The organism is Pontibacter deserti, assembly GCF_023630255.1.
GTDB lineage: Bacteria > Bacteroidota > Bacteroidia > Cytophagales > Hymenobacteraceae > Pontibacter > Pontibacter deserti.
In genome coordinates this window covers 1-115,343 of sequence record NZ_JALPRS010000002.1, presented here as the reverse complement: position 1 = coordinate 115,343, position 115,343 = coordinate 1, and the positions used below count along the sequence as shown (strand labels likewise).

Below are 115,343 nucleotides of genomic sequence, written 5' to 3'. Positions count from 1 at the left end.
CACTGGCTGCAGCATACGATTTTAACCACGATGCATCAAGAGAGCAGGGCCAGCTTGGCGATTTCCTGAGCAAGCAGCGCAACCTGCATACCTTGTTTATTGATGCCATGTTCAAGTATAAAGGCTTCTCAACAATGGCTGAGTATGCCGATAAAAGAGCACCACGTGGCCCGGTAGTTTTAGTTAATGATACTGGCGGCATAGAAGAGACTTTTGTAACAGGCGAGGCACTGAACGTGCAGGCTGGGTACCTGTTCCCGACAAACTGGGAGGTTGCAGGCCGCTACACCAGCTACGATCCTACAGAAGTAACAGGCCTTACGCCTGAAAAACAGTATACACTGGGTATATCAAAGTATATAGCGGGCCATACTTTAAAAGTACAGGGCGATGCCACACTACAAGACCGTGAAGGCCGCCGTGAGAGCTACCTGTTCAGAGTACAGTTAGAAGTTGGCTTGTAAGTAAATGTTAACAATAACTTAACATTGCACTCTTCTTTCTAACTTATTTACTCTGTCTATTTGTACCCTGAAAAAGGTACAGAATAAGCAAAGTTAAACCACAAAATATAACTCTCTGATTTACATATTTTTGATTAAAAGTAACCCAGGAGAGCTAATCGAAGTTTATCTCAAGAAATTATAAACCAAATTAAAACCAAAGCTTATGTTAAATGTTAGGCTTACTTACACTAAACTAAACCTTGCTATACTTTTAGGAGGTAGCTTACTTTTAGGTTCTTGCGGTGGTGATAAAAAAGCTGATGAAGGCGGAGCAACTTCAGAAGTATCCGGTGATCTTTCAGGCGATATCCAGATAGACGGTTCATCTACTGTTTACCCGATCACAGAAGCTGTAGCAGAAGAATTCCGTGCTGAGGCTCAGGATGTAAAAGTTACGGTTGGTGTATCTGGCAGCGGTGGCGGATTCAAGAAATTCTCACGCGGAGAAATTGATATTACAAATGCTTCGCGCTCTATTAAAGAAGCAGAAGCTAATACTGCAAAAGAAAACAACATTACCTATATTGAACTGCCAGTTGCTTATGATGGCCTTACTGTAGTAGTACACCCTGAAAACAATTGGGCAAAAGACATTACTGTAGCTGAGTTAAAGAAAATCTGGGAGCCTGGTGCACAAGGTAAAATCACAAAGTGGAACCAGATCCGTCCGGAGTGGCCTGACAAAGAAATCCATCTTTACGGTGCCGGTGTTGAATCTGGTACTTACGATTACTTTACAGAAGCTATAGTTGGTGAGAGTCACTCGAGCCGTGGCGACTATACTGCCAGCGAAGATGATAACGTGCTGGTACAAGGTGTATCAACTGACCCGCTGGCTCTTGGGTTCTTTGGTTATGCTTATTACGAAGAGAATAAAACCAAACTGAAAGCAGTACCGGTTAACGATGAAAATGATGCAAATGGCAAAGGCGCTATCATGCCAACAGTTGAAACTGTAAAAGATGGCTCTTATGCCCCGCTTTCACGCCCACTGTTTATCTATGTTAACTCTAAAGCGGCTGCCCGCCCTGAAGTTGTTGAGTTTGTTAACTTCTATTTAGATAATGCCGCAACATTAAGTGAAGAAGTTGGCTACATACCTATGCCTGCCGAGCAATATGAGGAGCAGAAAGCGAAATTCAAGCAATTTGCTTCAGGCACTGCTAAGAAGTAATAGAGTCAAATAATATTATCTAATTTGCATCAAATGCGACCTCCTACTGGAGGTCGCATTTGATGTGTAAAATGTTTCCCTTGAGAGTACAAGAGCGAATAATTGAAGGGTTGCTATGGTTATCGGCTGTGATAACTATACTTATTACAGCAGCCATTATCTGGGTTTTGCTGTCACAGTCAATCAGTTTCTTTAGCGAAGTTTCTATTATGGACTTCCTGACGGATGATGAATGGACTCCATTGTTTGCCCAGAAGCATTTTGGTATACTCCCGTTGGTTACCGGCACTTTGCTTACTACAGCCATCGCCATTGCTGTGGCCCTGCCAGTTGGCCTAACTATAGCAGTATACCTGAACGAGTATGCCCCTGGTCGTTTCAAGAAAACTGTTAAGCCACTTCTGGAGATTTTAGCTACGATTCCAACGGTAGTGTATGGTTTCTTTGCGCTTACGGTTGTTACGCCTTTCCTGCAAACTATAATTCCTAATCTGGCTGGTTTTAACTCTCTTTCGGCTGGTATTGTAATGGGTATCATGATCATCCCGATGATCTCTTCGCTTAGCGAGGATGCTATAAGTGCGGTGCCCCGGTCGCTACGTGAGGCTGCTTATGGTATGGGGTCTACGCGCCTGCAAACTGCATTTGGGGTAATGGTTCCGGCAGCTTCGTCGGGTATAGTAGTATCGGTTATACTTGCTATTTCCAGGGCAGTTGGCGAGACCATGATCGTAGCTATTGCTGCAGGTCAGCAGCCACGCCTTACGCTTAACCCACTGGTGCCTATCGAAACAATAACCACTTATATTGTACAAGTAAGTTTAGGCGACGTACCACATGGCTCGCTTGAGTACAAAACAATATTTGCTGCAGGTATCACACTTTTTATTTTCACATTTGCTCTTAATAACCTAAGCTTCTGGGTTAAAAAGAAATACCAAGAAAAATATGACTAACGCAGACAAAAACAGACTGAAGGATAAAGCATTCCAAGTGTTTGGTGTGTTCTGCACCTTTATTGGCTTGGTAGTACTTGCTATCTTTCTTGTTGATATTATAATAGAAGGAGTATCCAGAATTGATTGGGACTTCCTCACCAACCTACCTTCCAGGAGAGCAAGCCGTGCAGGTATACTTACCGCATGGGCCGGAACACTCTGGATTCTGCTACTTACTTCCATTATTGCTTTCCCGCTGGGAATTGCAGCAGGCGTATACCTGGAAGAATATAGTAAGAAGACCAAACTAGCTAATTTCCTGGAAGTTAACATTGCAAATCTTGCCGGTGTACCTTCAATCATATATGGTTTATTAGGTATGGAAATCTTCGGACGAGTACTAGGTTTGGGAGGTAGTCTTCTTTCCGGCGCGTTAACGTTATCGCTGCTTATACTTCCGATTATCATTGTAACTACCCGCGAGGCGTTAAAAGCAGTGCCCCGAAGTATACGAGATGCATCTTATGCACTTGGTGCTTCTAAATGGCAAACCACCTGGTTCCAGGTGCTGCCGGCATCGTTTGGTGGTATTCTTACAGGAATTATACTTGCCTTATCCAGAGCGGTTGGTGAGGCAGCACCACTCATTGTAATCGGAGCGTTGGCTTATGTACCATTTGTACCAACCTCTCCTACCGATGAATTTACCGTACTTCCTATCCAGATCTTTAACTGGACTTCAAGACCGCAGGCAGACTTTTTAGTAAATGCAGCAGCTGCAATTATTATACTACTTTTAATAACATTTATACTTAACGGTATTGCCGTATACTTGCGCAATAAGTGGCAGAGTAAAGTTAAGTGGTAACATAACCATGGGTAAGAAAACTTATAAATTAGAGGCGAGGAATTTAAATGCCTACTACGGCAGCTTCCATGCACTCAAGAACATCAACATAGAGATGGAAGAGAAAGCGGTTACAGCTTTTATTGGTCCGTCTGGTTGTGGCAAGTCTACGTTTCTGCGCACCCTTAACCGCATGAACGACTATATCGAAGGCTTCAGGGTAGAAGGTGATATTCTACTGGATGGCCGTGATATTTATAGTAAAGATGTGCGTGTGGATGAACTTCGCAAAGAGGTAGGCATGGTGTTCCAGAAGCCAAACCCTTTCCCGAAAACCATTTTCGAGAATGTGGTTTATGGCCTCAAAATCCAGGGCATAAAAGATAAGAAGATACTTGCTGAAGCTGCTGAAAGGTCGTTACAACAGACGGCTCTTTGGGATGAGGTAAAAGATAAAATGGATAAGTCGGCTCTGGCGCTTTCAGGTGGGCAGCAGCAACGCCTTTGCATTGCACGCGCTCTTGCCATTTCGCCTTCGGTTATATTGATGGACGAACCGACCTCTGCCCTTGACCCGATCTCTACAGCAAAGATTGAGGAGCTGATCTACGAGTTAAAAAATGATTACACTATTGTGATCGTGACGCACAACATGCAGCAGGCAGGCCGCGTAAGCGACCAAACCGCTTTCTTTTACATGGGTGAACTGGTGGAATATGCCAAAACAAAAACAATGTTTACCAGCCCTAAGCATGAGCGTACGCAAAACTATATCACAGGCCGTTTCGGGTGATATTCTATACTTCTCGGCAAGTATAGAATAAGTTATCAATTTAAAAAGAAGCTACATAATGACGCATGCACATATAGATTCAGAACTGGAACAACTCCGGGTTAAACTCATGGAGATGTGGGATCTGGTTGAGTACCAGCTTTACAGTGGCCGCGAAGCCATGGTAAATGCTGACCAAAACCTGGCCCGCAAAGTGATAAAGCTTGGCAAAAAGGTAAATAACTTCGATGTAAAGATCGACCGCATGTGCGAAAACATGCTGGCTTTGTATACTCCGGTTGCCGTAGACTTGCGGGTAGTTTTAGCCTCACTTAAGATCAACGCAAATTTGGAGCGCATCGGCGATACGGCAGAAGGCATTTCTATGTACATCCAGAACCTGGAGAGGCCTTACAATCCGGAGATGTTAGAAATAACCAAGGCTGTAACGATGTTTGATGAGGCATTGGCCATGTTCCATGATTGCCGCGTTGCTTACAAAACTGATAACACCGAAATGGCAAGAGCGCTTTTGAAGCGTGACAAAATGCTGAATAAGATTTACCGTAAATCTGAAAACGTTATAGCACAGTATCTTCGCTCAAATACAGATAGTATAGACGAAGGGCTGGCACTGCTGGCTATTATTAAGAAGCTTGAACGTGTAGGAGACCAGATCACAAATATCGCAGAGGAGATCATTTTCTACCAGGATGCCAAAGTGGTAAAGCATAAGACTAAAAAGAAAGACAAAGAAAACGGCAAGAATGGTGGTGAAAACCAGGAGCAGTAAGTCTTTATAATTTCGATAAAATATAAAATCCCGAGCAGCTATAGTTCGGGATTTTTGTTTGTAGCTACTGTTAATCCAACCACCCCTACTCCTCCCGAGAGGGAAGTTTGCTGCCATTGCTCTAACAACAGATATAGTTCTATTGTTGCTGCATTAACACCCCTGTGGTCCCCTTAAGGGGACAGTTCTGCTATTGTCAGAGCAAAAATTATAGTTTCATTGGTACAGTCCAAGAGCGGACAGGTCGCGACTTGTCCCAAAGGAATTACAACCACAGAAGGGCTATGAAACTATAGCTTCTCAATCAAACTATAGATTAGCTATCAAATCGATCTCAGTCTTTGGGTTGAGCGCCTCGAGAGGTTCCGGTGCCGCATGCATTGCAAGGTACGAGCAAAGGAAATGTACATAGCGCGATGCCCGAAGACGGGGCCCCGCGGCCCTGAGCGTGCCAAAGCCGACTATAGAACGATAGACAAGTAAAGCTCTCAGGATGAAGAGTGACTATGGAAGTATAGCTTTGTTTTGAGCAAGTATAAGCTTCAACTATAGGACATATAAGATCCCTCGGCTGGCGCTCGGGATGACAAAGCAGTATAAAGACACTCGCAGGAGCTGTGCACGCTGTAAGGTCCAGCAACTATAGGACACATAAGTTCCCTCAGCTAACACTCGCAAAGACGGCTAAGCAAAGCCCTCAAAACTGATACAAATCACCAATCCTCAACAAACACTACTTTCCCAATTAATTGTGTCGTAACTTTGCGGAAAATTAAGGCTGTGCTGCTAAAAGAGATACTATACCTGATACGGAAAGATCTGGTGCTGGAATGGCGACAGAAGTATGCCTTTAACGGTATGTTGCTGTATGTGGGCAGTACGGTGTTTGTTTGTTACCTGAGCTTTGGCTTAAGACAGTTCTCCGAAGACAGCGGCCCGATCTGGAATGCATTGCTGTGGATCATCCTGTTGTTTACATCGGTAAATGCTATTGCCAAAAGCTTTATGCAGGAGAACCGCGGCAGGCTGTTATACTTCTATTCTATTGTGAGTCCGCAGGGCATTATACTTGCTAAAATAGCTTATAATACCTGCCTGATGCTGCTGCTGGCTATTATCTGCTTCGTGTTTTATGCTTTTGTGCTGGGTAATCCCGTGCAGGATATTCCGATGTTTTTACTGTCGCTGTTGCTGGGCGCAATTGGTTTCTCTACATCACTAACTATGATCTCGGGCATTGCATCTAAGGCGGCGAACAGCAGTACCTTAATGGCTATACTTAGCTTCCCGGTTATAGTGCCAATGCTGCTGATGCTGATAAAAATGTCGAAAAACGCGATGGATGGGTTGGACAGAGGAGCAAGCCTCGACGAACTGCTGACTTTGCTTGCCATAAACATGATCGTTGTCACTGTTTCTTATATTTTGTTCCCGTACCTTTGGCGTTCGTAAATGCTGGATAATCAAGGTATTTATGAAACATTTTATGCAGCTTCGGGCACAAAAAACAATAGGATGTGTTAATGATATTAAAGTGCTGCAAACGAATAATTTAGACTAAAAAATGAAAAATAACTGGTGGAAAATACTGACCGTACTGCTGCTGATCTTTACAGTAGTGGCAGGTATGTTGTCAGAAGTTCCGAGGTTGGCTATACTAAACGAGACAATCCGAAATTTATACTTCCACGTGCCGATGTGGTTTGGCATGATCCTGATCCTGCTGGTTTCGGTTATCTACTCTATTAAATACCTGCGCAACCCAACTATAAAGAACGATATAGTTGCCTACGAAGCAGCTAAAGTGGGGATCTTATTCGGAGTGCTGGGTATAGTTACCGGTATGGAATGGGCCCGCTTTACATGGGGCGAGTACTGGAGCAACGACCCGAAACAAAACGCATCGGCCATTGGGTTGTTAATTTACTTTGCTTATGTGGTGCTTCGCAGCTCTTTTGCTGAGCAGCAGCAGCGTGCCCGCATCAGTGCCGTGTACAACATTTTTGCCTTTGCAGCTTTAATCCCATTGCTGTTTATACTTCCAAGACTTACCGATTCGCTGCACCCTGGCAACGGCGGAAACCCCGGCTTTAACTCTTACGACTTAGATAACCGCCTACGATTAGTGTTTTACCCTGCTGTACTGGGCTGGACGCTATTAGGCATCTGGATCGTGAACGTGAGATCAAGATTTGAATTACTGAGACAACGCTTATATGAAACTGTTTAGAATACTGGCAGTCTGGTGCTTTATACTTTGCACCTCGGCTGGCGTACAGCAAGTGCAGGCACAGCCTGAGCAAACGCAGGTAGAATACTCATCTGCACCTGCCGAACCCGAAGTAGAAATGGCCGACACCCTGCGCCAGGACGGAAAAATTTACGTGGTAGTAGTCGTATTACTGACTGTACTGATCGGCCTGATCATTTACCTGATCATGCTTGACCGTAAGGTGGGTAAGCTTGAAAAGCAATTTAAAGAATAGCTCCGGTAAGGTATAAAAACAGCGCACATCCGGGATTTAATATGCTCCCTTGTGTGTTAGGCTATCAAACCAGAAATCATACATCATTTATACAGAGATGAAGAAGTCACACATCATCGGTATTATCATTATCGCAGCAGCCATCATGATCATCATGTCTACGGCTGGCGATGCTAGTACTTACGTTGATTTTGGAGAAGCGAAAGAGTTGGCAGAAGATGGCAGCAAAACCAAGGTACATGTGGTTGGCCGCCTGAAGAAAGATGCAAAGGGCCATATTGTTGGCATGCAGTACGACCCGCTGGTAGACCCGAATTTCTTCTCGTTTATGCTGGTAGACACCAACCGTGTAGAGCAAAAGGTGGTGTATTTTAACCCTAAGCCACAGGACTTTGAACGCTCGGAGCAAGTGGTAATTACCGGTAATATGCAGAACGACGTGTTTGTAGCCGACAAGATCCTGCTGAAGTGCCCTTCTAAGTACGTAGAAAAAGAAGTAAAGCAGAACACTACTGCTGGTTTATAAAATTATAGTTGAGAACCGAGAGCCTTGTTACTCTTTACCTTTCTAACTCTTTACCTTTCTAACTTTTAAAGATGATAAATACGCTGATCGGCGATATAGGCCACCTGAGTGTGATAATTGCTTTTGTGGCAGCCATCGTGTCTTCTTACGCTTACTTTATGGCTTCGCGTACCTCTACCGAAGCTACTGGCGATACCACCTGGCGACGATTTGCCCGTGGCGCTTTTTACGTGCATGGTGCTGCCGTTCTGGTGGTAATCTTTGCACTTTTCAACATCATTTACGAGCACCGCTACGAGTACTATTACGCCTGGAGCCACTCCTCTAACCACTTGCCGGTTCATTACATGATCTCATGCTTCTGGGAAGGTCAGGAAGGCTCGTTCCTGCTCTGGATCTTCTGGCATGTAGTGCTGGGTGTGGTGTTGATGAACGCAGGTAAAAAGAACAAACAATGGGAAGCGCCTGTAATGGCTATGTTCTCGTTTGTGCAGTTGTTCCTTACTTCCATGATTTTGGGTGTGGTGATTGGAGATGTAAAGATCGGTTCTTCGCCATTTATACTGATGCGCGACTTCATGACAGACGCCCCGGTTTTTGCCATGGACCCGAACTTTAAACCCGAAGATGGTACCGGTCTTAACCCACTGTTGCAAAACTATTGGATGGTAATTCACCCTCCTACCCTTTTCTTAGGTTTTGCTGCTACCTTGGTTCCGTTTGCTTTTGCAATGGCTGGTCTTTGGAAAAATAAGTTTGGTGAGTGGGTACGTCCTGCGCTGCCTTGGGCACACTTTGCAGCTGTAACACTAGGTATCGGTACTGTAATGGGTGCTTACTGGGCTTACGAAACGCTTAACTTTGGTGGTTACTGGAACTGGGACCCTGTTGAAAACGCTGTTTACATTCCGTGGCTGGTGCTGGTAGGTGCTATACACACCCTGATTATTTATCGCAGAAGCAAGCAAGCCCTGAGAACCAGTTTCATATTAGTAATTACTTCTTTTATACTTATCCTTTATGCTACCTTCCTGACGCGAAGCGGTATTCTGGGTAATGCATCTGTACACTCTTTCACGGATTTAGGACTTTCCGGACAGTTGTTTACGTACCTGACAGCCTTTGCTGTACTGGCAATTGGCCTACTGATTTATAAGTGGAAGCACATCCCAACAACTGAAAAAGAGATATCAACTTATAGTGGCGAGTTTTGGGTATTTGTAGGTGCTGTGGTACTTTGCCTTGCAGCATTCCAGGTGCTTACTACTACTTCTATCCCGGTTTATAATTCTTTCTTAGGATTTATAGGTATAGAATCTAACGCGGCCCTGCCTGCAGACCAGATCGAACATTATACTAAGTTCCAGCTTTGGGCCGGTGTACTGATTGCAGTGCTGACAGGTATAGGCCAGTTGATGTGGTGGCGCAAAGCAGATAAGAGCAGCTTTAAAGATGCCATTACGATGCCGCTGATGCTTACATTACTGTTTGCCAGCTTAGTAATTATACTTTCCAATAAGTTTGATGTATTTGCTTTTAAACTGGATAACCCGGTATACATCACGCTGTTTGTAACATCGCTGTTTGCAGTATTTGCAAACCTTAGCATTATCCTGAACTTGCTTCATAAAAAGATCTCGCTTTCAGGTGGTGCGGTAGCACACATCGGTATCGCCCTGATGCTGTTGGGTATCCTGTTCTCTTCAGGCTATTCAAATATCATTTCAGGTAATAACTCAGGTATGCTTTATTCCCGTGAGTTCCCGGATGAGATAAACCGCGACAACGTGCTGTTATGGCGTAATACCACCACTGACATGGACAAGTATAGCGTGAGCTATCGTGGCCAATTTTTAGAAGTAGCAGGCGTGCCTGATTATGTAAACAAAGAAGTTCTTTTCAGAACAGAAGATGAATACACAGCTATTGCACGTGCTGACATTAAAATAAAAGACAAGGTATACTATAAAACCGGCGATACAGTCGAGCTTCCTTCTCCGGAAAATACTTATTATCAGGTAGAGTATAAAAACCGCGAAACAAAAGAATCATTTACACTTTATCCACGCGCTCAGGTAAACCCTAACATGGGTCTGCTTGCATCTCCTGATATCAAGTCGTTTGCGGATAAAGATCTTTACACACACGTTTCTTCTGTACCGGATCCGAATGAAGAGAAAGAATGGAGTGAGCTACAGGAATATACCGTAACGATGGGTGATACTATCATCCTAAACGATTATGTAGCCATTTTTAACGGTGTGGAAGTAATAAAAGAAGTACCTGGTGTAGAGCTTAAGAAGGGCGATGTAGCTGTGCAGGCTGACATGAAAATTATGGGTGAGAAAAAGACATACCATGCCCATCCCCTGCTGATATTTAAAGACGGTATGGCCGGTTATTACCCTGAAATTCTGGAAGACCTTGGCCTGCGTCTGACTTTCCTGAACATTGACCCGGCAAAGCAGGAGTTTAAGATCGGGGTGAACACTACTCAGAAGGACTACATTATATTAAAAGCAATGGAGAAGCCTTTTGTTAATATCCTTTGGATAGGTACTATAGTAATGTCTATTGGTTTTATAATGGCAATTACCCGCCGCAACCAGGAAGGCAGTACAGCAAAAGCTCCTAAAGCCAAAGCTGTTAAAAAAGCCGATAAAGCACAGGTAGCATAAACAACAGAAGTTACAGCAACTCAATAAATGGAAGGCAGGCTTGTTTTAAGCCTGCCTTCTGTGTAATATGCCCAACTATAAAGTATAGAGCAACATCAGACTCCGGCTGTTCCTATGAATGTCTTTATCATTCCATCCTGGTATCCTTCTAAAAATGAGCCGCACACAGGTATCTTTTTTAAGGAACAAGCTGAAGCCTTGGCGCATGTCTATTCAAATTCTAATTTCGCCCTCAGTACATGGGGCTCTCATGACAAGGACTTACTGCTTTACGCAAGCGAGCACCTGAACATCATCCCAAAGCTCCTTAGAGCAGCATCAAAACAGCCTTATCAAAAGCAACTCAAACCTAATTTAACTGAGTATTTTACGCCCGCCTTTACCTGGACCCGGAAACTCTTCAAAGGGAATATCAACAACATCGTAAAGGCAAACGAGAAACATCTGAAAGCTTTTGAAGCCACGGTTGGTAAGGTAGACATAATACATGCCCACAGTGCTCACCCTGCAGCTTGGGTTGCGATGGAACTGGCTGCCAGGTATAAAATACCTTATGTAATAACAGAACACATGGGGCCTTTCCCTTTTGATGCTTTCCGTACAAGATCAGGTAAACTTAGTCATTGGTTAGCCAAGCCACTCCAAAATGCATTTGCCAACATAGCCGTAAGTCCGCAACAGCAGCAAACGTTACAACAATGGGGCATTCCTAATGTTACCCAAATCCCAAACCTGACGGATGAAAGCAAATTTATACCTGGAACGGGAGGCACAAAACAGCCATTTACTTTTTTCACTTTAGCAAGGATAGAAGAAGGGAAAGGTATAGCTTATCTATTACATGCATTTAAGCTTCTTTTAGGAAAGGCAAGTAACGTACAGCTAATTATAGGTGGAGAAGGAACTCAGTTGGAGAACTATAAAGCATTGGCAACAACGCTAGGTATAGCTGATAAAGTAACATGGTTAGGAGTGCTCGACCGGCAGCAAACTATAAAACAATACCAGGCTTGTGATGCTTTTGTATTACCAAGCCTGCACGAAAACTTACCCCTTGTACTGTTGGAAGCAATGGCCTGTGGTAAACCTCTTATCAGTACATACTGCGGTGGTCCGGAAAGTATAATTACCCCTGCCACAGGGCTTTTAGTTGAACCCGGTAATACAGAAGCCTTGTACCTTGCCTTACATAAGCTGTACAGTAACTATAACAAGTATAACCCGGGAGTTATAAGGGAATCGTTTTGTAGCAGGTATTCCCGGCAGGTAGTATGCCAGCAGATAATGGATATCTATAAAGCCGCGACCAGAAGTAACCTATAAAAGAACAACATGAATATAGCTATAGTTGGAGCAGGAAATGTAGCTTGGCACTTATCTTTTGCCTTGCAGCAGGCAGGACATAGTATAAAAGTAGTTTATAGCAGAACTATGGCTCACGGTGAAGAGCTGGCCTCTCAACTAAAGGGCACAACAGCTGTAACCTCATTAGACTTTAGCTCAACACCTATGCAAGTTATACTAATTGCCGTACCAGATGCCGCACTCACTGAAGTAGCAGCCTCTCTTAAAGTACAGCCTGGTACAATTGTAGCGCACACTTCCGGCTCGCAGCCAATTACAACTTTAGTAAGTATCCCAGGAGCAAAACCAGCTGTATTTTACCCGCTACAAACCTTCACTAAAAATGCACCTGTAAACATGCAGGAAGTACCTATACTTATAGAAGCCGATACCAAAGAAACGACGGCATTGTTGGAGCAACTAGCCAAAAGCATTAGCCAGCAGGTAGAACTGGTTAATTCTGATAAAAGGAAGCAGTTACACCTCGCTGCCGTATTTGCCTGCAACTTTACAAACCACCTGTTGGGAATCAGCCAAGAGCTTTTACAGAATGCCGATCTACCAGCTAACCTGCTACAGCCACTCATCCACGAAACTATAAAAAAGGCCAGTGCACATCACCCGTTTACAGTACAAACCGGACCAGCCGTACGCCACGATCAGAATGTAGTTGAAGAGCACCTTCGTCTTTTACAACCTTTTCCGCAACTGCAAAGCATATATCAGCAGCTTACCCAAAGTATACAGGCAGCTAAAGCTAACCCTGATTCATTAGGCAAGTACCAGTAAGTATAAACCCACCTTAAAACACAAACCCGTTATAACTTTGATTCGGGAGGCTTGTTTTATAACTTTGCACCCTGAATAGAAATTAGAAAAATGAAAGTTGTAAATATAACATTTAAGTTTGCTGATGGCTCCCCGGACCAGACACACCCCGCCGTAGAAGGTGAATCGGTGCTGGACGTAGCTCTCAACAACGATATTAAATTACAGCATAACTGTGGTGGTGTTTGTGGTTGCAGTACCTGCCATGTATATGTAGAAGCCGGAATGGACGACCTGCCGGAGATTTCTGATAAGGAAGAAGATTACATTGACCGCGCTGTAGATCCGAGAATTAATTCCAGGCTGGGCTGCCAGTGCGTGGTACAAGGCAACGAAGATATTGTTGTAACTATACCGGAGCAGGACTTCCTGGGCCACTAACCACAGTTATCAGTAATTTGTAAAAAGGTATTTGTTTATTAATTACGGTAATGGTTAGCTGAAAAATTCACTTACTATAAAAGTTTACTGATCACAGATAATTCTTAACTGAAAAGATATGAGCTACGAACCACCAATGACGTGGAGCGACCACGAAGATATAGCCATGGCACTTTACGAAAAGTTCGGCGATGATTTCACTGAATCAAAGATTTACCGCATCCGCTTTACAGAACTGCTGGACTGGGTACTTTCTTTACCAAATTTTGTTGGTAAACGTGAAGAGGCTAACGAAGGGCACCTGGAGCAGATACAGGCTGCCTGGGTTTATGAGTGGCGCGACAACCAGGATTAAGGCCTAAAAACCTTCGTTTGAGCGTAAATATTAAATATTTTCTATACATTTAAAGGTTCTTTTACGAGAACCTTTTTTGTTTTATAAAGCTATGTCAATCATTCAACCAGACCTAACCCGCATTAATACTTTTATTTTTGATGTAGACGGAGTACTAACTGACGGGTTTCTTTATGTTTTTGCTGACGGTGAGCAGGTGCGTGCTTTTAATATTAAAGATGGCTTTGCAATTAAACATGCTATCCGCCAGGGCTACAAAGTTGCTATTATCTCAGGCAAAAACGAGCCAGGCGTACGTAACCGCCTCGAAGATCTAAGTATAGAGGACATATTTTTAGGTGTGGAGGACAAAGTAGATGTTTTTGAAGATTACCTGTACATGCAAGGCATTCATCCGGCCACAGTAGCTTATATGGGCGACGACATGCCCGATCTTGAAGTAATGCAGCGCTGTGGCTTTCGTGCCTGCCCTGCCGATGCCGCCGACGACATAAAAGAAATCAGCACATTTATCGCTACAAAAGACGGGGGTCGTGGAGCTGTACGGGAGCTGATCGAGAAGATTATGAAAGCACAAGATACCTGGTAAAGACAATCTTATACTTTTTTTAGATTTTTAAGCAAAATTTTTATTATCCAAACTTGCATATATATTATTTACTTATATCTTTACAACAGTTTAATTTTATTACAATAATTAATTCTTTATGAAAACAGGAAAAGTAAAGTTTTTTATTGAGTCTAAAGGTTTTGGTTTCATTACCGAGGACGAAACAAATGAAGATTTCTTTGTGCACATCACAGGTCTTAACGGTCTGCAGATTCAGCAGAACGACCGCGTAGCTTTCGATACGCAGGAAGGCAAAAAAGGAATCAATGCTGTAAACGTGAAAAGAATCTAATAAAGATATACTTTACAGTTACAGAAAAAGCCCCTCCTTACAGGGGCTTTTTTTATGACTACACTTTAGTTTTGCGTAGTAGTTACTGGTATTATAACTTTACTACTTATACTTGCGCTAACCTTCCTGTGAAAGCTTTCCTAAACCTTATCCGCTTCCCAAATCTGGTGCTTATCGTGTTGAGTCAGGCGCTGGCACAAGCATGCTTATTAGCACCAGGCATAAACTGGTCTAAAGTACTGGAGCCCGGGTTTGGTCTGCTTTCATTTTCTACAGTACTCATTGCAGCAGCAGGCTATATCATAAATGACTATTATGATGTAAAAATTGATGCGATTAACAAGCCTGGTAAATTGGTTGTTGGCACTGCTGTTCGCCGCAGACATGCCATGTTTGCGCACCTGCTCTTTTCATTGGCAGGTATAGCCATAGGTTTCTGGTTAAGTCTTTCTATCGGGTTAATTAATACAGGAGCTGTAATGCTGTTGTGGGGCTATTCTGCTCGATTAAAAAAACTCCCCCTGACAGGAAATATAGTTACTGCGCTGCTTTCGGCAAGTATGCTCTTGGTAGTTGCAGTTTATGATAACAGCCTGAACCGTATTACCTTGAGCTATGCCTTGTTTGCCTTTCTTATTTCACTCATTCGGGAGATAATCAAAGATATGGAAGATGTAAAAGGCGATGCATCTTTTGAGTGCCGTACCTTACCCATACTACTGGGCATTCGTAAAACAAAGCTGGTGCTCTACCCTATCATTGCAATTTTCCAGGCCTTCCTGATCGTGGTGGTTTTACACAGTCGCACTTCTTTTATACTTGATGGTTATATGCTACTGTTGGTGTTGCTGCCAGCGATTTGGCTAACTATAAAACTTACCCGCGCTGACCGTAAACGTGATTTTTCTTACCTGAGCAACCTGAACAAATTCATTATGCTGACAGGTATATTATCGATGGTACTGGTAGGATAACCAAGCTAAACTTTACAGCGGAGTTAATAACCCCGTTGCTAAAGAAAATCAGGCAAAAGCGCTTAAAACCAGTTGTCTTGTGCAGGTTCCTTTTATCCTTATAGTTTATTATCAAGTATAAACAAAACTAACCTATAGCTACATGAATAACAGAGTTTCTACAGCAGATGAATTTAAAGCCCTTGTGGCTTCTCCGGCAAAGTTTCGCCTGTTTATGCTTGCCAAATTACCGATGGCTTACATGGCCGACCTGCGCATAACCTCCTTAACTAACGAGCGTGCTACTGTTACCATCCCTTACAAATACCTGAACAAGAACCCGTTTAACTCTATCTACTTTGCATGTCTGAGCATGGCCGCAGAACTCTCAACTGGCGCACTCTGCATGATGCATACATACAAAGCCGACCCTGCTGTTTCGATGCTGGTGACCCATGTGGACGCAGACTTCACTAAAAAAGCTGTAGGTAAGATTACGTTTATGTGCGAGGATGGCAGGCGGATAATGGAAGCCGCAGAACACACTAAACTAACCGGCGAAGGCGTAACAATAACAGCCACAAGTATAGGTCTCGATGAAAAAGGAGATCAGGTTGCAGAATTTAGGTTTACATGGTCGCTAAAAGCAAAAAGCAAGCTGTTGGTATAGTTAGTACACAATAGTACTCTTCTAGAGTAGTAAGTTTTACCGAGTTAGAGGCAGTATCCAAAAGGTAATTTGCAGGCTACACGAACATAATCAGCAAATTATATTTAAATATCTGCAACATTTTGTATTTTGTTGAAGAATACACGTAGTATATCTCAATAAAACCATAAACTGATTCTCTATAAAACAATTCTACTCTCCTATGCAACTTTACAGAAAACATCTAAGAAACCTATACCTGGTGGTGGGCATAGTCCTGTTGTCAGCTACAATCTCTACTGCTCAGGTTAAATCAAACTTATCAGAAAAAGAGGTGAGCTCATCAGCTCAGTCTAAAGCTTATTACTACCCGCAGTTTAAAAAAGGCAAGGTTACCTTTATTACAGGGTTAACCAGCCCGGGTATTTTAAATTATAATCTGCTTAATGAAGAAGTAGAATTTATCCGTGCTAAGAAAGACACACTAGCACTTGACGACATGTATATAGTAGACATGATAACTATAGACAAGGACACCTTTTTTTATGACACAAAAAGCGCTTTCATTTTAAAGTTACTAGATAGAATAAACGATAGAAAGCTGCTTATAAAAGAACAACATACACTTGCAGGAACAGAAGCATCTAACACGATAAAATCTTTTTACATAGGCAGTAACACAGACTACTTGCCAGCTACTACTGCAAACTTTCTAAAGCTATTCCCTACCCATACTAACAAACTAAAAGACTACATTAAAGAAAATAACCTGGAGCTAAAAAGTGAAGAGGAAATCAGAAAACTTCTCCAGTATGCTTCCAGCTTATAAGTAACATTAAAACTATAAAGCATTTCTTATTGGCTACTGCCACTATTAACCCTTTATAAGGCGTTGGTAGTGGCAGTAGCTTTTTCGGATAAAAGAAAGGAACTGATGGGTTTGCTGATAGTTATTATTTAGGAACCTTTACTTGTAACTTACACTTCTTTAGAAGAAACTCTAACCCCTATGAAATTTCGAGCAATCTGCAGTGATATAGACGGCACCTTACTAAACAAAGATCGTCAGCTATCGCAACGCACTATTTACACTTTCAAACAATTAAATAAAAACGTACCGGTTATACTTGCTTCATCGCGTATGCCTTCTGCCATGCGCCACCTGCAACAGGAACTTGATATTCTGCATCACCCGCTGATTTGCTTTAATGGCGGCTATGTTATTCAATTCGAGGAAGGTAAAACAGAAGCTATTCAACTGGATTCGGTACAGATACCTGCGGCTGTTTGCCAGTCCATTTATGATTTTGCGAACGGCACCAATATACACATCAGCCTCTACGAGCAGGATAACTGGTATGCGCCCGCCGCTGATTACTGGGCCGACCGTGAAGAGCGCATCACAAAAGTATCTCCTAAAATAGCAGTACTGTTGCCTATACTTGAGAGATGGCATCAAACAAAAACCGGAGCGCATAAAGTAATGTGTATGGGGCCCGCCGATGAGATTAATGCGCTGCACCAGGAATTGGCTAAAAACTTTGCTGACCAAGTGCACGCTTACCGCTCTAAAGACACTTACCTGGAGTTAGCACCGCGTTCCATTTCTAAAGCTACTACCCTGGAGCTGTTACTAAAAGAACGTTTCGATATAGGTATGCACGAAGTAATGGCCTTCGGCGACAACTATAACGACATTGATATGCTGCAGGCTGTAGGAATGGGCATAGCCGTAGGTAACGCCCGCGACGAAGTAAAAGCCGTGGCAAAAGAAATTACGCTACCAAGTATAGAAGACGGGGTGGCAGTAGCCATTGAAAGATACTGGAAGTAAATTATAGTTTATAGTTTGGCTGAGGGAGGCATGTTCCTGCAACATGGAATTCCAGATTTATACTTGTACTTACTGGCAACTATAAGCAAACTGGCTATATTTGCAGCTATAAAGCAATTTTATACTTTTGGAACAACCAGATAAGAAGAATATAGTCATTTTCGCTTCCGGATCGGGGAGCAATGCGCAGCGCCTGCTCGAGCACTTTGAGCACCACCCGGAAATACGTGTGGCCGCCCTGTTCTCTAACAACCCGAAAGCCTATGCCCTAAAAAGAGCCGAGACCTACCACGTCCCGGCTCTTTTGTTTTCCAGGGATGAGTTTTATGGCACCGACAAAGTACTGGAGAAGGTAAAATCCTTCAACCCTGACCTTATAGTGCTGGCTGGCTTTTTATGGCTGGTACCTCAGAAGTTTTTACAGACTTTCCCGGATAGCATTATCAACATACACCCTGCGCTGTTGCCAAAGTATGGCGGCAAAGGCATGCATGGCATACATGTGCACACAGCCGTGGTGCAGGCCGGTGACGAACAATCGGGCATAACCATACACCGCGTTAACGAAGAGTACGACAAAGGCGAATTTATACTTCAGGAATATTGCCCGGTACACCTTGATGATACACCGGAAGAACTTGCCGCGCGCGTACTACAGTTGGAACATAAATACCTGCCAGAAGTAGTAGAAAAGCTGCTACAGAAGAAAGACGAACTATAGAAATCAATCCTCAACCCATACCCATGCAACCAGTTAAAATCAAATCGGCACTTATTTCAGTTTACTACAAAGACCGCCTGGAGCCACTCGTGGAGCTCCTGAAACAGCACAATGTTACGATTTACTCTACAGGCGGCACGCAGGCTTTCCTGGAAGAGCAGGGCGCTGAGGTAGTAGCCGTAGAAGACCTGACCGCTTACCCATCTATTTTCGGTGGCCGTGTTAAAACGCTTCACCCTAAAGTGTTCGGAGGCATCTTGCATCGTCGCGATAACGACAGCGATATTGCAGAGCGTGAAAAATTTGAGATCCCGCCAATAGACTTGGTTATAGTTGACCTTTATCCTTTTGAAGAAACCGTAGCATCCGGCGCTTCGGAAGCAGATATAATTGAAAAGATTGATATTGGAGGTATTTCCCTGATTCGTGCTGCTGCCAAGAACTTTAAAGACGTGCTGATTGTGTCGTCAAGAGAGCAGTATGATGAGGTGGTGACTTTGCTGCAGGAGAAAAATGGCGCTACTGAACTGGAAGACCGTAAACGCTTTGCTGCCAAGGCCTTCGATGTTTCGTCGCACTATGATACCCACATCTTTAACTATATAAATGGTAATGCAGAAGAGCAGCCATTCAAGCAAAGTATACGCGAAGCTACTCCGCTCCGCTACGGCGAGAACCCGCACCAAAAGGGTACTTTCTACGGCAAACTCGACGAACTTTTTGAGCAACTAAACGGTAAGCAGCTTTCTTACAACAACCTGGTAGACGTGGATGCAGCCGTTGCCCTTGCCGCTGAGTTTGACGAACCGGTTGTAGCTATACTTAAACATACCAACGCCTGCGGTTGCGCTACCGGTGAAACTATAAAAGAAGCTTACCTTAATGCCCTGTCTTCTGATCCGGTGTCTGCCTTCGGTGGTGTAATTATCGCAAACAGAAGTATAGACATAGCTGCGGCTGAAGAGTTAAATAAGCTTTTCTTTGAAGTACTGATCGCGCCTGCCTTTAATAACGATGCCCTGGAGCTATTGAAGACCAAGAAAAACCGCATCCTGTTAAAGCAAAACAACGTGGAGCTGCCGAAAAAACAGTTCAAAACACTACTGAACGGCGTAATTGAGCAAGACAAAGATCTGAAAACCGAAACCGAAGCCGACTTTAAGACCGCTACCAAACGCGAACCAACTGCTGAAGAAAAAAGAGCACTGGTTTTTGCAGCTAAAGTTTGCAAGCACACAAAGTCTAATACTATAGTTTTAGCAACAGACAAAATGATGTTCTCCAGCGGTGTAGGCCAGACTTCACGTGTTGACGCTTTACGCCAGGCGATCGAAAAAGCGAACAGCTTCGGGTTTGACCTAAGCAAAACGGTAATGGCATCTGATGCCTTCTTCCCCTTCCCGGATTGCGTGGAGATTGCTGATAAAGCAGGTATAAAAGCAGTGGTACAACCAGGCGGTTCTATCAAAGACCAGGATTCTATTGACTACTGCGATGCACATGGTATGGCTATGGTCATGACTGGTGTTCGTCACTTTAAACATTAAGCTGTTAATACTTTCGATAATCAGAACTCCCCGGCTATACTTTAGTCGGGGAGTTTTGCTTTATAGTCATCCAAACTTCCTGAAATCAAAAACTTAGTGCTATTCAATTTATACCTGAAACTACCGTTATACCCCTGAAATACAGCCGCAGACACATTTTTATAAGGTTAATTTTAAAAAAGCAAGCACTACTGTAACAGTTCATTATAAATTGTGTGTAAAATCACTAATTTTGCGCCGGGTTTATACTCAATAATTATAGTATATTTGAAATATAAAAAGGGCTACCGCACGCCCGCACATATACAAAATGGGACTTTTTAATTTTTTCTCCAGCGATATAGCCATTGACCTTGGTACCGCAAATACCCTGATCATACACAACGATAAGATCGTAGTTGACGAACCGTCGATCATTGCCGTGGACAGAACAACGGGCAAAGTACTTGCCATTGGTCGCCAGGCAATGCAGATGCACGAAAAAACACACGAGAATATCAAAACCATTCGTCCGCTGAAAGACGGTGTAATCGCCGACTTCCACGCTGCCGAAGAGATGATCCGTGGTATGATCAAGATGATCGACACTGGCCGTCGCTTGTTCCAGCCTTCGCACCGCATGGTAATTTGTATTCCGTCGGGTATTACGGAGGTGGAGAAACGTGCCGTACGTGACTCTGCGCAGCACGCCGGCGCTAAAGAAGTTTGGATGATCCAGGAGCCAATGGCAGCAGCTATCGGTATCGGTATTGACGTGGAGCAACCTATCGGTTCTATGATCGTGGATATCGGGGGTGGTACAACGGAGATCGCTGTAGTAGCTCTTTCTGGTATCGTTTGCGACCAGTCTATCCGTGTGGCCGGTGATGTGTTCACGAAAGATATTCTTGATTACATGCGCCGCCAGCACAACCTGCTGATCGGTGAGCGCTCTGCCGAGAAAATTAAAATTGAAGTTGGTGCCGCTCTTACAGAGATCGAGAACCCGCCAGCAGACTATGAAATCCGTGGCCGCGACCTGATGACTGGTATTCCTAAAGTTATCAAGGTTACTTACCAGGAGATCGCCATAGCTCTTGACAAATCAGTTTCTAAGATAGAAGAAGCGGTATTGAAGGCCCTGGAGATTGCTCCGCCTGAACTTTCTGCTGACATCTACGACAATGGTATACACCTGACAGGTGGTGGTGCATTGCTACGTGGTTTCGATAAGCGTCTGGCTGCCAAGACCAAGCTTCCTATTCACATCGCCGAAGATCCGTTAAGAGCGGTAGTGCGTGGCACAGGAGCTGCCATTAAAAATATCGAAGGCTTTAAAAACGTTCTGCTTACGTAACAGGCCCAAATGCGGAATCTTTTTGCGTTTATTTATCGGTTCCGTGCGTTCCTGGTGTTCGTGCTGCTGGAAGCGTTGTGCATTTACCTGATCGTGCAGTACAACACGTATCAGGGCGCAGCTTTCTTTAACTCAGCCAACAGGTATGTGGGGCGCGTGCTGGAGTTCCAGAGTGGTGTTACAGACTACTTCAGCCTGGCAACAGTGAACAACACGCTGGCCCGCGAGAATGCCTTGCTCCGCCAGGAAGTAATGAAGTATAAGCAGGTAAGTATAACTGCCAGCACCAGCAAACTGGATACAACTTTGGTTGTGCCTGCAGATACAACTATAGTTGATTCGCTTAGAACGGGCCCACAGACATTTATACTTCATGCGGGTAAGGTTATCAACAATTCAGTACGTCGCACCAATAATTACCTGACACTCTCTATCGGTACAAAAGATGGAGTACAGCCAGGCATGGGGGTTATTGCATCTAATGGCGTAGTTGGGCGTGTTAAAACCGTATCTGACAATTATTCTACGGTTACTTCACTGCTGCACTCGCAAATGCTGATATCGGCTAAAGTAAAGCGCAACGAAACTTTCGGAACTATAAAATGGCAGGGCGGAGACTATCGCATGGCTATACTTGACTATATTCCGCTGCACGTTAAGTTAGCCAAAGGCGATACAGTTGTAACCAGTGGCTACAACACTGTTTTCCCGGAAGGTATAATGGTGGGCACTGTTAGCTCGGTTACCAGAGAAGCAGATAAAAGCTTTTTTACAGTAAAGGTTAAATTAGCGGTAGATTTTGTGCAGCTCTCTTATGTGTATGTAGTTGAAAATACACAGAAAGCAGAACGCGATACTTTAGAACATAACGCAGGCATACTCCCAAATGAATAGCACCTTCGGCATCCGACATATCGTGCAGTTCATACTTTTTGTAGCACTGCAAATCCTGCTTTTTGATAACTTAGTGCTCTTCAGTACAGGCTTTTGCTTCATTTATATTGCCTTTCTGCTATTCCTACCGATCAACATAAACAGACTTGTGTTGCTCCTGCTCGGGTTTATAGTTGGCTTTACTGTAGATATTTTCTATGATACCATGGGCATTCATGCGGCGGCAAGCGTGCTACTCGCATTTTTACGCCCTCATATATTGAACCTTCTAACACCCCGCGATGGTTACGAATCGAGTGACTCAGCCAACCTGCACATTATGGGCTGGAACTGGTTCCTGACATATGCATCTATACTTATTGTAATACACCATGCCGCTGTATTCTTTTTAGAAATCATCAGCTTTGAGTGGTATACTTTAGTAAAGATCCTGCTGAGCACCTTATTTACAGGGGTTGTAGTCGTGATACTCCAATTACTGTTCTTCTCTGCAAAGAGAGTGAAGAGATAGTACATGAATTACTTAGAAAACAGAAAGTACATTATTCAGGCCATTTTTGTAGTGGTCGGCATTGTGTTTGCCCTTCGCCTGTTTTACATACAGGTAGTAGACAGCAGCTATAAGCAAGCCGCTGAAACCAATGCTATTAAAACAGTTATCCAATACCCGTTCCGTGGCCTTATTTATGACCGTAACGGGAAACTGTTGGTGGAGAATACTCCTGTTTACGACCTGATGGTAGTACCTAAGGAAGCAAAACAGCTGGATACCCTACGCTTATCAAAACTGTTAAATCTTCCTTTAGAGGATGTGCGCGAACGCCTGAAAAAAGCAAGAGCTTATTCACCAGTTAAGCCATCCATCTTTTATCAAAAGCTTACCACTCAGGATATTGCTCACATACAGGATAACCTGATCGACTACCCTGGCTTTTATATAAACGCCCGTACAGCACGCGGTTACTCGCACAGCAGTTTGTCGCATGCACTAGGGTATATTGCCGAAATCAGCCCGAACCAATTAGAAGACACCAGCAACTATAAAGGCTACCGCCCCGGCGACTATATTGGCAAAAGCGGTATAGAGCTGGAGTATGAAAAGTACCTGATGGGTCAGCGCGGTGTCAAACACATCATGGTAAACGTGCGAGGCATCGAGAAAGGACCTTTTAAAGACGGGGCCTATGATACACTTTCGGTAGCTGGCAAGAACCTGTATAGCACTATAGACCTGGAGCTGCAGAAGTATGGCGAGTACCTGATGAATGGCGCTAAAGGTAGTGTGGTAGCAATAGAACCATCTACTGGTGAAGTTTTGGCTTATATCTCTGCCCCATTCTATGATCCGAATCTGTTTACCGGTAAGGACTACGGAAAGAATTACATGCAGCTGCTTACCGACCCGAACAAAACAATGTTCAACCGCCCGATCATGGCAAGCAGTAACCCACCCGGCTCTATTTTTAAGCTGGCGCAGGCACTTATTGCTTTACAGGAAGGCGTCATCACACCAAATACAGGCTACCCGTGTAACCAGGCATTGGTAACATGCTCACACGCACACCAGGCCCCTACTGATCTTTCGATTGCCATTAAAACATCTTGTAACCCATACTTTTACCAGGTGTTTCGGGCAACAATAAACCAGGGTAAATCCCCAAATACATTTAAAGATACAGCACTTGGCCTAGCTGACTGGCGTGAACAAATTACAAGCTTTGGTTTCGGAACGAAACTGGGAATAGACCTGCCAAACGAGAAACAAGGTATTATCGCTTCTACAAAGATGTACGATAAGATCTATGGGGAGAACCGCTGGAAATTCTCTACCATTTACTCGCTAAGTATAGGCCAGGGGGAATTAGGTGTAACGCCCCTGCAGATGGCTAACTTTATGGCTATTATAGCTAACCGGGGCTATTACATTACGCCACACCTGGTACGTGCAGTTGGCGAAAATGGTAAGCCGCTAAACGATTACCAGAAAAAGCATTATGCGTCAGTAGATGCCATTCATTACCCGCCAGTAGTGCAGGGTATGGCCGATGTTGTGAAATCTGGTACAGGGCGTAATGCTTCGCTGGAGCACTTAGGCATTGAAGTATGTGGCAAGACAGGAACAGCAGAGAACCCACAGGGTAAAGATCACGCTGTATTTGTAGCTTTTGCACCAAAAGAGAACCCAAAGATCGCAATCGCGGTTTATGTGGAGAACGCGGGTTTCGGAGCACAGTCGGCGGCGCCAATTGCCGGCCTGATGATGGAAAAATACCTGACCGATTCTGTTTCTACTAAAAATAAGTGGAAAGAGAAATGGGTACTTAGCCGCGAATACCTGAATATTGATTAACAGATGCCAGTAGAACAGACCATACCAAAGTATAAAATTGCTACCCGAAGCAGCCAGCGTACGTCACGCCGTATTCTGCAGAATCTGGATTGGGTAACGGTAGGTATATATTTCTTGCTGGTAGCACTGGGCTGGATGAACATCTACGCAGTAGTATACAGCCCAGATAACGTGGTCAATATCTTCAGCTTCGATATTAACTCTGGTAAGCAGTTGCTCTGGATAGGTACATCTGTTATCCTGATCACCATGCTGCTGGCCGTAGATTATAAGATATTTGAGCATCTTGCTTATCCTATCTACGGTTTTATAATACTGTTATTACTCTTTACACTGGCTGTAGCTAATCCAATTGCCGGTTCGCGCTCCTGGCTCGATTTAGGTGGTGGCGTGCGTTTACAACCCGCTGAGTTAGCTAAGTTTGCCACCGCACTGGCAGCATCCCGTTTTCTCAGCAGCGTTAACCTGCGCCAGCAGAACATGAAGGATCAGATGATTCTGGCCGTAATTACGCTGTTGCCGCCTGCCATTATCATACTGCAAAATGAAACAGGTTCGGCACTGGTATTTGCCGCTTTTGTACTGGCATACTTCCGCGAGGGTATGTCGCCGCTTATCCTGATTATTGGCGGTTCTGCAGCAGCTATATTTATACTTACACTACTCGTTCCGAAACTATACCTTATACTTGGTATTGCTGTGTTGATGGGAGCTGCCATTTGGCTGGATTACCGCTTAATGCGCCGTATTAAGTCTATGATCGCCTTGTTTATACTTGTAGTAGGCATGATCTTTAGCGTAGACTACTTTATAAACGATGTACTACAGCCGCACCAGCAAAACCGTATCAAAGCACTTATAAGCCCGGAAGCTGACCCGCTTGGCTATGGCTGGAACGTAACGCAATCCAAGATCGCTATTGGATCAGGCGGCTTCTGGGGCAAAGGATTTCTGGAAGGAACACAAACCAAATTCGATTTTGTACCGGAGCAAAGTACTGACTTTATTTTCTGTACAATTGGTGAAGAACATGGCTGGATAGGCAGTACTATTCTGATCGTTCTGTTCCTGTTACTGATGATCCGGATTGTAAGTATAGCCGAACGCCAGAAATCAGTTTTTGCCCGAACCTACGGCTATTGTGTGGTCTCTATTATCTTCTTCCACTTCCTGATAAACATTGGCATGACAATAGGCTTAGCGCCTGTGGTAGGTATACCGTTGCCTTTCTTTAGCTATGGTGGCTCTTCGTTGTGGTCGTTTACTATCCTGCTTTACATTTTGCTGGCTATTGATGCCAACCGCGCGCAGGACCTTTCAAGATAAAATCTTTAAGTTATTCTTTAAAAACGGAAACCTGTTTTAATGGTATGGTTAAAAGCTGAAAGCCATTGTTTGCGGTAAGAAACAGATTGATTTAATTGCATTTCAAATTCAGGCTCTGAGGCCAGCAAATTAGATTCCAATCCAATATCTACTTTCCCGAAAGTATAATTTACACCTAGTGCGGCTGCGTAAGCTGGTACAAACTTTTTCCCGCTCTTTACAGTGCCGCTGCCAACATCATTGGTAATTTTCATTTCCCATATATCCGGCAGCATACTTCCCAAGCTGCCTTTTGCATAAAAATTCCACTGCTTCACCGGAAACATACCATACAAGTCAGCCATCAAAAAAGTAAGCGTGTAAGCCTCGGTCTGCACGGTTGTAGCCGACGAAAAGGAATTAGCCACAGCTATAGCGTTCAGGTTATTGCGGCTATGCCCTATAGTTAAACCTGCTCCATAATAGCGATGCAGACCAGCAACATAATTAATGGCTACAATAGGCCCATTTTCTACATATCCCTTGTTATCTGCACTCTCAATACCTGCCAAGCTCTCAGGTGCCATCGAAAGACCACCACCAACAAAGATCTTGTGCTGCACTGGAAAACCCTTTTGTGCGATCGCACAAAAACTGACAGCACTGAATGCCAGAAATAGAAAAAACCTGTTCATAAAATTTTACCAACTAATGAGGAAGGGATATCAAAGCACTTGACTATGGATAATACGTGATTAATAAAAATAGTTTAGGTACTTTAGAAGTATAGTGGTACCAGGATAAAGAAATATCAGGATGGCTATTTGATTACAAACCGGGTTGAGGCCTAGATCTTTGATAACATGTAAAACAAAAAGCCCTTGCAACTTACGTTACAGGGGCTTTAAAATGTACCAGGAGCGGGTACATAACCTTTAAATATAGGCAAACAACAATAAATAAAAACCGGCTTTAAACATCAATAAAGGCACTTTTTCAATTTTCAGCACTGCCTTATTTGCCTTTGTTTTGACAATGATTTACTAAGTTTTGTTGCTGGTTTATTGCTCGACAAATCCCGTTTTATTACATTGTAAGAGATTGGAAAACAGCAGCTAAGCAAGTGAAAAAACAACCACAAAAGAACCTGTAAGGCTAAGGCAAAGAAAGCTAAGTAATGGTAATATAAGCCTTTACTTAGATTACTACAATGATGGGGTAAGGCAATATGAATATTTAAAGCTTTACCTGGTAGATAAGCCTAAGACCGCCTTAGAGAAACAGTCTAACAAAGCTGCATTAGAACTTGCACAACGCATCAAAGCCAAGCGAACAGAAGAAGCCTTGCTAGGAACTTATGACCTGCAAAGCAAAGCCCTTACCAGTACTGATTTCCTGAAGTTCTACCAAGCCTACATCACTACTTATACCAAAGCAGATAAGCGGGTGCTTACTGCCAGTTTAAAGAAGTTTAAAGCCTACCTGCTAGACAGGCATGGCAAAGACAAATTGCAATGTAAGGAGCTTACCCAAAACCTTATTATAGGCTATAAAGATTACTTAGAAACTAACCACACTGGAGAAGGCCCGCTAACATACTTTAACCGCTTTAGAAAAGTAGTTAAGTATGGTCTTAGAGAAAACCTGTTCCATAAGAACCCACTGCCTGAAAACCTGAAATTTAAAAGCGGGGGCATGAATAAGGGAGTACTTAGTTTAGATGAAGTAAAGAAGCTTGCTAATACTCCTTGTGGTAATGAGACTATAAAGCGGGCTTTCCTGTTTGCCTGCAATACAGGCCTTAGATTTGGGGACATCAAAGAGCTTAAATGGCAGCATATAAGCAATAACGAGCTACTGATTAAGCAGAACAAAACCCAGGAAGTAAACCGCCTTAGGCTAAACAATAACGCCCTTAAACTGATAGGAGAAAAGGCCGGCCCTAAAGATCTTATCTTTCCCTTACCAAGTTTTGAGGGCTCAACTAAAACGATCAGGAATTGGGTAACAAGAGCAGGCATAGAAAAGCGCATTACATGGCACAGCGCCCGCCATTCCTTTGCTACTAACATACTCCTGTTAGGGTATGACATTAAAACACTTTCTCAGCTCTTAGGGCACACTTCAATTAAGCATACACAGAAATACCTTAGCATTGCAGATGAACGCAAAGTGCAGGCTGTAAACGCCTTGCCTGATTTAGGTATTTAATGGTTTTATCACAGTCATAACGTGCGGGTGTAAAGAGCCTGCTTTTAACTTTTAGCTATGGAGAAGTATGAATACACTTACCAAGACTGGTTAGATGGCAATGTGCAGGGGGAGTATTTGAATGATTTGAGAAATGACTTTTCTCCAAATGATTTCATGAAGATTGAACGACGAATAAGAGAAGCTTTTATAAAAAGAGTAAATGACATTATAAAAGCCTTTAGAAGAATGTTCTTTATTCACTTTAATATGTCTCTTGTGAAAGATGAAATTTTATCAGATTGGATTGATAAGATAGAATCTAAGATTAATAAATTTAGAGATAAACAACCAGAAACCGTTTTTATGGCAAGATTGGGAGGAGATGGGAAAAATAAATTCTTGACAGCAATACAGGTTGAAGAATATTTTTCATTCGATGCAGAAAAAGGCAACTTTGATGATGTATATGATTTATATAAAACAATGGAAGAAGGCACTAAGCCACTAAATTATGTTATTTATGTAAACTTCCTTAAGTGGCTTAATTGGTTTAAAGCTGAACAATTAAAAAACACATCTGAACCATTTTTACTCTTAAATACAAACATTGATGAAGAAAACCAACTTAGGGAATTATTAAAAGATAAGAATACTAGCTATAAATGGCAAAACAATCCTAATGAAGAATTGCCTAAGTTACACCAAAACTTACTTGCTAATGGTCTAATAAATACTAATACTACATTAGACCAATTTAAGGCTGTTTTTGAAGCAAAGCCTTTAAATAAAATAAAGCCTGTTGACTGGGTAGGAGATAAAAACCTGTTAGCTTATTTTGTAGACTATATTTATAGCAATAGGCTAATACATTTCAATATTAATCAATGGAGTGTTGCTGAGTTTTGCTTTACCAATGCTAGGAATTTGGCTCAATCCAAAGACCGGTATTTAAGCAACAAAAACATAAAACACCCAGGAAAGCCTAAGAATTACCAAATATTAGATGAGGTGTTAAAAGGTTTAAACTAGTTTATACCCTATTACTGCTAAACCCCTATCTATTCTTTCCTTTTACCTGCCTACATACCTTTACTCTTGTTATAACGACACAGGAAAGGCCTTTCCATTTTTTCAACTTTTAACAAGAACTGAAAAATGGAATTACAACAATTAGAGCAAAGGCTAAGGAATATAGAAACCCTACTCCTTACCCAAAAAACAGTATTAAACTTTGATGAAGCGGCAAGCTATACAGGCTTATCTAAGAGCTACCTGTATAAGCTTACATCTACTGCACAAATACCGCATTTTAAGCCCCAGGGCAAGCACATCTACTTTAGTAAGCTAGAGTTAGACCAATGGCTGCAAAGGAACGCTGTAACGCCTTTAAATGATACTGACATAGAAGAGCAGGCAGCAACCTACATCACTCTTAAAAAGATGGGAGGTGCTTCATGCTAACGGCTTACTATAAGTTTGAGATCCTGCCTGATGAAGTAAAGGCTCAACATGGTATAAAGGCAAAAGGCAGGTTAGATTGCACAGCCTACACCAACACAACAGGCTATACAGGTTTGATGAATTTCATCAATAGCAAAGGACAAAAGTACCTGTATAAAATGCCTGCCAGGGAGTTTGTAAAAGCCAATAACAAAAGGTTAGCAGAATGGGCTTTATCTAATGGCAGGCTAAACCTATCCAGCATCTACTTTGAAGACACAGATTATCCTGAATATGGGTATGGCTACCCTAATGCAAACAGGCTGTTAGGTAAAGGCGAACCTAACCCGCTTTTCCCTTTCAGGAACGACTGCTATCTGTTTATCACTAATGCAGATATAACCCAGATTGAAGTACTGGTAATATTGAATGGCAGAAACCTAGTACCGGCCTATTACCAACGCCTGATTGATGGAGATCTAGACAATGAGCTGCAAAGCCTGAGAGAGCAGGCCCGGCCGTTCTTTAATTATGATAGTTCCTTATAGTAAGTAGTACACCTTGATAGATTTTATCAAAGCAATGTACTGTACTATATGGCAGTTCCTGGAAAAGGAACAGGCAGGCGGTTCTGTAATGGACTGCCTGCCAAACTACCTTACCAACCTATCAGAGAGTTACAGGCAGGACACAGACAAAACTTATATTACAGGCAATGCAGGTAATTTAAGAATAGGCATTTCAGACAGCGGGGTAAGCATCAAAGGCAGTTTAGCAAAGTTCTACTTGGGTACTAACCTGCACACCCTTACCCGCTCAGATAGCAGGCGGGCCTTTGAAATGTTGGCAGATACTTTACACCTGCCAATACATAAAGCAAAGGTTACAAGAGTAGATGTAGGACATAACATCATTACAGCCTATAAACCTGAGCTATATTACCCTTACTTAGGACAAAGCCCTAGGTACACCCGCCTAACCCAACCCAAAAGCATAAGCTATCAGAACAGCCAAAGAAGTGTAAAGGCATACAACAAGATAGCTGAGAGCAAAAAGAACAGGGTAACAATTCCTGATGTATTCAAAGGTAAGAACCTGATGCGGTTTGAAGTTAGCTACATGGCCCGCCTGCCTAAGCAATTAAACCAAGCGGTAATAACACCTGACACCTTAACAGATGAACGGTTCTATATGGATATGATAGACCGTTGGCACAATGAATATGAAGCAATAAACAAAGTAGGATTAGCAAAGATGGATACTAGCAAGATTAAAACAGAAAAAGATTACCTGGACCAGCTATTGATATTAGCCATTCAGGAAAAAGGATTAGATACTATTCTACATCATGTAGAAGTAATGAGGGAGCAAAAGGTATATAAAAGGCCTGAATACTACTCCAACCTGAAAAGGAAAATAAAGAATTTAGTAGGGTGCAAAACAGTAGCAGAACAACCTGAACTAATACAGGAGCTTAACAAAAAGATAGCCCGGGCAAAGGCAAACTACAGGTAAATGATAGAGCTATGTTTCTTACTGGAGCTTATAAACTTGTCAAAACTTTACATTATCGCGCGTATAGGGGTAGGGGGTAAAGATCCTAACTGGAGCTAAACAAGCCCGACCGCATGACAGTAATTATTACTCACTGCCAAATTAAAGGCAAAGGGGGTAAATGTTAGCAAATGTTAGTATGTTCGCTCGTATAGAAAAGGCAGGGCTTCAAAGGTCCTGACTTAGTATTTCTTAGTATGAGCAGTACAATTAAATTTATTCATCATACAGGCAAATTTCTACATTCTACCTGGTATAGAAATGTAGAGGATATAGTCTTTTATGATGAAGAATTTAATGCCTTAGCCTATCAGATTGCAACAGGCGAACATACCTATGAAAAGGAACTCAGTAATATTGGCTGGCATTACTTCTTTACCACGCCTGAGTATATACTTAAGGTAACATGGGAATATGATACAAGCGCATCCATTCAGATAAAATCTGACACTACCTTATACTATAAAAAGTAAGGTTAATGCCTACTTACCCGCGCGTTAGATAGGGAGAGATTAAGCAGGACTAGGCCAGTACGCGCACGAACAGAAGCAAAGACCTAAAAGAGTTGAGTTCTCTTACATAGAAAAAAGGCGGTAAAGTAGAAAGTAATAACTAAGTATTGATGCTAGCGCCTGCGATTTATATTCCTGCCTATAAACATCTAAACAGAAATATTAAATATTTTCATCTTGGAAATATCCATTCACTGCTAAAAATCCAATTATCTTGTAATTCATAGATTTTAAATACATTACAATCTCATCTTTATTGAATTCTTCTAATTTAAAATCATGAAGTTCAATAACTATTAACTTTGGCCTATATTTTCTTAAATCTAAGGATTTCAACACTTTAAAATCATAGCCTTCCACATCAATTAAAAGAAGATCTATAACTGGGATATTCTCTTCAACAAGAATTTGAGTTAAAGTTCTAGTCTCTATTACGCTATATTCAGATTTAGGCTTAAATACATCCTTCATAACTGAATAAAAGCTTTCATCTATAGTATTAATCTTATTATTCTCAAAGTGAAATACTTTTACTTCTTTTACTTCATCAGAAATAGCAGTATGTACTTGAATATCTGCTTTACGCTCAACTTTGTGAAGCGAAATTGAATCCCTATTTAAGTCAATTGTGATTCCTTTCCAACCTTCTAAATACAATTTAAAAGAATTGGAATGTTCTAATGGATGATTGCAGCCAACATCTACATATACCCCATCTCTTAAGCCCACGTTAGACAGCAGATGTCTGATAGCTAAGTCTTCTCCAAATTGAGAATAACTTTCCTCAAACCCAGTGATTTTAAATAATCTCTTAAATAAATAGTTTAAGTTAATCTTGAAAGCTCTTTCAATAGATAGCCTTTTGAGATTAAATCCTTTAGATAATGATTGCATATTGCTTTCTTATTAAATACATGTTAAAAGGACAAAAAATGGCTTAGTTGTCTACTACTCACTGGATTGAGCTTGATATTCCAGTAGTGATCTCAGTTTATAAATGTAGTAAATTATATATTGTGATCGCAACTTGAATATTAACACCTTAGGCGAGAGGTAATCTTCTTAAATCATAAAAGCGTTAGTGTATATAATAAACCTAATAATTCACTAGTAGTCCTTTCTGATGATATCCCTAAATTTTGTTGCTAGTTTGTTGCTCAAAAAACAAAAAAGGGCTGTAAATCATTGATCTACAGCCCTTTATCTTTTATAAAATGTACCAGGAGCGGGAATCGAACCCGCACGTCCTTGCGGACACAAGATTTTAAGTCTTGCGTGTCTACCAGTTCCACCATCCCGGCAAGCCATCCGGACGACATCCGAAGGGTGAGTTTAAAAAACAAAGACGTTGTTTTACACAACGTCTTTATCTGCCTTTTTTGAGCGGGAGACGAGGTTCGAACTCGCGACCTCGACCTTGGCAAGGTCGCGCTCTACCAACTGAGCTACTCCCGCTTTTAGTCTTCACTATTTCGCTTTCCGTTTCCGTCCCAGCGATTTAGTGATACAAAGATATAGACAAAAATCCACTTGTCAATAGCCTGTGCAAAAAAAATCTTGCATTTATGCGTTTCAGACTGATTTTCAGAGAGAAAAATTTAATAAAACTTTCTGCGTGCTCTGATTTTATACTTGTCCAGAGTTTATTGCTCTTACTTTCTACCTCAGTTTTACCGGAATCCAGATCTCTTCTTCCGAATCCGGGTTGTTCGGACCCAGGTATTTTTCGCCCATCACATCAAAATGTGGCCTGGCATCAAGCTCGTATACAGACTCTGGTAGCCAGAAACCATAAATGTATTGTGCGGCTTCATAAAAAGCACTGCTCGCCCCTTTATATATAAAAACAGCATAAAGCCCGGCAGGAAGTATAAACGTAGCCATCCCGTCAGGTATAGCATTAAAGTCTGAGACCTCTACGGCTGCCCATTTCTCAAACTCCGTTTTAGGTGTAAATTCCTCTACATCCAATCCACCGTCAAATACCTGTACTGAATAAAACAATTGCCCAATACTATTCCGGATTTCCTTACGGCGTGGCATAAACCGCTGCCACATAGCTACAGTATCATCCTCCGCCAGTGAAGTATAAATCTGCATGCCAACCAGCTTTTTCTCACCGCACATCAGGATCTCAGGCTCTTGCATCGGCTTACTATTTATAGTTTCTAAAGTATAAGGTTAGCGTACAGTTTCAGCTTTTTCCTTCAGGAGTAGCTTGAGCTCGTTTAATTTTAATAAAGCCTCTACCGGCGTAATAGTGTTTATATCCAGCTGCTCCAGCAGTTCTTTAGCGCGAGCCAGTTGCGGATCATTTAATTCGAACATACTTAGCTGGAAGTTATTTTTAGGTGCGGATTTCATTTTCTGTGCCGGTGCCTGCTCACTCACTTTTTCTTTCTCAAGGTGGTGCATGATCTCATCGGCGCGTAGCACCACGCTATTCGGCATACCGGCCATTTGTGCCACATGTATACCAAAACTATGCTCGCTGCCGCCTTCTACAAGCTTACGCATAAACAAAATCTTACCACCCGCTTCGCGTACCGACACGTTATAGTTCTTCACTCGTGGCAGTTCTTCGGCCAGTTGGTTTAGCTCGTGGTAATGCGTGGCAAAAAGCGTTTTGGCTTTATACTTCGGATGATTATGCAAATGCTCTACAATGGCCCATGCAATCGAAATGCCGTCGTAGGTACTTGTACCACGCCCGATCTCATCCATCAGCACTAAACTTCTATCCGACAGGTTGTTAAGTATACTTGCCGTTTCGGTCATCTCCACCATAAACGTAGACTCGCCTTTCGAAAGGTTATCTGAAGCGCCCACACGGGTAAAGATCTTATCGATGATGCCTATACTTGCTGCCTCTGCGGGTACAAAACAACCGATCTGCGCCATCAGAACTATAAGTGCTGTCTGGCGCAGCAAGGCACTTTTACCGGCCATGTTCGGCCCTGTAATAATGATCACCTGCTGGGCTTCATTATCCAGGAAAATATCATTCGGCACGTAGCTTTCGCCCAGTGGCAATTGCTTTTCGATAACCGGGTGACGGCCTTTTTTAATATCCAGCACGTGGCTATCGCTTACCTCCGGCTTCACATAGTTATTGGCCAGGGCTATACCTGCAAATGAGCTCAGGCAATCAATTACCCCAATCACTTTAGCGTTTTGCTGTACCTGCGCCACGTAATCCAAGGCGTGCAGCACCAGCTCATTAAACAAGCCAAACTCTATACTATAGATGCGGTCTTCGGCATTCAGGATCTTCTCTTCGTAAGTTTTCAGCTCTTCGGTAATGTAGCGCTCGGCGTTTACCAGCGTCTGTTTCCTGATCCAGGTAGCAGGCACTTTGTCTTTGTGGGCGTTGCTAACTTCCAGGTAATAACCAAACACCTTGTTATAGGCAATTTTTAGTGAACTGATGCCCGTATTCTGTACTTCGCGACGCTGTAATTGTGCCAGGTAATCTTTACCAGAGAAGGCTATACTTCTGAGTTCATCCAGTTCTGCATGAATGCCATCGTTGATCATGTTGCCCTGGTTGGTAAGCATTGGTGGCTCAGGCTTCAGGATGTTCTTTATCTCTTCGCGCAGGCCATCGCACGGCGTTAATTGGGCAGCCAGTTTTTGTAAGGCCGGGATATTGCTCAGCGCCAATGCCGTTTGTATCGGAACGATTGCATCCAGGGCTTTGGCCAGTTGCACCAATTCTCGCGGATTTACACGACGCACCGCCACTTTCGATATCAGGCGCTCCAGGTCGTTTATCTGCTTCAGGTGGGTAGTGAGCTCAGTCAGCAATTCGCGGTGCTGGGTCAAGGCTTCTACGGTATCCAAACGCCTTTTTATCTGGGTAACATCTTTCAGTGGCAGCACCACCCACTTTTTCAGCAGGCGGGCACCCATTGGTGTAACCGTGTGGTCGAGCACCTGTATCAGCGGCACGCCTTCCTGATGCTGCGGATAAACAAGCTCCAGGTTACGCACGGTAAATCTATCCAGCCACACATACTTATCTTCTTCCAGGCGGGAGATGGTGGCAATATGGCTGATCTCTTTATGCTGGGTTTCGGATAAATAATGAAGTATAGCTCCAGCCGAAATAATGCCTTCTGTCATGCCTTCGATACCGAAACCTTTCAGCGATTTGGTACTGAACTGGCGGGTCAGCGACTCGTAAGCGAAATCATAGTTAAACACCCATTCTTCCAAGGCAAAATATCTGAAATCTGGACCATAACGTTCAGTAAATGTTTCTTTTTCGCGTTTGCAGAACAGCACTTCTGCTGGCGACAGGCTTTGCAGCAGCTTGCCTATATAGTTGCGGTCGCCTTGCGCGGTAATAAACTCGCCGGTAGAGATATCCAGAAAAGAAACGCCTGTTTCGGTTTTGCCAAAATGTACTGCTGCCAGGTAGTTGTTGCTGCGGCGTTCCAGTACCTGATCGTTAAACGACACACCTGGTGTTACCAGCTCGGTTACGCCACGCTTTACGATGCCTTTTACTAATTTCGGGTCTTCCAATTGATCGCAGATGGCTACTCGTTCGCCGGCACGTACCAGTTTGGGCAAGTAGGTATCCAGGGAATGATGCGGGAAACCGGCCAGCGCTATTTCGGAAGGAGAACCTGCGCCACGCTTGGTGAGCACAATATCCAGTATCCTACTTGCCTTTACCGCATCTTCGCCGAAAGTTTCATAAAAGTCCCCTACCCTGAACAGCAGCAATGCCCCCGGATGCTTCGCCTTTATGGCGTTGTACTGTTTCATCAGTGGGGTTACAGTGCCTGTGCTTTCTGCTTTCATACTATGTATGCTAATTATGAATTCTGAATTATGAATTTAGGGATGAATAACCCACCCCTGCCCCTCCGAGGAAGGGATTTATACTTTCTTCAACAACCAACTATAAACTATAAGTTTGATTTTAGAGCAAACTGCCTGACCTTTGTAATGGTGCTGGCGAAGCTAAAGTCTAATATCTAAAAAGAATGCGTAAACTTTCGATGGATGAACTTAACCGCGAGTCGGTTGAAGAATTCAAAAATAAGAAAAAAATACCGTTAGTCTTGGTACTGGATAATGTTCGGAGCCTGAATAATGTGGGTTCTGTTTTCCGTACGGCCGATGCCTTTATGGTTGAGAAAATATACCTGTGCGGCATTACCGGCACACCCCCTCACCGTGACATCGAAAAAACTGCCTTAGGTGCAACAGAATCAGTAGAATGGGAGCACGTGCCGGATACGCTGGAACTGGTACTGAAACTAAAAGAGCAGAACTATAAAATTGGTTCGGTGGAGCAGGCAGAGAACAGCCTGAAACTGAACGAATTTATACCTGAACCTGGCCAGCATTTTGCGCTTATATTGGGAAACGAAGTTTTTGGCGTGGAGCAGGAAGTGATCAACAACTCTGATTTTGTGCTGGAGATTCCGCAATTCGGAACCAAGCATTCGCTTAATATATCGGTGGCCACCGGCGTGGTGGTCTGGGATTTTCTGAGCAAAACCCTAGGGCAGTAAACTATAGCTATACTTGCTCTCTGAAAGCAGCTGTTCCAGCAAATCAAAGCGGTACAGCTGCTTTCTTATTTTATACTTTCCAGCCTGAGCTTTTAAACCTTTATACTTGTTGTTTGTACTACTAACAGGTTTTTGCCGCTACCTGTATTTTGCACCTCGTAGCTAGCTATACTTTAATACCCGCCCTGCGCTACTTCAACACTATCTCACCCTTAGACGCGTAAATATTTTATTGCATAATCTATGCCTATGATGACGAGTTTACACAGATCTATACGTATACTTTCTCTACTGATTTTCCCGGTTGCCCTATCAGCACAAACACCTTCTGCCAGTGGTAAAATATCAGGAACACTTCAGGATGCAGCCTCCAAAGCTGCTGTGGGTTTTGCCAATGTAGTGTTGCATACTGCCGCAGATTCCAGCCTGGTAACCGGAGCCACTTCTGATATAAAAGGTAAATTTATATTGGAGCGTGTACCCAATGGGCGGTTTATACTTCGTGTTTCGATGGTGGGCTATCCGGCTAAGTTTGTACCTAATATAAATGTCAGTGCTGCTTCGCCAACTATAAACTTAGGCATTATCTCACTTAAACCAGCCTCTACCCAACTCCGGGAAGTACAGGTAACCACCGAGCGTGAGCTGGTGCAGTATGACCTCGATAAAAAAGTAGTGAACGTGAGCAAAGACATGGCAGCACAGAGCGGCTCTGTGGCCGAAGTAATGCAGAACCTGCCATCTGTAACGGTAGATATTGAAGGCAACGTGAGCATGCGCGGCAGCACCAACGTAACTATACTTATCAACGGAAAACGCTCCGCACTCAGCAACCTTACCCTGGACCAGATTCCGGCCAACCTGATCGAAAGTATAGAACTTATCACTAACCCGTCATCCAAGTATAACCCGGAAGGCACCTCAGGCATCATTAACCTGGTAATGAAAAAGGAAAAGAAACCGGGTTTTCATGGCACTGCATCGGTTACGGCAGGCACTTACGACAACTATAATACTTCACTTAACCTGAATTACCGCTACTTTAAATGGTCTGTTAACGGGGGCTACGATTTCAGGCAACGTACCCGACCGGGCGAAAGCAACAGTTTTACCACCAACTATTACCTGGATACTGTAGACCAAAGTATAGACAGCACCAGTTACCGCATCCAGAACGGCGACCGCAATAGCACCGACAGATCACACAATTTCCGGTTAGGTACCGACTATTCTGTCACCCCTAAAATTACACTTTCGGCTTCTGCACTGTATCACTTTGGCCAGGATAAAGGCAACAGCGACATTAGGTATCAGTTTTTAGATGAGAACCGGGAACAGCAAGCATACAGCCTGCGACACACAAATGATTTAGAAGATGAACAGGCAATGGATTTAACCTTAGGATACCGGCAGACTTTTGACAAAAAAGGACAGGAACTGACGGCCGACCTGGTTTTTAATGCCAATGTAGATGATGAAATAAGCCATTTCCGGGAAACTGACATGAGTTCGAGCGATCTTCCGGATGTACAGCAAACACTGGTAGACGATGAAAACTATGAATTCGCAGCTAATGCTGATTATATGCACCCCATCTCGGAGAACAGCAACCTGGAAGCTGGCTTTAGAAGCACCTTTGAGCGTCTGGACGAAGACTCCCGATTTTTTAACCTGGACAATGCCACCAACGAACTGGTTTACGACAGCGAACTAAGCAACCACTTTATTTACGATGAGCAGGTACACGCCCTGTATGCCAACTATAACAACAAGTATAAAACCCTAAGTTACCAACTGGGCCTGCGTGCCGAACAGACCTATACTACTTCTGACCAGCGCACACAAAGTATAGTTACTGATAATAATTACTTCAGCCTCTTTCCGACGCTGTTCATCACCAACGATTTTGACGATAAGAACAAAGTACAGTTCAGTTACAGCCGGCGTATTAACAGGCCAAGCAGCCGATTCTTAAACCCTTTTGTAGATCGTTCAGACATTTATAACGTGCAGTTCGGTAACCCGAATCTTAAGCCTGAGTTTGTGAACTCGCTGGAGATGGGCTACCTGCGTTATTTTGGCAATGCTTCCTTCAACAGCACCGTATTCTACCGCCATACTTCCGATGAGATAGAACGTTTCAGAACGGCTACAGCCGTTATTGTTAACGGCGATTCCATTCCAGGCCAGCAAGTTACCTTCCTTAACCTTTCCAGCAATGCCTCTTATGGAGTGGAGTTGGGCCTTAATTACGATGTTGCAAAATGGTGGAAATTAAACGGTAGCATCTCCGGTTTCAGAACAGAGCTAAACTCTACACAAGGCGATACCGAGTTAAGCAGTAGCCGCATAAGCTGGAACTCAAAATTAAATTCCACCATGACAATCTGGAAAGACATGGATATCCAGTTGTCTGCCTTCTACCGCGCCCCAACCGCCGACATTCAGGGCCGGATGGAGCAGATGTTTAGTGCCGACCTAGGCGTTAAAAAAGATGTATTGAAAAAGAATGGCACCATCTCGTTACGCGTTACTGACATCTTCAACACACGTCAGTTTAACTTCCTGAGCTTTGGCCCTGAGTTCAGAACCGAAAGCGAGAACCGCCGCCAGACCCGCATCATTTACCTGGGCTTTACCTATCGCCTAAACAGCGAAGACAACCAACGCAATCGTCGCCAGCAGGACGAACAAAGCGGAGGAGATGAAGATGATTTTTAGGGCTTACCCCTTCCCAACCCTCTCCTAAGAACAGGAGAGGGAGCTTTTTTGTCATGTCGAACAGCGTGAGAGATCTGGAGTAGTTTTATAGTTGCCGTTTATCCAACCACCCCCAGCCCCTCCTTATCTAAGGCGGGGTGCTTTTCTGCTACTGCTATAGTTGAAGTTATAGTTTCATAGTTACTGTTTCAACACCCCTGTAGTCCCCTCAAGGGGACAGTTCTGCTATTACCAATTCATGAGCTAAAGTTCTATAGGTACAGACCCTAATCGGACAGGTCGCGACCTGTCCCCAAGGAAATACAACCACGAGAAAGGTCGAAGCTTACCGATTCAAACTATAGAATAGCAGTAGCTATGAGAAAGATCTCAGTCTTTGGGTTGAGCGCCTTGTGAATATCTGGTGGCGTAGCCATTGCGACGCAGGAGCAAAAGAGATTTGCACCGCGCGATGCCCGAAGACGAGGCCCCGCGGCCGTGAGCGCTCCAAAGCTAACTATAAAACTATAGGAGAATAGAGCTCCCAGGATTAAAGGCAGCTATAGAAGTATAGCTCGGTGCAAGTAAGTATAAACCTTAACTACAGGACGTATAAGATTTCTCGGCTTCGCTCGAAATAACAATTACATTATCCCCAACTCTACTTACATTCATACTATCAAACAAAAAAACTAACTTTCTCCGTATTACAAGCAAATATAAAATATACTATGACTGCTGCTACACTTCCGATAATTGACCTGCACTGCGACTTACTGGTATACCTGACGGATGTACCCGGTGCTATACAGGATAATGTGGATGAAATAGGATGTGCATTGCCTTCGCTTACACAAGGCAATGTAAAACTGCAGGTGATGGCTATATATTGCCCTACTAAATCAGGAAGTACGGCTTATGCTAAAAAACAAAGCGAAGCATACAAGCTACTTGCTGAATCAGAGAACTGTCTCACCGCCGTCACCAACCTAGATGAACTACACCAGGCCTTAAAGGCAGACCAGACAGGAATGGTAGTCGCAATTGAGAATGCTTCGGGGTTTTGCGAAGAAGACGAGCCCTTGGAGGATGGCTTTAAAAAGCTGGAAAAGATAATTGAAGATGCAGGCACTCCCCTGTACATCAGCATGACACACAGCCTGGCCAACAGGTTTGGTGGCGGCAATGCTACCACATTAGGAATAACCCGCGATGGCAAAATGTTGCTCGATTACATGCACGGCCGTAAAATAGCCATTGATATGTCGCATACCAGCGATGCGTTGGCTTATGATATTCTGGAGCATATCGACCGCGAAAAATTAGATATACCTGTTATTGCCAGCCACTCTAACTTCAGGCCACTCTGGGAGCACGAGCGCAACCTGCCTTATGAACTGATGCAGGAGATCATCCGCCGCAAAGGACTGATTGGAATAAACTTTCTGCGCTCTTTTCTGCATAACGATGAACCCGATGCGATACTTGACCATATAAAGTATGGCTTTGCACACGGAGCCGAAGATGTGATCTGCTTTGGAGCCGATTATTTTTATACCGCCGATGAAAAGGATGTGAGCCGCCTGCCTTTCTACTTCCCTGACCTGCTACATGCTGGTATAAGCTATAGCTACATCCTGAAAAAACTACAGGAACAACTGCGCCCCGAGCAGCTACAGAAGCTGGCTTATCAGAACGCGCTTCGCTTTATCGAACGCCTGTGGTCTGTTTCCTAACAACACTTACCCTAAACTTTCACCATAAAAACAGCAAAATCTTAAAAAGCACAACAAATTATATATCAGTTATTTATATCTGCACGTTTAAAATTAACAAGATGCTTCACTAAACTTTCTATATAGAAAGGTTGCCATATCTTCTGGATTGTCGTATACGCTGAAAAAGATCCCTCTTACTTTAGCCATGCAGTTAAATTGAGTTTCGTATTTTAAGCCGAACCCACATGGATACTCCGGAATATTCGCCTTACTACGTTCAGATAAATGAACTCTACATCGATACAGTAGTAATCGACGACACGGAGTTTATTACGCTTTGGTGCTTTACCATGCTCGATGATGAGTATAAGTTTATCTACCTGGGCTGCGATTTTACGCAGTTCAACCAGATACTTATTGCTGCCGGCGAGAAGGGTAAGGAGATGGCGCTGCACATGGCAAATATCCTGAACAAGCCTTACGAAACCCCTACCCTTATACCTATAAAAGAACAGTTTGACGAGTACCTTGAGCTGCTTGGCTTCGATATTATAGTGTATGAGCCCATGGCCGTGGAAGATGACGAGGATATGGATGATTTTGATGAAGATGATACTCCGATAGAAGATCTTTTCAGTGCCCGCCAGAACAAAACGTCACAGAAATACCTGATCTACCAGCTAGACAAACTATACCCGTCTAAAGTTTTTGAGCCTGAAAAACTGGCCAAAGACAAACTGACCGAATGTTTTGAAGACGACTCGCTGGAGCTTGCCCAACTATACTACGACTACCTGAATGCAGTAGAAAATGGCTACTCAGAGTGTGAAGCCCGCCAGGTAGCTGGCCTGGAACGCGATCTGTTTTTCAGAATGGCCCGCAAAGCATCGGAGCTCTGGAGTTAAATAACTTTACACTTTGCTAAAATTCAAGTGTATCCGCTGCTGCGTAAAGCTGCAGTTGGCTACGCAGGTGCGCTTTCATGTTGTTGAGCCAGCTGCGTAATGCCGGGTCTTCTGTTTCGTTTAATGTTTCCTGGTAGCGGTTAAGCTGTGCGCTAATGCTGTTCTCCAGATACTCCAGGTAGCGAGTCTCAAACTCCTCTCCTTCCAGCGCTTTAAAATCTTTAACTATCGTTTTATCGGCACCAGTCAGACTGTCGGGAAGTTGCACGTACTCATACTTACCGGAAATGCGTTGCAGTTTTCTTAATGCTTTGGTGTGTTGCAGCAACGCGCTATCAGCAAGTGCCAAGACCTGTGTATCTTCGGATTTCTGCTTGGCTAGTTTACTAAGTTCGGTCTGCAACATGCTGGTGCTGGCCGCATAATCCCAAAACATAGCACTGGGCTCCTGCTTTTCTAAAGTGTAAGTTACTTCGGTGGTTTCGCTTTCGGTAGTACGGCTGTCGCAGGCCGGTAACAAAAGCGAAATGGCTGCAAGTGCAAGTATAAAAAGCTTATCAGTAAACATGGCGTAGAGGAGTTATTAATTTCTGTTTTACGCAGGTTCTCTACTAAGTTTTATACTCCGATTAATCCCCGGAAAAGTACAGCTATAGTTTCTGTGGCAATTCTCAGAAAGTATAGGTTTTGCGAACAACGGTAATGTTGCTGTCGCGGCCCTGTTCCGGTACTACATGCGCTGGCTTAGGCTGCTTTACCAGTTCCTGTGGCAATGACAAAGTATGGTCGTAGAGCAGCAGGTTTAGCGGCACTCCCTTCTTCAGGCGTACTTCCAGAACAGCATCTTTGGTTAGCGGCAGGCCATAGTAACGGAAATGGTAAACAGGTGTAGTTTCGGTAGGTATAGGGTGCAGGTACAGCTCTCGTCCATTAAAGGCAACAGCCTGTAAAGTATCAGGTGTGGCTGGCTGAAGTATAAATTCCAGATGAGCTGCTCCGCGTGGCGAAGATAACCGCAGGCGCAGCAACCGCTCCGCTCCTCCCACAGAATCTGAAAGTACCTCGGCAACAGGTACAGGTAGGGCTACAGGTACGGCCTGGTTTTTAATGTTTATACGCTGTGCATCTGGGTAAATTTCAGTTAACGGCCCAATCTGCGGAGCAGTAAAGAATTGCCTGTTCCATTCATCTGTTTTAGCAAAGTTAGATACCCAGTAGGCAGACTGATCATCAGAATTAAGATAATAGGCCACGTGGCTATGCAACGGTTGTTTCTCGGATGGTTTTTCAGCATCGATAGCCTGTGCAACCTGTATTATACCTGCTGCCAGTAATGCCAACGGCAGCAATGGCACAGAGCGCCAGCTAAAACTACGCTCCAGTATCACCAGCAACGGCAGCACCAAACCAAGTATAAGCACAAACAACGCGATAGCACCAACCGGCAATTGCAGCGCAAAAGCTACAAAAACCACATGTACAATTGGAGTTATAATAAAGATAGCAGGTATAGCCGCCACCAAAAGTATAAGCGCATAACGCCAGCAGACTTCAGGTTTATGATACAACTCCTGCATAAGCGCCAGCAGTGTACCACCCATGCTAAACAGCAACGGAAACAGTAACAGGTAGGCAGCAGCCGGTACCAGTAAGTATAAGCCGATCATCAGGATAAACTGAAGTATAAATACACCCAGCATCAGTGATAAAAGGCTTAGCCAGCGCAGCACAAACCAGCTTAAAAGTATAAACAAACCCAGCGCCAACAGCAGGTAAGCAATTAAAAACGCATTGGAACTATACACACCGTTGTGGCCGTGGGTGAGTGGCATTAGTTGCAGCACCAGTTTATTTACAGGTATAAACACCCCTACTACTACAACCAGCAGCAACAGGTATAACCCAACCCCTGCTATAACCTGCCAACCTGTAACCTCCTGCTTCCGGATAGCCACTGTAACAGTTACCAACAACAGCAAAGCAGCCAGTGCAATCCAAAGTATGTTCAGCCCCACAGGGTAATTGATTACCCATCCGTTAATCAAGTTAAAGAATACCGTATCTGGAGCTTTGGTTTCAGTTAAGTCTATACTTCCGAAGTGGCGGACAAGGGCCAGCATATTACTTCCGTGGTGCTGCACACTTCCCTGGTTCAGGTTCTCGGGGTTATCGGTGATTTTATGGTAGTGCACAAAACCATCAATAAAGGCAGAATTTAAACCTGAGTAGCCTGCATCTTTAAAAATGGTGAAGTCCGTGTCGTTGGGCATGCGGCTGTAAATCTCGTAAGCCAGTGAACTTACAAACGGGTACGGGGCTGCTTTAATAAACTGCTTTGCCACCCAGCCATTCTGCGGACTCATCTCAAAGGTCATGCTCGGGCCTTCGTTGCCCCGGGCTTCTGCGTTTAAAACTATAGCTACCTCTTTAGCCCAAGGGTGCTCCATAAAAGCTTTTGCACCAAACAAGCCATACTCTTCGCCATCAGTCAGCAGCACTATTACATCGTGCTCGAGTGGTTTCTCCTGTTTTAAAGCACGAACGGTTTCCAGTATGGCTGCTACGCCTGCCCCATCGTCGCCGGCGCCGCGGGCATTGGGTTGGGAGTCGTAGTGTGCCATTAAAAGTATGGCCTGCCTGCCGGAACCTGTACCTTTAAAGCGGCCAAGTATATTATACACATTACCAATGGTAGTTACTGCTCCATTCTCGTCGGAAGCTATACTTTGCTGCACCTGCGGGTTAAGGCCCAGTTGCTGTAATTGCTTTAGCAGGTACTCCCTTACCTGGGCATGCGCAGCTGTGCCCATGGCATGCGGCTCTTTTGCGATCTGGTGAACGTGCTGCATGGCCCGCTCCGCCGAAAACGTGGTGGCAGGCGCAGTTGCCGGAACCGGAGACGGTGGCATCAGCAGGTAGATACTCAGCAAAGCAAGGCCGGTTAAAGCTAACAGCAGAAACCCGGCAATAGCAGTATTACGTTGGCGCATAGTGCAGTATATCAGCAAAGTATATAACTCTCCGAATATAAGTATAATATCTGATTTGTAGCTGTTACCAACAAAAAAGGCTTCCGTTAGCTAGTACCGGAAGCCTTTTCAGGAAGTATAAAAAGTTAATCTATAAGTGTATAAGCGTCGTCGTCTTTCAAATCGCTCTGGCGCAGGTGTACCGGCTCCACTTTCTTGCGAAGACGCATGTTCAGCATTTCTACCATTAAAGAGAAGAACATGGCAAAGTAGATGTAGCCTTTCGGAATCTCTACGTGGAAGGACTCCGCCACCAGCATAACCCCGATCAGTAACAGGAACGACAAGGCCAGCATTTTAACGGTTGGGTGTTTGTTCACAAAATCGCTTACATATTTAGCAAACAGCAGCATAATCACCATAGAGATGATAACGGCTATGATCATGATCATCACATTATTCACAAGGCCAACGGCTGTAAGTATAGAATCGAAAGAGAATACGATGTCGATGAGGATAATCTGGATAAGAATTTTACCCAGCGTTGCAGTTGCTTTAGCAGTGCCATGGCTTTCTTCTTCGCCTTCCAGTTTATTGTGTATCTCGGTAGTACTTTTAGCCAGCAAAAACAGACCACCGGCAAATAATATAAGGTCGCGTATCGATACAGCCTGGTCATTATCGGAGAACGGAATATCCAGTGTAAACAGCGGCTCCTTTGCCTGCACAATGTAACTGATAAACAGCAGAAGTATAACCCGGAATACCAGCGCCAGCATCAGGCCTATAGTACGGCCTTTTGCCTGCTGCTCTTTTGGTAAGCGGGCAACTATAATCGATATAAAAACAATGTTATCTATACCCAGCACCACCTCCATAAAGGTTAGCGTCAGCAGGCTTATCCAAGTATCCGGGTTAGCAAAAATTGAGAAATCCATAAGGTTGTATCGTTATTTGTTTAATTGTTGAAAGGTTGGATGGTTAAATTGCTGAAGCTGTTTTAAATGCTGATTAACAATTTAACAATATAGCAATTCAACAATATAATTAGCTTTTCATGTTCACGAACTGCAGCGGCATGCCAATTTCATCAGAATTGCTGCGAAGTATACCTATTACTTGCTGCAGGTCGTCAATTTTTTTGCCCGTAACGCGTATGGTCTCATCCATAATTGCTGCCGATACTTTCGCTTTGCTATCTTTTATCAGCTTCATTATTTTCTTGGATGTTTCCTTATCGATACCGGCTTTTACTTTAATATCCTTTTTAACCATGGCGCCGCTCTGGTAAGCTTCCTTTGAGAAATCGAGTGCGGTAGCGTCCAGCCCCTGCTTCACCATTTTGCTCATCAGCACATCTTCGGTATGCTGCACGCGCATATCGTTCTCCATTACAATCTTTACTTCGCTTGCCTTTTTATCATATTCCAGGCTGCCTTTGGTGTCACGGAAATCGTAGCGGTTCATGATCTCTTTGCGGGCCACATTCACAGCGTTATCCATAACCTGCGGATCTACTTTGCTTACAATATCAAAAGATGCCATAGTTATTTTGCGGTTTATACTTTAAAAACTGATTTACCTGAATTGAACTGACAAAGTTATTCTTAATTGCTGAATTGTTAAATTGTTATATTGCCGAAAGCAGATATTTACACCTGTGTTGCAGTTTATCCCCTCCATACGTTAACTACCGAACCATGAACATACTAGAGCCCGCGACCCCGGAACAGTTTGAGAAGTATTACCGCCTGCGTTACCTTACCCTGCGCCAGCCGTGGGGCCAGCCCGAAGGCAGCGAACGCGCCGACGATGATGCAACAGCCACACATGCCATGCTGGTTGATAATGCCGGTGAAGCCATAGGCGTATGCCGCATGCACCTGCAAACCCCACAGGAGGCTCAGATCCGGTTTATGGGCATTCACGAAAATTACCAGGGCAAAGGCCTGGGCAAGCTGCTGTTAGATTACCTGGAAGATAAAGCCCGAAGTATGGGGGCTACCAACATTGTGCTGCAGGCCCGCGAAAAAGCGGTCAGTTTTTATGAGCGGAATGGGTATAAAGTAGTAGAGAAAACACACCTGTTGTTTGGCTCCATACAGCACTATAAAATGGAAAAGCAACTATAGTTACTGCGGGTTTTTGTAGTCGCGCAATATCTTTTCGGGGGTTGTGGCAGGGTTATAGTTATTAATACCATCGTGGTGCCAACGATTTACATTGTGCAGCGTGCGCACCAGCGGATAAGTAAACCAAAGTATACACAGCAGCCATACTACTTTGCGGTTCATAATTGCCGCCTTATTACTGAACACATAAAATAGCAGCATCGTTAATGGTGCATAAATGACTGACAAATACCTTTCGTTATCATCGGCCAGCAGATCGCCTTTTAACAACATAACCCCTGCATAAGCCGCACTGCAAAGTATAAACAACAGCACCAGGTGCCTTACCTCAGAAGTATAACTTTGCCTTATAGCCAGCACCGCCACTGCCGCATAAAATATAAAAGCCATAACTGATAACACGGCAGCAAAAGGTAAACCGGGCGGCAACAGCCATACTTTCAGCACATCAGCATACAGCAGGAAATTACGCGCCAGGTCCAGGTTGTGGATGAGGTTATACTCGCCGGCGTTACCACCGTGTGCTAGTACATTCGTGTGCCACCATAGCAAGGCCAGCGGCGGAAGCACCACATTTAAAGCTACAGGTATAAGTTGGGTCCTGGAAAAGCGTTTATAGTGCAGCAGCAAGTATAAACTACCAACTAAAGCAAATACGATTCCGATATGGCGCAGACCAATCAGCATTAAAGCCAGTATAGTCAGCAAGTATAACCACAATACTTTTCGGGGCTGCACCAGGGTTTTATAGCTAAGCAGGAAGTATAGGCTAAGTATAAAAATGAAGAATGGCTCTGACCACAGAAAACTATGTACCAGCATAAAAGGCGTAGCCGTTGCAAGCACTGCTTTGGTAAACTTCCTGAAAAAGGCATCGCTGATAAGTATAGTTGCCAGCCTGAAATTTACCAGTAACATACCGGCCAGGATAAGCAGATTCGACAGTTTGATGAGTGAAATATTGTTCTGCAGCAACGCATAGAGCACCGACAGCACAGGAGGCTTTGCCCGGAAAGCCGGAACTTCAAAGATGTCGGTAAAGCCATGCTGCAACACCCACGAACTACCCAGTAAGTATAAATGAGAATCGAAGGTGATGCCGATGCCGTCCCACAGGCACACGGCAAGTATAGCCACACCAATAGTTGTAAACAGCAGGTCTTCCTTCAGGGTATTTTTCTTCATTTACAACAGGTCAGCAGGCAGTAATAAGCTATATTCCACACTAATAGTACTTCATTTCCGTCAGGTCCCGGAACTCCACGTTCAGGTCCTGCGCAATCTGTTCCATTACCTGCATGGCTTTCTGCTGGTCTTTTGTTTTTAGCAGGTGCAGCTTAACGTTATTTGTCAGCTTAATGTAGCCATCGTACTTAACCATCTTAATAGTAGCCATCGATGCTCTGGACTCCATGGTTTGCTTATAGTTATTCTTCTTCAGGAACAAGAAATCGAACCCTGGCAAGGGTAATTTCTTACCGAAAGTAAGTCCTGCAAAACTAACTCCTTCTCGGTAGGTTATGTGCTGCAGGTCGAACTCTACCTTATAATGCGTGAGCTGTGTAATGATAGCTGCCGGCAAAATCAGGAACGCTGATACTGAACCACCAACAACAGCTAAAATGGCCCAAACCGTGGTGATCCAGCCCAGAACCCTGGCAGCAGTGCTAAAATAGCAACCCGTATTGTAAGCGTATAAATTTGATTTCATGTAATGTTAGTCTCCAGTTTTCTTCGGTTTCAGCAGTTTGCGGTTTTTATCATACAAGCCTACCAGTACGCTATTTCCTTGTTTGTCAACCCGCAACCCGCCATACTCTGCCTGCTCAAATGTTTTGGCCTGACCTTCTTCAAAAAAGTATGATTCTGCCCCCAGATTAAGTGCCCAGTCGCCTTTAGTATACTTCAGCAGCAGTTCGTCTTTGTGTAGTGGTTCTTTTTCAGGTTGATATCGTACCAGTTGCGCCACTTGTTGTGCATCCAGTTTTATCACAGCATAGCCACGGCTTTCCAGGCTGTCCATAGTCAGTTGCTGTTGCTGCACCTGGTTAATAAGACTATCTACGTTTTGTTGTTCCTGCCATAGTTGGTTGTTGGGTTGGCTGATGGCATAGCTCAGGCGCATGTAATCGCCTTGCATCAGCGAGCGCGGATCTACGGGAGCCAGTTTGAGCAGCACCAACTCACCTTCTTCCAGAATATCCTCCTTCTGCACCACCGACCAGTTCAGGTATGCCAGCACCAGTACCAGGTTTACCAGCACAACTATAGCTTTCAGATTATTTTTCATGCGCTCTGATGTAACGGTTTAGCAAGTATAAGCCTCCTAAAAACAGGCAGCCGGTAAGCACCAGTATTCCTGATTTTGTCAGTAGCGTGAGCTCCAGGTTATAGTAGTACAGGATGATAAAATACCCCAGCGCCAGCAAGCCAACTATAAAACTTAAGCGGTGCCCCATGTAAAAACTAACCAGCACAACCAGCAGCGCCCCGGCCAGCGAAGGCGTAAGTATAGTTGGCACCAGAATCGCGATGCAGCACGTATAAACTATAAGTTGTGTTTTAATATCGGTAACCCCGGTATCCTGCATGATGCGGCGCAGCACAAGCAAGAGCACACCTATTAGTAGCAGGCTTGCTAACCAGAGATGCTCAATTCCTTTGACAAGGAAACTATGATGGGCCAGCATGATAAGCAGCCCAATGAAAGCAAACACCAGCCCGATACGTACCGGCGCATATAGTTTAGCCAGCCTCGGATGCTGCGCAATCAGTTTTGCCTCGTTTAAGCTTAGGTAGGTAAGTATAGCCACCATCACCCCGACATGCACATACAGCAGTTCAGGCAATTCATGAATAAGCGGCAGACTGATAAGGCTTCCCCAGAAAACCAGCGTAGCAAAAAACAGCAGCACCGTACTTCCCGACACAAGTATAAACACCAATGCAATACCTGCCAGTGCCAAAGCCAATGCTGTATCGTTGGTCATTTCAGAAAAACCAACGCCAAATAACTGATAGCCTACAATGTTCAGTGATACGCTCATCGATTCCAGCAGCAGGTCGTTTCGCAACCGGTTCAGCACTTCGGAGGCCACCAGGAAAATCACGCCAGTAATAAACATCGCTGTTATGGAATCCAGCAGGCCGGTTGTCATCAGGAAACCCAGGAAAAAACCTGTCGCCAGAAAACCTCCAAAAATGGTGAGTAGTTTAATGGGCAGGTTGGTGTAGAGCGACGAGCTGAAGTGTGCCTCTTCTTCAATCTTGGCGGCATCAAAGCTAAAGTTATCGCCTTCTTCGTGCTGTATGGTTTGCAGCACCTCCTGCAGGTTATAGTTCTGTTGCTGTGGCATGCCAGTTACGGTTAGTCTGTATAATGAAACGAACAAGCAGGGTTATACTTGCCACCACAAATAAGCTGGCAAACAGAAATACCATCTCCGGATTATCTTTCTGGGTGCGCACAATGCCGGCAGCTCCCACTACAATTAAAGAAAAAGGAATAACAGAAAGGTAAAACAGGTCGCGGCTACGGTAGCCATACCAGATACCGGCAGTGTAAGCAACAGCTGCCAACGCATAGCAAAGACCTTTGTCGACGGAGCTATAGTTATCAAACATAAAGATGATCATACTCATGGTAACAGGCACCAGCGCAGCTAATGTGGCTAATCTCGGAAACCACTTCCCAAACCGACTGATCTTGCCTTTGCTGTACAACACCTCCCAGACCACTACAGCTGTAGCGTTTATTCCGAACAAAATGTCCAATTCGATAGGGAAAGCTAAGCCTGTAGCCACCTGCTCTACATAAAGTATAAAAGTGGTGTTAATAAGGGCCATAAAAACGACCCAGAGCGGTTGAAAGCGAGCTGCCAGCACCCAAAGTATAACCCAAATCGTCCAACCCAGAAAGAAGTCGTAAGCGTTGGCCCCAGTCTGGTAGATCTGCCCGTAAACGGCAAACAATACGCCTACCAGCATCACGTCAGCTATCAGCAGCAGGTTCTTTACTAGTTTGCTCCAGTTGGTAAAAACAGCCAGCATTGCAACAGCTATAAGCAATACTTCTACCAACCCGATCTTCAGGAACTTGTGCATTTCCTGCCAGTTATAGGCAAAAAAGAACACGATGCCTGCTACCAAAAATCCACCGCCCAGCACCAGAAGAAACAGTTGCATAAAGCGTATCCAGGCAGATGTGTCTGCGTAGATGTGCTCTTTCCGGAACCATGCAGCTATACTTTGCCCACGCCAGTTGCTGTGCCGGGCAATGCTATAGATTAGTTCGCGGGATATACTTGTTTTCATTCGGTGTCAGTTTATTATACACGGCCAGCCGCAAACCTGTAGCAGCTATAACAAACATAACAATTTCCGGGGATATATAGATAATACTATATGCTGACCGGCTGTGCCGGCTGTTGGTGTTCCTGCTTGCGGGTTACCAGCTTTTCGAGGGTGTTGTGGTACTCCGGGTGAGTTGTGTGCAGCAGCTCGTCCCACACCCGCAGGTACAGGCCATAATTGCCTTTAAAGTATTTGTGGTGCATGTTGTGGTTGGTAGAGGTATTAAGCCACTTACCCACCCAACTGTTCACAAGCCATTTCGGATAGATCTCGTAGCCCAGGTGGCCATACACGTTATAAATGGTCATGAGCAGCAGAAACATAAGTATAGCCGAACCATGGATCGGGATGAGGAATACGATCACAAACAGCACGCTGGCCTCCACCACAGCCTCCAGCGGACTAAATGCAAACGATGCCCACGGCGACGGGTTAACGGAACGGTGATGGGTAAGATGAAACAGCTTAAACAGCCTGGGGTGGTGCATGAGCCGGTGAGTCCAGTAAAAATAGGTATCGTGCAGGAGCAGCGCCAGCAGTATACTCAAACCCCAGTAGCCCCAGCCATACTCCGCTACATCTGTGTAGATCTGCGTGTGCGGCAATACCACATCCGAGGCAACTATAACACCTACCAGCGCAAACACAAAAAAGGTCAGGAACGAGTAGCCTACTTCGCGCACATAATCCTGCTGCTTCGGGAAGAGCTTCTGAATTTTAAAACGGGTAAGCTTGCTCCGGAACAGCACATAAAACAACAGAAACGCCAGCCCTGCCACCACCACATAGCGCACCGCCGTTAACGCATAAAAGAACCAGAACTGACTGCTTTCCATCTGCCTTTATAATTTGTGTTTACACTTCCTAAACGCAGGCGACGGCTTTAAAAGTTTATCTCTATAGGCTCAATTTAACTGGCACCTTATCTATAGCATATTTTTATTTCCTAAACTCTACCAAGGCCTGCTGCGTCATTATCATTTTAGATTGCAACACAAGACCATACTTTTCTTTTAACTCAGACTTCAGTTCTTCGAAACTCATTTTACTGAACTTAAAATTATACCTGCCTTCATCGGTGGTTTTATCGGCTAGTGCTATGTTGTATTCTTTTTGCAGCGTTCCGATCAGTTGCTCCATTGTTACGTTATGCATTTTTATTCCTTTCTTATCTACCATAACTTCCGATGTTTTATCGCCCCTGTTCGAGATGTTAGCGGCTAAAGCCGTTGTATTCTCCACTTCTACATCCCACATTTCCTTCTGCACATCTGCTTTAGTTACATCAAACTTATACAGCTTTTGTAGTTCGGCAAGTATAGCTGCTTTGGTTTTGGCTAGGTCCGAAGTCTCGCTTTTATAGTACAGGTTTACCGCTCTTGTCGATTTATTACCAATTTTATTTTGTATCGATACTTCTTCTGTTTGCAGCAGGTGTGTGATCACGTCATTTAGTTTTGTATTCTCAAAAGCGACCGTATCACCTGAAATTATACTTGTTGAACCAGCCGTATCATCATAGCGAAAATGCTCTTCCACTTTCAAACTATAGTTTTCATTGTGGATGTTCAGCTTTTCTTCCAGCTGATTTATGAATAAGAGAGTCGGAACTATAAAAACAGCATTATGCGCCGCATGCAGAAAGAAGCCCCAGAAGAAACCATATTTTACACGGATATAGCCTAATGCTAATCCAGCCCAGATCTGCGGTGCTACCAATACAGGGATTAATAGCAAAGCCACCGATGCATAATTAAAGTTTGTATAGTTGGAGATGTGTACTAGTCCAAAAATCACAGCTATACTATAAAACAGTATTCCATATATCTGGGACCATTTACGCTCCAAAAATTCACCTATAGAGTAGGCTTTTAACAAATAAATAATCATGATGCCACCAAACGCGATCGAAATACCCAACGCCCAAAACAAAGTCAAGTATCTGAAGCTTAAGATGCCTGCGACAAAAAGCATCAGAGCCGTCAATAAAGTAAAGTACCCTCTCCGGAACCGAAGACCCGACCTGAAAACTACTTCTTCAAAAAACGGAACGATGATAACTGCTAGCAATAAACCTCCCCAAATCGGAAACTTTCGCAGCATTTCTGACACAGCATGTCCGTCGTAGTTAACCCAGCCCAGCAACACTATAAGTTCTATAATACCTACAAGTGCTACAGATAGCACTATATTTATTAGCAGCAGGTTAAACAGCTCTCTCAACTTGCCTTTGATTGGCATTTCGGTTTCGGGGCTATCTGTCGGATTTTTCAGGAAGCCGATCAGGTCGGTAGTGGTTTGTTTCAGGTTTAGTGTAAATGTCTTAAGCATGTTTTCAGGAATAATTGATAACTAAAAAATGATTTCAATTTCAATATAGCAAAATCCCTATACGAACTTGCTTTCAAACAATAAAAAAGGCAGTTACTTTTCAGCAACTGCCTTGTTCACCGACAGGTTTATCTTACTTTTTGGCTGCAGTTATCTTAACAGGCACCGCCAGGTTTTCCCATGTCAGCAGTAAACCTTCGCTGTTCACATCATACTTCAGGCGCTCGGCCATAACCGGTGCTTTACGAGGTGTTACAGTCAAACGCAGGGCATCCTGTTTCTCGTCGTATTGCGTCCCCCACTGCTTGGCGGTTTTATTAAAGATCACGGTCCACTTGTCTTCTGTCGGGATAGTATAGAAACTATAGGTTCCGGCGGCCAATGGTTTGCCTTCTACCATCACATCTTTATCAAAAGTAACAGTTGTAGCTTCGTTGGCACCAGAGCGCCAAACTTGTCCGTAAGGCACCAGCTCGCCCCAAATGGTACGGCCCTTTACCGATGGGCTGCTATAGTTTATAGTTATGGTAGCGCCACCCACTTTACCGGTAGCGGTTGCCGGCGGGCTCGCTTTTGGTTTCTGGTCCTGGGCCATAACTGCCGTAGAAAATACAAATGCCACCAGCAGGGCAAGCAGACTAAAAATACGCGTGTTCTTCATCTTGATTCGTTTAAAGTAAAAATTAATAACAAAATTTTACAAACAACCTATAATACGAATCTAACGCAGAAGAGATAAATTTAAGTATAAGCTATTTACTTTTCTTAAGCTGATTGATCTTTTCCAGATTGCTCCGGCTGTTTTTGATGGTTGATGCATCGTTTGAGACAGTTGCCAGTTCAATGGCTTTGTTAAACTGCTGTTCTGCCTGCTTCAGTTTTCCCTGCTGCATCAGCGCTTCGCCGTAGCTATCAAAAGCATTCGCAGAGCCGGCATATTGGATGGTGTTATACTTAAAGATAAGAATTGCCAAGGCTATACTTTGTGGATTGCTAAGCTGCTGATAAGCAATCGTGTTTATAGTTCGCTCCTCAAACCCTGAATCTTTCAAAGCACCAAATACAAGCGCTTCGGCTTTCTGCTCTTTCCGCTTATCAAGCAATGCTGAAGCCTGGCTTAATTTCTCACTTAACTCAGTCATTTTTGCTTCATACTCCTGACGTGCCTTTTGTTTAGTCGCTGCTTGTACTACCTGGTTTATTGCATTTATAACCAGTTCCGGTTCTTCGCGGTGGATGTTATGTCCGCTGTTAGCTGTTACTACATGTGCACCGCTGGTAAACTGGCTAAAGAACTCGTTGTGTAGCTTCCGCCATACTTCCACGCCTTTCGGCTCGTGTAGAAACAGTTCAGGGTTTGCTCTTTTCTGCACCGAAGTAAGCACTACAGCCGGAACCTGCGGTAACTTTCCAAAATCAGGTAAGGCACCTTTGTCAAATATCTGGTTGATCAATTCGTTCTCCTGCTTGAACTTAGCAGGCATATAGCTGTTCTGCAACTCAATATCTTTTACTGCTTTCGCATGATCAACTTTTTTCAATTCCTGCATCATCTTTTCATGTGCCGGATCAACAAAAACCAGCCCTTTTACTTTATCCGGGTTTAAAGCTGCATACCCACGGATAATAAAAGCACCATAAGAATGACCTACTAAAATAAAAGGCGCTTTCAGGTTAGCTTTCTCGATGAGCGTGCTCAGGTCCTGTACTGCCTGCTCCAGCGTCTGTGGCTTCGGGTTTGGCTCTGATTTGCCGGTACCGGCTCTTGAGTATAGCATCACCTGGTTAGCATTCATAACTTCAGAGGCCACATTGCCCCATACTTTATAGTCAGTCCCGAAGCCAGATTCGAAGATAACGGTATAATCTCCTGTACCTGCCTGTATCGTTTCCAGGGAATGATCCCCAACGTTTATCATTTTGGTTTGCTGAGCATTGGCAAGCGCCATAATTCCGAAGAAAAATAGCAGTAGTAAAGTTCTTTTGATCATCATAGTTTTAGTTTGTTAGTATAAGTTAGCGACTAACCAGATCTGGAATAGAACTATAGCAGAAGGTTAATATCTTACAGATGCTATATTTCAAAGGCAGGTTGCCTGATTATAATTTATTTTCCTGATAAGTCTTTTTGCTATACCTGAACCTACCCTCCCCGACAAAAAAACTATACTTTCGTATTTCAGACTGACTGTACTTATTTAAACTTCACATTTTGGCATGCTCCATTCCAACAAACCTGCTCCTAACCTTACCCCCCAAATCTCTACTTCAGCAGAGCGAAAACTAAGCAAGCTGCAACAGGAGTTTAACCAGAAAACAGAGCAGATTGAGCTACTTAAAAAAGAAATAAGTACACGCCGTGAAAGTATAAACCTGGCCCAGAAGCGCATCGAAAAAGAATTACGCCCAATCATACTGCAGCAACTGGAAAAGCGTGTGGAGTTGGCTAATTTGTTAGATCAGGCTTTTTCACTTCCTATTTTCAGTATCCGGGAGAAGTTGAAAATATCGGCCCTTATTGAGAACATCACCTTTGACCTCATCTCGAACTATGAGCGCAAGGATATGATCGAACTCCACAACCGATATGCTGAATACACTTATGCAGAACGCACCGCTTTTGCCGAAAAACAGGATGAAACTATAGCTGATGAGGAACCAACTATAGCAGACAACTTTGATGACCTGGATGATTTTGAGCGCATACAAGCCCAGCTGGACCGGGAACGCGAGCAACGCGAACAGGAAAAACAGAACCGTCAGAAAGGCCGCAAAACAAAAGCTCAAAGAGAAAAAGAAGCAAAAGCTAAAGCGGACTTAAGCAACATCAGCAAGGCCAGCCGCCGCGTGTACACCGAGCTAGCCAAGCAACTGCATCCCGACAAAGAACAAGACGAAACCAAACGCGCCTGGAAAGAAGAAGCCATGAAACGCGTAACCCAGGCCTACCACCACGACGACTTCTTTGAGCTACTACGCCTGCAGATGGAGTTTATGCAGGAACAAGGCCAGGCTTTGGACACACTGCAAGATGAGCAACTGCAATACTATGTAAAGATCCTGAATGACCAGTTGGATGAGCTGAAAGGAGAATTTCATGCACTGGTAACTGGCCCCGACGCCGGCTTTTACACCCGCTTCTGCGGCTCTCCCAAGCAAATGGACCAGAAGTTCAAATCAGCCAAAGAAGACCTAACCAGAGAACTGGAACAGCTAAAGCAAAATGTCCGCACCCTGCAGGATGACCCGCAAATGATTAAAGTGATTTTGAAGTAGAGGTTTATATTTATAATCAGAGCCTAGCGCACTAATTCTATCCAGCCTTTTTTTACTTCACCATTTATCTGAATGATGTAATAGTATATACCTTCAGCACAGTTCTCACCATTCCAGCCTTTTACTCCGTCTTCTAAAGCAACAACTTGTTTTCCCCAGCGATTAAATATCGTTATCTGAAAAGGGACATCGAGAGTATAATTTGCAATGGTAAATACGTCATTCTTTCCGTCCCCATTGGGCGTAAAAATATTTGGGATTAATATATCAGTATTAGGTCCTGGTACAACAGGACCGGATTCAACAGAGCCTGAAACAATGATATTACTACTACATATTACATTACAACCTAAATTATCTGTTGCTTGAATCTTTATAAAATATTTCCCAGCTGATGAATAAGTATAGTTTAAAGTTGGGTTTGTAGTTACTCTTGTATCTCCATTTCCTAAGTCCCAACTATAACTTACAGGAGCGTTTGCGTTTTTGAGAGTTGCTGTTAAAGTAGTATTATTATTGATCGAAGAAGTTTGTGGTATTTCACATGATAAGCTCATTGAGGCAGGTGGTGCATATACATCAATATTGTTGACTTTGGCAAGAAACATATCATCTGTAAATAAGCCTTGTTCTGCAGTATTTGCTCCGCCAATATTTAAAACATTTATATTATCAAAAGATATATCCCCTCTGAAATAACCAAGACCATAAGCATTGTTCTCCTTATCAACCTGTATATCCAGTGTCATAATTCCATACAACCCTTGTACTTCTTTAATCCACTGTAAATTACCCGCTACATCCTGACTAATAAAAAAAGCATCATTATTTTGACTTGTACTTTCCAGCACTACGCAATCTACTCTCGCAGTAGGGCTAAAATGTCCAATTGCATATACTCTATCTTCCTTCCCTATAGCTATTGCGGTGCAAAAGCCATACTCAATTATAGAGCTTATCTCATATGCATTGCCATTCTGATCAAGTTTCGCGATAAATGTACCCCAGTCTTTCGAGTTTGAAGCTGTTCCTATTTTAGGTCGGTTGGTGTAGATTAACCAGTAGGGATTGCCTTTACTATCTATTTCAACATCTGCAGTATAATCATGATCAACACTGCCTGTTACTTTATGCCATAAATGCTGACCGCTTGAACTTAGCTTTACGAGGTACATGTCTGTTCCTTGGCTCTTCACTTGGTCACCGGCGAAGTCTAAGGTCCCTTTAAAATTTCCTGTAATATAAATATTGTTATCATTATCAGTTACCAAACCATTTGCAGACATGTAGTCTCCAATTTCATTGCCTGATGAGTAGGGATTGTAATTAATATGACTAAAATGTGTGGTTACCCAGACGGGGGTTCCCGAGGAAGTATACTTAGCTACAAACATACTATAACTCTTCCCATCATTTTTCAATGATTTCCCACCAAACCCAATCTCCCCTATATAAGAGCCTTGCATTATGATATTACCCTGCGTATCTAGAGCTATTTGTCCCTGCGGGTCCATAGTGTGGCCGCTGTTATAAGTTTGTTTTACCCATATTAATGTTCCTCTAGCATCATATTTTGCCAGAAAATATTCATGTTCAGAACCATCAGAAATTAAACTTACACCACTAATCTCACACTTGTAACCATCAAAGACTTTACTAAAAAATCCTAACACATAAACATTGCCCTGAGCATCCACTTCAATATCTTGTGCATATTCATTACCGGTACCTCCATCTTGCTTAATCCATTCTAATTTTCCGTTAGAATCATATTTGGTTATAAAAATATCTCCATATGACGTTACTGTTGAAGGTGCAATTGTTACATTATCGAATGTTACCTGTTTATGTATACTCCCTGTCAGGTATGTGTTACCACTTGCATCAACATGAATTTTCCCGGGAAAAATTGATGAAACCTTTGTTGGGCCACCTGCAGATTTTACCCATTCATAATTCTGAGCAGTGACATTCAGAGATAATATTAGAGTTAGGGTTGCAACAAGAATTAAGTTTGTAGACCAGGTACTTTTCCTAGAAGATGGCATGAGTAGAGTAAATGTGCTTAATATAGAAACTATAGATGTATTTGAACACTGATGAAATTTAAGAAATATATTAGATTCTATATAATAAAATTTCCAACGCTATATAATGTTACCCGTAACCTTCTCCCCTCACTCCCAGTTCTGATAAGACATTAACTTGTAGTATCTTTGTAAGGAAGAACTACCAGCAGAACGCGGCTATACGATAAGCCCTGTGTTCTGCCTTTCTTGTTTTGTAATAGAGCTGAATGAAAGTATCTGACTTTTTAGAATTATACCGCCTCGATGGCATGGTGCAAACTATAGCCGAGCGACTGAAGACGAATAACGCGTACCGCCTGCAGCTAAAAGGCATAGCCGGCAGTTTGGATGCTGTGCTGGCATCGGCGGTTTATACTATAAATTACCAGCACCAACTCTTCGTACTCCACGACAAGGAGGAGGCTGCTTATTTCTATACCGATCTTAAAAACCTGCTCGGCGACGAGAAGGAAGTACTACTTTTCCCGACATCGTACAAGCGGCCTTATAGTTTCGACGACACTGAGAACGCCAACATATTGATGCGGGCCGAGGTGCTTAACCGCCTGAACCAGAAAACCGGAAAAGGTGAACTTATAGTTACTTACCCGGAGGCACTGACCGAAAAAGTGATAAACAAAAAATCGCTGGTGGAAAACACGCTGGGAGCAAAGGTTGGCGAAAAGCTGGATGTGAATTTCCTGAGCGAGATGCTGGCCGAGTATGGCTTTGAGCGCACCGAGTTTGTGTACGAAGCAGGCCAGTATGCTGTGCGTGGTGGTATTGTGGATGTATTCTCATACGCTAATGACCTGCCTTACCGTATCGAGCTTTTCGGCGATGAAATTGAAAGTATAAGAACCTTCGACCCGGACACGCAGCTTTCGGTGGAGACGAAGAAAGCGATCTCGATCATCCCGAACGTGCAAACCAAACTACTGCAGGAAACCCGCGAAGCTTTTCTGGATTTTTTACCTGCCGACACTAACATTTGGTTTAAAGATGTGCGCCTGACGCTGGACGTCATTGACGAGTATTTTGACAAGGCCTCACATGCTTTCGAAAAATTGATGGCTGGCAGCGGCGGCATGCAGATCGTGTCAGATCCGGAGCAGCTATTCCAGACGCAGAAGCAGTTCAAAAAGCTTCTCGACAACTTTAATGTAATAGAGATCGGCAAGCGCTTTCATTTTAAGTCAGCAGAGGTCATACAACTACAGGCCAAGCCACAGCCATCGTTCAACAAAGATTTTAACAGGCTGGTAAAAGACCTGCACGAGCACCAGGGAGATGGTTTCGTAAATGTCATCGCTACCGATTCACCGCGCCAGATCAACCGCCTGACCATGATCTTCGATGAGCTGGATCACGACGTGCGTTTCCAGCACCTTGGTATTTCACTGCGCGAAGGTTTTATTGATCAGACACTAAAAATAACCTGCTACACCGATCACCAGCTGTTCGACAGGTTTTACCAGCACAAGGCCAAGGAAGGGCACTCCAAGTCCAAGGCCATGACGCTGAAAGAGCTGCGTTCGCTGCAGCCCGGCGACTATATTACCCACGTAGACTATGGCATCGGCCGCTTTGCCGGCTTGGAGAAAGTAGAAGTAGGTGGCCGTTTGCAAGAGGCAATCCGACTTGTGTACCGCGACGATGACTTGCTGTATGTGAGTATCCACTCGCTGCACAAAATAAGCAAGTATAGCGGCAAAGAAGGCGGTCCGCCAAGTATGAGCAAGCTGGGCTCGCCGGAGTGGGAAAACAAAAAGAAAAAGGTTAAGAGCAAGGTTAAGGACATTGCTGCCGAGCTTATCAGCCTGTACGCCAAACGCAAAGCCGCACCCGGTTATGCTTATACCCGCGATGGTTTTCTGCAGGCTGAGCTGGAGTCGTCGTTTATTTACGAAGACACCCCCGATCAGGGCAAGGCTACCGAAGATGTGAAAGCCGACATGGAGCAACCGCACCCTATGGACCGCCTGGTTTGCGGTGACGTGGGTTTTGGTAAAACAGAAGTAGCTATTCGTGCTGCCTTCAAGGCTGCCTGCGATGGTAAGCAAGTGGCAGTGCTGGTACCTACCACAGTACTGGCCATGCAGCACTTTAAAACCTTCCGCGACAGGCTGGCCCCATTCCCGGTTACCGTAGATTATGTCAATCGCTTTAAAACAGCCAAAGACACCAAAGAAACCCTAAAGCGTGTAGCCGAAGGCAAAGTAGACATTCTGATAGGTACGCACCGTATCGTCAGCAAAGACATCAAGTTTAAAGACCTGGGCCTGCTGATCATTGACGAAGAGCAGAAGTTTGGCGTGAAGACAAAAGACAAACTGAAGGAAATGCGCGTGAACGTAGATACCCTTACACTTACCGCCACACCAATTCCGCGTACGCTGCACTTCTCGCTGATGGGAGCCCGCGATCTTTCGGTTATAGCTACGCCTCCACCAAACCGCCAGCCGGTGCAAACGGAGCTGCATGTTTTTGATGAGATCCTGATTCGTGATGCTGTATCGGCAGAGTTGAAGCGCGGCGGACAGGTATTTTTCGTGCATAACCGCGTGAAGGATATTGAAGAGATCGCCAACATGATCCTGAAACTGGTTCCAGATGCGAAGATCACCTACGCACACGGGCAGATGGATGGTGAGCAGTTGGAAAAGCGCATGATGAAGTTCGTGGAAGGCGAGTACGATGTACTGGTTTCAACTAACATCATTGAGTCAGGTCTGGATATTCCGAATGCCAACACCATCATCATCAACCGGGCGCATATGTTCGGTTTATCAGATCTCCACCAGATGCGTGGCCGCGTGGGTAGATCCAACAAAAAGGCTTATTGTTACCTGCTTACGCCACCTGTAGCTGGTTTGCCAAGCGATGCCCGCAAGCGTTTGAGTACCCTCGAAGAATTCTCTGATCTGGGTGAAGGCTTTAAAATTGCGATGCGCGACTTGGATATTCGTGGAGCCGGTAACTTACTGGGTGGCGAGCAAAGCGGCTTCATCACAGATCTTGGTTTCGAGATGTACCACCAGATTTTGGACGATGCCGTGAAAGAGCTGAAAGAAACCGAATTCCGTGAGCTGTTCCTGGGCGATAATCTGGAAGCTTTTATTGAGCCGGTACGCGACTGTAATATCGAAACCGACATGGAAGTGCTGATACCTGATTGGTATGTGGGCAACATCTCTGAAAGACTGAACCTGTACAGTAAACTCGACAGCACCAAAGACCTGGATGAACTGGAAAAACTACGCGCAAGTATAGTTGATAGATTTGGACCACTGCCGGAAGAAGTGCAGAAACTGATCGAGATCGTGAAGCTACGTTGGCAGGCACAGCAGCTTGGCTTCGAGAAACTGACGATCAAGAAAGAAGTGATGAAAGGCTACCTGCCAAGCGAGAATAACGACAAATACTTCCAATCCGACATCTTTGGCCATATACTGAAGTATGTGCAGCAGCACCCACGCCGTTCACGCCTGAAGGAAGCTAAAGATAAGTTGATTGTTATAGTGGAGGATATCCAAAGTATAGCCGATGCCCGTGAAGTGTTTGAAGGCTTTGGCGTAGCAACCGTTACCGCAAACTTATAGTCAGCATAATCTCTGAAATCACCGGATATAAGCTCATAAATATCCGGTGATTTTACTTTTTAACAAGTTGCTAAAACCATGTCCATTAGAGAATTCGTACAACTCTCTAAAGATTATTTTTCTGTTGAAGAGAATATGTGGTTTTTCATCTGGTCATACCACGTAGTTAAGGTATAAGTACCCCCTTCTTCTTTCAATACAATCTTTTATGTTTTGCCAAGTATACCTGGTTATTACTTCTGACTGTAAGGTCTCAGATGCGAAAGAGGTATTTAAAGGGCACGGCCTGACAGAAATGAACGCCGTATCATTTGCTACAATAAAACGTTGATTTAAAACATTCCCATGATAGATGTATCGGTATACAAGCTGGCTGAAAAAGCGCTGAACAAAAGCGATGATCACCTGCATGAATTTATGGATGCATTACCTCAAATGACCTGGATTAGCAACTCAGGCGGGAAGATTTTATACTTTAACAAAGCCTGGTACGAGTATACGGGCATGCATCCCGGACAAACAGATGGATGGGTGAAGGTGGTACACCCCGAAGACTCTGCTCAGGTAATAGAAGCCTGGAGGCAGGCCTTGGTTTCAGGTCAGTACCATATTGAATACAGGATAAGAAACCACATTGATAAAGCTTACAGGTACTTTCTGGAACAGGCTGAACCATTTAGAGACGCGAATGGAAACATCTTGTTTTGGTTCGGCACATTTACAGAAACCGACGACAATTTTAATTCAGCTCCTTAGAAACTATACTTATCACTTCAATTCGTTAAGCGTTGAATAGCCCTGTATCTAAATAAGCTTTGAACAGGAAAATTCTTTTATTAAATTTACTCGGTACCCCATTCCTTACTAACTAAGGAAACTTCTCTATTCTATGTCATTGCAGCAAGCAAAAGTATTACCCGATTTTGGCCCAGTTTTTCGCACATTGCCAGGCATGTATGCTGTACTCTCACCGGAACTCACTATTCTGGAGGTAACAGATGCGTACCTGAAAGCCCGATATACATCCCGCAGCCATTTAAAAGGTACCCTTTTATCTCAAACTTTTTCCGGCACAGCTGCTTTGCTAAACATGCCACCAATGCAGGCGCTGGAGCAGTCATTAGAGCACGTGTTGCTTTATAAAACAGCACATCATATTCCAACATTCTGCTATAATGTAAAGCTTCCTTCAGTACACGGAGGCGGTTTAAAAGAACTATTCTGGAGCGTAACTCATACACCTGTGTTTAATGACGATGGTGAACTGCTTTACATCCTGCACGAAGCCCGCGACATAGCTGATAAAAGTAATTCTACACCCGGTACGCCTAACCAGGAGCATATTGCAATGCTGGCAAATACAGTTAACGCTGTATCGTGGGAGTATGACCTGGTGCATAATAAAATGTATTGGGGGCAGGGGCTGGAAAAAATATTCGGCTATACTCCGGAGGAGATGGGTGAAGGAGGCGAATCCTGGGACGAACGAGTACACCCTGAAGATTTTGCAGCTGTACAGGAAAGTATAGAACGTGCCAACGCATCTGGCAGCAAGATCTGGTCAGGTGAATATCGTTTTCGTAAAGCGGATGGCAATTATATTCCCGTACTGGACCAGGGGTATATTATTTACCACACCGATGGCAGACCAATACGTACGCTTGGGTCTATTATTGATCTCTCAGAAAATCATAAATCAAAGGAAGTAACAAAAGAAGGCGATGCCCGTTTCCGGCATCTGCTGGAAGTATTGCCTCATATAGCCTGGATGGCTGAACCAAGTGGAAAGATTTCATACTTCAACAAAAACTGGTATAGCTACACTGGTATGCCAGCCAACCAGACCGATGGCTGGACGAATGTTATACATCCTGAAGACACGGCAACTGTTCTGACCGAGTGGCACAACTCCCTGGCAAACGGCATGCCTTATGAAACTGAATACCGACTGCGCAACCACCATGATAAAACGTACCGCTGGTTTTTGGAGCGTGGTGTACCTATGCATGATGCTGAAGGTAACCTGCAGTTCTGGATCGGTACTTTAACTGATATTGAAGAGCAGAAGCAGGCGATGGAGCGCATGCGGGAAAAAGACCTTCAACTCGAAAATATACTTAACAATTCGCCGGCACATTTATGTCTCCTGCATGGTCCGGAACATATCTGCGACTACGTTACCCCTGGCTTCACTATTTTATATGGCAACAGGCAGTATCTTCATAAACCTGCCCGCGAGATATGGCCTGAACTACAGCATACTAACTTTATAAGTATACTGGATAATGTTTACCGTTCCGGCAAAAGAGTACAGATCCATGAGCATAAATTAGCTGTAGACCGGAAGCGTAACGGCCAGTTTACAGATATGTATCTTAACCTGGAATACAGACCTCTAATTACAAACGGAGTTACTGCAGGAATACTTGTTTCGGCTGTTGAAGTAACCGAGCTCGTACAGACCAAACAACGAATAGCTTTTAACCAGCAAAGCATGCAGCTGTTATCTGAAGCGGCAGGCTGTGCTACCTGGGAGTATGATGTAAAAGGTAAAATAATTACCTGGAGCAGCGGCTACAAAGAAATGTTCGGGTATACCGATGCTGATCTTACCACAGATGCCGCAACCTGGGATGCTAACATTCACCCTGAAGATTACCAGAGCATTCGTGCAAGTGTAAATTCAGCGATAGCTAACAGTAAGAAATCCTGGACAGGAGAATACAGGTACCGCAGAGCAGATGGCAGCTATGCCTATGTAATGGACCATGGGTACATTATTTATGATAAAGATAGCATGCCAGAGCGCATGCTGGGCTCTGTACTGGATATTACAAGCAAGAAGAAGAATGACCAGGAACTGCAGTATAACAACGAACGCTTTAAGCGCATTGCGATGGCCACCAACGATGTTATCTGGGACTGGAACCTGCAGGATGACAGCATCTGGTGGAGCGAAGGCTACAGCACATTGTTTGGCTACAAAGAGTATGACATTGAAGTTGATATTAACTCCTGGACAGACCATATCCACCCGGATGACTTGGCATTGATAAAGAGCTCTATTAAGAAAGCGTTCGATGGTTCAGACAATTCATGGGAAGGAGAATATCGTTTCCGATGTGCTGATGGCTCTTATAAGCTGATACATGATAAAGGGTACATCATCCGCGACACGCATGGTAAAGCTATCAGAATGTTTGGCTCTATGCTGGATGTAACTGAGAAGAGACAAATTGAACAGCAACTACAGGTGAGCAACTCCAGAACCCTCGAAATTCTGGAATCGCTGCCCCTGTTAACCTGGACCACCACCCCGGATGGCAGCGCCGACTACTACAACCAACGCTGGTACAACTATACGGGCTCCAATTTTGAGGAAATGAAGGTTAATGGCTGGAAAAACCTGATCCACCCGGATGATTTGGAAGAAACCAGCAGGCTATGGCAGGAGGCAGTTACTTCAGGTAATAATTTTGAGGTAGAAAACAGGTGGAAATGTGCTGCAGATGGCCAATACCGATGGTTCCTTGCACGGGCCGTACCTATTCGTAACAGCGAGGGAGAAATTACCATGTGGGTAGGCTCCCACACAGAAATAGAAGATCAGAAACAGATAATGTTTGCCCTTGAAGAAGGAACAAATAAATTCCGTTACCTGACAGAGTCCAGCCCTCAGATTGTGTGGAGTGCTAACCCTGACGGCAATATTGATTTTACGAGCAAACAGTGGTATGACTATACCAACATGACCATAGAAGAGTCGTTAGGCTATGGCTGGGCCCCAGCTATTCACCCCGACGACCTGCAAATGCTGCTGGATAACTGGACGCACTCTATCACAACCGGAGATCCGTTTTATGTGGAAGTTCGGGTACGCAATGTGCTTACAGACATCTATCAATGGTTTATTATCAAAGCACAGGCTACCCGTAACAACAACGGCGATATAATTAAATGGTATGGCGTAGGTCTTCATATACATGACATAAAAATGCTGCAGCAGCAGTTGGAAGAGTCAGAGAAACAAATGCGCTTTATGGCCGACTCTATCCCGCAGATGATCTGGACCACACGCCCTGATGGTCACCACGATTATTTTAATAAACGCTGGATGGATTATACCGGCCTGACACTTGAAGAAAGTATAGGCTTGGTTTGGAACGACATGCTGCACCCCGATGACAAGCAGCGTGCCTGGGACCGTTGGCAGTACTCTCTCCGAACTGGTGAGTATTATGAGATAGAATACAGATTTAAGAACGGTTTTAACGGATCTTACCGTTGGTTCTTAGGTCAGGCCATGCCGATGCGCGATGCACAGGGCAATATTGTAAAATGGTTTGGTACCTGCACCGATATCGAAGACCATAAAAAAGCTGAAGAAGAACTGGTTGATAAAAACCTGGAACTTGAACGCATAAATCAGGACCTCGATAACTTTGTATATACAGCATCGCACGACCTGAAACTGCCTATAGTTAACATGGCCGGCATCTTTAACGAACTTACGCTAAACACCGAGTTTAAAGACCCGGATGCCCCGGAGCTGATCGGCATGTTCAATAAATCGCTGGAGCAGATCTATAATACCATAAATGACCTGGCCGAGGTAGTGAAAGTTCAGAAAAGCCATATCCGTGAATATGAACAGGTAAATCTACAGGAGCTGACAGAAGATGTAAAGGTAAGTATACAGGACACACTGGTTGCAACCGACACAAAGATCATGACTGATTTTTCGGAGGTTCCGTCGTTGGCGTTTGGTAAGGCTAACCTTAAAAGTATACTTTATAACCTGATCAGTAATGCCATTAAGTATCGTAAGCAGGACCAGAAACCGCAAATATCGATCAGCACATCCAGGAAAGGCGATTATGTGGAGTTAAAAATCCAGGATAACGGAATCGGGATCGACATGAACAAACATCAGAATAAACTGTTCCAGATGTTTAAACGTTTCCATAATCATGTAAGCGGCTCCGGACTTGGTCTGTACATTGTAAACAGGTTGCTAACCAATAGCGGCGGATACATTAATATCGAAAGTAGATTAAATGAGGGTACTACCTTCTTCCTGTATTTTAAACAGAAGAAAGTATAAGGTATCTTGCAACATATAATAAGCCACATGAAGCGACTAAACACTATCCTTCTTATTGACGACGATGAAACAACCAACTACCTGAATCACCGGTTGCTTTCGCGTATGAATACTGCTGAGAACATCCGCATAGTAACAAACGGTGAAGAAGCCCTGGATTACCTGCGCAAAGCTTTTGCAGATACAGAAGGCTACCCTCGCCCAGACCTTATTTTTGTTGACATTAAAATGTCAGTAATGGATGGGTTTGAGTTCCTGGAAGAGTATCAGAAATTCAGAAGCGAGGACAAAGACAAAACTGTTATGATGATGCTTACTTCATCGGCCAGTTTCTACGACCTGGAGAAACTAAAGCAGTTCCCGGAGGTTCTAAAACACTACTCAAAACCTTTAGCTGAAGCTGATGTTCGCGAGATCATACAGGAACATTTTTAGCAGTTACCAGCTTATACTTACCTGGTTACGGGATGCCTTTATAACAAGGGCATCCCGTTGCTTTTACAGCCATACACTAACTATAGCCATGCCTGCCTCGTAATGATAAGTACCTGCCATATGGTAGCAATTGATGATTAAAAGACAGAAAGACAATGGCAAATTATAACGAAGAAGAAAACCAGCGCCTGGGCCGTGAACTACACCGCCGCGATATGGAGCAGAACCTGCCAAAACAGCGTTATGGTTACAGATCACCAAAAGATCAGAAATGGGATGAGGGAAATTATTTCCATACCGGCCCCAGCAAACGCGGTGCCCAGGACAGAGAGCAACAGGGAAGAACCAACCACACTACCCATCATGATACTTACAACAAAGGCCAGAACGCGCACCTGAACGACCACTACGGCAGCCGCCCGAATAGCACTTACCGCAACGAACGTTCTTATTTAGACCACGGCGATTCATTCAGGTCAACACAATATAACGCACAACAAACAGCAGGTGGAGCGCAGCCAGGCAACTATAACGAACCGCCTGCCAGCCGCTATGAGCAGTGGAACGATGTGCCAGGTGGCCGCAGCCGCTACAAAGAATCGGATTATCGTTACGGAAGCGGCACACACAACTGGTACCGCGAAGGCCGGTATACTGCAGATGAAACGCCGCCAGCACAGCGAGACAACAGAAGCTTTTTCGGCAGAATAAAAGACACCTGGAACGACATTATGCATTCTGATGATCCGGATTACCGCCCGCACCATAATTATCCGACTCATGAGGACCGTGTAAACGAGCGTAAGCGTTACGGAAACGAGCTGTATAACAGGCAGCAGTTCGATCGTGGCTACGAAGGAGGCCCGCGCTGGGCAGATGAAACAGACTCCGGAAAAGATAATTATTATGATGATATCGACAGAACCCAACGTTACAGAAGATAGTCACGTATAGGGAACAGGTTAGATAGATTGGTTATAGATTAGTTTTAGTTAGTAAAAGCGAAGCAGGCACCACCCGCTTCGCTTTTTTTTATACATACCTAAGTATAAACCGCTTATAAACATCCTCTTACTGGTATCGTAAACCTAAATATGCACCATAATAATTTGATAGCTATGAGACACGAACAGGATAATAATAGAAACTACCGGGACCGTGACAGGTATCATGAACGCCGCGACCGTGGTCCGGAACATGAACAGAATGCACAGAACCGCTGGGGAGAACCAGACCCACGCATGGGCCCGCACGCTGATGACTGGCAAAGATCAGAAGATGAAAGAAGCCGGCAGGGCAACTATAACCGAAGCGACTGGAGGCCATTTGAACAACGCGACAACAGGCACTTCCAGGATGATGACCGCAGATATGGTGACTATAGAAACGAGCGACCAGAATTTCCACAGGACCGCCGCTTCCGGGAAGGTGATCAGCATGCTGAAGACCGCTGGAGCTCAGAAAATGAAATGTCACATCGGCATCAGCACCATCACCCAAGGCACACATCAGAACGCTTTTTCAGAGAAGAACGCAGAAGAAACCGATAACAATAAAGCCCTTAGCACACCATGCTAAGGGCTTTTAGCTTATACTTTATACTTTAGAAACGCTGCCTTACCCCAACCCCTATCGATACCAGCTCCGGCAGTCCGGGCACCAGGCTAACCGATAGATCTGTTTTGCCCTGCAACTGGTAATTATACTCCAGCTCGCCGGCATACCAGTAAAACTTATACTGCCACTCTCCCCGCCTGTTAAAGTAGCCATCATCTTTATACCCCTCAATACGGTTCCAGTCGCGGCGGTAAACCAGCGTGGGTCCTATACCTCCGTTTAATGAATGCCTGTTTTTCTGAAAGATACGCCCGCGCCAGCCCACATGCGTAAAACCGGCCAGCGATGCCGAGCAATCAGCATAAAGCCCTTGCTCTACGCGTATGGCATGCACATCCCGAACTATAAACCTGTCGTAGCCGAGCAAAGCACCATAGTTTAATGTAAGGTAACCTTTATTGTCCAGCCGGTTAGGGAATATCTCTGGATACGGGCTTTCTTTTAAGTGCAGTGATAACCCGAATAATTTTACTGTAACTGCATTTTTATACTTTGCTTCCGGGTCCTGTGCCAGGCACGGCGCAGTAAGTATAGTCCCAAAAAGTAAGATTAATATAGAAGTATAACGTTGCATCATCCTGCTATACGAGAATTAGAATTAACCTTTGCGCCTTATCCGGAAGTATAAACCTTTGTACCTTTGCAGCTATACGTATGGAGCCACTCGAGAACTTACTGCAACAGATACGAGCCTGCCGCATTTGTGAAGAACACCTGGCACTTGGTCCCAGGCCGGTATTGCGTGCAAGCGCTACAGCAAAGCTACTTATAGTTGGTCAGGCTCCGGGCACCAAAGTACACGCCAGCGGCAAACCCTGGGACGACCAGAGCGGAAAGCGCCTGCGCCACTGGCTGGGACTGGAACCTGAAGTATTTTATGATGAAAGCAAAGTAGCTATAGTTCCGATGGGGTTTTGCTACCCGGGCAAAGGCAAAAGCGGCGACCTGCCACCGCGCCCCGAGTGTGCCCAACACTGGCACCAAGCTTTACTAGGCCTGCTCCCGAACATCGAGTTAACATTACTGGTAGGTAAGTATGCGCAGGATTATTTTCTGGGCGCCAAGGCGAAGGCTAACCTCACCCAGACTGTAGCTAACTGGTATGCGTATTTGCCTGAATATATGCCGATGCCACACCCTTCGCCACGCAACCAGTTTTGGGTGAAACATAACCCCTGGTTTGAGCAGGATGCCATTCCAGTGTTACGTGAACAAGTAAAACAGTTACTCTCCTAAACCTAAGTATAGTATATTCGTTGCAAAAAATTCCTTCAGCTAAAACCACTACAACTATGGCAAATAACTTAACCAGCAAACTACCTGATGTAGGCACCAGTATCTTCTCAGTGATGTCGGCACTGGCCAACGAACATAAAGCCATTAACCTGTCGCAGGGCTTCCCGGACTTTAATTGCCCTGAGCCTTTGATAGAGCTGGTTACAAAGTATATGCACGATGGTTTTAACCAATATGCACCAATGCCCGGTGTTCTGTCTCTGCGCGAAAAAATAAGTATAAAAACTGAAAAGCTGTATGGGTACCGCCCCAACCCGGACACCGAGATAACAGTTACCTCCGGAGCAACCGAAGCTTTATTTGGAGCTATTACCTCCGTAGTTAAACCTGGCGATGAGGTGGTGGTGCTGGAGCCCAGCTACGATTGCTACGCCCCTGCTATCCGTTTAAGCGGTGGCACGCCAGTATATGTGCCCCTGTCGCTTCCTGATTTCAGCATAAACTGGGAGTTGGTAAGAAGCCGCATCACATCAAAAACACGACTTATTATTGTAAACACGCCACACAACCCAACCGGCGCTGTTATGACCAAAGCTGATATGGATGAGCTGGCTTTGCTTGCCGATGCCCACAACCTTTTTGTGATCAGCGACGAGGTATATGAGCACATGGTTTTTGACGGTCTTAAACACCATAGCGCCTTGGAGAATCCTGTACTTCGCGAGCGCAGCTTTGTGATCTCCTCGTTTGGTAAAACCTACCATACCACCGGCTGGAAAGTTGGCTATGCTGTGGCACCACCTGCATTAACAGCTGAGCTCCGTAAAATGCACCAGTTCATTACGTTTTGTACCGTTACGCCACTACAGTTAGCTATCGCTGATTTTATGGACAACGAAGAACATTACCTGAGCCTGCCAGACTTTTACCAGGAAAAACGCGATGCTTTCTGCGAATATTTGGCACCGTCAAGGTTCGAGTTTCTTCCGTCTGTGGGCACGTATTTCCAGTTGCTGAAGTATGATGCTATCTCGCAGGAGCACGACCAGGATTTTGCCAGACGCCTGGTACAGGAAGTTGGTGTGGCTGCCGTTCCGGTATCCGCTTTCTACCACGACAAAACCGACCACAAATACCTGCGCTTCTGTTTTGCCAAGGGTGACGAAACACTCTGCGCTGCCGCCGAAAAGCTGGTGAAACTATAGTATAAGTTGTTGATTGTTTTTACAGCTTCTCATTTATAATTTATAATTTTTAATTCGTAATTCATAATTTAAATAGCATGAACCTGCGGGTAACGATAGTACAGACGGAACTACACTGGCACAATGCGGTGGCAAACCGAAATATGCTTGCGGATAAGCTGGCTGCCGTTGCGCCTAAAACTGACCTGATTGTGCTGCCGGAAATGTTTACGACAGGGTTTAGCATGGATGCCCCTGCACTGGCCGAACAACCTGAAGGTGACACCCTGCAATGGATGCGGGAGCAGGCTGCTAGGTATGATGCTGTAGTTACCGGAAGTATAATTGTGCAGGAAAATGACCAGTACTATAACCGTCTGCTTTGGGTTAGGCCTGATGGCAGCTATGAACACTACAACAAAAAACACCTGTTCCGGATGGCGAAGGAGCACCATACTTATACATCTGGAAGTGAGCGCTTGACAACAGAATTAAAAGGCTGGAAAATATGTCCGCTGGTGTGCTACGACCTACGTTTTCCGGTGTGGAGCCGCAACACAGGCGAGCGCTACGACCTGCTCCTGTATGTTGCCAACTGGCCTAAAATCCGTAGCCTGGCCTGGCGCACTTTGCTGCAAGCCCGCGCTATCGAGAATATTGCCTATACTATTGGCGTTAACCGCATCGGTACTGATGGCAATAATCATCCTTACTCCGGCGACTCAGCTATCATTCATCCGAAAGGCCATAAGCTACTGGAAACTACCGAGCAGGAGGGAGTACACACCATCACGCTAAGCAAGCAGGAATTACTGGATTTCAGAGATGTTTTCCCGGCCCACCTGGATGCAGATGATTTTGAGTTGAGAGGGTAAACTGTTATTCCTTGTATTTGCTGGCGCGGGTTTGCAACCCGTGCCTCATTATAATGCCGGATTTGCTACCCGACTGGCCGGAGGCCCAACTATAGCAAGTTAGGAACGTGGACGCTCACGCCATGGTTTATCAGGTATAAAACTCTTTCACCGCACGCAATAGCTCCACATCATCCTGCACCATTTTCATCTGTAACTCCGGGCGGGCCTGTACCATGCGCTGCAAACGGTGGTGGCTATTTTTTAAAAGTATAAGCTGCCTTTTCTGCCCTTCTAAAATCAGCTCCAGCAGCGGGAATATACTTCCAACACCAACATCCGGGGCATTACTGTCTATACAAACTATAAGTTCTTCCGAGTCTTGCAATAACTGCCTTGCATAATGCAGAACCAGCTCACCCGACTGAGAATCAATATCCAATACTGCTGCATCGGGGTACTGGATTTTAACCTGCTCCAGTACAGGGTTGCCGTAGGCTATAGTTTGGGTATCTGCCAGCAGACGGATGTATAAAAGCGCTTTCATTACTGAACAACAAATTTTGCGGTTTTATACTTGCCCTGCCTGTTTACAGCCCTCAGAAAATATATACCAGCTTTCAGGTTGTGCACAGGCACGCTGCTGTACTGTTTATAGTTATTGCCGCTGTGGTATACTTTTTTACCGATGGCATCATACACTACAAAAGCAACGGGCTCCGATGCCTTCACACGAACCAGAGTACTAACACGATCTGCCAGGTTAGGATATACATCTACTACAAATTCTTCGGCAGGCGCACCCGGGTTATCTTGGTAGCCAGATGTTTGTTGCAGCAAGTATAAACTGCCGCCCTGCGTGCCCACTATTACATACAGGTTTCCAGGGCCTCCCAATGCCGCTGCGGTTATACTTCCGCCTTTGCCCAATTTGGTTGGCAGCAGGCTTTCTGTTAATGGATTTTCCAGCAGTTCTGTTTCCGGAGTAAAGGGTTGATCAAGTATAGCTGCCAGGTTACGGTATACTTTTATACTTCCGCTATCATCAGTAGTTATCAGATCCACGGTGCCGTCACCGTCTACATCAGTAGTTGCCGGGTATAGGTTGCGCTTATCAAAACTGAAACTGATGCCACCCAGGTTGGTTTTAATTAAACTATAGCTTGGATTAGTAGCGGTGCCAACATTGGTGTGGAGTTGCAATTCGCCGCTAGATTTGCCTAAAACCATATCCAGGTCGCCGTCCTTATCCGCATCAAAAAAAGCTGGGGCATCGCCATCTGTAGCAGTATGCATTACTGTTTTATCGTTCCAACTATAAGTGGTGGCAGTTGCTGTATTGGGCAGGTAAACTATAGTTGTGGCATTGCTTTGAATGCTTTTGTAAGTAAGTATCAGGTCTGCTTTTTCGTCTCCGTTTATATCTGCAAATACCGGCTTCAGATTAAGTACGTGCTGATTCTCCAGCCCCAGGTAATTATCTGTAACTAAAGTAAAAGCAGGATTGGTGGCAGTACCTGTGTTTTGAAAATAGCTGAGCGTTGAAGTATAAGTACCGTTGCGGTACGCGCCGTTGTTACCTACCAGCATATCCAGGTCGCCATCGTTGTCTATGTCTGCAAAAGCGGGGTAAGCGCCTTCGCCCACATCCAGCATCTGGTCTTGTAAAAAGTTATCCTGTATAAACTCAAAATCTGGTTGGTGTACTGTTCCCTTGTTTTTGTATAGCCATACCGAGCGTTGAAGTTCAGGATTAACTTCGTTGGTGTTGGCTAAGTTTGGTGCAACGAGCAGGTCGGGTATGCCGTCAAAAGTAACGTCTTCGTAGTAGGCAGCCGGAAACCTCCGGAAGCTGGCCTGATGTGTATTAGCCGGAAAGTTTATGGTTACCTCATCCATTTGGGCTTCCTGCGCAGTTCCTTTATTTTCCATTAACACCAGTTCGTCGCACTGTACAGCGCCATTTAATAAGTCCTTATCGCCATCTGCATCAATATCCAGCAGCAAAAAAGAGCTGCCCGTGTGGCCTGTGTGCAACGGAGCAGCTATTCTACAATCGGCCCCGAAAACATAGTTATTGCAGCCATCACATTCAGTAATTCCACCCCACCAGCTAGAGTTGCGCACAAAGCTTAGCGCACTGCAATTCAGGTTATTCTCTACGCGCATGTTCTGGTAATATTCTAACCGCTTCCCATGCGAAAATTCTGACACCAGCACATCCAGGTCACCATCATTATCTATATCTTCTATGGCCGGTATGTCGGCGCTTTGCAGTTGCAGGTTTACATTCTGGTTATAAAGTATGGCTTCTTCGGCAAGTATAAACTTCGGAAGCTGGTTAGTGCCCCTCTCCTGTTTGTATACTTTAATTCCAAGCGGCGTGCTGGTAAAAATATCTTTCAGGCCATCGCAGTTATAGTCGCGCAGCAGCACCCAGGCAGTCAGGTCATCCGGGAAAAGCATTTCGTACTCCGGGCTATAGTTATACTTCCAGCTGCCGTTTTGCTGCACTGCCAGCCATGTAAATACCTTGTGCTGCATACGGTCGTAAGCAAACAGGTCGGGCTGGTTATCAAAATTCAGATCTATAGTGGAGAATTGAGGAGCATTGAGGCCGCCGCTCCAGGGTTGAGCAAGCGTGCCTTGACCTGTAGTTACCGGCACATGTTGGTGCAGCACAAACTGCAGAGGTTCCTGGGCCACCACATTATAAGCTGTAAGTATAAAAAGCAGCAGGAATATCTTTTTCATAGGATGACAGGGAGCTGTAAAGTGCTGTAGTGCCTTTGCTGTTTTGGATGTATATTGCAACCTGTATGGCAGTAACTTGTTAACGATAAACTGCTATAGCATTTATACTTTAAAATTAACTATTTCATGCAGACCAGCATCGAATTTCTATATCAAAAATACCTGGAGTGCCACCACGTTAGCACCGACTCCCGCGCGGACCAGGCGCAAAGCCTGTTTTTTGCCTTGAACGGCCCAAACTTTAAAGGAGCCAAGTTTGCTACGATGGCTTTAGAGAAAGGGGCAAAATATGCCGTAGTAGACGACCCGGCTATGGCATCGGAGAACTGCTTTGTAGTAGAAGATACGCTGCAGGCGCTGCAGGATCTGGCCCGTTATCATCGTAAAAAATTAAGTATACCCGTAATTGGTATAACTGGCACCAACGGCAAAACCACTACCAAAGAGCTTACCCATGCTGTACTGAGCCAGAAATTCAACACGCTCTATACGTTGGGTAACCTGAACAACCACATCGGGGTGCCGCTTACCTTGCTGCGCATCAAACCGGAGCACGAAATGGCGATCATCGAGATGGGCGCCAACCACATTGGTGAGATCGAACTGCTTTGCTCTATTGCCTTACCAACGCATGGTCTGATCACGAACATTGGCAAAGCGCACCTGGAAGGTTTTGGCAGTTTAGAAGGTGTGGCACATGCGAAGAGCGAACTATACGTGCACCTGGATACTACAGAAGGAACTGTTTTCGTGAACAGCACTAACGAGCACCTGATGCGCATGAGCCGCCGCATTGCCAACAAAATAATGTACCCGGCCATCGGTGATTATTACCACAGTGAATTAGTAGATGCCTCGCCGTACGTGGTGTATAAAGATGAAGAAGGCAACGTAGTAAATACACAACTGGTAGGTGCTTATAACTACGAGAACATGGCTGCAGCAGCCTGCATTGGTAAATTCTTTGGAGTATCGCTTACTAAAGCCAACGAAGCCATTGCCAACTATAGCCCTGTAAACAACCGCTCGCAGGTGATCCATAAAGGCAGCAATACTATTATACTGGATGCCTACAACGCCAACCCAACTTCTATGGCCGCTGCTATCCGAAACTTTGGCAACATGAACGTGCCGCGCAAAGTGGTTATACTTGGGGATATGTTTGAGATGGGAGATGAAAGTATGGCTGAACATTCAGCACTGGGTACCATTGCTGCCGAACAACCAATTGATACCGTTATACTTTGCGGAAAAGACATGAAGTTCGCCGCCGAAGCTGACGAAACCTTTAAGCATTTCGAAACAAAGCAAGACCTGCAATTCTGGCTGCAGCATCACCCCTTCTCAGATAGCTACATCCTGATTAAAGGCTCAAGAGGTATGGGGCTGGAAACATTGGTGGATGTGTTATAGTTCTGAATGAGTGGTTGAGTGAATGTGTGAATAAAACAGAAAAGCCAGCAACTATAATTTGCTGGCTTTTCTGTTTTATTAAAGAATCCCAATAATCAATCAAATCTCCATTAATCTGTGTCTCAGACTTAATTACTGGTCTTAAAACGGCGACTCAAAATGTCTTAACAGCGGTAGTATTTCATCTTTAGGAGATACAAGCGGGTTTTCAACTCCCCAGTCTATACTTAATTCAGGGTCGTTCCAGAGTATACCGCCTTCGGCTGATGGCTGGTAAAAATCAGTGCATTTGTACAGGAAAGTAGTATTGTCTTCGAGGGCTACAAAACCGTGAGCAAAACCTTCGGGTATGTAAAATACATTTTGCTGCTCGGCATCAAGTATACAGGTAACATGCTTACCATAGGTCGGCGAATTTTTACGCAAATCAACGGCTACATCTAAGGCACGGCCAGATGATACTCTTACCAGTTTCCCTTGGGCATAAGGTGGTTTCTGGAAATGCAATCCGCGCAGTACCCCCTTCTTAGAAACCGACTGGTTATCCTGTACAAAATTTGGTTTTAACCCTAAATGCTCAAACCATTTCATGCTGAAGGTTTCCAGGAAATAACCTCTGTCGTCGCGGAACACCCGTGGCTGAAACTCTACTAAACCCTCAATCTCAAATGTCTTAAAATCCATGTATTCTTTACTGTAACTATAGTTTATACTTTCTTATGCTTTGCAACTTCATTAATAGCGTGCAGGTAGCGCTGTATCACAAAGTTCACGTCAAATCTGGTTTCGGCAATTTGTCGGCTAGCCTCGCCCATTCTTTGTAGCTGCTCCGGGGGCATTTGCAGCATCTGTTCCATTTTATCTGCCAGGTCGGAGGCATTACGCACGCGGCAAAGCAGGCCATTTATACTTTGCTGCACCACTTCGCGGCAGCCCGGTACATTGGTAGCAATTAAAGGTTTGGCCATGGCGGCAGCTTCCAGTAAGGTACGCGGTGTGCCTTCACGGTAAGAGGGCAGCACCACACAATCCGCCTGTGCAATTATAGTTGCCACATCGTCGGTGGTACCTAAATACTCTACAGCACCGGTAGCCAGCCACTCATCAAGCACGGTTTGCTTTATCCCGAAACGGCTAAGCTCATCTACCTGACCCAGCAACTGGCACTTTATACCTGGGTATTTTTCCTTCAGCAAACGGCAGGCTTCCATATATTCGGCTACCCCCTTCTCGTATAGCACCCGAGCAATCATCAGGAAAGTAAACGGCGCATCCGGGTCAGGTTTTGGCATTGGCTTAAATTCCTGAAGATCTATACCTGAACCCGGCAAAACCTCGGTTATACCTGCTCTTACCAATTTGTGCTTCAGGAAAAGCCGACGGTCGTCCTGGTTCTGAAAAAATACTTTAAAAGGGTACTGAAAAGCTTGCTTGTAAAGCCTGAGCGCGATATTAGAGATGTAATCTTTCTTGATAAAAATCGTACCCAACCCCGACACATTATTGATGGACGGAATATGCGCCAGGTGCGCGGCAATGGCTCCGTAAATATTCGGTTTTATAGTATAATGCAACACCACGTCAGGCTTTACGCGGGAGTATGCACGGTACAAACGCCAGGTTAACCAGATGTCTTTAAAAGGATTTGTACCTTTTTCCATGGTTACCGGAACAAACCTGCAACCGGCATCAATCAGGCGCTGAGAGTAACTATCATGCGGGGCTATGGCTACTACTTCATGGCCTTCTGCCAACAGTGCCTTTATCAGGCTCATTCTGAAGTTGAAGATGTTCCAGGAAGTGTTGATAACAATAGCTATGCGCATAAAAGCTTTATGAAACCAAAAAGCCGGGAAGGTTACAGCCTTTTGCACTGTTTTAACATGCCAAGTTACCTAAAATAGCGCTATCATCTGAAAAAATTAACCTAAATTGCATCCATTCTTCCTTACCCTTTACCTTTAAAAATTAACACACCATGCCGATCACAGCCTTCTTACACACGCATGTTCTGGTTGTAATTCTATTTTTGCTGCTTTTTACCACAAAAACAGTATTGCTGCTACTGAACAAACGCGATGCCTTAACAACGCTGCGCAACAAAACCAAAGTGGTGGAAATGATCCTTGGCACATTAATTCTGGTAACAGGTGGGTGGATGTTGTTTAACTATAGCGGCATACCAGGTTGGCTGATCACGAAGGTAGTATTGGTACTGATAGCTATTCCGCTTGGTATAGTTGGCTTAAAACGCGAAAACAAAGTACTGGCTACACTGGCCCTGCTGATCTTTTTGTATGTGTACGGCGTTGCCGAAACCGACAGCCTGACCATGAAAAAAGAGACAGCTGAAAGTACAACCATAATCGAAACTCCTGAAACTGATGCTTTTGAAACTGGTGATTCAACACTGAGCGAATCAGAAGCTGCCCAGGAAGATATTGTGGCCTCACTTAATGAAACTGCGTTAGCCAATGCCGAGAAAATTTTCGTACAACAGTGCGCTACGTGCCACGGCGAAGACGGTGCTAAAGGTGTAAGCGGTGCTGCCAACCTTACGGAGAGCCAGCTGAGCCTGCATGACCGTAAAGAGGTAATTGCTGGAGGCCGTGGCCTGATGCCAGGTTTTAAAGAGCAACTGAGCGAACAGGAGCTTGACGAACTGGCAGCTTATACCATGACGCTTAAGAAATAATTAATGGGTAAACAGAAATATTACGAAACCGCCAAGCCCCAGGAAACTGCAGTGCTGGTGGCCGTACCAGGCTACCGCCAGACGGATGAGCAGACCAACGAGTACCTCGATGAGCTTGCTTTTTTAACGGAAACGGCCGGAGCCAAAACTATAAAACGCTTTGTTCAGAAGCTCGAAAAACCAGACCGGGCTACTTTTGTAGGCAGTGGCAAACTGGACGAGATCAAAGCCTACGTGCTGGAACACAACGTGGATATGGTGATCTTTGATGATGACCTTAGCCCCTCGCAGGTGCGTAACATTGAGCGCGAACTACAGATAAAGATTGTTGACCGCAGCTTGCTTATACTTGATATTTTTGCGCTGCGTGCTAAAACTGCCCAGGCTCACGCGCAGGTAGAAATGGCCCAGTACAGGTACCTGCTCCCCCGCCTTACCAATCTCTGGACTCACTTATCCAAACAGAAAGGTGGTATCGGTATGAAAGGTCCCGGTGAAACGGAAATTGAAACTGACCGCCGTATTGTGCGCGACAAAATTGCTTTGTTGGGAGAGCGGCTTAAGAAATTTGAGAAACAGAACTTTGAGCAGCGTAAAGCCCGTGCAGGCATTGTTCGTGTAGCCTTGGTTGGTTATACCAACGTAGGTAAATCAACTATCATGAACCTGCTTTCCAAATCGGATGTGTTTGCGGAGAACAAACTGTTTGCTACCGTAGATGCCACTGTTCGCAAGGTTGTGTTCGACAATATCCCGTTCCTGCTTTCTGATACAGTTGGGTTCATCCGGAAGCTGCCTACCAAACTGATCGAATCGTTTAAATCCACGCTTGATGAAATTCGTGAAGCAGACTTACTAGTACACGTAGTAGATATTTCGCATCCTTCTTTTGAAGAGCATATTGAAGTAGTGAATGATACATTAAAGGATATCAACGCTGCTGAAAAACCGGTGCTGCTGGTATTTAACAAGGTAGATTTATACTTACAGCAACGTGAACAGGAAATGCAGGAAGAAGGCCACGAGGTACGTCCTTCTATCGAGGACTTAAAGGCTACTTATATGGCTAAAGTACACGCTCCGGCACTTTTCATATCTGCTACCAATAAATTAAATATCGAAGACCTGCGTGATGAAATGCAGCGTCGTGTAGCTGAGCTTCATTTTGAGCGCTACCCGAATAACGTTTAGTTGCTTATACTTTACTGAATTAAAAAAAGAGCTACCTGCGCGGGTAGCTCTTTTTGTTTATTTCGGCTTTGTCAGAATCAGGATTTTCAGGATGAATGGATGAGCAAGATTCTTAGACCTCGTAGCGTGCGCAGCTCCTACGAGCGTCTTTTTACCTCTTCCCAGCCTTCCCCTAAGAACAGGGGAAGGAACTTCTGTTATTTAAAATAATTCCGACCTTTAGGATGGTAGGGAAGTGTTACCATAGTTTCTGTTTCCAACCACCCCCAACCCCTCCTTGTCTAAGGCGGGGAGCTTTTTTCTGATATAGCTATAGTTGAATTTATAGTTCTATGGTTTCTGTAGACCCCATGAGGGGACACTTCTGTAACTGTTATAGTTTGGTTATTGTTCTATAGTTACAAACCCTAATTGGATAGGTCGCGACCTGTCCCTACGGAATTACAACGAGAGAAGCTATGCAACTATAGCTTCTCAAGCAGCAAGAACTACAGCTATCGAATTGATATCAGTCTTCGGGTTGAGCGCCTCGAGAGGTTCCGGTACCGAAAGGCATTGTGAGGCACGAGCAAAGGAAGCGAAAGCCGCGCGATGCCCGAAGACGAGGCCCCGCGGCCGTGAGCGCACCAAAGCCAACTATAAAAATGTAGGTAACTAGAGCTCCAAGGATTAAGAGCAGCTATCGAAGAAGAAACTTGTTTCAGTTACAGTTAACTATAGAATTTATACACTCGTAGGAGCTGCGTACGCTACAAGGTCTTCTGCAGCTAGACATCCTTTAACCTACCACAACTATTTTCAGACACTTTCAGTAAAGACACAGAACCATAGCAACTTCCAAATATGCTGTTGGTCCTGATTGATTATTGATCCCATGAAGACATTATATATACTGAGACACGCCAAGTCGAGCTGGGAATTTGAAGAACTAAGCGACCACGACAGGCCCCTGAACAAACGAGGACGCAATGATGCATCGCTAATGGGCCGGGAGCTTTCTTCGCGAGGCGTATTGCCTAGCCTGATCGTATCGAGCCCTGCTGTACGTGCCATCTCCACCGCTACCCTTATAGGCAAAGAACTAGGCTACGACCCGGATGATATTGTGATAGATGAACGTATTTACGGTGCTGATAAGAACTTACTGCTGGAGGTAGTGCAGGAAACACCTGTAGAGGCTGAAAGCATGATGATTATAGGTCATAATGATGCTCTTACTGAATTTGCCAACATGCTGTCGTCGGAAGTAGTGGGTATTATACCTACTGCGGGTGTAGTTGCCCTTAATTTTGATTGTGAGAGCTGGTACGAGATCAGCCGGGACAATGCAGAATTCCTGTTCTTCGATTTCCCAAAGAACTACGAGTAGGGCGCCTGCCTGATTTATACTTCACCCATTGCTGCAACCTGTTTTATTGTAAAACTACTTGTCAACAATATGCAGCACAACTTACACAAAGATGGAAAAAGAGAAAAAAAAGAAGCAACAGGCAGAACCTGAGTTTATAAACCGGGAATTAAGCTGGCTGGCTTTTAACTATAGAGTATTACAGGAAGCCAACGATAAACAGGTGCCCCTGCTGGAGCGCATTAAGTTCATGGCCATCTTCTCATCTAACCTGGATGAGTATTTTAAAGTGCGTGTGGCTACTCTTAAGCGTCTGATAAAGCTGAAACGCAAAACAATTGAAAAGCTGGACGAAGATCCTGCTGAAACACTGAACCTGGTAATGCAGGAAGTAAAGCGCCAGCAGCAGGAGTTCGGCGAGGTGTTTCGCGATGGAATCTTAGCCGATCTTAAAAAGGAAAACATCCACCTGATCACCGAAAAAGACCTCACAGCCACTCAGAAAAAGTTCATCACCACTTACTTTAAAGAGAACCTGCAGCCACTGCTGCTACCGATGGTGATGGATGACACGGAAACACACTTCTTCCTGAAAGACCAGACAGTATATTTAGGTGTACAGATGAGCAGCGCTAAAAAAGATGCTGTCCTACCAGAACAGTATGCCATGCTGGAAGTACCAACTAAAAAACATGGCGGCCGCTTTATTAAACTGCCTACTCAAAAAAACAACAGGTATGTTATGTTTATTGATGATGCCATTCGTGCGTGCCTGCCGTTACTGTTTCCGGAGTATAGCCAGTTTGAAGCACATGCAGTAAAAGTATCCAGGGATGCGGAGCTGGATATTGAAGAAGATGTGTCGGCTAACCTGATGTCGAAGATCAAAAAAGGATTGAAGAAGCGTGAGATAGGCACTCCTGCCCGCTTGCTATACGACCCAGAAACAACACAATCGTTGCTGGACGCCATTATGGCACATACCGGTATAACAGACGAGGAGCTTGTAGAAGGCAGCAAGTATCACAACTTCAGAGACTTTTTCGGATTCCCGGATTTTAACCTGCCGGAGCTAAAGTATAAGCCGCAGCCTACACTGGTGCACCCTCTACTGGAGAAAGAGCCAAGTATGATTGCGGCCATGCAGAAGCAGGATTACATCGTACATTACCCTTATCAGTCTTTTGACTATGTGGTAAAGCTGTTTGATGAAGCTGCTATAGACCCTGCCGTTACTGCCATCAGCGCTACTTTATACCGTGTAGCCGATGGCTCTGCCATTGCCAAAGCACTCACCAAGGCAGCTAAAAATGGTAAACTGGTAACAGTGGTTGTAGAGCTCAAAGCACGTTTCGACGAGGAATCAAACATCTTTTGGGCGGGTAAATTACAGAAAGCCGGGGCCAATGTTATACTTGGCGTACCTGATCTGAAAGTACATTCTAAGCTTGGCTTAATAACCAGAAACGAGAATGGCAAACTGGTAAACTATGCCTACCTAAGCACCGGTAACTACAACGAAGACACCTCCAAAATTTACTGCGACCACGCCCTGTTTACCTGCGACAAACGCCTTACTCAAGATGTGGAGCAGGTATTTAATTTCTTTATAGACCGTCAGCCTGACAAGAAGTTCAAGCATTTGCTGGTTGCTCCTATTAACATGCGAGACCGCTTTAACGACCTGGTGAATAAAGAAATAAAAAATGCCAGGAAAGCGTTGCCGGCTTCCATGATCTTAAAGATGAATGCCCTGCAGGACGACCGCATGATCAGGAAACTATATGAAGCAAGCCAGGCAGGTGTAAAGATAGAATTGTTGATTCGTGGTATCTGTTGTCTGCAACCTGGTGTAAAGGGTTTAAGCGAAAATATTACAGTACAAAGTATAGTAGATCGTTACCTGGAACATGCCCGGGTCTACATTTTCCATAACAATGGGGAAGAGAAGTATTATATAGCCTCTGCCGACTGGATGACGCGTAACTTGAGCCGTCGGGTAGAAGTAGCTTTCCCGCTTTTTCAACAGGATTTGATAGACCAGGTTCGTACCATAGTAGACCTGCAACGCTCCGACGACACCAAGTCCCGTACCGTAGATAATACCTATGTAACCCAATCTACAGATGATCATATCCGGGCGCAGTATGCTACCTATGATTACCTCCGCAGCCTGGTGCCCAAAGGCTTGAAGCCGGAACGGGAATAAAGTATAAAAGGCCAGCTGTTATTGCTGGCCTTTTATACTTTATACTATTTGTGATCTCAGATTACGTTCATACTATCTTATGCATGTGCTGTTATCTGCCTGGTCCTTTTCTAACCTGGCCTTTTTCTAACCATTTGCGTGGTGCCACCAGGTATAGCTCAACTTCTACAAAGCCTGCGCCGGCGAGGTCATTTTCAATCAATTCATCATCTGAAGTACCCACATCTTCAAAAACACGGTGGTTGTAGTACTGCCGGAAGCCACCCTCCACTGCAAACCACAGAAAGTCATAGATCTCACGTTCCATGCGCAGCAGACCTTTTATATCTGTACGTCGCAGCTCTATATCACCAAACTGTTGCAGGTCTGTTTCGTCAGCGTAGATGTTATAGCTGCTACCCTCTAAACGATATCCCGCATAGAAAAGCGTTTTATCGTTAGCATTATAGCGCACTCTGGCTGCAGCAGGAGCAATTGCCTCTATTCCCCATTTCGGGTTGAAGGTACGGTTATACAGGAGGCCCGGATAAATCCTTTGCCTGCCAAAAATATAACCATATTGTACGCCTATACCAATAGAATAATAAGGAGATAAGGACCAGCCATAAGCTAAATCTACAGTGGTTTTCAGGTAATCAGAAATGTTAATGTCGTCCCGGGTATAATCTCCGTTGAGTTCGCCTTTTACACGGATTATATAAAACTTGCGTTCATCCAGGGAGTGTTGGTAGGCTAGCTGCAAGCTTATACTTTTCATGTTCTTATCTTCCAGGTATCGGTACAAACTATAGGAGTTGTCGTCGAGGTCTTCAAAATTAAATTCCTCTAATTCGTAGCCGAAACCAATAATAAGCTTTGTCTGAGGCCTGTTAATCAGTGGGGCTGCTGCTGAAACAGAGAACTTGTTGTGGCGCCTGACATGTCCCTCTCCATTTCCTATCCTAGGGTCATCAGACTCAGATTCTATATCGAAACTGGGGAGGCGTTCATACCTGATTACTACCCCGCGCGGTCTGGCCTGGCCCTCCACCCCTGGGCCGGCATATATTGTTGTGTCAGCCTGACGGTATGCTGGTCGCTGGGCAACTGCCTGCCACCCGATCAGGAGAAAAGAAAACAGCAATGTTCTGGTAAATATTTTTTTCATAGCTTATAGGGGTATACGGTATCAAAAAAACAGCTATAGGAGCAGATTTTTTCTATTCCTATACTTAGTATGGTTATACGGTTTTTATAAAAAGAAGCCAAAGCCCAGTGTCATCAGCTCATCGTCTTCGGTTGCCTGTACCACTCAGGATATTGGCTTGGTAAAAGTGGAGGTCTCTCTAATACGGACTGCCCGTGTAAGTTGGAACGGGCAATTAGGTGTTGCGATGAAAAGTATAACAGTTGTAAGTGAAGTGCCTTGGCGGGTTCCGGTGCCGAAGGCTTTAGAACAAAGGAGTAAAAAAGCTAAAGAGAACTTAATAGGAAAACCGGGCTTCTGGGTCGTGTGTGTACCAAAGCCGAAGATTCCGGACTTGTTTCGGGGCTAACTATAAAATAATAGTTAAACAGAACTCTCAGGATAAGAACCGGATATGAAAGTATAGCTCAGTTACAAGCAAGTAAAGATCTCAACTATAAAACCAATAAGATCACTTCGATTAAAGCCCGGAATAACAGATACACATAGTCTGAAGCCATATGTCACTAACAAATCTATATTATTTACTCTTCTCCATTAATCTTCTTGGCGGCACAACAAACAGCTCAACCTTCACAAAGCCGGCTCCAAACAGGTCGTTATCCAGTATTTCGTTACGGGAGCCCGCTTCATCAAATACACGGTTGCGGTAATATTGCCTGAAACCACCTTCAACTCCAAACCACAGGAAATCGTAAATCTCGCGCTCCAGGCGTAGAAGGCCTTTTACATCTGTACGGCTGAGTTCTATTTCTCCAAATTCCGACAGCGAGCCTTCATCAACATAAAGGTTATAGCTGGCACCCTCTAAGCGGTAACCGGCAAAAAGAAGCGTTTTCTCATTTACGTTGTAGCGCAAACGGGCATTGGCAGGGAAAATAGCTTCTACACCCCAGTTATTATTATAGGTGTGGTTGTAAATTATAGCCGGGTATATACTTTCTCGCCCGAAAGTATAGCCAAGTTGCAGGCCTACACCAATCACATAATTCGGTGATTTTTTCCAGCCATACATTAAATCTATAGTAGGTTTAAAATAGTCTATCAGGTCAGAGTTGATGTCATCTTTTGTAAAGTCGCCGTTCAGCTCCCCTCTTAACCGGACCAGGTAAAAGCGTCGGCTATCTATGGAATGCAGGTATACTGCCTGTGCGCCCACACTTTGCAGGTTCCTGTCCTCCAGATACTGATAGAGGTCATACGCTGCCGGTGTAACATCCTCGAAATTAAATTCTTCAAACTTGTAGTCTATGCCAAATATAACTTTTGTCTGAGGCCTGTTTAAGACCGGCGCGTTAATCTTCACGTCAAATTTATTGTGCCGGCGCACACGCCCTTGGCCATCTTCCAGGCGAGGGTGTTTAGAATCGGATTTTATATCAAAACTTGGTAAACGCTCATACCCGATAACAATACCTTTGCCTTTACCCATGCCAACTACCGATGGGCTGGCATACTCTTCCATTATTTCTGTTTCGGGACTCTGAGCCTGTGCCTGAACTATAGTACAAAGTATAGCAGCCGCTCCTAAAAGTAGCGTAGTAAGTTTCATAGTTTTATAGTACAAATGCGGCTTTTAGAAGCAGAAATTGCCGCAAGTTGTACTACATACGGCATTACTATATTTAAGTATAGATTTTAAAACTGGAAACCAAAGTTCAACATCCATAGCGTATCTTCCTTGCTCCAGGAGTGGGTTAAAGTAAATACCGTACGGTTCAGGAAATCTGCCCAAACGCCCACTCCATACCCGTTGTGCAGGCTTTTTATAAAGCTTTGGCGCCTGTCGTCTTCGTGGTACACACGCCCTGTATCATAAAGGCCCAATACACCAAGCCTGCCCGGCGCTAAGTATAAGTTAAAATTCATGAGTTGTATGCGGCCTTCGGCATTGGCATAGATGGCACTGCGACCTGCATAGCGCGTACGACGGTAGCCGCGCAGGTTATCTGTCCCACCCAGCGTGCTGGCTTGGTAAAACCTGTAATCTCCAATGTTATGTGATGCACCTACACGCCCTGCCCAGGTAAGCTGAAACGGGAAGTTTGGTGTAAGATAAAACCTGAACTCTGAGCTGAGCCGTGTAAAATCAAGGTTATACTTACCCAGTTGATGATTATAGTGGATGTTGTTGTACCAGCGCAGACCTATACGCGGATTAGGATCTGTACCACCACCTATCACATTCATGTTAGCAAACGCTTCTATACCTACATATTCCTGCGCATTAAATGTCCCGGTTGCTTCGTCGAAAGTGCCGGGCTGCAGGTTACCAGCTACAGCTTCGTTTACCAGAAAATTTTCCTGGGTTGGGGTATTTACCTTAAAACGTTCGTAAGTGGGGCCGATACCTATTTTAAAGAATGAGGTAGCATCTTTATAAAGCCTTACACTAGCCCGCTGCCGTTCATACCGCACACGATAAAAAGCTTCATCCACGCCAGGGTCTTTTTCAGTTTCGTTACCTAAGCCATAATAATTACGCTGGTACTGCGGGCCCTCAATTTTCCCATCCAGCAGCAGGTTCCAGTTGCCCGTAACCTGCCTGAAATCGCCTGTATAATGTATGTTGTAAGAGTTTGTTAAAAAGGCATAATTAGCTTCCAGCAAGTGTTCAGAAGCATAAGGCGTTTTCCGGAATTTATGTGTACGTGCCAGCACACCTGCTCCTATAAATAAACCATCGTCTACGTTATACTCAAAAGACAGGCGCGGACCAAAGTATGGCAGCTTATAGTTATTCCGGTCATAAAGATTTACATCTGCATAAGGCGCTGTCTCATCTCTGGTTTCCGGCCCAAAAATAAAGTCGTTGCCTGCCTTGGTATCGTAAACCACTGTATGGTGTTTAAAGCCGCTTACGTTCGAGTTATCCGTTATTTTATCAGCCTCATCTCCCCCGATAATACGCACTACGACACCTTCTTTTACATCACCATTTACTATAAATTCGTCTTCGCCACCTAAGCCATACAGCCTGATCTCCTTTGTTTCGTTGGTATAGAAAGTACGCTTATACAACGTGTCCCGCAACTCTCCCTCTTTCGTAATTTTGTATACTGTAAGGCTGGTTTCGTCATCATTTATCCTGTTTACCACAAAGCGTTCGTGCTTGTCGCTGCCTGCCACATCCACCAGTTTAGCCAGAAAAGTATAGTACTCCTCGGCCGCCTGCGGGAGCTTATCCCTTCTGGATTTAAGCTTGGCAATTATCTCAGGGCCAGATATTGGTTGTATACTCTCTGGCAAATCCCGTACTGCTTCTTCAATTACAGCATCTGTCATGCTCTTTTTGATATCCTCAGCAATTTTCATCCAATCCTGGCGCGTAACACCGGACAGGAAAGTACGGTCTACGGTCTGGGCGCTCAGATTCAGGCCAATGATATCGCCATAATCATGATCGAAGTTCTGCACATTCCGGATGCTCCATTTGCGGGTAGCCAGCCATGGTAACACACCATCTACTTTAAAGAAAGCCTGATCACGGTCTTCAGGCACTGGTATATAAATGTCGCCACTTTCGCCCTGCTTTTTCTTCTCGGCCCATCGCCACTGCCCTTCGTGGCGGTCCCAGTCCCCGATAAGCATATCTAACAAACGGGCACGTGCAAACTCCTGCTGGTCTACTTCATTGTCGTTATCCTGTTGTAGTTCTTCCAGCACTTTGTCGGTACCTACCAGGTTTTCTGCATTACCAAGGCTTGCGACATCCTCGTGGTTCTCATCTGCATCCTCTTCCAGAAATGCCATCATGTTACTGAACTCCTCCATGTACTGGCGCAGGTACGGCGTTTGCGGAATGTATACCAGCTTCGGATTTGTATGGTACACACCGGCAGCATCAGCCAGCTTTGGAACTACTAAGGCACCATACGGGTGCTGCGCCGAGATCTGGTCCTGCAGCAGGTCGCGGGCTGCCGTTTCGCGAAGGTATTCCGGCAAGGCCATAGTTGGGTCTTTGTTCACGCTTCGCAGGGTAAATTCGCGTGCATCCGGGTTGCGTACTTTAAGAGATACGGTTTGCCTTCCGCCCCCTTTCTGGTATGGCCGCAGCCCGCCTTCCACGTTTTTCATATCCAGTGTAGGCAGCGTAACCGGTGTAGCCCACTCTTCGCGGTAATGGTCGCCTAAAAGCTTACGGCGCATACTACTGGCTTCCTTATAAGTTGTGTTCGCAGCCAGCACCAGGGTACTATCGGCATAATTGGTTTCATCCTGCACAAGTGGTCGTTCTCTTCGCGGCTTTTTGGCATAAACCGGCGTCCTGAAGGTGAGCTTGCCAGTTGAGCCATCTCCTTCGGGTGCCCAGAATTCCGTCCATACTTCACCATTCTCATAGTACATTACTTTGGCAAAGCCTTTTACCTTTTCAGCATAATGTGCATCGCCACCCCCTCTTATATCCTGTATCTTACAGCCTGAGCCACTAACTATAAGCCCGGCATTATTATGTTTAAAATACTCCAGGGCATGCTCATGGCCAGCAGCATAAATAATATTATCATACTTATCGAAGATGTTGTATAGCCCCTGGATGAAGGCCTGGTAACGTGGGTGCGGAATATCCTGTAAAATACCGCCATACTTACGGGCAAAAGGATAAATAGAACCTATAACAGGCAGTGGCAGGTATATCCACTCGCGCAGGAGCGTGAACGGGAAGATATGATCTTTAAGGGTAAAGAAACCGCCATGTACACCCCGGCTTTTGAGCGGGTGGTGCGCCACGATCATGATATCGCTGCCTGCATTTTTCTCAATGATGTCTTCTAGTTGTATGAGCAAGTCTACTTCGGTAGCAGCGCCACAATTGCTGTTCTCTCCATAAGGTCTATCGAAAGGGTGCAGCCACCATTCCGAGTCAAGCGCGATCAGTACCAGGTCATCGCTGATCTTTACTTCATAAGGACCCGGGCAGCCGTTACCAGGCACATAAAAATCTCCGCCAACTACAATGTTCTCATCCGTAAGGTATTCGTTTACATAACGCTGCTCACGTGTAACTGCCTCCAAGCCACCACGGCCGCTGTGGTTCCAGTCGTGGTTGCCCGGTATCATATACTTTTCGCCGGGGTATCCTTTTAAGATATCAAGCTGGGCGTTCAGGCGCTTTTCAGATACTTCGCGGTCGTAGGCTCCGGGCTCCGGCAGACCGTTATGATACACATTATCCCCTAAAAAGATAGTGGCACTCTGAGCACCGGCTTCCATCATTTGCTGGCGCATCAGTTTCATAGATGGCTCGGTGCGCTCCAGTTCCGGGGCGCCCACATCCCCTATCAGAAAAACAGTATAAAGCAGTTTGTTAGAGTCAGCTGGCTTGGCTGTTTCCCAGTTAGCTGTTTGCGGACCAAAGTATACGTCGTGCCGGGCGCAGGCACTAAGAATAAGTATAAGCAACACCACACCAACCTTTAATGAAGTGGAGCGCCAAAGGGTATATCTTTTTCTCATAGTTATGGTAAACAATACTGATGTGCTGGTGCAGCACGAAGGCAATGTATGGTTAGTAGCAGGCTGGTTTACTTACAGCCGGCCAAATATTTCTTTACAGTTATATACTTCAGAACTGATGAAATTAACGAGCAGATTGTTTTTTTAGTTATAGCCCAATTTTATACTTGTAAATGTGGCTCCAATGCCTGCAGTTAACAAAAACATGATATTGCCGTAACGCAGGTAATGCAGGACAAAAAGTTTGCCTGTATACCTATTGCTGCCTGCCACAATACACATGGCCCCTGCAGAAAAGCTGTATTATGGATAACAACAACACACTAGTTAAACAAGCCGGAGAATATGTGTTTAAGCTGTTTAAGGGAGAACTCTCTAAAAAGCTTGTATACCACAACTATAGACACACCTTTGAAACCGTAAATGAAGCCCGCGACCTGGGCGAAATGCAGAACCTCCCACACGACGAGTTACAGGATCTGTTGCTGGCAGCCTGGTTTCATGACACAGGATATGTGAACACTTACGAAGGCCATGAAGCAGAAAGTGTACGCTTTGCACGTGAGTGGCTGGAACTACAACAGCACCCTGCTGAACGGATCGAGCGCATTGCCGCCTGCATACATGCTACCAAACACGATGTAGAGCCTGTTACACTTTTAGAGGAGCTGCTCGTGGATGCCGACATGTCCAACATCGGGAAAGAAACATTTTTTAGTACGGCTGAGCTGCTGCGCGTGGAATGGGAAATCTTCCGGGACAAATCGTTTTCAGATAGGGAGTGGGCACAGTTCCAGATGGATTTTCTGCTGTCTACTACTTTCCATACGTACCAGGCACAGCGAAAGTATGCCGGGCAACTTGGCCTGAACATACAGGAGCAGCGCAGCCGACTGAGCAAAGAAGTAAAGAAGAAAAAGAAGGAAGAAAAAAAGCACCGCGAAACACTGGCCCAGCCCAAGCGTGGTATCGAGACCATGTTCCGTAACACCTATCGCACCCACCTTAACCTGAGTGCAATTGCTGATAATAAAGCCAACATGATGATCAGCCTTAACGCTATTATCCTGTCGGTGGTGATCACTTACCTCAGTGCCAAAACATCGGTTACCGGAGCTGAGTTTGCGCAACATCGGTCGTTGCTAATACCTGTAGGCACACTGCTTTTAACGGCACTTGGCTCTGTAATTTTTGCTATAATTTCAGCGCAGCCCGAGATCACCTCTTTCAAGAAAGAAAAGATCAACAGCCGCAAAGTAAACCTGCTCTTCTTCGGTAACTTTACTAACATCCCTCTCGAGGATTTTCAGCACGGTATGCACAACATTATGCGCGACAAAAAATCGCTGTATAACAACATGATAACCGACATTTATTACCTGGGTGAAGTTCTGAAACGCAAATACAATATCCTGCGCATTTCTTACACCATATTTATGGTTGGGCTGGTGCTTACCGTTCTGGCCTTTGCCATTTCAATAGCTTATTTCTCGGATGCAGTGCCTGCTGCCGCGCGGGTTGATTTATAGGTATAAATACTTAAATTTGCCGATATAACTACGGGCCTCGTAGTTCAATGGATAGAATAGAAGTTTCCTAAACTTTTGATACAGGTTCGATTCCTGTCGGGGCCACTATAAGCCGCTACACGTCATGTATAGCGGCTTTTCTCTTTATTTCTCCTCTACACTAGAATACATTTACCCACCTTTAACTATGGCCTGCCAAGTAAATACCTGAATTTGTATGCAACTATATATCATGCAATGCATTATACGTATAATTTATGTTAATACTTATGAACACAAAGCCTATTTCTACAGCACTCTCAGCCTGCCCTGCTGACCCTCTTAATATATTACATTTCCATACACCACATAGACCTGCAATAAGCCCTGTCTGCAGATGAAAATGCTAGAACTAAACTTTAAACTATAAGACTATGAACACAAAGATTTACTTCCGCAAACTTTTATCTTTGGTAGGGCTCAGCCTTTTACTTTTTGCATGCTCAGATCAGTCAGAAGAAGTGCAACCAAGTGCAACTATAGCCCAGAATGCGGTTACGGTAACTGAAATAACATTTACTGCCACAGCCCTGATAAATGAATGTTATGGTGAAGATATCCGGTTTACAGGCATTATTGAGAATAAAGTAAAGAAAACAAACAGCGCCAGCGGTCAAACACATTACATCCGCCAGTTTACAGTAAAAGGTATGACTGCAGTAGGACTGGAGACGGGTACTGAGTTTGATGTAGTAGGAGGTGCCGAAATGTTTAGTATAAAAAACCCTGTTTATAATGCGGATGGATCACTAAACCTGAGTGGCAGCATTTTAGGTGAAAGTGATGTTGTTATACATAGGGGTACGCTGGTATTTGTAAGTCAAGAAGATGGCAGCCATGTAATTGCCCGACACATTATTACTAAAAACCCGGGTCAGGGAGTTAAATCTAACATCTGGGACTGTGGTGGTAATTAATATTATACTTCTACTGCAGGAGCAAAAGCTGCCCTATGGAAGGCAGCTTTTTTTATAAAGCTGTTCTCAGCTCCATTCATAAATCCTAAAGTTTCACCCTGCTTGTTAACCACCTTAAAACATTTACCAGAGTTAAATAAACCTTCCAGCGCCTTACTTGTTATAACCCATCTATACTTGCATCTATATCTTAAACAGCAAGTATAACTTATACTTTAAGCCATAGCAACATTACACATGAGCGATAAAAAACATCAGCTTTCTGATACAGCTATTTCTATACTTGACCTGGTGCCGGTGCTTGCCGGCAAAACACCAGCCGACTCTTTTAAAAACAGCCTGGACCTGGCACAGCACGCTGAAAAGTGGGGCTATACCCGTTACTGGATGGCCGAACACCACAACATGCCCGGCATTGCCAGCTCTGCCACATCTATACTTATAGGTTATATTGCAGGTGGTACCTCCACTATACGGGTAGGCTCCGGTGGTATTATGCTGCCTAACCATGCACCTTTGGTAGTAGCTGAGCAATTCGGGACTCTGGAAACTTTATACCCCGGCAGGATAGACTTGGGTCTGGGCCGTGCTCCGGGAACAGACCATGTTACCGCTATGGCATTACGCCGCGACCTGCAGGGTGCCGGAGAAGACTTTCCGGCGAATGTTGAAGAGCTGAGAAGTTACCTGGCACCTGCATCTGCTGGCCAACGCGTAAGAGCAGTACCCGGCGAAGGACTGAACATTCCGATCTGGTTACTGGGCTCGAGCACCTTTAGCGCACAGCTGGCTGGTATTTTGGGGTTACCTTTTGCCTTTGCCAGCCACTTTGCACCTACTCTGTTACACACGGCTCTTAAAGTATACCGCGACAGCTTTCAGCCATCAGAAACACTGAAAGAACCTTATGCCATGGCAGGTATAAACCTCGTAGCCGCCGACACTGACGAAGAAGCCCGCCACCTGGCTACCTCTCTTTACATGTCTTTCCTGAACGTGATTCGTGGCACAGCACGGCAAATGCAACCACCCGTAGATAGTATGGATGATAAATGGGACCTGTCGGAAATGTATGCGGTGCAGCAAATGCTGTTGTATAGTTTTATCGGAAGCCCTGCCACGGTAAAGTCGGAGTTACAGCAGTTTCTGGATAGCACAGGCGTAGATGAACTGATGGTTACGTCACATATTTATGACCATGCTGCAAGGCTACACTCTTACCAGATACTGGCAGAGTTACAGAAAGGCACGATAGGTTAAAACATTAACCCTTATGACAGCAGCACCGTACCTTATAACTTACATAACTGACCATAAGGGAATTTATAGTTTCCGTTTTAGCCAACCTCCCTCTATGCCGAGAATGATTTATATAGTAAGTATAGCTGCAACCATAGCCTGTACTGCCTGCCACTCTGAACCAAATAATCCGGACACTTCAGAAGCAACTATAGCCAGTGAAACCGGCAAACCAGTTGCTTTGCCGACGGATGTGCTGCTGGTGACAAAGCCACTTATTGGCGGGGAGCTTTATTCTAAAGCAGATTTTGACAGCCCTACCCTTACACATTTTGATACGTCTCAGCAGATACAACTACTGGATACCACAGATGTACTTTTTATGAAAGCGCGGCTGGATAAAAATTCAGAAACGTTTACCGGATATATTTCCAAAGCCATACTACCTGAGCAACCATAAAAATAAAAGCTCCCGGACTTAACCTCCGGGAGCTTTTATTTTAAACGTAATCTATAAGTTACTGCACAACGGTAAATTATTTGTTGCGCTGCATTTTATACTGCATTCTGCCGCCTTTTTGATGGCCGCCACGCTTTTCACGCATCTGCTGCTTACGTGCTTCCTGCTTGGCCTGCATTTCTGCAAACTTCTGCTTTTGCTCTGCATTCAGTATAGCAGTTATCTCCTGCTGGTGCGCGGTGTGCAGTGCTTTCATTTTCTCACGCTTCTGGTCGCGGGTCAGGTTCTGGTCGTTACGGATGGCCTGCATGTCCTTTACCTTACGGTCTTGTATGGCTTTTAGCTTTTGGCCTTGCGCATCAGACAGGTTCAGATTCTTTTTATAGTTCTCCAGCATTTTAGCCTGGCGCTGCGCCGGTGTTAGCTGCTCTTTTTTAGGTTTGCCCTGCTGTGGCTGGTCCTGTGCTACTGCTCCAACAGAAAGAAACACGCCTAATCCCAGTACAAAAAGATTTTTAAGGATGTTAGTTTTCATGGGTCTTCGTTTTAAAGTTTGATTATTTGACAGCTGTTTTGTGATAAGGTTTAACATGCTGACAAGGCCATAACAAAAAGGCGGCCAACTTTTTAAAGCCGGCCGCCTACAAGTATGAAATTCAAGAAGCGTTTAATAAGTTACGTTCTCGCGCAGGTATACTTCGTTGTCTTTGCCCTTTACCAGCATCTCTACCTGCACTTTATTGCCCCAGTTAAACCGGAACATCCCGAAGTTAAGTTTATTTACCAGGCCGCCAACGCGGTACTTGTTAGGCTCTACGTTGTTGCCGCTGTACACATGCGTCATGCCGCTGCTGGTTACTTCGTAAAGCGGGTAATTCAGACCCGGTAATTCTGTTCTGGATATCTCGCCAATGTGGCGGTCGCCGCTTATAAGTATAACCCCTTGTGCCTGGGTAGCTACAATCATATCTAACAGTCTTTTTCTGGATGCCGGAAAGTTGGCCCACTTCTCATACATCTGTTCTTCAGGCAATACCTGTATACCATTACCTATGATGTTTACCTGCGCTTTACTGTTGCGAAGCTCGTTTTCCAGCCACTTCCATTGTTCTTCGCCCAGCATATCGCCGGTCTGGTTTACCTGGTATATTTTGTTGATGCGCACAAGCGAATCGCGGTTATAACGGCTGTCCAGTAATATAACCTTCACCTGCTTACCTTCCGGGCCATAGGTATGCGCACTGTAAACACCCTGCTGCTGCCGGCGCGTACTGTTAGCTGGCTCACCTATAAAATTCCAGAACAGTTGCTGGCTTTGCTCCCGCATCTTAAATTCTTTGCCTCCATCATTCAGACCGTAGTCGTGGTCGTCCCAGGTACCGATTACCTTGGCATTTGCCTGCAGTTGCTTGTAGCCCGGTTCCTGCAATACCATATCATACTTTTGCTTCATTACAGCCATATCTTCAGAATCGCCATAAATGTTATCGCCCAGCCACACCCATACATCCGGGTTGTTCTGGATTATGGCAGGCCATATTACCTGCGGCAGATCCTGGCGGTTGCAGGAGCCAAAGGCAATGGTGCTAAGGGGGGCTTCGCGGGTGGCTACTAAAGGCTCTTTACAAGCAGTGACAAGTAAAAATAAAGCTGGCAATAAGCGCAGCAGGTAGTTAAAGCGTTGCATTCGTTTGTGCGTAAAATAGATGTAAGGGTAAAATTAGGCAATTGTATAATTTATACTTTACCGGAGCAGGTATAAAAAAAGCGGCAGCCTCTTTAAGGAGGCTGCCGCTTCAACTTTACAGGTATTTTTACTTTACAATTACCCGTCGTACCACACTAAAATTATCTGTTTCCAGTTTAACATAGTACAGTCCTTTTGCCTTTGAGTAACGGCTCAGGTCTACTGTAGTAGAAAGTAGCGCGTTGTCGCGGGTAAGCGTTTCGTGGTAAATTTCGTTGCCAATCACATTCATAATGCGCAGCTCCGCTCTTTTAGCTGTCATGTTAGCAAGCGAAACAGTAAACACGCCATTGCTGGGGTTCGGATATATAGTAAAGTCCTTATCGTCCTGAGATACTGTAAGCGGCTTCTCTTTCTCTGCCTGCTGTCCGGTTTGTTGTTCCTGGGCCTGAGCTGCCAGCATAGAAATAGACACTAAAATAGTAAGTATAATTTGCTTCATAGAGAGTCTTTAACAAGTGTATTTACGTAAAGGAATTACAAAAGTCGTTCCATTTATTAAAACGAGCAAGCTTTTAAATAGTTATTGTATTATACCCACTAAAACAGGTCTGTTCACCAAATTTTAGCAATCCTCGATTTGTATAAAATAAATAACCCAGATTGGCCTGTAATTGTGATTGGCGGCGGACTTGCCGGACTTACCAGCGCACTTGCTCTGGCACAACAGGGCATACAGGTCTTGCTTCTAGAAAAGAAGTCGTATCCTTTTCACAGGGTGTGCGGCGAATATGTTTCGAACGAAGTGCTGCCTTACCTGCAACACCTGGGTACCGACATAAGCCAGCTGCAACCAGCCCGCATTAATCGTTTTATACTTTCATCTCCGTCGGGGCAAACTTTAGAAGCAGACCTAGATCTTGGTGGCTTTGGCATTAGCAGGTATACCCTCGATAACTACCTGTACCAACTAGCACAAGCCAATGGAGTTACCTTTAAGCTTAACACAACAGTGCAGGATGTTACTTTTGAGAATGGCAGCTTTATACTTCAGACAGGCAACGGCGAGAAACTACAGGCAGAAATTGTATTGGGGGCTTACGGCAAACGCACCAACCTCGACCGACAGCTGAACCGCCGTTTCTTTGCGCAGCGCTCGCCTTATATCGGCGTAAAATATCACATAAAGTATAATCAGGCAAAAAATGTAATTGCACTACATAACTTCAAAAATGGCTATGCCGGCATATCGGCTGTGGAGAACGACACTTACTGTTTCTGCTACCTGACCACCCGCCAGAACCTGAAACAGCACGGCACCATACCTGCCATGGAGCAAGCTATACTTTACCGCAACCCGCACCTGCGCCAGATATTTGAAGAAGCAGCGTTTGTATATGCACATCCGGAAGTGATCAATGAAATTTCGTTTGCTACAAAAACCTGTATAGAAAACCACATGCTGATGTGCGGCGACGCTGCCGGCATGATAACTCCTCTTTGCGGCAACGGCATGGCAATGGCCATACATGCAGGTAAGCTGGCAGCCGAACAGGTAGCTTTATACTTTAAAAATGGACGCAATCGCCAGCACCTCGAAAGCAACTATAACCATGCCTGGAAAAAGCAGTTTTCCAGCAGGCTACAGCTGGGCAGAACTGTGCAACACTTATTCGGGCACCCTGTACTTTCAGAGATAGCTGTAAAAACGCTGAAGCAGGTGCCTGCAGCCGTGCAATTGCTCATGCGCCAGACACACGGCAAACCTTTTTAAGCTATACTTTAAGTGTTCTATATCTATCTGGTTCCTGTATGCGTAAGCAAAGACGTGTTTCTTTTTAGTATTTCGAAATAAAGAGATACTGGCTGTTATTCTGTAGCCACCTAACCAAATTCGATACACGACAACCTAAACACTATCTCCATGAAGAGCTACATCTGCGCCATCGGCACGGCCAACCCGCCTCATAAAATACCGCAGATGCAAGTAGCAGATTTTATGGCACGCGCGCTGCAGTTCGACGAACAGAACACCCGCAGGCTCAGGGCGCTTTATCGTGTATCAGGTATCGGGCAACGCTACAGTGTATTGCCTGACTATATCCGTGAGAACGGCGATTTCACCTTTTATCCTAACACACCTAACCTGGAACCTTTCCCGACGGTGCAGCAGCGTATGGATGTGTACAAACGACACGCAGTGGACCTATCGGAGCAGGCAGTGCGCAATTGCCTGAAACAAACTCCAGGTATAAACCTGACCGAGATCACACACCTGATAACCGTTAGCTGCACCGGCATGTATGCCCCTGGTCTGGATATTGAGCTGGTTGAGCGACTAAATCTGCCTGCTACCGTGCAACGGACTGCGGTTAACTTTATGGGGTGCTATGCTGCCTTTAATGCCATAAAACTGGCCGATGCTATCTGTAAAGCTGCTCCTGATGCGAATGTACTGCTGGTTTGTACAGAACTCTGCACCATCCATTTTCAGAATAATCCTGAAGAAGACCACCTGGTATCGAATGCTTTGTTTGGCGATGGTGCCGCAGCTGTGCTAATGCAGGGGAAACCATGCAGTGAGATGAGCCTGGAGCTGCAATCTTTCCACTGCGATCTGGCCCCTGCTGGCAAGCGCGACATGGCCTGGCATATAGGTGATACCGGGTTTGAAATGACACTTTCATCGTACGTGCCTGACCTTATTAAATCAGGTATAAAACAGCTGACCGACCGCCTGCTGCAGGGCCTGAAAACAACATTAGCAGAGATAAAACTATACGCCATACACCCTGGCGGACGCCGCATATTAGAAGTGATAGAGCAGGAATTGGGTATGACTCGTGACGATAACCGCTATGCCTACCAGGTGCTCCGCGATTTTGGGAATATGTCGTCGGCTACGGTATTGTTTGTGTTAAAGGCGCTGATGGATAACCTGACCAGCAAAGAGAAAGACGAGCCTGTGTTGAGCTTCGCCTTTGGCCCCGGCCTTACCTTAGAATCGATGTTACTAAAAGTACATTATGCTGGCGCTGCGGAGTAACCAACCCGAACTGATGGACGACCTGACTCTAGCCGGGGACGAACTACGGAAAAACCTACGTGAACTGGAAGTTATAAACAACTGGCTGGGCGGGCACAAGGTGGTACTGGATGCGCTGGATAAGCTAACTATAAACTATAAAAACGAGTCTGTAACCATAGCCGACATCGGCTGTGGCGGTGGCGACACCTTAACAACTATAGCCAACTGGGCCCGGCGCAGAAGTATAAATGCACAGCTAACAGGTATAGATGCCAACGATTTTATGGTACAATATGCCCGGCAGCATTGCCAGAATTATAACAACATAACCATAACCCAGCATAATGTTTTTTCCGAAGCCTTCGCCCGCCAGGAATATGACATTATTGTTTGCAGCCTGTTTTGCCACCATTTTACAGACGAGCAGCTTGTTGCACTTTTCAGCCAACTGCACCGGCAGGCCCGGGTGGCTGTAATTATTAACGACCTGCACCGGCACTGGTTTGCCTACTATTCTATCAAGTACATCACCAAGCTGTTTTCGGGGTCTTACCTGGTACAGAACGATGCGCCCCTTTCAGTATGGCGGGCTTTTAAAAGAAACGAGCTAGCGCAACTGGTAACGCAGGCAGGAATCACCAACTATAGTCTGCGCTGGATGTGGGCTTTCAGGTGGCAATTGGTGTTACACAAATCCTTATCCTGAAACTGCAGTATAACCTGACAAATGCATACAACACTATGAGCCGCCAAACTATAAACTTCTGGGTACTTTTCATTATCTCCATCATTATATCGTCCATTATCATTTCTGTTTTTGTAAAGGCACTGAAGGTAATTTTGATGGTGTTACTGATATTGGCTCTCGCGCCTGTTATTTACCTGATTCTGCGTTTGATCATCCCCGGACAAAAGACAATTGATGAAGATGACAAGCTTGGGAAGAGGCATTAGGTCAGTGGTTTTATAGCCTTTATATTTCGAAGCCTGCGCAGCCTTATAGTTTCCGTGTTCCAACCACCCCAACCCCTCCTTGTCTAAGGCGAGGAGTTTTTCCGCTACTGCTATAGTTACATGTATAATTTTATAGTTGCCGTGTTAACACCCCTGTAGTCCCCTCAAGGGGACAGTTCTGTAACTGCTATAGTTGAAGCTATAGTTTCATTGTACAGCCTGTGAGCGGACAGGTCGCGACCTGTCCCTACGAACCTACCACCACGAGAAAGCTATGCAACTATAGCATCTCAAACTATAAGAACTATAGCTATCGAAATGATCGCAGTCTTTGGGTTGAGCGCCTTTGATTTGTTGCGGTGCCGCCAGGCAACACGAGCACAGCGAGGGTAGCTTCAAATCAGCAGCGCGATGCCCGAAGACGGGGCCTCTAGGCCGTGAGGGCACCAAAGCCAGAGATAAAACAATAGGCAAGTAGAGCTCCCAGGATTGGAAGAGGCTATAGAAGGATCGCTAGGATTGAACAAGTATAGCCTCGACTATAGGACCTATAAGATTTCTCGGCTTCGCTCGGGATAATAGTAATAGTTACTATTAAAACCACAACTGCTGTGCTAACCTGAAGGTATTGGCATGAGCCTCCACAATGTGAGCGATCTGCTTAGAATAGCCGCCACCCATACTTACCGCTACCGGCAAACTATGACGCTTGCACAACTCTAATACAGTACGATCACGCTCTTTGCATCCGGCTATAGTCATTCCCAGCTTCCCGAGCTTATCTGTTGCCAGCACATCCACCCCCGACTGGAAAAACACGAACTCCGGCTGCACTTCATCTAAAAGACGTGGAAGTATAGCCTGTAACTGGTGCAGGTATGAAGCATCTCCGGTGTTTTCGGCAAGAGGAATATCCAGGTCTGATTGCTCTTTATGAAACGGATAATTATGCCCGCAATGCATGCTGAAGGTAAACACCCGTGGCTCGGTGGCAAATATTTGTGCAGTGCCATTGCCCTGATGCACATCCAGATCCACAACCAGTATTTTGCTTATGCCTTTATAGTTGAGCAGGTAATTGGCGGCAATGGCAATATCGTTTAGCAGGCAAAAGCCTTCACCGCGGTCAGTAAAAGCGTGGTGGGTGCCACCAGCTATGTTCATCCCGATGCCAAATTCCAGCGCAAACAAAGCCGCCTGTACTGTTCCGTTCATAATTACCACCTCGCGATCTACCAGTTCATCAGAAAGCGGAAAGCCTGTCTTGCGGATCTCGGATGAAGTAAGCTGCAAGTGCCGCAGGCGATGCCAGTAGTCAGAATCGTGGGTATCCAGAATAAAACGCTCTGGTAGTGGAGCCGGGGCAAATAAATTAGCTTCGGTTATAGTGCCTTCATAAAGCAGCTGCTCGGGCAACAGGTCGTACTTAGCCATCGGGAAACGATGACCTTCAGGCAGGGCGTGCGCAAACATCCGTGACCAGGCAATTTTTAGCATAGCACAAAGGTAACAACATTATGCCACCGCAGGTTTTACTTTATTGCCTTATACTTCCGGAAAGTGTGCAAAAACTAAAGCGCTTAGTAGCTGCGGCCAACATGGTGTATAAGTTTTTAGCAGCGCCTTAATTACTTTAAAACTGGCCTTTTGTGATGTGGGTAAATGTGGATAAGTGTGTTGAATCAACAAAGTTATCCACCATTTGCTGTGCATTTTAGGTCAAGCAACTTGTAAAAGTATCATATAATCCTATCTTAAAGCTGTAAAGTATAAATCTTACTAAATATTTTATCAAGAGCAGTTAGTAATTCATAAACAGCTTTTACACATTGGCCTCGCTTTAAAATCTCTGAAACTGCTCAAACAAAACAGTATCGTGAGGCTACTGCAACTTTATACATAGACATTATAGTATACTATAGAAGGAAGCCTCTTTTATACCAGCAAACGGCCCCGGTAAACAACTTTATCACTATGAAAAAATATCTACTTTCGGCTACTATGCTGCTACTCAGCCTGGTTTGTTTTGCCCAGGAGCAGGAGCCCGAAGATTTACAAGGACCAACCACCCTTCAGAAAAACCATAACCTATTAAGTGGCATTGATGCTCCTAATGCAGGCTTTGGTATAAAAGGCGGCGTAAACTTTGCCAATGTTTATGGTGATGATGCCGATGCATTAGATGCCATTTCACATACCAACTTCCATGCGGGCATTTATGCACAATTTGGTATAAGCGAGTCTTTCTCTCTGCAATTAGAAGGCCTGTATTCCCGTAAAGGATTTGAGACTGATGTAGAGAACCGATTTGATTACCTGGAGCTCCCTTTGCTGGCTGTATTTAACTTCTCAGATAACTTCAGTATACACGCAGGTCCGCAGATGAGCATAATGGTAGCTGCCAAGCAGGATGACAAAGAAATTAACATGGAGGACCTGAACACATTTGATTATGGTGTAGCCGCCGGTGTTGAAGCCCGTTTCCGTATGTTCAGGTTAGGAGCCCGCTATAATTTAGGCTTTGCCGGCTTATTAGATGAAGGAGACACAGGACTAACTATCGGGGAAGACGTAAAAAACAATGTAGCCCAGCTATACGTGGGTATCGGATTTTAAAAATAAAGAGCAGTGAGTAGTAAGCAGCACCTTAGTACTATACTTACGCCAGTTATACTTCTGGTACTGCCCCTTATTGCCTGTGATACAACAGTGAAAACCGAGGAAGCCGAAATTGGTGCACCTATTTTACATAAATCGCTTGCACCTGTTTCAGACTTATACACCATTGATACAGCTAAAACGAAGGTTACCTGGATAGGAGCTAAAATAACAGGAAGGCACAATGGCATTTTTAAGATCAGTAACGGCAACCTCCATTTAGATAACGGCAAATTAACTGGTGGCAACGTAGAGTTTCATATGCCTGCCACCCGCTCTGACGACAAAAACCTGGACGAAGCTGGCAATAAAAAATTAACCACGCACTTGCGCTCTTCCGACTTCTTTGATGTAGCGCGTTACCCTACCGCCACTTTTATACTTACCAGCATCAGCCCTTACGACAGCACCAGGCGCAAACAATCCGGGCCAGTTCCTGCTCAGGATAAAAAACTACTTGTAAAAGGAGCCACCCACCTGCTTACCGGCAACCTGACCATAAAAGATAAAACCCGCAGCATACGTTTTCCAGCTAAAATAGCCTGGCAGGATGATATGCTTACAGCCAAAGCCAACTTTAACATAGACCGCACTAAGTGGAACCTGGTTTACCGTGCCGATAAATCACTGGGCAACCAGACCATTTACCCGGATGTAAATATCGGGATAGACCTGGTAGCCAGACGTACCAATCTTTAACCCACTGGATGGATTAGCCTGCCCTTACACCATCAGCTTATAACCAGATATATGCTAAAAAACAGGTGGCTGCGTTTAGAGCTACAGTAACCAACCTTTTTATTATGAGAAAGTACCTTTGCCTGCTGTTGTTTATGCTATTGTCTGTAGCGGCAAGTGCACAAACAAACACGCTGGCAACGTTTAACCTGCGCCAAAACGAGATCATGAGAATTGGCATGATCGTGCTGGGGAGCTGGGCGCTGCTGAACATTATTATCGGGAGCTTTAAGCTGATGAAGGCCACCCGCAATAAACGTTTCTTCTTCCAGATGAACATCTACTGGAATATCGTGAACATGATTATTGCATCTGTGGCTTTATATTCGCTGCTTACCCAAACCCCCGCTACCCAAAATCTGACGGAAAGTATAATTCAACACGACTGGTACAAAAAGATACTATACCTGAATATTGGTCTGGATGTGGCTTACCTGTTCATAGGTATATGGCTGCAGGAGCGTTCCAAATTATCTCCTAAAATAGAGCAGCTAAAAGGCTGGGGGCAATCTATAGTGCTTCAAGGCTTTTTCCTGCTGGTGTTAGATATAGTGTTGGCAACACTGCTGGAAGGCCAAGCAGCTATACTTTATAACCTGATACCTTAAAAGTATAAGCCGCGGCAGGCTGGCTGTCGCGGCTTTTTTATAGTTGATTTAGCTAGCGTTTGTTGTTCTTGCCTTCTGCAAATTCTTCTATCATCTTTTTAGTAAAAGCAGGAATATCATCCGGCTTACGGCTGGTAACTAAGCCCTGGTCTACTACCACTTCTTCGTCTACCCAATTGGCTCCGGCATTTTTCAGGTCTGTTTGCAGCGTGTGGTAGCTTGTCATTTTTCGGCCTTTTACTTTACCGGTTTCTATCAGCGTCCAGGGGGCGTGGCAAATGGCAGCTACCGGCTTACCTGTTTCCATAAATTTACCTACAAAGTTTACAGCCTCTTTGTTACTGCGCAATTTATCTGGGTTCATAACACCACCGGGCAGTAGCAGGCCATCATAGTTATCCGCATTTACTTCGTTCAGGTTTTTATCTACTTTAAATTTATCACCCCAGTCGGTGTGTGCCCAGGCTTTTATTTCGCTGTTCTTGTTCGGTGAGATAATGTGGGCTTCAGCTCCTTCTTCTTTTAAAGCCTGCATCGGGCGTGTCAGTTCTTCCTGCTCAAAGCCTTCTTCTACCAGTATCGCTATCTTTTTTCCTTGCAGTTTGTTTGCCATAGTGTTGTGTGTTTTCAGTTGGTTTATACTTCCTACTTAACGAGCTCTACCTGCTTAGGTTAAAACCTATTACATTCTAAGGATACTCATCTATAGTCTCTTATTTCATCTGACTATAGCAGCTTAACCACATCACGAAAAAAGATTTATTTTTTTTCTAAAGTAGTGTAACCATTGCATAAACCCTCCCGTAAAAGGGTATGGCTAAAAGTTGAAAAGTTTATTATAAACTTATCATAAGAGAAAGGCTCCTTGTAACGAGGAGCCTTTCTTTTTTTATACCTACCTGTATCTCAGGCTTTCTGATTCACTACATCTAAGTTTAAAGCAGATTCATACCTTCCCATAGTCTGTTCGTCTAAAACCTATAGTTATACCTTTGATTTCCAGGTTATCAGTTTAACTTTATGATTGTAATACAGTATAGCAAATCACGTTGTATACTTATGAAACTGATCTTTAGTATCCGCATTAGCTTTATACTTTTGCTGGCAGGTTTTACCGCGCAGGCGCAGGACGTAAATGTGGTTAAATTCGATAAACTGCAGCAGCTTCGCAATTCCTCTTCCGACACGTTGTATGTAGTAAACTTCTGGGCAACCTGGTGCGGCCCCTGCATAAAAGAAATGCCCTATTTTGAAGCTGTAAACAATCAGTATAAGGGCCAGCCGGTACGCGTTATACTGGTAAGCATGGATGCAGCACAGGACCTGCAAAAGGTAAAAACATTTATGCAGCGCCGCAAAATAGCCTCAGATGTATGGCTGCTGGATGAAGCCGATGCCAATACCTGGATAGATAAACTGGAACCGAAATGGAGTGGCGCCATACCGGCAACTATACTTTTTAACAACAAGCGCAAGCAATACCACTTTGTAGAGAAAGAGCTGAAAGAGGACGAGCTGCAAGCCTTAGTAAAGCAATTTAAACCATAACCTATACTTCTATGAAAAAACCGATCTTACCCCTGATGTACACTTTCTGCCTGCTGGTGCTGGGCATTTTGCTTGCTGCAACTCCGGCTGATAACAACGGCTACCAGGTTGGCGACACAGCCCGCGACTTTAAACTGAAGAACGTGGATGGCAAAATGGTATCGATGGCCAGCTATAAGGATGCGAAAGGCTTTATAGTTACCTTTACCTGCAACACCTGCCCTTACTCTGTAGCTTACGAAGACCGCATAATTGCCCTGCACAAAAAGTATGCACCTAAAGGCTACCCGGTTATTGCCATTAACCCGAACGATGTAAGCGTATCTCCGAAAGACTCTTATGCTCATATGCAGCAGCGCGCCAAAGAAAAGAACTTCCCGTTTGCGTACCTGCACGACGAAACCCAGGAGATTACCAAAACTTACGGCGCAACCCGCACACCGCACCTCTACATTGTGCAGAAACAGAAAGACGGCAAGTATAAAGTAGCTTACATTGGTACTATAGACGACAACAGCCGCGAGCCAGACGAGGTACAAAAAAAATACGCCGAAGCCGCTCTTAATGAGTTGGTAGCCGGCAAGACAGTGAGCCAGCCCAACACCAAAGCCATAGGCTGCACCATTAAGTGGCGCGAAGCATAACCCGGCAAACTATAGATTAAAGTATAAAAGCACCTGTCATTTAGTTGGCAGGTGCTTTTATACTTTAATGTACCCGAATATAAACGCATATACTCTCGTTATAACGCAGCTCATTCAGGCTTTATACTTTACCTAAGAGTGCGGTCACATCATTCCTCAAATTTCGGCACCAGCCATTGCTCTAAAGCTTTACCTGCAACTAAAACCCCTGACTTTATAGATTTATATCTTATAGTTTATATATTGTCTACCTTAGCTGTTCTATCATAACAGCACATGGACAATCAATAACACTACCTTCACCTATAGTGCAGATAAGCATATGTTTTCGTTTAGCTGGGAGTTAAGGCATAATTTAAAACCAATCAACTAAATGATAGGAGTTCTATTCGCAATTGCTATTTCGTGGTTGCTTTTATATTTAATTGAAAAGAAGAATATTTTAGCATTAGGGCTTCTTCCAGCAGCCAAAAGATTAAAACAATTCTTAATCGGATTTTTAATTACTGCAATACTCTGTGTTCTTGTCCAATATTTAGAAGCATATCTAAAATCGTCGGTTTGGATATTGAATGAAAATGTCACGGGCAAAATTGTTCTAAAATCATTTTGGTGGGATATTAGATCTGTTTTGACAGAGGAATTTATTTTTCGAGGAGCTTTATTATTTATTCTCATCCAAAGAATAGGCTCAAGGAAAAGTATTTTGATTTCCGCAATTTCGTTCGGAATTTACCATTGGTTCTCTTACGGAGTTTTAGGTAATATAATGGCTATGGTTTTGGTTTTTATCGGAACTGGATTAATGGGTTATGCTTGGGCTTGGGCTTTTTCGAAAACCAAATCCATCATGTTACCTTTCGGACTTCATCTGGGTTGGAATTTTATTTACAATACGATATTTTCAAATGGCCCATTGGGCAAATTAGTGCTCATTTCAAAAGGCGGAAATGAATTGACAGATTGGACTTCGCTTTTAAATTTTGTTAGTGGATTGATACTAGTTCCTGTTTTAGTATTGATTTACGTCAAATTTTTTGTAAAAGAGCAACCAGGATTAATTGCTGTAACAGAAAAAAGCTATGCCTAACATTGCATATAACATATAGCGGATGAAATGCTAAATTCAATGTTTTAAACTCTTAGCCCATTTCGTTTCAAGCGATCAGGAAAGTGCTTCGAATACCGCTACAAGCCATATCAAGGGGCGTTAGGTTAAACCGTCTTTGGTGGGTGCCTACATCTACCAGCAACTGTTCTGGCTATACTTATAGTTGTAGGCTTTGGCAAAAATGTGCTTACAATAGAGAAAGGACTTTAAGTACCTCCGGCTCTTATCTTAATTACTTTGATGTCTCTTCTCACCATTAAGAAAGCAGCCCAGCTATATTTTAATCTCTCTTTTTTCAGCCTTACATGTATTTATTTCATTGATCTGAATTCATAAATAATATCTGTAAAACAATATATTTGTTTTATAAAATAAAACTATGGCTGAATTAGAAGTTGTAAAACACACCAAAGCAGTTTATAACATAATGAAAAATCCTCAAACCGGCTGGAAGCACAAGCTTAAAGAGACTTTAATTGAAATCGGGATTATCGTTTTTGCTATAACACTATCGCTGTGGCTGCATAATTGGAGTGAACATAACCATGTAAAACAGGAGGAGAGAGAATTTCTGATAGGCCTGCAAATAGATATGCAAAAGGACCTGACGGAGTTGGGAGGTGATGTTAAAACCTATAGAAACGTAAAAAAGGGGTTCGATTATTTTTACAATGTTGCTTATGGGTCGCCTCTGCAGCAAGATAGTTTAAAGCAATACAAGTGGGTTATGTATAACACTACTCATTTTAATTCGAACAACAGTAGGTACGAAGGTCTAAAAGCATCTGGTAAACTGGGTATTATTGAAAACAAAAAGTTGCTGAACAACATTCTGGAGCTCTATCAGGAAGACATTCCCTGGCTGAACCTTCTGAACGCAGACATGAACGACTATAAAAGGGAAAAGCTGGAGCCAGCCATAAATACTTTCTTAATCCAGGATAAGAACAATAACGGAAATTGGGAGCATGTGCTTCGTGAGCCACAAATACAAAATAACCTGAGGCATTCTGCTAGTCTGAATGAAATTATGGCTAAGTATGATAGTGTGATTGAAAAGTATAATAAAACTCTTGTTCTTATAGCTGAGGAAGTTAATCAATAAACACCTTCGTCTTATTAAAAGCCTTAGCAGGGGAGTATATATGGCAAGCCACTGGAAGCAACAAGCGGTAGTGCAGCAAGAATTAGAGTTAGTAAGTTTATTCTTGAGTTTCCCTCTTCCTGCACAAAACTCTTGAATTAGATTAACAGCTATATTTATGAGAGCCGCTTAAAATTTAAAGTGGATGCTTTACGCATATAGTGCTCATAAGCGTGAGATCTTGTTTATTTGGTAGTTACCTAAAATTATAAGTCATGAAATTGCTACTCCTTATACTTAGCCTTCTCATAAGTTGCTCTGCATTCGGACAGCTAACCGAAACTCAATCCTATTGGAAGTCCATTCGTGATAAAGATGTAAAGGAATTGGGGATGGCTAAATTAGATACCGCTGAATATCAAAAAGCTTATCGGATTTGGAGAGACTACCAGGTAGTGGAGCTAGTACAATACAACGATTCTACTTATGACGGACAAATAGTGAATTTTGCGACCAAGCATTTTGGGAGCAAGAGAAAACCAAAGAGTGAATTGCTTGTACACAAAATTAAGATTCCAGGCCAAAAGGTTTTATCGCTCATGGACACACTCAAAGCGTTTAACATTGAGACCTTGCCTGACTCTGAAGAAATACAGAACTATCCTCAGGGACTTGACGGAACAACCTACGTTTTTGAAATTGGGAAGAATGAAGTATATCGCCTGTATTCCTATTGGGAGCCTGAAAGTGAGAGATACCAAGATGGAAGCTTACCTGAGATTATAAGTGTAAGAAAGATTTTGGAGTCGCTTGATAAAGAGTTTACCCTTAATAAGTTTTTTGCTGGTTTTTTAGGCAGGCTCCCGAAAGGAGAGTACAGTTATGGCGGCATTTACATGATCAAAAACTAAAAATAAAATTAGGTAACCAGGTGTGTACTCTATGCTTCGGCTGACGCCTTGCACTACGTCCACACCAGTCCGTTAGGGGCATTCAGTAATTAATAGAATAAATGGAAGCTAAGAAAATTTTAGTAGTTCTACTATTTGGAGCTTTAGGTGCCTGCTCTCCCAAAGCGGCAGAAAAGATCAACTCAACCACGGCAGTAGAGAATAAAAGCATTGGCTTGGCATACCAGCAAGTTAAACATGAAACTAATACCCTTAACCACAAACCAACTACCAACATGACCACCCGCTACGGCTTACATGGAAAACTTAGTGCCACAGAAGGCAACAGAGATAAATTAGCAGCTATACTTTTAGAGGCAGCTAAACTGGTATCAACAGCTAAGGGTTGCCAACTATACCTGGTAAGTATAGACAAGGATGATAATAATGCTGTTTGGGTAACAGAGGCTTGGGATAGCAAAGAAGACCATGACAACTCACTAAAAGTAGCAGGTGTAAGAGAACTGATCGCACAGGCAATGCCTATACTTGCCGGCCCGCCGCAGAAAGGCCAGGTACTTGAGATTTTAGGCGGCGCAGGTATAAAGTAAAGGCAACTCTTACCAGTTTATACTTTCTTCTTAACATCAGCCGGTAGCGGTAAGCCAGAGGGTTTTACTTCGCCGGCTTCTTTTTTGGCAGCCATTTGGTGGCGCTTGTGTTTGTTCCCGGCTTCACGGGCCTCTACTTCATACTTATTGTTATAATACCCTACCCTGTAGCTCTCCTTCAGGTATAGCCACAAAAACCGTACATACCCATGCTCCTGAAACTGCCTGATATGGCACAGTTCATGCTCTACCCAGCCCTTATCCTCTAAAAAAGTTTCGCGGTCTACGCCGCTAAGGTGTATACTTTTGCCCAGTACCATGGCAACGTTTCGGCTCTTTAAAACCATGCGGGCAATCCGGGCAAACGGAGATTTTTCTACAATTTTATAATCCACTCTACAAAAAAATATTTTATACCTTTTCCAATATCAATCAAAACTATACTTATATCCAGCGGGGCTAAGGGTATAAAAAGCTGGGTGAAAGTATCTAATTTATAAGCGAATGCAATAATCATCGGGTTTGGCTGTTAAAATAATTGTACTTATTTTTGCCCGCAGCAGCAGAATACAATTGGCAACTTTATAATTAAAAGCCAATTTCAGTGCAAAAGCTGCTGCTTAAATATGGTGAAACTGTTTGCCTGCACAGTGCAGGATTTAACTAGCCAAACCCTATGAGAAAGACCTTTATTTTATGTATCCTGGCGGCCTTTTCGCTTATCCTGTCTTACTTTTACGAAGTAACGCCAGCAGAGTCGGCAAATCTGCCTGAGCCTGTTGCAGACATCACACCTTACGCCATAAATTCCGGTGAAGATCTTACTTCTGCTCTTATTGCCAAAGACCCACTGGTTAAGCTTCCGGAGCCAGAGCCAGAACCAGCACCTGCCCCTAAACCAGAGTCAGAAGCATTTTACTCTAAAAAACTGCGTATGCAGTTTGCCACCAGTAAAAACAAGAACCTGGTAGAAACTGTAGCTGGCTGGCTAGGCACGCCTTACCGCTATGGCAGCGGATCTAAGAGAGGCACTGATTGCTCTGGCTTTGTTACAAGCATTTACCGCGAAGTATATGGCATCAGGTTAAGCCGCAGCTCGCACTCTATGTACCAGGATGTGAAGCGTATAAAAAAAGGCAACCTCCGCACCGGCGACCTTGTTTTCTTTAAGCGTGGCCCAAAGCAGCCCATCTTCCATGTAGGCATTTACCTGAAAAACGGTAAGTTTATCCATTCTGCCACAAATGGCGGTGTTATGGTAAGCTCATTAAAAGAGAAATTTTATAGCAGAACCTACTATGCCGGCGGCCGTGTAAATTAAGTATAAGATTAAATTCTATAGCAAGCCTTGCAGCCACCTGCAAGGCTTTTTTATTTCCGGGGATTTACAACAATTTTATATCTCTAAAGTATAGGAAGGTTAGCATTACTTTAGCCAACTTTGCACCCAAATACCGGCAAGTATAAATCAGCTAATTACTTAACACAAACAACCCAAAACTCATGAATAACCAGGCACCCGACGGTAAAAACATTTCACAAAGCTCTTTTTTTAAGACGCTCCTGGCAAAAGCCGAAAGATACCTGAAGCACCCTGCAGAAGTAACAAAGCTACTGAACGATGCCTTCAAAAAAGCTACGGCTAAAAAGAGTGTAGGCACCCTGGCCGCCGAAGCCTGGGAAAACCTTCAGCTACTATCTCGTATGATAAAGTCAGCGGTTGCCGGCGAGTATAAAGGTATTCCGACCACTACGTTGATAGGCGGTGTAGCCGTAATCATATACTTTATCACTCCTATTGATGTCATCCCTGATTTTATACCTGTGATAGGTTTGCTGGATGATGCCAGTTTGCTTGCCTGGTTTATGACCAGTATAAAAACAGAGCTGGACCGATTTAAAGAATGGGACCAGATGCACCAGGAGCAACAGCGCCAAGCAGCACATAACAACGCACCTCATAACGCAGATTCATCATTTGGTACCCCAAAATACAGCGACCGTTCCGGCGATACCGTAGAAGTAGACAGGCATACAGAATTGTAAACTTAAACTACTATACCTATGAAACCAGATAAAAAGAAAGACGAGAACGCTGAAAACAAAACAACTGGTAAGCAAAACAGTAAAGGACAAAACACAGATCCGGAAACTGCCGGCACAGGTGCGGCTAACAAAGAGCCAACATTGCGTTCTTATACTACCGATAGCAGCCGCGTTCATAAAAACAGCCACGACGACATGACAACTGGTGGCAACATACGCTAACTGTTTAAAAAACTAATACAAAAAAAATGCCTGCCGCGTAATAACGGCAGGCATTTTTTTTGTCTTTTATTTACCTTACTACAGGCTTCTGTAATTGCTCCGCAACATACTTAAACCCATAAAAACACCGAAAATATAGTACAATTCAAATACATATATTTAAATAAAAAAAGAAAAAACGCTGCTATATATTGGATTGCTAACGCAATAATTATCTATATTTGACACAAAGATTTTGTACTTTAACTTTTAGCCAAAGTGCCTACAACTTTTTTAAAACTCTCATCTGTCAATGTTCATATTGATGGAATTGGGAAAGTCTTGATTGAGCGCAGCGATAAAGCCAAGCGCATCAGCATCAGTGTCAGGCCTCTGAAAGGTATCAGAGTGGCTGTTCCTCCGCACATCAGTTTTGATAAGGCAGAGCAGCTTATCTATACCAAAGCCGACTGGATTAAGGAGCATCAGAGCCGAATGCAGCAGCAGGAAACCAAATTAACGGTATACGATGCTGACACTGAATTTAAAACAAGATTTCATACACTACGGTTGCTTACTCATGCTCAGTATAATATGCGCTGCGTGATAGAGAACGGGTACATCAATGTGTTTTATCCTGTTTTTAAAGATGTAAGTGAGCCGGATGTGCAGAAGTTTATTCGTAAATCGGTAGAAGAAGCTTATCGCAAAGAGGCAAAAGAATACCTGCCACAGCGTGTTGCTTTCTTTGCTGAGCGGTTCGGGTTTAAGTACCAGAATGTATTCATCAAGAATGCCAAAAGCCGGTGGGGCAGCTGTTCTCACACGGACAACATTAACCTGAACCTGCACCTGATGCGCCTGCCTGAGTCTCTCTGCGATTACGTGATTCTACACGAACTGGCACATACGGTAGAGAAGAACCACGGCCCCCGCTTCTGGAAACTGCTTGACAAGGTTTGCGGCGACTCTAAGGCCCTGGATAAAAAACTGAAAGATTATAGAATCTCCATTTTTTAAGTAAACGCTATTGATTATACAGTTACTACACTAATTTAAAAGTATATAAAAACGTCCTGCTATCTATCCCCTGGCTCAGTCAGGTGTGGCAGGATGTTTTGTTTTATAGTATCAGCTAAGCAAATTATTGCTGCCGCGAGTCTCCTGACTCGTGACTAACGATGGTGTTGCATCTCCTGGTGCAACTGGCCCGGCAGGGACAGGCATGGCAAACGCGCTAGCTACAGTTTTATAGTGGTCCAAC

At 44.4% G+C, this 115,343-nt stretch carries 108 protein-coding genes, 3 tRNA genes and 1 pseudogene (1 of these 112 running past the window's edge); 78 read left to right on the top strand and 34 right to left on the bottom strand.

The genetic code is table 11. The annotated features are described in order from the left end of the window. The 28 genes from MJ612_RS12450 to rodA form a co-directional block, all read left to right on the top strand. A protein-coding gene (locus MJ612_RS12450) for a porin (protein ID WP_250419174.1) crosses the window boundary here: on the top strand, positions 1-464 show its final stretch. It extends 730 nt beyond the left edge of the window; the window shows 464 of its 1,194 coding nt (coding positions 731-1,194); its start codon lies off the left edge, out of view; the stop codon is at positions 462-464. Positions 465-669: 205 nt separating this feature from the next. Then, positions 670-1,680, top strand: a complete 1,011-nt coding sequence (locus tag MJ612_RS12445; RefSeq protein ID WP_187031715.1) for a PstS family phosphate ABC transporter substrate-binding protein — start codon at positions 670-672, stop codon at positions 1,678-1,680. A gap of 80 nt (positions 1,681-1,760) precedes the next feature. Then, entirely contained in the window at positions 1,761-2,636 is an 876-nt protein-coding gene (pstC, locus tag MJ612_RS12440; protein WP_222619651.1) for a phosphate ABC transporter permease subunit PstC, read from the top strand. Further along, positions 2,629-3,486 carry a phosphate ABC transporter permease PstA gene (gene pstA / locus MJ612_RS12435; protein WP_187031719.1) on the top strand — a complete coding sequence of 286 codons (858 nt, stop codon included), beginning with the start codon at positions 2,629-2,631 and terminating at the stop codon, positions 3,484-3,486. The genes pstC and pstA overlap by 8 nt, the downstream gene beginning before the upstream one ends. A gap of 7 nt (positions 3,487-3,493) precedes the next feature. Then, positions 3,494-4,258 carry a phosphate ABC transporter ATP-binding protein PstB gene (gene pstB / locus MJ612_RS12430; RefSeq protein ID WP_187031721.1) on the top strand — a complete coding sequence of 255 codons (765 nt, stop codon included), beginning with the start codon at positions 3,494-3,496 and terminating at the stop codon, positions 4,256-4,258. A 58-nt stretch (positions 4,259-4,316) separates the two neighbouring features. Next, positions 4,317-5,030 carry a phosphate signaling complex protein PhoU gene (phoU, locus tag MJ612_RS12425; RefSeq protein WP_187031723.1) on the top strand — a complete coding sequence of 238 codons (714 nt, stop codon included), beginning with the start codon at positions 4,317-4,319 and terminating at the stop codon, positions 5,028-5,030. Positions 5,031-5,837: 807 nt separating this feature from the next. Further along, on the top strand, positions 5,838-6,482 hold the full coding sequence (locus MJ612_RS12420; RefSeq protein WP_187032537.1) for a heme exporter protein CcmB: 645 nt from the start codon (positions 5,838-5,840) through the stop codon (positions 6,480-6,482). 112 nt (positions 6,483-6,594) lie between these two features. Next, positions 6,595-7,260, top strand: coding sequence for a cytochrome c biogenesis protein CcsA (gene ccsA, locus MJ612_RS12415; protein ID WP_187031732.1), 666 nt, complete (start codon positions 6,595-6,597; stop codon positions 7,258-7,260). After that, complete coding sequence (locus MJ612_RS12410) at positions 7,247-7,516, top strand: CcmD family protein (protein WP_222619652.1); 270 nt, start codon at positions 7,247-7,249, stop codon at positions 7,514-7,516. The genes ccsA (MJ612_RS12415) and MJ612_RS12410 overlap by 14 nt, the downstream gene beginning before the upstream one ends. Positions 7,517-7,613: 97 nt before the next feature. After that, the gene (locus MJ612_RS12405) at positions 7,614-8,042 is read left to right on the top strand and encodes a cytochrome c maturation protein CcmE domain-containing protein (RefSeq protein WP_187031734.1); all 429 of its coding nucleotides are present in this window, start codon (positions 7,614-7,616) and stop codon (positions 8,040-8,042) included. A 71-nt stretch (positions 8,043-8,113) separates the two neighbouring features. Next, entirely contained in the window at positions 8,114-10,720 is a 2,607-nt protein-coding gene (gene ccsA, locus MJ612_RS12400; RefSeq protein ID WP_187031736.1) for a cytochrome c biogenesis protein CcsA, read from the top strand. A gap of 114 nt (positions 10,721-10,834) precedes the next feature. Continuing rightward, positions 10,835-12,043 (top strand): glycosyltransferase, encoded by a 1,209-nt coding sequence (locus MJ612_RS12395; protein WP_187031738.1) that lies wholly within the window; start codon positions 10,835-10,837, stop codon positions 12,041-12,043. A gap of 9 nt (positions 12,044-12,052) precedes the next feature. Further along, positions 12,053-12,853 carry a Rossmann-like and DUF2520 domain-containing protein gene (locus tag MJ612_RS12390; protein WP_187031740.1) on the top strand — a complete coding sequence of 267 codons (801 nt, stop codon included), beginning with the start codon at positions 12,053-12,055 and terminating at the stop codon, positions 12,851-12,853. Positions 12,854-12,943: 90 nt separating this feature from the next. Continuing rightward, on the top strand, positions 12,944-13,273 hold the full coding sequence (locus tag MJ612_RS12385) for a 2Fe-2S iron-sulfur cluster-binding protein (protein ID WP_187031742.1): 330 nt from the start codon (positions 12,944-12,946) through the stop codon (positions 13,271-13,273). A gap of 118 nt (positions 13,274-13,391) precedes the next feature. Then, positions 13,392-13,628, top strand: coding sequence for a Fe-S cluster assembly protein IscX (gene iscX, locus MJ612_RS12380; RefSeq protein WP_187031743.1), 237 nt, complete (start codon positions 13,392-13,394; stop codon positions 13,626-13,628). A gap of 91 nt (positions 13,629-13,719) precedes the next feature. Then, positions 13,720-14,217: a KdsC family phosphatase gene (locus MJ612_RS12375; RefSeq protein WP_187031745.1), complete on the top strand. Its 498-nt coding sequence runs from the start codon at positions 13,720-13,722 to the stop codon at positions 14,215-14,217. Positions 14,218-14,335: 118 nt separating this feature from the next. Further along, a complete protein-coding gene (locus MJ612_RS12370) occupies positions 14,336-14,530 on the top strand; it encodes a cold-shock protein (protein WP_187031747.1) in 195 nt (64 codons plus the stop codon). Between the two features lie 128 nt (positions 14,531-14,658). Next, positions 14,659-15,504 carry a geranylgeranylglycerol-phosphate geranylgeranyltransferase gene (locus MJ612_RS12365; protein ID WP_187031749.1) on the top strand — a complete coding sequence of 282 codons (846 nt, stop codon included), beginning with the start codon at positions 14,659-14,661 and terminating at the stop codon, positions 15,502-15,504. A gap of 142 nt (positions 15,505-15,646) precedes the next feature. Beyond that, a complete protein-coding gene (locus MJ612_RS12360) occupies positions 15,647-16,153 on the top strand; it encodes a PaaI family thioesterase (protein ID WP_250419173.1) in 507 nt (168 codons plus the stop codon). Positions 16,154-16,355: 202 nt separating this feature from the next. After that, entirely contained in the window at positions 16,356-16,961 is a 606-nt protein-coding gene (locus MJ612_RS12355; protein WP_187031751.1) for a hypothetical protein, read from the top strand. A 180-nt stretch (positions 16,962-17,141) separates the two neighbouring features. Then, complete coding sequence (locus MJ612_RS12350; protein ID WP_187031753.1) at positions 17,142-17,966, top strand: Cof-type HAD-IIB family hydrolase; 825 nt, start codon at positions 17,142-17,144, stop codon at positions 17,964-17,966. A 127-nt stretch (positions 17,967-18,093) separates the two neighbouring features. Beyond that, a complete protein-coding gene (gene purN, locus MJ612_RS12345) occupies positions 18,094-18,687 on the top strand; it encodes a phosphoribosylglycinamide formyltransferase (protein ID WP_187031755.1) in 594 nt (197 codons plus the stop codon). 23 nt (positions 18,688-18,710) lie between these two features. Continuing rightward, positions 18,711-20,234, top strand: coding sequence for a bifunctional phosphoribosylaminoimidazolecarboxamide formyltransferase/IMP cyclohydrolase (gene purH / locus MJ612_RS12340; protein WP_187031757.1), 1,524 nt, complete (start codon positions 18,711-18,713; stop codon positions 20,232-20,234). A 310-nt stretch (positions 20,235-20,544) separates the two neighbouring features. Then, the gene (locus tag MJ612_RS12335) at positions 20,545-21,570 is read left to right on the top strand and encodes a rod shape-determining protein (RefSeq protein ID WP_162346886.1); all 1,026 of its coding nucleotides are present in this window, start codon (positions 20,545-20,547) and stop codon (positions 21,568-21,570) included. A gap of 9 nt (positions 21,571-21,579) precedes the next feature. Beyond that, positions 21,580-22,464, top strand: coding sequence for a rod shape-determining protein MreC (gene mreC / locus MJ612_RS12330; protein ID WP_187031759.1), 885 nt, complete (start codon positions 21,580-21,582; stop codon positions 22,462-22,464). Further along, positions 22,457-22,975 carry a hypothetical protein gene (locus MJ612_RS12325; protein WP_187031761.1) on the top strand — a complete coding sequence of 173 codons (519 nt, stop codon included), beginning with the start codon at positions 22,457-22,459 and terminating at the stop codon, positions 22,973-22,975. The genes mreC and MJ612_RS12325 overlap by 8 nt, the downstream gene beginning before the upstream one ends. 3 nt (positions 22,976-22,978) lie before the next feature. Further along, positions 22,979-24,814 carry a penicillin-binding protein 2 gene (gene mrdA / locus MJ612_RS12320; protein ID WP_187031763.1) on the top strand — a complete coding sequence of 612 codons (1,836 nt, stop codon included), beginning with the start codon at positions 22,979-22,981 and terminating at the stop codon, positions 24,812-24,814. Between the two features lie 3 nt (positions 24,815-24,817). Further along, on the top strand, positions 24,818-26,140 hold the full coding sequence (gene rodA / locus MJ612_RS12315) for a rod shape-determining protein RodA (protein ID WP_187031765.1): 1,323 nt from the start codon (positions 24,818-24,820) through the stop codon (positions 26,138-26,140). A 17-nt stretch (positions 26,141-26,157) separates the two neighbouring features. Here rodA and MJ612_RS12310 read toward each other — a convergent pair whose 3' ends face one another. Continuing rightward, the gene (locus tag MJ612_RS12310) at positions 26,158-26,742 is read right to left on the bottom strand and encodes a hypothetical protein (RefSeq protein WP_250419172.1); all 585 of its coding nucleotides are present in this window, start codon (positions 26,740-26,742) and stop codon (positions 26,158-26,160) included. Between the two features lie 538 nt (positions 26,743-27,280). On the opposite strand from MJ612_RS12310, the pseudogene MJ612_RS18445 reads away from it, so the two are divergent. The 7 genes and pseudogenes from MJ612_RS18445 to MJ612_RS12280 form a co-directional block, all read left to right on the top strand. After that, a pseudogene (locus tag MJ612_RS18445) lies at positions 27,281-27,445 on the top strand (Arm DNA-binding domain-containing protein); the annotation flags it as partial. A gap of 18 nt (positions 27,446-27,463) precedes the next feature. Continuing rightward, positions 27,464-28,330, top strand: coding sequence for a site-specific integrase (locus MJ612_RS12305; protein WP_187031770.1), 867 nt, complete (start codon positions 27,464-27,466; stop codon positions 28,328-28,330). A 57-nt stretch (positions 28,331-28,387) separates the two neighbouring features. After that, positions 28,388-29,341: a hypothetical protein gene (locus MJ612_RS12300; RefSeq protein ID WP_187031772.1), complete on the top strand. Its 954-nt coding sequence runs from the start codon at positions 28,388-28,390 to the stop codon at positions 29,339-29,341. A gap of 126 nt (positions 29,342-29,467) precedes the next feature. Next, on the top strand, positions 29,468-29,773 hold the full coding sequence (locus tag MJ612_RS12295; RefSeq protein WP_187031774.1) for a helix-turn-helix domain-containing protein: 306 nt from the start codon (positions 29,468-29,470) through the stop codon (positions 29,771-29,773). Further along, positions 29,767-30,300 carry a hypothetical protein gene (locus MJ612_RS12290; protein ID WP_187031776.1) on the top strand — a complete coding sequence of 178 codons (534 nt, stop codon included), beginning with the start codon at positions 29,767-29,769 and terminating at the stop codon, positions 30,298-30,300. The genes MJ612_RS12295 and MJ612_RS12290 overlap by 7 nt, the downstream gene beginning before the upstream one ends. A gap of 34 nt (positions 30,301-30,334) precedes the next feature. Next, a complete protein-coding gene (locus MJ612_RS12285; RefSeq protein ID WP_187031778.1) occupies positions 30,335-31,267 on the top strand; it encodes a phage/plasmid replication domain-containing protein in 933 nt (310 codons plus the stop codon). 236 nt (positions 31,268-31,503) lie between these two features. Beyond that, positions 31,504-31,779: a hypothetical protein gene (locus MJ612_RS12280; RefSeq protein WP_187031780.1), complete on the top strand. Its 276-nt coding sequence runs from the start codon at positions 31,504-31,506 to the stop codon at positions 31,777-31,779. Positions 31,780-31,980: 201 nt separating this feature from the next. Here MJ612_RS12280 and MJ612_RS12275 read toward each other — a convergent pair whose 3' ends face one another. The 5 genes from MJ612_RS12275 to mutS form a co-directional block, all read right to left on the bottom strand. Continuing rightward, entirely contained in the window at positions 31,981-32,712 is a 732-nt protein-coding gene (locus MJ612_RS12275) for an FkbM family methyltransferase (protein WP_187031782.1), read from the bottom strand. Between the two features lie 323 nt (positions 32,713-33,035). Beyond that, positions 33,036-33,119: transfer RNA gene (locus tag MJ612_RS12270), tRNA-Leu, on the bottom strand. An 81-nt stretch (positions 33,120-33,200) separates the two neighbouring features. Beyond that, positions 33,201-33,273 (bottom strand) — tRNA-Gly (locus tag MJ612_RS12265). Positions 33,274-33,477: 204 nt separating this feature from the next. Beyond that, positions 33,478-33,966, bottom strand: a complete 489-nt coding sequence (locus MJ612_RS12260; protein ID WP_187031784.1) for a GyrI-like domain-containing protein — start codon at positions 33,964-33,966, stop codon at positions 33,478-33,480. Between the two features lie 33 nt (positions 33,967-33,999). Continuing rightward, the gene (gene mutS / locus MJ612_RS12255; protein ID WP_222619654.1) at positions 34,000-36,630 is read right to left on the bottom strand and encodes a DNA mismatch repair protein MutS; all 2,631 of its coding nucleotides are present in this window, start codon (positions 36,628-36,630) and stop codon (positions 34,000-34,002) included. Positions 36,631-36,815: 185 nt separating this feature from the next. On the opposite strand from mutS, the gene MJ612_RS12250 reads away from it, so the two are divergent. The 4 genes from MJ612_RS12250 to MJ612_RS12235 all read left to right on the top strand — a co-directional run bounded on the left by MJ612_RS12250 (position 36,816) and on the right by MJ612_RS12235 (position 42,672). Further along, positions 36,816-37,349 (top strand): RNA methyltransferase, encoded by a 534-nt coding sequence (locus MJ612_RS12250; protein ID WP_187031786.1) that lies wholly within the window; start codon positions 36,816-36,818, stop codon positions 37,347-37,349. A 249-nt stretch (positions 37,350-37,598) separates the two neighbouring features. Then, positions 37,599-40,070: an outer membrane beta-barrel family protein gene (locus MJ612_RS12245; RefSeq protein WP_187031788.1), complete on the top strand. Its 2,472-nt coding sequence runs from the start codon at positions 37,599-37,601 to the stop codon at positions 40,068-40,070. Positions 40,071-40,780: 710 nt separating this feature from the next. Next, positions 40,781-41,785, top strand: a complete 1,005-nt coding sequence (locus MJ612_RS12240) for a dipeptidase (RefSeq protein ID WP_187031790.1) — start codon at positions 40,781-40,783, stop codon at positions 41,783-41,785. Positions 41,786-42,012: 227 nt separating this feature from the next. Then, entirely contained in the window at positions 42,013-42,672 is a 660-nt protein-coding gene (locus MJ612_RS12235; protein ID WP_187031791.1) for a hypothetical protein, read from the top strand. Between the two features lie 16 nt (positions 42,673-42,688). Here the strand turns inward: MJ612_RS12235 and MJ612_RS12230 are convergent, their stop codons facing one another. From MJ612_RS12230 to MJ612_RS12215, 4 genes are all read right to left on the bottom strand, one after another. Beyond that, entirely contained in the window at positions 42,689-43,240 is a 552-nt protein-coding gene (locus MJ612_RS12230) for a DUF4142 domain-containing protein (RefSeq protein ID WP_187031794.1), read from the bottom strand. Between the two features lie 103 nt (positions 43,241-43,343). Beyond that, entirely contained in the window at positions 43,344-45,662 is a 2,319-nt protein-coding gene (locus tag MJ612_RS12225) for a M20/M25/M40 family metallo-hydrolase (RefSeq protein ID WP_187031795.1), read from the bottom strand. Between the two features lie 125 nt (positions 45,663-45,787). Further along, entirely contained in the window at positions 45,788-46,579 is a 792-nt protein-coding gene (locus MJ612_RS12220; RefSeq protein ID WP_187031797.1) for a TerC family protein, read from the bottom strand. 109 nt (positions 46,580-46,688) lie between these two features. Then, positions 46,689-47,186 (bottom strand): YajQ family cyclic di-GMP-binding protein, encoded by a 498-nt coding sequence (locus MJ612_RS12215; RefSeq protein WP_187031799.1) that lies wholly within the window; start codon positions 47,184-47,186, stop codon positions 46,689-46,691. A 155-nt stretch (positions 47,187-47,341) separates the two neighbouring features. Here MJ612_RS12215 and MJ612_RS12210 point away from each other — a divergent pair, with 155 nt between their 5' ends. Beyond that, positions 47,342-47,773, top strand: coding sequence for a GNAT family N-acetyltransferase (locus MJ612_RS12210; protein ID WP_187031801.1), 432 nt, complete (start codon positions 47,342-47,344; stop codon positions 47,771-47,773). Here the strand turns inward: MJ612_RS12210 and MJ612_RS12205 are convergent, their stop codons facing one another. The 9 genes from MJ612_RS12205 to MJ612_RS12165 form a co-directional block, all read right to left on the bottom strand. Then, positions 47,774-48,958 (bottom strand): hypothetical protein, encoded by a 1,185-nt coding sequence (locus tag MJ612_RS12205; protein WP_187031803.1) that lies wholly within the window; start codon positions 48,956-48,958, stop codon positions 47,774-47,776. Between the two features lie 40 nt (positions 48,959-48,998). After that, positions 48,999-49,484 carry a hypothetical protein gene (locus MJ612_RS12200; RefSeq protein WP_187031806.1) on the bottom strand — a complete coding sequence of 162 codons (486 nt, stop codon included), beginning with the start codon at positions 49,482-49,484 and terminating at the stop codon, positions 48,999-49,001. Positions 49,485-49,490: 6 nt separating this feature from the next. Then, complete coding sequence (locus tag MJ612_RS12195; protein WP_187031808.1) at positions 49,491-50,063, bottom strand: GDYXXLXY domain-containing protein; 573 nt, start codon at positions 50,061-50,063, stop codon at positions 49,491-49,493. After that, the gene (locus MJ612_RS12190; RefSeq protein ID WP_187031810.1) at positions 50,053-51,129 is read right to left on the bottom strand and encodes a DUF4401 domain-containing protein; all 1,077 of its coding nucleotides are present in this window, start codon (positions 51,127-51,129) and stop codon (positions 50,053-50,055) included. The genes MJ612_RS12195 and MJ612_RS12190 overlap by 11 nt, the downstream gene beginning before the upstream one ends. Beyond that, positions 51,107-52,087 (bottom strand): DUF2157 domain-containing protein, encoded by a 981-nt coding sequence (locus MJ612_RS12185; RefSeq protein ID WP_187031812.1) that lies wholly within the window; start codon positions 52,085-52,087, stop codon positions 51,107-51,109. The genes MJ612_RS12190 and MJ612_RS12185 overlap by 23 nt, the downstream gene beginning before the upstream one ends. 86 nt (positions 52,088-52,173) lie before the next feature. Continuing rightward, entirely contained in the window at positions 52,174-52,962 is a 789-nt protein-coding gene (locus MJ612_RS12180; RefSeq protein WP_187031814.1) for a sterol desaturase family protein, read from the bottom strand. Positions 52,963-53,065: 103 nt separating this feature from the next. Continuing rightward, positions 53,066-54,457: a CPBP family intramembrane glutamic endopeptidase gene (locus MJ612_RS12175; protein WP_187031816.1), complete on the bottom strand. Its 1,392-nt coding sequence runs from the start codon at positions 54,455-54,457 to the stop codon at positions 53,066-53,068. Positions 54,458-54,590: 133 nt separating this feature from the next. Beyond that, positions 54,591-55,118: a DUF2911 domain-containing protein gene (locus tag MJ612_RS12170; RefSeq protein ID WP_187031818.1), complete on the bottom strand. Its 528-nt coding sequence runs from the start codon at positions 55,116-55,118 to the stop codon at positions 54,591-54,593. A 91-nt stretch (positions 55,119-55,209) separates the two neighbouring features. Beyond that, entirely contained in the window at positions 55,210-56,451 is a 1,242-nt protein-coding gene (locus tag MJ612_RS12165) for an alpha/beta fold hydrolase (protein ID WP_187031821.1), read from the bottom strand. A 223-nt stretch (positions 56,452-56,674) separates the two neighbouring features. Between MJ612_RS12165 and MJ612_RS12160 the strand changes: the two genes are divergently transcribed. Beyond that, positions 56,675-57,733, top strand: coding sequence for a J domain-containing protein (locus tag MJ612_RS12160; protein WP_187031823.1), 1,059 nt, complete (start codon positions 56,675-56,677; stop codon positions 57,731-57,733). A gap of 23 nt (positions 57,734-57,756) precedes the next feature. Here MJ612_RS12160 and MJ612_RS12155 read toward each other — a convergent pair whose 3' ends face one another. Then, positions 57,757-59,781, bottom strand: coding sequence for a T9SS type B sorting domain-containing protein (locus MJ612_RS12155; protein WP_187031825.1), 2,025 nt, complete (start codon positions 59,779-59,781; stop codon positions 57,757-57,759). A 248-nt stretch (positions 59,782-60,029) separates the two neighbouring features. Here MJ612_RS12155 and mfd point away from each other — a divergent pair, with 248 nt between their 5' ends. The 6 genes from mfd to MJ612_RS12125 all read left to right on the top strand — a co-directional run bounded on the left by mfd (position 60,030) and on the right by MJ612_RS12125 (position 70,493). Further along, a complete protein-coding gene (gene mfd / locus MJ612_RS12150) occupies positions 60,030-63,404 on the top strand; it encodes a transcription-repair coupling factor (RefSeq protein WP_187031827.1) in 3,375 nt (1,124 codons plus the stop codon). 345 nt (positions 63,405-63,749) lie between these two features. Then, on the top strand, positions 63,750-64,160 hold the full coding sequence (locus MJ612_RS12145) for a PAS domain-containing protein (protein ID WP_187031829.1): 411 nt from the start codon (positions 63,750-63,752) through the stop codon (positions 64,158-64,160). Positions 64,161-64,293: 133 nt separating this feature from the next. Next, positions 64,294-68,508, top strand: coding sequence for a PAS domain-containing protein (locus MJ612_RS12140; protein WP_187031831.1), 4,215 nt, complete (start codon positions 64,294-64,296; stop codon positions 68,506-68,508). Between the two features lie 27 nt (positions 68,509-68,535). Beyond that, positions 68,536-68,943, top strand: coding sequence for a response regulator (locus MJ612_RS12135; RefSeq protein WP_187031833.1), 408 nt, complete (start codon positions 68,536-68,538; stop codon positions 68,941-68,943). Between the two features lie 155 nt (positions 68,944-69,098). Next, positions 69,099-69,887 carry a hypothetical protein gene (locus tag MJ612_RS12130; protein ID WP_187031835.1) on the top strand — a complete coding sequence of 263 codons (789 nt, stop codon included), beginning with the start codon at positions 69,099-69,101 and terminating at the stop codon, positions 69,885-69,887. A gap of 174 nt (positions 69,888-70,061) precedes the next feature. Continuing rightward, a complete protein-coding gene (locus MJ612_RS12125; protein WP_187031837.1) occupies positions 70,062-70,493 on the top strand; it encodes a hypothetical protein in 432 nt (143 codons plus the stop codon). Between the two features lie 53 nt (positions 70,494-70,546). Here MJ612_RS12125 and MJ612_RS12120 read toward each other — a convergent pair whose 3' ends face one another. After that, the gene (locus MJ612_RS12120; protein WP_187031839.1) at positions 70,547-71,137 is read right to left on the bottom strand and encodes a hypothetical protein; all 591 of its coding nucleotides are present in this window, start codon (positions 71,135-71,137) and stop codon (positions 70,547-70,549) included. A 77-nt stretch (positions 71,138-71,214) separates the two neighbouring features. On the opposite strand from MJ612_RS12120, the gene MJ612_RS12115 reads away from it, so the two are divergent. The 3 genes from MJ612_RS12115 (at position 71,215) to MJ612_RS12105 (ending at position 73,855) form a co-directional block, all read left to right on the top strand. Continuing rightward, the gene (locus tag MJ612_RS12115) at positions 71,215-71,796 is read left to right on the top strand and encodes a uracil-DNA glycosylase family protein (RefSeq protein ID WP_187031841.1); all 582 of its coding nucleotides are present in this window, start codon (positions 71,215-71,217) and stop codon (positions 71,794-71,796) included. 56 nt (positions 71,797-71,852) lie between these two features. Beyond that, the gene (locus MJ612_RS12110; protein ID WP_187031843.1) at positions 71,853-73,001 is read left to right on the top strand and encodes a methionine aminotransferase; all 1,149 of its coding nucleotides are present in this window, start codon (positions 71,853-71,855) and stop codon (positions 72,999-73,001) included. A 77-nt stretch (positions 73,002-73,078) separates the two neighbouring features. Continuing rightward, positions 73,079-73,855: an amidohydrolase gene (locus MJ612_RS12105; RefSeq protein WP_187031845.1), complete on the top strand. Its 777-nt coding sequence runs from the start codon at positions 73,079-73,081 to the stop codon at positions 73,853-73,855. Between the two features lie 130 nt (positions 73,856-73,985). Here the strand turns inward: MJ612_RS12105 and MJ612_RS12100 are convergent, their stop codons facing one another. Then, a complete protein-coding gene (locus MJ612_RS12100; RefSeq protein ID WP_187031846.1) occupies positions 73,986-74,381 on the bottom strand; it encodes a hypothetical protein in 396 nt (131 codons plus the stop codon). Continuing rightward, positions 74,381-76,588, bottom strand: a complete 2,208-nt coding sequence (locus MJ612_RS12095) for a T9SS type A sorting domain-containing protein (protein WP_187031849.1) — start codon at positions 76,586-76,588, stop codon at positions 74,381-74,383. Before MJ612_RS12095 ends, MJ612_RS12100 begins: the two co-directional genes overlap by 1 nt. 126 nt (positions 76,589-76,714) lie before the next feature. Here MJ612_RS12095 and MJ612_RS12090 point away from each other — a divergent pair, with 126 nt between their 5' ends. After that, positions 76,715-78,001 (top strand): UDP-N-acetylmuramoyl-tripeptide--D-alanyl-D-alanine ligase, encoded by a 1,287-nt coding sequence (locus MJ612_RS12090; protein ID WP_187031851.1) that lies wholly within the window; start codon positions 76,715-76,717, stop codon positions 77,999-78,001. 141 nt (positions 78,002-78,142) lie between these two features. On the opposite strand, the gene rfbC is transcribed toward MJ612_RS12090, so the two are convergent. Both rfbC and MJ612_RS12080 read right to left on the bottom strand, forming a co-directional pair. After that, positions 78,143-78,685: a dTDP-4-dehydrorhamnose 3,5-epimerase gene (rfbC, locus tag MJ612_RS12085; protein WP_187031853.1), complete on the bottom strand. Its 543-nt coding sequence runs from the start codon at positions 78,683-78,685 to the stop codon at positions 78,143-78,145. A gap of 23 nt (positions 78,686-78,708) precedes the next feature. Continuing rightward, complete coding sequence (locus tag MJ612_RS12080; RefSeq protein WP_187031855.1) at positions 78,709-79,827, bottom strand: glycosyltransferase family 4 protein; 1,119 nt, start codon at positions 79,825-79,827, stop codon at positions 78,709-78,711. A gap of 152 nt (positions 79,828-79,979) precedes the next feature. On the opposite strand from MJ612_RS12080, the gene MJ612_RS12075 reads away from it, so the two are divergent. The 4 genes from MJ612_RS12075 (at position 79,980) to ppk1 (ending at position 85,444) form a co-directional block, all read left to right on the top strand. Next, on the top strand, positions 79,980-80,696 hold the full coding sequence (locus MJ612_RS12075; RefSeq protein WP_187031857.1) for a SirB2 family protein: 717 nt from the start codon (positions 79,980-79,982) through the stop codon (positions 80,694-80,696). A 3-nt stretch (positions 80,697-80,699) separates the two neighbouring features. Further along, positions 80,700-81,887 carry a GTPase HflX gene (gene hflX, locus MJ612_RS12070; RefSeq protein ID WP_187031859.1) on the top strand — a complete coding sequence of 396 codons (1,188 nt, stop codon included), beginning with the start codon at positions 80,700-80,702 and terminating at the stop codon, positions 81,885-81,887. A gap of 874 nt (positions 81,888-82,761) precedes the next feature. After that, positions 82,762-83,256, top strand: coding sequence for a SixA phosphatase family protein (locus MJ612_RS12065; RefSeq protein ID WP_187031861.1), 495 nt, complete (start codon positions 82,762-82,764; stop codon positions 83,254-83,256). 91 nt (positions 83,257-83,347) lie between these two features. After that, a complete protein-coding gene (ppk1, locus tag MJ612_RS12060) occupies positions 83,348-85,444 on the top strand; it encodes a polyphosphate kinase 1 (protein WP_187031863.1) in 2,097 nt (698 codons plus the stop codon). A gap of 91 nt (positions 85,445-85,535) precedes the next feature. Here ppk1 and MJ612_RS12055 read toward each other — a convergent pair whose 3' ends face one another. The 3 genes from MJ612_RS12055 to MJ612_RS12045 all read right to left on the bottom strand — a co-directional run bounded on the left by MJ612_RS12055 (position 85,536) and on the right by MJ612_RS12045 (position 92,087). Next, positions 85,536-86,591: a DUF6268 family outer membrane beta-barrel protein gene (locus MJ612_RS12055; RefSeq protein ID WP_187031865.1), complete on the bottom strand. Its 1,056-nt coding sequence runs from the start codon at positions 86,589-86,591 to the stop codon at positions 85,536-85,538. Between the two features lie 559 nt (positions 86,592-87,150). Next, positions 87,151-88,182, bottom strand: a complete 1,032-nt coding sequence (locus tag MJ612_RS12050; protein ID WP_187031867.1) for a DUF6268 family outer membrane beta-barrel protein — start codon at positions 88,180-88,182, stop codon at positions 87,151-87,153. Between the two features lie 86 nt (positions 88,183-88,268). Beyond that, a complete protein-coding gene (locus MJ612_RS12045) occupies positions 88,269-92,087 on the bottom strand; it encodes a metallophosphoesterase (protein WP_187031869.1) in 3,819 nt (1,272 codons plus the stop codon). Positions 92,088-92,091: 4 nt separating this feature from the next. Here MJ612_RS12045 and MJ612_RS12040 point away from each other — a divergent pair, with 4 nt between their 5' ends. The 6 genes from MJ612_RS12040 to MJ612_RS12015 all read left to right on the top strand — a co-directional run bounded on the left by MJ612_RS12040 (position 92,092) and on the right by MJ612_RS12015 (position 96,271). After that, positions 92,092-92,235, top strand: a complete 144-nt coding sequence (locus tag MJ612_RS12040; protein ID WP_187031871.1) for a hypothetical protein — start codon at positions 92,092-92,094, stop codon at positions 92,233-92,235. 157 nt (positions 92,236-92,392) lie between these two features. After that, positions 92,393-93,616 (top strand): Pycsar system effector family protein, encoded by a 1,224-nt coding sequence (locus MJ612_RS12035; RefSeq protein ID WP_187031872.1) that lies wholly within the window; start codon positions 92,393-92,395, stop codon positions 93,614-93,616. Positions 93,617-93,649: 33 nt separating this feature from the next. Continuing rightward, positions 93,650-93,721, top strand: a tRNA-Arg gene (locus MJ612_RS12030). Between the two features lie 308 nt (positions 93,722-94,029). After that, positions 94,030-94,572, top strand: coding sequence for a hypothetical protein (locus MJ612_RS12025; protein WP_187031874.1), 543 nt, complete (start codon positions 94,030-94,032; stop codon positions 94,570-94,572). 237 nt (positions 94,573-94,809) lie between these two features. After that, positions 94,810-95,832 (top strand): LLM class flavin-dependent oxidoreductase, encoded by a 1,023-nt coding sequence (locus MJ612_RS12020; RefSeq protein WP_187031876.1) that lies wholly within the window; start codon positions 94,810-94,812, stop codon positions 95,830-95,832. A gap of 94 nt (positions 95,833-95,926) precedes the next feature. Continuing rightward, positions 95,927-96,271: a hypothetical protein gene (locus MJ612_RS12015; RefSeq protein ID WP_222619655.1), complete on the top strand. Its 345-nt coding sequence runs from the start codon at positions 95,927-95,929 to the stop codon at positions 96,269-96,271. A 76-nt stretch (positions 96,272-96,347) separates the two neighbouring features. Here the strand turns inward: MJ612_RS12015 and MJ612_RS12010 are convergent, their stop codons facing one another. From MJ612_RS12010 to MJ612_RS12000, 3 genes are all read right to left on the bottom strand, one after another. Then, positions 96,348-96,806 carry a hypothetical protein gene (locus tag MJ612_RS12010; protein ID WP_187031878.1) on the bottom strand — a complete coding sequence of 153 codons (459 nt, stop codon included), beginning with the start codon at positions 96,804-96,806 and terminating at the stop codon, positions 96,348-96,350. Between the two features lie 132 nt (positions 96,807-96,938). Next, a complete protein-coding gene (locus MJ612_RS12005; RefSeq protein ID WP_187031880.1) occupies positions 96,939-97,958 on the bottom strand; it encodes an alkaline phosphatase D family protein in 1,020 nt (339 codons plus the stop codon). Positions 97,959-98,085: 127 nt separating this feature from the next. Continuing rightward, positions 98,086-98,460: a T9SS type A sorting domain-containing protein gene (locus tag MJ612_RS12000; protein ID WP_187031882.1), complete on the bottom strand. Its 375-nt coding sequence runs from the start codon at positions 98,458-98,460 to the stop codon at positions 98,086-98,088. A 138-nt stretch (positions 98,461-98,598) separates the two neighbouring features. Here MJ612_RS12000 and MJ612_RS11995 point away from each other — a divergent pair, with 138 nt between their 5' ends. The 4 genes from MJ612_RS11995 (at position 98,599) to MJ612_RS11980 (ending at position 101,940) form a co-directional block, all read left to right on the top strand. After that, on the top strand, positions 98,599-99,732 hold the full coding sequence (locus MJ612_RS11995) for an NAD(P)/FAD-dependent oxidoreductase (protein WP_222619656.1): 1,134 nt from the start codon (positions 98,599-98,601) through the stop codon (positions 99,730-99,732). A gap of 150 nt (positions 99,733-99,882) precedes the next feature. Next, the gene (locus MJ612_RS11990) at positions 99,883-101,004 is read left to right on the top strand and encodes a type III polyketide synthase (protein ID WP_187031884.1); all 1,122 of its coding nucleotides are present in this window, start codon (positions 99,883-99,885) and stop codon (positions 101,002-101,004) included. Further along, complete coding sequence (locus MJ612_RS11985) at positions 100,985-101,692, top strand: methyltransferase domain-containing protein (protein ID WP_187031886.1); 708 nt, start codon at positions 100,985-100,987, stop codon at positions 101,690-101,692. The genes MJ612_RS11990 and MJ612_RS11985 overlap by 20 nt, the downstream gene beginning before the upstream one ends. Before the next feature lie 35 nt (positions 101,693-101,727). Then, positions 101,728-101,940, top strand: a complete 213-nt coding sequence (locus tag MJ612_RS11980) for a hypothetical protein (protein WP_187031888.1) — start codon at positions 101,728-101,730, stop codon at positions 101,938-101,940. Positions 101,941-102,534: 594 nt separating this feature from the next. On the opposite strand, the gene MJ612_RS11975 is transcribed toward MJ612_RS11980, so the two are convergent. Next, a complete protein-coding gene (locus tag MJ612_RS11975) occupies positions 102,535-103,437 on the bottom strand; it encodes a histone deacetylase family protein (protein WP_187031890.1) in 903 nt (300 codons plus the stop codon). Positions 103,438-103,914: 477 nt separating this feature from the next. Here MJ612_RS11975 and MJ612_RS11970 point away from each other — a divergent pair, with 477 nt between their 5' ends. The 3 genes from MJ612_RS11970 to MJ612_RS11960 all read left to right on the top strand — a co-directional run bounded on the left by MJ612_RS11970 (position 103,915) and on the right by MJ612_RS11960 (position 105,944). Continuing rightward, a complete protein-coding gene (locus tag MJ612_RS11970) occupies positions 103,915-104,556 on the top strand; it encodes a porin family protein (RefSeq protein WP_187031892.1) in 642 nt (213 codons plus the stop codon). Between the two features lie 12 nt (positions 104,557-104,568). Next, complete coding sequence (locus MJ612_RS11965; RefSeq protein WP_187031894.1) at positions 104,569-105,297, top strand: YceI family protein; 729 nt, start codon at positions 104,569-104,571, stop codon at positions 105,295-105,297. A 104-nt stretch (positions 105,298-105,401) separates the two neighbouring features. Then, positions 105,402-105,944, top strand: a complete 543-nt coding sequence (locus MJ612_RS11960) for a DUF6992 family protein (RefSeq protein WP_250419171.1) — start codon at positions 105,402-105,404, stop codon at positions 105,942-105,944. A 52-nt stretch (positions 105,945-105,996) separates the two neighbouring features. On the opposite strand, the gene MJ612_RS11955 is transcribed toward MJ612_RS11960, so the two are convergent. Then, complete coding sequence (locus MJ612_RS11955) at positions 105,997-106,557, bottom strand: type 1 glutamine amidotransferase domain-containing protein (RefSeq protein ID WP_187031896.1); 561 nt, start codon at positions 106,555-106,557, stop codon at positions 105,997-105,999. Positions 106,558-107,003: 446 nt separating this feature from the next. Between MJ612_RS11955 and MJ612_RS11950 the strand changes: the two genes are divergently transcribed. From MJ612_RS11950 to MJ612_RS11925, 6 genes are all read left to right on the top strand, one after another. Next, a complete protein-coding gene (locus MJ612_RS11950) occupies positions 107,004-107,492 on the top strand; it encodes a TlpA family protein disulfide reductase (protein WP_187031898.1) in 489 nt (162 codons plus the stop codon). A gap of 11 nt (positions 107,493-107,503) precedes the next feature. Further along, the gene (locus tag MJ612_RS11945) at positions 107,504-108,136 is read left to right on the top strand and encodes a thioredoxin family protein (protein ID WP_187031899.1); all 633 of its coding nucleotides are present in this window, start codon (positions 107,504-107,506) and stop codon (positions 108,134-108,136) included. 373 nt (positions 108,137-108,509) lie between these two features. Beyond that, positions 108,510-109,226 (top strand): CPBP family intramembrane glutamic endopeptidase, encoded by a 717-nt coding sequence (locus MJ612_RS11940; protein WP_187031901.1) that lies wholly within the window; start codon positions 108,510-108,512, stop codon positions 109,224-109,226. A 400-nt stretch (positions 109,227-109,626) separates the two neighbouring features. After that, positions 109,627-110,352, top strand: a complete 726-nt coding sequence (locus MJ612_RS11935; protein ID WP_187031903.1) for a hypothetical protein — start codon at positions 109,627-109,629, stop codon at positions 110,350-110,352. Between the two features lie 254 nt (positions 110,353-110,606). Next, positions 110,607-111,242: a hypothetical protein gene (locus MJ612_RS11930; RefSeq protein WP_187031905.1), complete on the top strand. Its 636-nt coding sequence runs from the start codon at positions 110,607-110,609 to the stop codon at positions 111,240-111,242. Positions 111,243-111,343: 101 nt separating this feature from the next. After that, complete coding sequence (locus tag MJ612_RS11925) at positions 111,344-111,832, top strand: putative quinol monooxygenase (protein WP_250419170.1); 489 nt, start codon at positions 111,344-111,346, stop codon at positions 111,830-111,832. Between the two features lie 17 nt (positions 111,833-111,849). Here MJ612_RS11925 and MJ612_RS11920 read toward each other — a convergent pair whose 3' ends face one another. Beyond that, the gene (locus MJ612_RS11920) at positions 111,850-112,227 is read right to left on the bottom strand and encodes a hypothetical protein (protein WP_187031907.1); all 378 of its coding nucleotides are present in this window, start codon (positions 112,225-112,227) and stop codon (positions 111,850-111,852) included. Between the two features lie 281 nt (positions 112,228-112,508). Between MJ612_RS11920 and MJ612_RS11915 the strand changes: the two genes are divergently transcribed. The 4 genes from MJ612_RS11915 to MJ612_RS11900 all read left to right on the top strand — a co-directional run bounded on the left by MJ612_RS11915 (position 112,509) and on the right by MJ612_RS11900 (position 115,099). Then, entirely contained in the window at positions 112,509-113,153 is a 645-nt protein-coding gene (locus MJ612_RS11915; RefSeq protein WP_187031909.1) for a C40 family peptidase, read from the top strand. Positions 113,154-113,335: 182 nt separating this feature from the next. Continuing rightward, positions 113,336-113,878 carry a YkvA family protein gene (locus tag MJ612_RS11910; RefSeq protein WP_187031911.1) on the top strand — a complete coding sequence of 181 codons (543 nt, stop codon included), beginning with the start codon at positions 113,336-113,338 and terminating at the stop codon, positions 113,876-113,878. An 18-nt stretch (positions 113,879-113,896) separates the two neighbouring features. Further along, entirely contained in the window at positions 113,897-114,100 is a 204-nt protein-coding gene (locus tag MJ612_RS11905; RefSeq protein ID WP_187031913.1) for a hypothetical protein, read from the top strand. A gap of 258 nt (positions 114,101-114,358) precedes the next feature. Beyond that, the gene (locus tag MJ612_RS11900) at positions 114,359-115,099 is read left to right on the top strand and encodes a M48 family metallopeptidase (protein ID WP_187031914.1); all 741 of its coding nucleotides are present in this window, start codon (positions 114,359-114,361) and stop codon (positions 115,097-115,099) included. The last annotated feature ends 244 nt before the right edge of the window (positions 115,100-115,343 follow it).

Coding starts and splice junctions, on each gene's coding strand:
- MJ612_RS12405 (WP_187031734.1), top strand. CDS start 7,614: ATGAAGAAGTCACACATCATCGGTATTATCATTATCGCAGCAGCCATC.
- MJ612_RS12275 (WP_187031782.1), bottom strand. CDS start 32,712: ATGCAATCATTATCTAAAGGATTTAATCTCAAAAGGCTATCTATTGAA.
- MJ612_RS11970 (WP_187031892.1), top strand. CDS start 103,915: ATGAAAAAATATCTACTTTCGGCTACTATGCTGCTACTCAGCCTGGTT.
- rodA (WP_187031765.1), top strand. CDS start 24,818: ATGCCAGTAGAACAGACCATACCAAAGTATAAAATTGCTACCCGAAGC.
- MJ612_RS12160 (WP_187031823.1), top strand. CDS start 56,675: ATGCTCCATTCCAACAAACCTGCTCCTAACCTTACCCCCCAAATCTCT.
- MJ612_RS12205 (WP_187031803.1), bottom strand. CDS start 48,958: ATGAAGAAAAATACCCTGAAGGAAGACCTGCTGTTTACAACTATTGGT.
- MJ612_RS12100 (WP_187031846.1), bottom strand. CDS start 74,381: ATGAAAGCGCTTTTATACATCCGTCTGCTGGCAGATACCCAAACTATA.
- mreC (WP_187031759.1), top strand. CDS start 21,580: ATGCGGAATCTTTTTGCGTTTATTTATCGGTTCCGTGCGTTCCTGGTG.
- MJ612_RS11975 (WP_187031890.1), bottom strand. CDS start 103,437: ATGCTAAAAATTGCCTGGTCACGGATGTTTGCGCACGCCCTGCCTGAA.
- MJ612_RS11930 (WP_187031905.1), top strand. CDS start 110,607: ATGAAATTGCTACTCCTTATACTTAGCCTTCTCATAAGTTGCTCTGCA.
- MJ612_RS12065 (WP_187031861.1), top strand. CDS start 82,762: ATGAAGACATTATATATACTGAGACACGCCAAGTCGAGCTGGGAATTT.
- MJ612_RS11985 (WP_187031886.1), top strand. CDS start 100,985: ATGCTGGCGCTGCGGAGTAACCAACCCGAACTGATGGACGACCTGACT.
- MJ612_RS12395 (WP_187031738.1), top strand. CDS start 10,835: ATGAATGTCTTTATCATTCCATCCTGGTATCCTTCTAAAAATGAGCCG.
- MJ612_RS12225 (WP_187031795.1), bottom strand. CDS start 45,662: ATGCGCCAACGTAATACTGCTATTGCCGGGTTTCTGCTGTTAGCTTTA.
- MJ612_RS12290 (WP_187031776.1), top strand. CDS start 29,767: ATGCTAACGGCTTACTATAAGTTTGAGATCCTGCCTGATGAAGTAAAG.
- MJ612_RS12390 (WP_187031740.1), top strand. CDS start 12,053: ATGAATATAGCTATAGTTGGAGCAGGAAATGTAGCTTGGCACTTATCT.
- MJ612_RS12175 (WP_187031816.1), bottom strand. CDS start 54,457: ATGCTTAAGACATTTACACTAAACCTGAAACAAACCACTACCGACCTG.
- MJ612_RS12325 (WP_187031761.1), top strand. CDS start 22,457: ATGAATAGCACCTTCGGCATCCGACATATCGTGCAGTTCATACTTTTT.
- mrdA (WP_187031763.1), top strand. CDS start 22,979: ATGAATTACTTAGAAAACAGAAAGTACATTATTCAGGCCATTTTTGTA.
- MJ612_RS12250 (WP_187031786.1), top strand. CDS start 36,816: ATGCGTAAACTTTCGATGGATGAACTTAACCGCGAGTCGGTTGAAGAA.
- pstB (WP_187031721.1), top strand. CDS start 3,494: ATGGGTAAGAAAACTTATAAATTAGAGGCGAGGAATTTAAATGCCTAC.
- MJ612_RS12050 (WP_187031867.1), bottom strand. CDS start 88,182: ATGAAACTTACTACGCTACTTTTAGGAGCGGCTGCTATACTTTGTACT.
- MJ612_RS12025 (WP_187031874.1), top strand. CDS start 94,030: ATGAACACAAAGATTTACTTCCGCAAACTTTTATCTTTGGTAGGGCTC.
- ccsA (WP_187031732.1), top strand. CDS start 6,595: ATGAAAAATAACTGGTGGAAAATACTGACCGTACTGCTGCTGATCTTT.
- MJ612_RS12110 (WP_187031843.1), top strand. CDS start 71,853: ATGGCAAATAACTTAACCAGCAAACTACCTGATGTAGGCACCAGTATC.
- purH (WP_187031757.1), top strand. CDS start 18,711: ATGCAACCAGTTAAAATCAAATCGGCACTTATTTCAGTTTACTACAAA.
- MJ612_RS12195 (WP_187031808.1), bottom strand. CDS start 50,063: ATGAAAAATAATCTGAAAGCTATAGTTGTGCTGGTAAACCTGGTACTG.
- MJ612_RS12375 (WP_187031745.1), top strand. CDS start 13,720: ATGTCAATCATTCAACCAGACCTAACCCGCATTAATACTTTTATTTTT.
- mutS (WP_222619654.1), bottom strand. CDS start 36,630: ATGAAAGCAGAAAGCACAGGCACTGTAACCCCACTGATGAAACAGTAC.
- MJ612_RS11905 (WP_187031913.1), top strand. CDS start 113,897: ATGAAACCAGATAAAAAGAAAGACGAGAACGCTGAAAACAAAACAACT.
- MJ612_RS12280 (WP_187031780.1), top strand. CDS start 31,504: ATGAGCAGTACAATTAAATTTATTCATCATACAGGCAAATTTCTACAT.
- MJ612_RS12200 (WP_187031806.1), bottom strand. CDS start 49,484: ATGAAATCAAATTTATACGCTTACAATACGGGTTGCTATTTTAGCACT.
- MJ612_RS12000 (WP_187031882.1), bottom strand. CDS start 98,460: ATGAAGCAAATTATACTTACTATTTTAGTGTCTATTTCTATGCTGGCA.
- MJ612_RS12445 (WP_187031715.1), top strand. CDS start 670: ATGTTAAATGTTAGGCTTACTTACACTAAACTAAACCTTGCTATACTT.
- MJ612_RS12170 (WP_187031818.1), bottom strand. CDS start 55,118: ATGAAGAACACGCGTATTTTTAGTCTGCTTGCCCTGCTGGTGGCATTT.
- MJ612_RS12215 (WP_187031799.1), bottom strand. CDS start 47,186: ATGGCATCTTTTGATATTGTAAGCAAAGTAGATCCGCAGGTTATGGAT.
- MJ612_RS12015 (WP_222619655.1), top strand. CDS start 95,927: ATGCCGAGAATGATTTATATAGTAAGTATAGCTGCAACCATAGCCTGT.
- MJ612_RS12285 (WP_187031778.1), top strand. CDS start 30,335: ATGTACTGTACTATATGGCAGTTCCTGGAAAAGGAACAGGCAGGCGGT.
- MJ612_RS12335 (WP_162346886.1), top strand. CDS start 20,545: ATGGGACTTTTTAATTTTTTCTCCAGCGATATAGCCATTGACCTTGGT.
- MJ612_RS12260 (WP_187031784.1), bottom strand. CDS start 33,966: ATGCAAGAGCCTGAGATCCTGATGTGCGGTGAGAAAAAGCTGGTTGGC.
- MJ612_RS12130 (WP_187031835.1), top strand. CDS start 69,099: ATGGCAAATTATAACGAAGAAGAAAACCAGCGCCTGGGCCGTGAACTA.
- MJ612_RS12095 (WP_187031849.1), bottom strand. CDS start 76,588: ATGAAAAAGATATTCCTGCTGCTTTTTATACTTACAGCTTATAATGTG.
- MJ612_RS12165 (WP_187031821.1), bottom strand. CDS start 56,451: ATGATGATCAAAAGAACTTTACTACTGCTATTTTTCTTCGGAATTATG.
- MJ612_RS11945 (WP_187031899.1), top strand. CDS start 107,504: ATGAAAAAACCGATCTTACCCCTGATGTACACTTTCTGCCTGCTGGTG.
- MJ612_RS11935 (WP_187031903.1), top strand. CDS start 109,627: ATGGCTGAATTAGAAGTTGTAAAACACACCAAAGCAGTTTATAACATA.
- MJ612_RS12125 (WP_187031837.1), top strand. CDS start 70,062: ATGAGACACGAACAGGATAATAATAGAAACTACCGGGACCGTGACAGG.
- MJ612_RS12040 (WP_187031871.1), top strand. CDS start 92,092: ATGGTAAACAATACTGATGTGCTGGTGCAGCACGAAGGCAATGTATGG.
- hflX (WP_187031859.1), top strand. CDS start 80,700: ATGGGTAAACAGAAATATTACGAAACCGCCAAGCCCCAGGAAACTGCA.
- MJ612_RS12350 (WP_187031753.1), top strand. CDS start 17,142: ATGAAATTTCGAGCAATCTGCAGTGATATAGACGGCACCTTACTAAAC.
- MJ612_RS11955 (WP_187031896.1), bottom strand. CDS start 106,557: ATGGCAAACAAACTGCAAGGAAAAAAGATAGCGATACTGGTAGAAGAA.
- MJ612_RS12115 (WP_187031841.1), top strand. CDS start 71,215: ATGGAGCCACTCGAGAACTTACTGCAACAGATACGAGCCTGCCGCATT.
- MJ612_RS12135 (WP_187031833.1), top strand. CDS start 68,536: ATGAAGCGACTAAACACTATCCTTCTTATTGACGACGATGAAACAACC.
- MJ612_RS12240 (WP_187031790.1), top strand. CDS start 40,781: ATGACTGCTGCTACACTTCCGATAATTGACCTGCACTGCGACTTACTG.
- iscX (WP_187031743.1), top strand. CDS start 13,392: ATGAGCTACGAACCACCAATGACGTGGAGCGACCACGAAGATATAGCC.
- MJ612_RS12230 (WP_187031794.1), bottom strand. CDS start 43,240: ATGTTTACTGATAAGCTTTTTATACTTGCACTTGCAGCCATTTCGCTT.
- MJ612_RS12185 (WP_187031812.1), bottom strand. CDS start 52,087: ATGAAAACAAGTATATCCCGCGAACTAATCTATAGCATTGCCCGGCAC.
- MJ612_RS11925 (WP_250419170.1), top strand. CDS start 111,344: ATGGAAGCTAAGAAAATTTTAGTAGTTCTACTATTTGGAGCTTTAGGT.
- MJ612_RS12385 (WP_187031742.1), top strand. CDS start 12,944: ATGAAAGTTGTAAATATAACATTTAAGTTTGCTGATGGCTCCCCGGAC.
- MJ612_RS12155 (WP_187031825.1), bottom strand. CDS start 59,781: ATGCCATCTTCTAGGAAAAGTACCTGGTCTACAAACTTAATTCTTGTT.
- MJ612_RS12355 (WP_187031751.1), top strand. CDS start 16,356: ATGCAACTTTACAGAAAACATCTAAGAAACCTATACCTGGTGGTGGGC.
- MJ612_RS12140 (WP_187031831.1), top strand. CDS start 64,294: ATGTCATTGCAGCAAGCAAAAGTATTACCCGATTTTGGCCCAGTTTTT.
- mfd (WP_187031827.1), top strand. CDS start 60,030: ATGAAAGTATCTGACTTTTTAGAATTATACCGCCTCGATGGCATGGTG.
- MJ612_RS12055 (WP_187031865.1), bottom strand. CDS start 86,591: ATGAAAAAAATATTTACCAGAACATTGCTGTTTTCTTTTCTCCTGATC.
- MJ612_RS12190 (WP_187031810.1), bottom strand. CDS start 51,129: ATGCCACAGCAACAGAACTATAACCTGCAGGAGGTGCTGCAAACCATA.
- MJ612_RS12005 (WP_187031880.1), bottom strand. CDS start 97,958: ATGCAACGCTTTAACTACCTGCTGCGCTTATTGCCAGCTTTATTTTTA.
- MJ612_RS12020 (WP_187031876.1), top strand. CDS start 94,810: ATGAGCGATAAAAAACATCAGCTTTCTGATACAGCTATTTCTATACTT.
- pstA (WP_187031719.1), top strand. CDS start 2,629: ATGACTAACGCAGACAAAAACAGACTGAAGGATAAAGCATTCCAAGTG.
- MJ612_RS12370 (WP_187031747.1), top strand. CDS start 14,336: ATGAAAACAGGAAAAGTAAAGTTTTTTATTGAGTCTAAAGGTTTTGGT.
- MJ612_RS12120 (WP_187031839.1), bottom strand. CDS start 71,137: ATGATGCAACGTTATACTTCTATATTAATCTTACTTTTTGGGACTATA.
- MJ612_RS12210 (WP_187031801.1), top strand. CDS start 47,342: ATGAACATACTAGAGCCCGCGACCCCGGAACAGTTTGAGAAGTATTAC.
- MJ612_RS12010 (WP_187031878.1), bottom strand. CDS start 96,806: ATGAAAACTAACATCCTTAAAAATCTTTTTGTACTGGGATTAGGCGTG.
- MJ612_RS11960 (WP_250419171.1), top strand. CDS start 105,402: ATGAGAAAGTACCTTTGCCTGCTGTTGTTTATGCTATTGTCTGTAGCG.
- ccsA (WP_187031736.1), top strand. CDS start 8,114: ATGATAAATACGCTGATCGGCGATATAGGCCACCTGAGTGTGATAATT.
- MJ612_RS12080 (WP_187031855.1), bottom strand. CDS start 79,827: ATGCGCATAGCTATTGTTATCAACACTTCCTGGAACATCTTCAACTTC.
- MJ612_RS12035 (WP_187031872.1), top strand. CDS start 92,393: ATGGATAACAACAACACACTAGTTAAACAAGCCGGAGAATATGTGTTT.
- MJ612_RS11950 (WP_187031898.1), top strand. CDS start 107,004: ATGAAACTGATCTTTAGTATCCGCATTAGCTTTATACTTTTGCTGGCA.
- MJ612_RS12220 (WP_187031797.1), bottom strand. CDS start 46,579: ATGGATTTCTCAATTTTTGCTAACCCGGATACTTGGATAAGCCTGCTG.
- MJ612_RS12075 (WP_187031857.1), top strand. CDS start 79,980: ATGCCGATCACAGCCTTCTTACACACGCATGTTCTGGTTGTAATTCTA.
- MJ612_RS12300 (WP_187031772.1), top strand. CDS start 28,388: ATGGAGAAGTATGAATACACTTACCAAGACTGGTTAGATGGCAATGTG.
- MJ612_RS12180 (WP_187031814.1), bottom strand. CDS start 52,962: ATGGAAAGCAGTCAGTTCTGGTTCTTTTATGCGTTAACGGCGGTGCGC.
- MJ612_RS12105 (WP_187031845.1), top strand. CDS start 73,079: ATGAACCTGCGGGTAACGATAGTACAGACGGAACTACACTGGCACAAT.
- MJ612_RS12410 (WP_222619652.1), top strand. CDS start 7,247: ATGAAACTGTTTAGAATACTGGCAGTCTGGTGCTTTATACTTTGCACC.
- rfbC (WP_187031853.1), bottom strand. CDS start 78,685: ATGGATTTTAAGACATTTGAGATTGAGGGTTTAGTAGAGTTTCAGCCA.
- MJ612_RS11915 (WP_187031909.1), top strand. CDS start 112,509: ATGAGAAAGACCTTTATTTTATGTATCCTGGCGGCCTTTTCGCTTATC.
- MJ612_RS12245 (WP_187031788.1), top strand. CDS start 37,599: ATGATGACGAGTTTACACAGATCTATACGTATACTTTCTCTACTGATT.
- MJ612_RS11910 (WP_187031911.1), top strand. CDS start 113,336: ATGAATAACCAGGCACCCGACGGTAAAAACATTTCACAAAGCTCTTTT.
- ppk1 (WP_187031863.1), top strand. CDS start 83,348: ATGGAAAAAGAGAAAAAAAAGAAGCAACAGGCAGAACCTGAGTTTATA.
- MJ612_RS12045 (WP_187031869.1), bottom strand. CDS start 92,087: ATGAGAAAAAGATATACCCTTTGGCGCTCCACTTCATTAAAGGTTGGT.
- MJ612_RS11940 (WP_187031901.1), top strand. CDS start 108,510: ATGATAGGAGTTCTATTCGCAATTGCTATTTCGTGGTTGCTTTTATAT.
- phoU (WP_187031723.1), top strand. CDS start 4,317: ATGACGCATGCACATATAGATTCAGAACTGGAACAACTCCGGGTTAAA.
- MJ612_RS11990 (WP_187031884.1), top strand. CDS start 99,883: ATGAAGAGCTACATCTGCGCCATCGGCACGGCCAACCCGCCTCATAAA.
- MJ612_RS12360 (WP_250419173.1), top strand. CDS start 15,647: ATGAATAACAGAGTTTCTACAGCAGATGAATTTAAAGCCCTTGTGGCT.
- MJ612_RS12145 (WP_187031829.1), top strand. CDS start 63,750: ATGATAGATGTATCGGTATACAAGCTGGCTGAAAAAGCGCTGAACAAA.
- MJ612_RS11980 (WP_187031888.1), top strand. CDS start 101,728: ATGAGCCGCCAAACTATAAACTTCTGGGTACTTTTCATTATCTCCATC.
- MJ612_RS12090 (WP_187031851.1), top strand. CDS start 76,715: ATGCAGACCAGCATCGAATTTCTATATCAAAAATACCTGGAGTGCCAC.
- MJ612_RS12295 (WP_187031774.1), top strand. CDS start 29,468: ATGGAATTACAACAATTAGAGCAAAGGCTAAGGAATATAGAAACCCTA.
- MJ612_RS12235 (WP_187031791.1), top strand. CDS start 42,013: ATGGATACTCCGGAATATTCGCCTTACTACGTTCAGATAAATGAACTC.